Origin of the sequence: Paraplanobispora siamensis (assembly GCF_016863175.1) — a bacterium.
GTDB lineage: Bacteria > Actinomycetota > Actinomycetes > Streptosporangiales > Streptosporangiaceae > Planobispora > Planobispora siamensis.
On record NZ_BOOJ01000008.1, the window covers coordinates 115343 to 226923 of the forward strand.

Annotated in this window: 111 protein-coding genes, 1 tRNA gene, 1 pseudogene and 2 riboswitches (2 of these 115 running past the window's edge); of the genes and pseudogenes, 68 read left to right on the forward strand and 45 right to left on the reverse strand. The window is 71.4% G+C overall.

All coding sequences use genetic code 11. The features are described from left to right. The 14 genes from Psi01_RS03360 to Psi01_RS03425 all read left to right on the forward strand — a co-directional run. Nucleotides 1-500, forward strand: partial view of a hypothetical protein gene (locus Psi01_RS03360; RefSeq protein WP_204062427.1) — the end only. The gene continues 1180 nt to the left of window position 1, outside the view; 500 of the gene's 1680 nt are visible here — the last part of the coding sequence; its start codon lies off the left edge, out of view; it ends in the stop codon at nt 498-500. A gap of 20 nt (nt 501-520) precedes the next feature. After that, nucleotides 521-901: a hypothetical protein gene (locus Psi01_RS03365; RefSeq protein WP_204062428.1), complete on the forward strand. Its 381-nt coding sequence runs from the start codon at nt 521-523 to the stop codon at nt 899-901. A 137-nt stretch (nt 902-1038) separates the two neighbouring features. Further along, nucleotides 1039-2304 (forward strand): serine hydroxymethyltransferase, encoded by a 1266-nt coding sequence (glyA, locus tag Psi01_RS03370; RefSeq protein WP_204062429.1) that lies wholly within the window; start codon nt 1039-1041, stop codon nt 2302-2304. 57 nt (nt 2305-2361) lie between these two features. Beyond that, nucleotides 2362-4074, forward strand: coding sequence for an MraY family glycosyltransferase (locus Psi01_RS03375; protein WP_204062430.1), 1713 nt, complete (start codon nt 2362-2364; stop codon nt 4072-4074). Nucleotides 4075-4226: 152 nt separating this feature from the next. Next, on the forward strand, nt 4227-4655 hold the full coding sequence (locus tag Psi01_RS03380; protein ID WP_204062431.1) for a Cg1360 family ATP-synthase-associated protein: 429 nt from the start codon (nt 4227-4229) through the stop codon (nt 4653-4655). A gap of 307 nt (nt 4656-4962) precedes the next feature. Then, on the forward strand, nt 4963-5754 hold the full coding sequence (gene atpB / locus Psi01_RS03385; protein ID WP_204062432.1) for a F0F1 ATP synthase subunit A: 792 nt from the start codon (nt 4963-4965) through the stop codon (nt 5752-5754). Between the two features lie 72 nt (nt 5755-5826). Further along, on the forward strand, nt 5827-6063 hold the full coding sequence (gene atpE, locus Psi01_RS03390) for an ATP synthase F0 subunit C (protein ID WP_204062433.1): 237 nt from the start codon (nt 5827-5829) through the stop codon (nt 6061-6063). Nucleotides 6064-6106: 43 nt separating this feature from the next. After that, nucleotides 6107-6637 (forward strand): F0F1 ATP synthase subunit B, encoded by a 531-nt coding sequence (locus tag Psi01_RS03395; protein ID WP_373872463.1) that lies wholly within the window; start codon nt 6107-6109, stop codon nt 6635-6637. A 46-nt stretch (nt 6638-6683) separates the two neighbouring features. Continuing rightward, nucleotides 6684-7493 (forward strand): F0F1 ATP synthase subunit delta, encoded by an 810-nt coding sequence (locus tag Psi01_RS03400; protein WP_204062435.1) that lies wholly within the window; start codon nt 6684-6686, stop codon nt 7491-7493. Between the two features lie 23 nt (nt 7494-7516). Continuing rightward, nucleotides 7517-9166, forward strand: a complete 1650-nt coding sequence (gene atpA, locus Psi01_RS03405) for a F0F1 ATP synthase subunit alpha (protein ID WP_204062436.1) — start codon at nt 7517-7519, stop codon at nt 9164-9166. Between the two features lie 3 nt (nt 9167-9169). Then, nucleotides 9170-10072, forward strand: a complete 903-nt coding sequence (locus tag Psi01_RS03410) for a F0F1 ATP synthase subunit gamma (RefSeq protein ID WP_204062437.1) — start codon at nt 9170-9172, stop codon at nt 10070-10072. 9 nt (nt 10073-10081) lie between these two features. Beyond that, on the forward strand, nt 10082-11509 hold the full coding sequence (gene atpD, locus Psi01_RS03415) for a F0F1 ATP synthase subunit beta (protein WP_204062438.1): 1428 nt from the start codon (nt 10082-10084) through the stop codon (nt 11507-11509). A 62-nt stretch (nt 11510-11571) separates the two neighbouring features. After that, nucleotides 11572-11976, forward strand: a complete 405-nt coding sequence (locus tag Psi01_RS03420; protein ID WP_204062439.1) for a F0F1 ATP synthase subunit epsilon — start codon at nt 11572-11574, stop codon at nt 11974-11976. A 43-nt stretch (nt 11977-12019) separates the two neighbouring features. Further along, nucleotides 12020-12430: a DUF2550 domain-containing protein gene (locus Psi01_RS03425; protein ID WP_204062440.1), complete on the forward strand. Its 411-nt coding sequence runs from the start codon at nt 12020-12022 to the stop codon at nt 12428-12430. 19 nt (nt 12431-12449) lie between these two features. Here the strand turns inward: Psi01_RS03425 and Psi01_RS03430 are convergent, their stop codons facing one another. After that, entirely contained in the window at nt 12450-13073 is a 624-nt protein-coding gene (locus Psi01_RS03430) for a cob(I)yrinic acid a,c-diamide adenosyltransferase (protein ID WP_204062441.1), read from the reverse strand. 64 nt (nt 13074-13137) lie between these two features. Between Psi01_RS03430 and Psi01_RS03435 the strand changes: the two genes are divergently transcribed. From Psi01_RS03435 to Psi01_RS03455, 5 genes are all read left to right on the forward strand, one after another. Then, nucleotides 13138-16305: a S41 family peptidase gene (locus Psi01_RS03435; protein ID WP_204062442.1), complete on the forward strand. Its 3168-nt coding sequence runs from the start codon at nt 13138-13140 to the stop codon at nt 16303-16305. Nucleotides 16306-16439: 134 nt separating this feature from the next. After that, on the forward strand, nt 16440-17501 hold the full coding sequence (locus Psi01_RS03440; protein ID WP_204062443.1) for an ABC transporter ATP-binding protein: 1062 nt from the start codon (nt 16440-16442) through the stop codon (nt 17499-17501). A 90-nt stretch (nt 17502-17591) separates the two neighbouring features. Then, nucleotides 17592-18389 carry an ABC transporter permease gene (locus Psi01_RS03445; RefSeq protein WP_204062444.1) on the forward strand — a complete coding sequence of 266 codons (798 nt, stop codon included), beginning with the start codon at nt 17592-17594 and terminating at the stop codon, nt 18387-18389. Nucleotides 18390-18401: 12 nt separating this feature from the next. After that, nucleotides 18402-19691, forward strand: a complete 1290-nt coding sequence (locus tag Psi01_RS03450; protein ID WP_204062445.1) for a sensor histidine kinase — start codon at nt 18402-18404, stop codon at nt 19689-19691. A 118-nt stretch (nt 19692-19809) separates the two neighbouring features. Continuing rightward, on the forward strand, nt 19810-20403 hold the full coding sequence (locus Psi01_RS03455) for a response regulator transcription factor (protein WP_204062446.1): 594 nt from the start codon (nt 19810-19812) through the stop codon (nt 20401-20403). A 51-nt stretch (nt 20404-20454) separates the two neighbouring features. Here the strand turns inward: Psi01_RS03455 and Psi01_RS03460 are convergent, their stop codons facing one another. From Psi01_RS03460 to Psi01_RS43100, 11 genes are all read right to left on the reverse strand, one after another. Further along, the gene (locus Psi01_RS03460; RefSeq protein WP_239127011.1) at nt 20455-21036 is read right to left on the reverse strand and encodes a TetR/AcrR family transcriptional regulator; all 582 of its coding nucleotides are present in this window, start codon (nt 21034-21036) and stop codon (nt 20455-20457) included. A 148-nt stretch (nt 21037-21184) separates the two neighbouring features. Next, complete coding sequence (locus Psi01_RS03465; protein ID WP_204062448.1) at nt 21185-22669, reverse strand: aldehyde dehydrogenase family protein; 1485 nt, start codon at nt 22667-22669, stop codon at nt 21185-21187. A 238-nt stretch (nt 22670-22907) separates the two neighbouring features. Beyond that, nucleotides 22908-23537 carry a response regulator gene (locus Psi01_RS03470; protein ID WP_204062449.1) on the reverse strand — a complete coding sequence of 210 codons (630 nt, stop codon included), beginning with the start codon at nt 23535-23537 and terminating at the stop codon, nt 22908-22910. A 2-nt stretch (nt 23538-23539) separates the two neighbouring features. Then, nucleotides 23540-24871 carry a sensor histidine kinase gene (locus Psi01_RS03475; RefSeq protein ID WP_204062450.1) on the reverse strand — a complete coding sequence of 444 codons (1332 nt, stop codon included), beginning with the start codon at nt 24869-24871 and terminating at the stop codon, nt 23540-23542. Beyond that, nucleotides 24829-25674, reverse strand: coding sequence for an ABC transporter permease (locus Psi01_RS03480; RefSeq protein ID WP_204062451.1), 846 nt, complete (start codon nt 25672-25674; stop codon nt 24829-24831). The genes Psi01_RS03475 and Psi01_RS03480 overlap by 43 nt, the downstream gene beginning before the upstream one ends. Before the next feature lie 344 nt (nt 25675-26018). Further along, nucleotides 26019-26843, reverse strand: coding sequence for an ABC transporter ATP-binding protein (locus tag Psi01_RS03485; RefSeq protein ID WP_204062452.1), 825 nt, complete (start codon nt 26841-26843; stop codon nt 26019-26021). A 390-nt stretch (nt 26844-27233) separates the two neighbouring features. Beyond that, complete coding sequence (gene nucS, locus Psi01_RS03490; protein WP_204062453.1) at nt 27234-27896, reverse strand: endonuclease NucS; 663 nt, start codon at nt 27894-27896, stop codon at nt 27234-27236. Nucleotides 27897-27977: 81 nt separating this feature from the next. After that, nucleotides 27978-29147: an ABC transporter permease gene (locus tag Psi01_RS03495; RefSeq protein ID WP_204062454.1), complete on the reverse strand. Its 1170-nt coding sequence runs from the start codon at nt 29145-29147 to the stop codon at nt 27978-27980. A 67-nt stretch (nt 29148-29214) separates the two neighbouring features. Further along, entirely contained in the window at nt 29215-30093 is an 879-nt protein-coding gene (locus Psi01_RS03500) for an ABC transporter ATP-binding protein (RefSeq protein ID WP_204062455.1), read from the reverse strand. Continuing rightward, nucleotides 30093-30404: a winged helix-turn-helix domain-containing protein gene (locus Psi01_RS43095; protein ID WP_275424486.1), complete on the reverse strand. Its 312-nt coding sequence runs from the start codon at nt 30402-30404 to the stop codon at nt 30093-30095. Before Psi01_RS43095 ends, Psi01_RS03500 begins: the two co-directional genes overlap by 1 nt. Then, nucleotides 30401-30841 (reverse strand): hypothetical protein, encoded by a 441-nt coding sequence (locus tag Psi01_RS43100; protein ID WP_239127013.1) that lies wholly within the window; start codon nt 30839-30841, stop codon nt 30401-30403. Before Psi01_RS43100 ends, Psi01_RS43095 begins: the two co-directional genes overlap by 4 nt. A gap of 194 nt (nt 30842-31035) precedes the next feature. On the opposite strand from Psi01_RS43100, the gene Psi01_RS03510 reads away from it, so the two are divergent. The 5 genes from Psi01_RS03510 (at nt 31036) to Psi01_RS03530 (ending at nt 35265) form a co-directional block, all read left to right on the forward strand. Continuing rightward, on the forward strand, nt 31036-32508 hold the full coding sequence (locus Psi01_RS03510; protein WP_204062457.1) for a 3-hydroxyacyl-CoA dehydrogenase family protein: 1473 nt from the start codon (nt 31036-31038) through the stop codon (nt 32506-32508). Further along, nucleotides 32505-32822: an Rv1322 family protein gene (locus Psi01_RS03515; RefSeq protein ID WP_204062458.1), complete on the forward strand. Its 318-nt coding sequence runs from the start codon at nt 32505-32507 to the stop codon at nt 32820-32822. The genes Psi01_RS03510 and Psi01_RS03515 overlap by 4 nt, the downstream gene beginning before the upstream one ends. A gap of 76 nt (nt 32823-32898) precedes the next feature. After that, nucleotides 32899-33612 (forward strand): alpha/beta hydrolase, encoded by a 714-nt coding sequence (locus tag Psi01_RS03520; protein ID WP_204062459.1) that lies wholly within the window; start codon nt 32899-32901, stop codon nt 33610-33612. A 57-nt stretch (nt 33613-33669) separates the two neighbouring features. Next, nucleotides 33670-34431, forward strand: a complete 762-nt coding sequence (locus Psi01_RS03525) for an SDR family NAD(P)-dependent oxidoreductase (protein ID WP_204062460.1) — start codon at nt 33670-33672, stop codon at nt 34429-34431. 54 nt (nt 34432-34485) lie between these two features. After that, nucleotides 34486-35265, forward strand: a complete 780-nt coding sequence (locus Psi01_RS03530) for an alpha/beta fold hydrolase (protein WP_204062461.1) — start codon at nt 34486-34488, stop codon at nt 35263-35265. Between the two features lie 472 nt (nt 35266-35737). On the opposite strand, the gene Psi01_RS03535 is transcribed toward Psi01_RS03530, so the two are convergent. Beyond that, nucleotides 35738-36202 (reverse strand): SgcJ/EcaC family oxidoreductase, encoded by a 465-nt coding sequence (locus tag Psi01_RS03535; protein ID WP_239127016.1) that lies wholly within the window; start codon nt 36200-36202, stop codon nt 35738-35740. Between the two features lie 174 nt (nt 36203-36376). Between Psi01_RS03535 and Psi01_RS44490 the strand changes: the two genes are divergently transcribed. From Psi01_RS44490 to Psi01_RS03550, 3 genes are all read left to right on the forward strand, one after another. Beyond that, a complete protein-coding gene (locus Psi01_RS44490; RefSeq protein ID WP_373872464.1) occupies nt 36377-36631 on the forward strand; it encodes a DUF1801 domain-containing protein in 255 nt (84 codons plus the stop codon). Between the two features lie 138 nt (nt 36632-36769). Beyond that, nucleotides 36770-37201, forward strand: coding sequence for a helix-turn-helix domain-containing protein (locus tag Psi01_RS44495; protein ID WP_373872465.1), 432 nt, complete (start codon nt 36770-36772; stop codon nt 37199-37201). Further along, nucleotides 37111-37590 (forward strand): transposase, encoded by a 480-nt coding sequence (locus Psi01_RS03550; protein ID WP_204062463.1) that lies wholly within the window; start codon nt 37111-37113, stop codon nt 37588-37590. Before Psi01_RS44495 ends, Psi01_RS03550 begins: the two co-directional genes overlap by 91 nt. A 160-nt stretch (nt 37591-37750) precedes the next feature. Here Psi01_RS03550 and Psi01_RS03555 read toward each other — a convergent pair whose 3' ends face one another. Further along, nucleotides 37751-38623, reverse strand: coding sequence for an SDR family oxidoreductase (locus Psi01_RS03555; RefSeq protein WP_239127018.1), 873 nt, complete (start codon nt 38621-38623; stop codon nt 37751-37753). Nucleotides 38624-38767: 144 nt separating this feature from the next. Between Psi01_RS03555 and Psi01_RS03560 the strand changes: the two genes are divergently transcribed. Continuing rightward, nucleotides 38768-39172, forward strand: coding sequence for a winged helix-turn-helix transcriptional regulator (locus tag Psi01_RS03560; RefSeq protein ID WP_068897377.1), 405 nt, complete (start codon nt 38768-38770; stop codon nt 39170-39172). Nucleotides 39173-39546: 374 nt separating this feature from the next. Here the strand turns inward: Psi01_RS03560 and Psi01_RS03565 are convergent, their stop codons facing one another. Further along, nucleotides 39547-40839 carry a DivIVA domain-containing protein gene (locus Psi01_RS03565; protein ID WP_204062464.1) on the reverse strand — a complete coding sequence of 431 codons (1293 nt, stop codon included), beginning with the start codon at nt 40837-40839 and terminating at the stop codon, nt 39547-39549. A gap of 189 nt (nt 40840-41028) precedes the next feature. Beyond that, nucleotides 41029-41457: a methylmalonyl-CoA epimerase gene (gene mce / locus Psi01_RS03570; RefSeq protein ID WP_204062465.1), complete on the reverse strand. Its 429-nt coding sequence runs from the start codon at nt 41455-41457 to the stop codon at nt 41029-41031. A gap of 83 nt (nt 41458-41540) precedes the next feature. Here mce and Psi01_RS03575 point away from each other — a divergent pair, with 83 nt between their 5' ends. Both Psi01_RS03575 and meaB read left to right on the forward strand, forming a co-directional pair. Further along, nucleotides 41541-42725 carry an acetyl-CoA C-acetyltransferase gene (locus tag Psi01_RS03575; protein WP_204062466.1) on the forward strand — a complete coding sequence of 395 codons (1185 nt, stop codon included), beginning with the start codon at nt 41541-41543 and terminating at the stop codon, nt 42723-42725. A gap of 91 nt (nt 42726-42816) precedes the next feature. Further along, nucleotides 42817-43755, forward strand: a complete 939-nt coding sequence (gene meaB, locus Psi01_RS03580; RefSeq protein WP_204062467.1) for a methylmalonyl Co-A mutase-associated GTPase MeaB — start codon at nt 42817-42819, stop codon at nt 43753-43755. 43 nt (nt 43756-43798) lie between these two features. Here meaB and Psi01_RS03585 read toward each other — a convergent pair whose 3' ends face one another. Both Psi01_RS03585 and Psi01_RS03590 read right to left on the reverse strand, forming a co-directional pair. Beyond that, nucleotides 43799-44473: a DUF4230 domain-containing protein gene (locus Psi01_RS03585; protein ID WP_204062468.1), complete on the reverse strand. Its 675-nt coding sequence runs from the start codon at nt 44471-44473 to the stop codon at nt 43799-43801. A 68-nt stretch (nt 44474-44541) separates the two neighbouring features. Beyond that, nucleotides 44542-45894, reverse strand: a complete 1353-nt coding sequence (locus Psi01_RS03590; protein ID WP_204062469.1) for a hypothetical protein — start codon at nt 45892-45894, stop codon at nt 44542-44544. Between the two features lie 300 nt (nt 45895-46194). Between Psi01_RS03590 and Psi01_RS03595 the strand changes: the two genes are divergently transcribed. The 6 genes from Psi01_RS03595 to Psi01_RS03620 all read left to right on the forward strand — a co-directional run bounded on the left by Psi01_RS03595 (nt 46195) and on the right by Psi01_RS03620 (nt 52381). Continuing rightward, on the forward strand, nt 46195-46728 hold the full coding sequence (locus Psi01_RS03595; protein WP_204062470.1) for a MarR family winged helix-turn-helix transcriptional regulator: 534 nt from the start codon (nt 46195-46197) through the stop codon (nt 46726-46728). A 97-nt stretch (nt 46729-46825) separates the two neighbouring features. After that, complete coding sequence (icmA, locus tag Psi01_RS03600; RefSeq protein WP_204062471.1) at nt 46826-48493, forward strand: coenzyme B12-dependent isobutyryl-CoA mutase large subunit; 1668 nt, start codon at nt 46826-46828, stop codon at nt 48491-48493. Nucleotides 48494-48560: 67 nt separating this feature from the next. Next, complete coding sequence (locus Psi01_RS03605; protein ID WP_204062472.1) at nt 48561-49487, forward strand: tetratricopeptide repeat protein; 927 nt, start codon at nt 48561-48563, stop codon at nt 49485-49487. Nucleotides 49488-49559: 72 nt separating this feature from the next. Next, complete coding sequence (locus tag Psi01_RS03610; protein ID WP_204062473.1) at nt 49560-50189, forward strand: cytidylate kinase-like family protein; 630 nt, start codon at nt 49560-49562, stop codon at nt 50187-50189. An 82-nt stretch (nt 50190-50271) separates the two neighbouring features. Continuing rightward, nucleotides 50272-51684 (forward strand): NAD-dependent malic enzyme, encoded by a 1413-nt coding sequence (locus Psi01_RS03615; RefSeq protein ID WP_203875622.1) that lies wholly within the window; start codon nt 50272-50274, stop codon nt 51682-51684. A 118-nt stretch (nt 51685-51802) separates the two neighbouring features. After that, nucleotides 51803-52381 (forward strand): YqgE/AlgH family protein, encoded by a 579-nt coding sequence (locus tag Psi01_RS03620; protein ID WP_204062474.1) that lies wholly within the window; start codon nt 51803-51805, stop codon nt 52379-52381. Between the two features lie 200 nt (nt 52382-52581). On the opposite strand, the gene Psi01_RS03625 is transcribed toward Psi01_RS03620, so the two are convergent. The 3 genes and pseudogenes from Psi01_RS03625 to Psi01_RS03635 form a co-directional block, all read right to left on the reverse strand. After that, nucleotides 52582-53154 (reverse strand): ArsR/SmtB family transcription factor, encoded by a 573-nt coding sequence (locus Psi01_RS03625; RefSeq protein WP_204062475.1) that lies wholly within the window; start codon nt 53152-53154, stop codon nt 52582-52584. Nucleotides 53155-53338: 184 nt separating this feature from the next. Continuing rightward, nucleotides 53339-54421 (reverse strand): annotated as a pseudogene (locus tag Psi01_RS44380) (IS630 family transposase). Between the two features lie 233 nt (nt 54422-54654). Beyond that, nucleotides 54655-55278, reverse strand: a complete 624-nt coding sequence (locus Psi01_RS03635; protein ID WP_204062476.1) for a TetR family transcriptional regulator — start codon at nt 55276-55278, stop codon at nt 54655-54657. A gap of 153 nt (nt 55279-55431) precedes the next feature. On the opposite strand from Psi01_RS03635, the gene Psi01_RS03640 reads away from it, so the two are divergent. From Psi01_RS03640 to Psi01_RS03665, 6 genes are all read left to right on the forward strand, one after another. Next, nucleotides 55432-57018, forward strand: coding sequence for a DHA2 family efflux MFS transporter permease subunit (locus tag Psi01_RS03640; protein ID WP_204062477.1), 1587 nt, complete (start codon nt 55432-55434; stop codon nt 57016-57018). A 73-nt stretch (nt 57019-57091) separates the two neighbouring features. Further along, nucleotides 57092-57343 carry a DUF3039 domain-containing protein gene (locus Psi01_RS03645; RefSeq protein ID WP_203875618.1) on the forward strand — a complete coding sequence of 84 codons (252 nt, stop codon included), beginning with the start codon at nt 57092-57094 and terminating at the stop codon, nt 57341-57343. Nucleotides 57344-57438: 95 nt separating this feature from the next. Continuing rightward, complete coding sequence (locus Psi01_RS03650; RefSeq protein WP_204062478.1) at nt 57439-58467, forward strand: zinc metalloprotease; 1029 nt, start codon at nt 57439-57441, stop codon at nt 58465-58467. Then, entirely contained in the window at nt 58464-59864 is a 1401-nt protein-coding gene (locus tag Psi01_RS03655) for an MFS transporter (RefSeq protein ID WP_204062479.1), read from the forward strand. The genes Psi01_RS03650 and Psi01_RS03655 overlap by 4 nt, the downstream gene beginning before the upstream one ends. A 421-nt stretch (nt 59865-60285) precedes the next feature. After that, nucleotides 60286-60951, forward strand: coding sequence for a hypothetical protein (locus Psi01_RS03660; protein ID WP_204062480.1), 666 nt, complete (start codon nt 60286-60288; stop codon nt 60949-60951). 238 nt (nt 60952-61189) lie between these two features. Continuing rightward, nucleotides 61190-62941, forward strand: coding sequence for a DEAD/DEAH box helicase (locus Psi01_RS03665; RefSeq protein WP_204062481.1), 1752 nt, complete (start codon nt 61190-61192; stop codon nt 62939-62941). Between the two features lie 31 nt (nt 62942-62972). Here Psi01_RS03665 and Psi01_RS03670 read toward each other — a convergent pair whose 3' ends face one another. Continuing rightward, the gene (locus Psi01_RS03670; RefSeq protein WP_204062482.1) at nt 62973-63506 is read right to left on the reverse strand and encodes a hypothetical protein; all 534 of its coding nucleotides are present in this window, start codon (nt 63504-63506) and stop codon (nt 62973-62975) included. 207 nt (nt 63507-63713) lie between these two features. On the opposite strand from Psi01_RS03670, the gene Psi01_RS03675 reads away from it, so the two are divergent. Further along, on the forward strand, nt 63714-64085 hold the full coding sequence (locus tag Psi01_RS03675; RefSeq protein WP_204062483.1) for a hypothetical protein: 372 nt from the start codon (nt 63714-63716) through the stop codon (nt 64083-64085). Nucleotides 64086-64091: 6 nt separating this feature from the next. On the opposite strand, the gene Psi01_RS03680 is transcribed toward Psi01_RS03675, so the two are convergent. Together Psi01_RS03680 and Psi01_RS03685 are read right to left on the reverse strand one after the other, a co-directional pair. After that, on the reverse strand, nt 64092-64667 hold the full coding sequence (locus tag Psi01_RS03680) for an isochorismatase family protein (RefSeq protein ID WP_204062484.1): 576 nt from the start codon (nt 64665-64667) through the stop codon (nt 64092-64094). A gap of 4 nt (nt 64668-64671) precedes the next feature. Next, complete coding sequence (locus tag Psi01_RS03685) at nt 64672-65955, reverse strand: nicotinate phosphoribosyltransferase (protein ID WP_373872466.1); 1284 nt, start codon at nt 65953-65955, stop codon at nt 64672-64674. 46 nt (nt 65956-66001) lie between these two features. Between Psi01_RS03685 and clpS the strand changes: the two genes are divergently transcribed. From clpS to Psi01_RS03715, 6 genes are all read left to right on the forward strand, one after another. Further along, a complete protein-coding gene (gene clpS, locus Psi01_RS03690) occupies nt 66002-66289 on the forward strand; it encodes an ATP-dependent Clp protease adapter ClpS (protein WP_204062486.1) in 288 nt (95 codons plus the stop codon). Nucleotides 66290-66322: 33 nt separating this feature from the next. Further along, on the forward strand, nt 66323-66847 hold the full coding sequence (locus Psi01_RS03695; RefSeq protein WP_204062487.1) for a DUF2017 domain-containing protein: 525 nt from the start codon (nt 66323-66325) through the stop codon (nt 66845-66847). A 9-nt stretch (nt 66848-66856) separates the two neighbouring features. Continuing rightward, nucleotides 66857-67273: a M67 family metallopeptidase gene (locus Psi01_RS03700; protein ID WP_204062488.1), complete on the forward strand. Its 417-nt coding sequence runs from the start codon at nt 66857-66859 to the stop codon at nt 67271-67273. 58 nt (nt 67274-67331) lie between these two features. Then, on the forward strand, nt 67332-67469 hold the full coding sequence (locus Psi01_RS03705; protein ID WP_203875593.1) for a hypothetical protein: 138 nt from the start codon (nt 67332-67334) through the stop codon (nt 67467-67469). Nucleotides 67470-67551: 82 nt separating this feature from the next. Beyond that, nucleotides 67552-67830, forward strand: a complete 279-nt coding sequence (locus Psi01_RS03710) for a MoaD/ThiS family protein (RefSeq protein WP_204062489.1) — start codon at nt 67552-67554, stop codon at nt 67828-67830. Between the two features lie 125 nt (nt 67831-67955). After that, a complete protein-coding gene (locus Psi01_RS03715) occupies nt 67956-68903 on the forward strand; it encodes a PLP-dependent cysteine synthase family protein (RefSeq protein WP_204062490.1) in 948 nt (315 codons plus the stop codon). Between the two features lie 120 nt (nt 68904-69023). On the opposite strand, the gene Psi01_RS03720 is transcribed toward Psi01_RS03715, so the two are convergent. Continuing rightward, entirely contained in the window at nt 69024-70919 is a 1896-nt protein-coding gene (locus tag Psi01_RS03720) for a DUF3352 domain-containing protein (protein WP_204062491.1), read from the reverse strand. A 463-nt stretch (nt 70920-71382) separates the two neighbouring features. Here Psi01_RS03720 and Psi01_RS03725 point away from each other — a divergent pair, with 463 nt between their 5' ends. From Psi01_RS03725 to Psi01_RS03760, 8 genes are all read left to right on the forward strand, one after another. Next, the gene (locus Psi01_RS03725; protein ID WP_204062492.1) at nt 71383-72186 is read left to right on the forward strand and encodes a thioesterase family protein; all 804 of its coding nucleotides are present in this window, start codon (nt 71383-71385) and stop codon (nt 72184-72186) included. Between the two features lie 136 nt (nt 72187-72322). Continuing rightward, on the forward strand, nt 72323-73147 hold the full coding sequence (murI, locus tag Psi01_RS03730; protein ID WP_204062493.1) for a glutamate racemase: 825 nt from the start codon (nt 72323-72325) through the stop codon (nt 73145-73147). 111 nt (nt 73148-73258) lie between these two features. Next, entirely contained in the window at nt 73259-74011 is a 753-nt protein-coding gene (locus Psi01_RS03735; protein ID WP_204062494.1) for an MBL fold metallo-hydrolase, read from the forward strand. Between the two features lie 5 nt (nt 74012-74016). After that, nucleotides 74017-74733: a ribonuclease PH gene (gene rph, locus Psi01_RS03740; RefSeq protein WP_204062495.1), complete on the forward strand. Its 717-nt coding sequence runs from the start codon at nt 74017-74019 to the stop codon at nt 74731-74733. Further along, nucleotides 74730-75365, forward strand: coding sequence for an XTP/dITP diphosphatase (locus tag Psi01_RS03745; protein ID WP_204062496.1), 636 nt, complete (start codon nt 74730-74732; stop codon nt 75363-75365). Before rph ends, Psi01_RS03745 begins: the two co-directional genes overlap by 4 nt. A 162-nt stretch (nt 75366-75527) precedes the next feature. Further along, entirely contained in the window at nt 75528-77183 is a 1656-nt protein-coding gene (locus Psi01_RS03750; RefSeq protein WP_239127026.1) for a molybdopterin-dependent oxidoreductase, read from the forward strand. 121 nt (nt 77184-77304) lie between these two features. Next, nucleotides 77305-78054 carry a toxin glutamine deamidase domain-containing protein gene (locus tag Psi01_RS03755; protein WP_239127028.1) on the forward strand — a complete coding sequence of 250 codons (750 nt, stop codon included), beginning with the start codon at nt 77305-77307 and terminating at the stop codon, nt 78052-78054. Continuing rightward, on the forward strand, nt 78051-78320 hold the full coding sequence (locus Psi01_RS03760) for an SUKH-4 family immunity protein (RefSeq protein WP_204062498.1): 270 nt from the start codon (nt 78051-78053) through the stop codon (nt 78318-78320). Before Psi01_RS03755 ends, Psi01_RS03760 begins: the two co-directional genes overlap by 4 nt. A 93-nt stretch (nt 78321-78413) precedes the next feature. On the opposite strand, the gene Psi01_RS03765 is transcribed toward Psi01_RS03760, so the two are convergent. The 3 genes from Psi01_RS03765 to Psi01_RS03775 form a co-directional block, all read right to left on the reverse strand. Continuing rightward, a complete protein-coding gene (locus tag Psi01_RS03765; RefSeq protein WP_204062499.1) occupies nt 78414-80924 on the reverse strand; it encodes an ABC transporter permease in 2511 nt (836 codons plus the stop codon). 2 nt (nt 80925-80926) lie between these two features. Then, the gene (locus Psi01_RS03770; protein WP_204062500.1) at nt 80927-81697 is read right to left on the reverse strand and encodes an ABC transporter ATP-binding protein; all 771 of its coding nucleotides are present in this window, start codon (nt 81695-81697) and stop codon (nt 80927-80929) included. Between the two features lie 184 nt (nt 81698-81881). Next, nucleotides 81882-82943 carry a hypothetical protein gene (locus tag Psi01_RS03775; protein WP_204062501.1) on the reverse strand — a complete coding sequence of 354 codons (1062 nt, stop codon included), beginning with the start codon at nt 82941-82943 and terminating at the stop codon, nt 81882-81884. A gap of 129 nt (nt 82944-83072) precedes the next feature. Between Psi01_RS03775 and Psi01_RS03780 the strand changes: the two genes are divergently transcribed. Both Psi01_RS03780 and Psi01_RS03785 read left to right on the forward strand, forming a co-directional pair. After that, nucleotides 83073-84098, forward strand: coding sequence for a sensor histidine kinase (locus Psi01_RS03780; RefSeq protein WP_204062502.1), 1026 nt, complete (start codon nt 83073-83075; stop codon nt 84096-84098). 102 nt (nt 84099-84200) lie between these two features. After that, complete coding sequence (locus Psi01_RS03785) at nt 84201-84833, forward strand: response regulator (RefSeq protein WP_204062503.1); 633 nt, start codon at nt 84201-84203, stop codon at nt 84831-84833. Between the two features lie 221 nt (nt 84834-85054). Here Psi01_RS03785 and Psi01_RS03790 read toward each other — a convergent pair whose 3' ends face one another. The 3 genes from Psi01_RS03790 to Psi01_RS03800 all read right to left on the reverse strand — a co-directional run bounded on the left by Psi01_RS03790 (nt 85055) and on the right by Psi01_RS03800 (nt 87429). Further along, the gene (locus Psi01_RS03790) at nt 85055-85381 is read right to left on the reverse strand and encodes a flagellar basal body rod protein FlgB (protein WP_204062504.1); all 327 of its coding nucleotides are present in this window, start codon (nt 85379-85381) and stop codon (nt 85055-85057) included. 174 nt (nt 85382-85555) lie between these two features. Then, nucleotides 85556-86236, reverse strand: coding sequence for a response regulator (locus tag Psi01_RS03795; RefSeq protein WP_239127030.1), 681 nt, complete (start codon nt 86234-86236; stop codon nt 85556-85558). After that, nucleotides 86233-87429, reverse strand: coding sequence for a sensor histidine kinase (locus tag Psi01_RS03800; RefSeq protein ID WP_239127033.1), 1197 nt, complete (start codon nt 87427-87429; stop codon nt 86233-86235). The genes Psi01_RS03795 and Psi01_RS03800 overlap by 4 nt, the downstream gene beginning before the upstream one ends. Nucleotides 87430-87596: 167 nt before the next feature. Here Psi01_RS03800 and Psi01_RS03805 point away from each other — a divergent pair, with 167 nt between their 5' ends. Then, the gene (locus Psi01_RS03805; protein ID WP_204062505.1) at nt 87597-88268 is read left to right on the forward strand and encodes a hypothetical protein; all 672 of its coding nucleotides are present in this window, start codon (nt 87597-87599) and stop codon (nt 88266-88268) included. A 77-nt stretch (nt 88269-88345) separates the two neighbouring features. Here Psi01_RS03805 and Psi01_RS03810 read toward each other — a convergent pair. Further along, a tRNA-Leu gene (locus Psi01_RS03810) sits at nt 88346-88419 on the reverse strand. Between the two features lie 52 nt (nt 88420-88471). Then, a complete protein-coding gene (bcp, locus tag Psi01_RS03815) occupies nt 88472-88936 on the reverse strand; it encodes a thioredoxin-dependent thiol peroxidase (RefSeq protein WP_204062506.1) in 465 nt (154 codons plus the stop codon). 111 nt (nt 88937-89047) lie between these two features. Here bcp and Psi01_RS03820 point away from each other — a divergent pair, with 111 nt between their 5' ends. Further along, nucleotides 89048-89386: a DUF3618 domain-containing protein gene (locus Psi01_RS03820; protein WP_204062507.1), complete on the forward strand. Its 339-nt coding sequence runs from the start codon at nt 89048-89050 to the stop codon at nt 89384-89386. 83 nt (nt 89387-89469) lie between these two features. Here Psi01_RS03820 and Psi01_RS03825 read toward each other — a convergent pair whose 3' ends face one another. Then, nucleotides 89470-90663 (reverse strand): amino acid deaminase/aldolase, encoded by a 1194-nt coding sequence (locus tag Psi01_RS03825; RefSeq protein ID WP_204062508.1) that lies wholly within the window; start codon nt 90661-90663, stop codon nt 89470-89472. 238 nt (nt 90664-90901) lie between these two features. Between Psi01_RS03825 and Psi01_RS03830 the strand changes: the two genes are divergently transcribed. Continuing rightward, the gene (locus tag Psi01_RS03830) at nt 90902-91432 is read left to right on the forward strand and encodes a DUF6286 domain-containing protein (RefSeq protein WP_204062509.1); all 531 of its coding nucleotides are present in this window, start codon (nt 90902-90904) and stop codon (nt 91430-91432) included. A 262-nt stretch (nt 91433-91694) separates the two neighbouring features. Here Psi01_RS03830 and Psi01_RS03835 read toward each other — a convergent pair whose 3' ends face one another. The 5 genes from Psi01_RS03835 to Psi01_RS03855 all read right to left on the reverse strand — a co-directional run bounded on the left by Psi01_RS03835 (nt 91695) and on the right by Psi01_RS03855 (nt 97482). Beyond that, nucleotides 91695-93584 (reverse strand): hypothetical protein, encoded by a 1890-nt coding sequence (locus Psi01_RS03835; protein WP_204062510.1) that lies wholly within the window; start codon nt 93582-93584, stop codon nt 91695-91697. A gap of 100 nt (nt 93585-93684) precedes the next feature. Then, a complete protein-coding gene (locus Psi01_RS03840) occupies nt 93685-95061 on the reverse strand; it encodes an L-serine ammonia-lyase (protein ID WP_204062511.1) in 1377 nt (458 codons plus the stop codon). A gap of 75 nt (nt 95062-95136) precedes the next feature. Then, on the reverse strand, nt 95137-95526 hold the full coding sequence (gene gcvH / locus Psi01_RS03845) for a glycine cleavage system protein GcvH (protein ID WP_204062512.1): 390 nt from the start codon (nt 95524-95526) through the stop codon (nt 95137-95139). Next, nucleotides 95523-96611, reverse strand: coding sequence for a glycine cleavage system aminomethyltransferase GcvT (gcvT, locus tag Psi01_RS03850; protein ID WP_204062513.1), 1089 nt, complete (start codon nt 96609-96611; stop codon nt 95523-95525). Before gcvT ends, gcvH begins: the two co-directional genes overlap by 4 nt. Before the next feature lie 33 nt (nt 96612-96644). After that, a riboswitch (glycine riboswitch) is annotated at nt 96645-96740 on the reverse strand. Further along, nucleotides 96741-96839, reverse strand: a riboswitch (glycine riboswitch). It lies immediately after the preceding riboswitch. Between the two features lie 70 nt (nt 96840-96909). Beyond that, nucleotides 96910-97482, reverse strand: coding sequence for a PadR family transcriptional regulator (locus tag Psi01_RS03855; protein WP_204062514.1), 573 nt, complete (start codon nt 97480-97482; stop codon nt 96910-96912). 64 nt (nt 97483-97546) lie between these two features. Here Psi01_RS03855 and Psi01_RS03860 point away from each other — a divergent pair, with 64 nt between their 5' ends. Both Psi01_RS03860 and Psi01_RS03865 read left to right on the forward strand, forming a co-directional pair. Continuing rightward, nucleotides 97547-98257: an ABC transporter ATP-binding protein gene (locus Psi01_RS03860; RefSeq protein ID WP_204062515.1), complete on the forward strand. Its 711-nt coding sequence runs from the start codon at nt 97547-97549 to the stop codon at nt 98255-98257. After that, on the forward strand, nt 98254-101028 hold the full coding sequence (locus Psi01_RS03865; RefSeq protein ID WP_204062516.1) for an FtsX-like permease family protein: 2775 nt from the start codon (nt 98254-98256) through the stop codon (nt 101026-101028). The genes Psi01_RS03860 and Psi01_RS03865 overlap by 4 nt, the downstream gene beginning before the upstream one ends. A 51-nt stretch (nt 101029-101079) precedes the next feature. Here Psi01_RS03865 and Psi01_RS03870 read toward each other — a convergent pair whose 3' ends face one another. Genes Psi01_RS03870 through Psi01_RS03885 form a run of 4 tightly spaced genes read right to left on the reverse strand, consistent with a single transcriptional unit; the run spans nt 101080 to nt 105248 of the window. Then, entirely contained in the window at nt 101080-101775 is a 696-nt protein-coding gene (locus Psi01_RS03870; protein WP_204062517.1) for a gamma-glutamyl-gamma-aminobutyrate hydrolase family protein, read from the reverse strand. Nucleotides 101776-101787: 12 nt separating this feature from the next. Then, nucleotides 101788-102552, reverse strand: coding sequence for a 3-oxoacyl-ACP reductase (locus Psi01_RS03875; RefSeq protein ID WP_204062518.1), 765 nt, complete (start codon nt 102550-102552; stop codon nt 101788-101790). A 6-nt stretch (nt 102553-102558) separates the two neighbouring features. Continuing rightward, entirely contained in the window at nt 102559-103902 is a 1344-nt protein-coding gene (locus Psi01_RS03880; RefSeq protein WP_204062519.1) for an aldehyde dehydrogenase family protein, read from the reverse strand. A 2-nt stretch (nt 103903-103904) separates the two neighbouring features. Continuing rightward, nucleotides 103905-105248, reverse strand: a complete 1344-nt coding sequence (locus Psi01_RS03885; RefSeq protein WP_239127035.1) for a glutamine synthetase family protein — start codon at nt 105246-105248, stop codon at nt 103905-103907. Between the two features lie 102 nt (nt 105249-105350). On the opposite strand from Psi01_RS03885, the gene Psi01_RS03890 reads away from it, so the two are divergent. From Psi01_RS03890 to Psi01_RS03905, 4 genes are all read left to right on the forward strand, one after another. Continuing rightward, complete coding sequence (locus Psi01_RS03890; protein ID WP_204062569.1) at nt 105351-106067, forward strand: FadR/GntR family transcriptional regulator; 717 nt, start codon at nt 105351-105353, stop codon at nt 106065-106067. A gap of 39 nt (nt 106068-106106) precedes the next feature. Continuing rightward, nucleotides 106107-106859, forward strand: a complete 753-nt coding sequence (locus Psi01_RS03895; protein WP_239127038.1) for a hypothetical protein — start codon at nt 106107-106109, stop codon at nt 106857-106859. A gap of 79 nt (nt 106860-106938) precedes the next feature. Next, on the forward strand, nt 106939-107631 hold the full coding sequence (locus tag Psi01_RS03900) for a nucleotidyl transferase AbiEii/AbiGii toxin family protein (protein WP_204062521.1): 693 nt from the start codon (nt 106939-106941) through the stop codon (nt 107629-107631). Nucleotides 107632-107772: 141 nt separating this feature from the next. Then, nucleotides 107773-107994 (forward strand): hypothetical protein, encoded by a 222-nt coding sequence (locus Psi01_RS03905; protein WP_204062522.1) that lies wholly within the window; start codon nt 107773-107775, stop codon nt 107992-107994. Between the two features lie 122 nt (nt 107995-108116). Here the strand turns inward: Psi01_RS03905 and Psi01_RS03910 are convergent, their stop codons facing one another. Further along, a complete protein-coding gene (locus tag Psi01_RS03910; RefSeq protein WP_204062523.1) occupies nt 108117-110078 on the reverse strand; it encodes a nickel/cobalt transporter in 1962 nt (653 codons plus the stop codon). A gap of 227 nt (nt 110079-110305) precedes the next feature. Further along, nucleotides 110306-111581 carry the 3' portion of a tetratricopeptide repeat protein gene (locus Psi01_RS03915; protein ID WP_204062524.1) on the reverse strand. The gene runs 140 nt beyond the window's last position, so 1276 of the gene's 1416 nt are visible here — the last part of the coding sequence; its start codon lies off the right edge, out of view — the gene reads right to left on this strand; the stop codon is at nt 110306-110308.

Here is a 111581-nt window from a genome sequence, read left to right on the forward strand (position 1 = left end):
GAACGGACGGCACCGGAGCAGGCGCCGGTCAGGTCGACCCCAGCCCGGCGCTCGACTCGGCCCGGCCGCAGGACACCGTGCTCGACACCGCCGCACCGGCGCCCGACCAGACCGTCCAGCCACCCGGCACCGGTACGGGTCAGGACGGCACCGGGACCGGCGATTCCAGCACACAGGGCAATCCCGGCGGGCAGACGGACTCCGGTGCACAGGGTTCCGGCGCTCAGCAGGATTCCGTGGCGCGGTGGGCGGACGACGGCAGTGACGTGGTCTCGGTCGAGGTCAGTCCGCCGAGTGCCGAGGCGCTCAAGACGCTCATCGGCAACGTGCGGGAGATCGAGCCGCTGGACATGCCGAGCGTGCAGGTGCCCGAGGGGGAGACGTGGGGTGAGGGCCGCTGGGCGCCCATGGATGTCGGGCCGGACGGGCCGGCCGGTGAGGTGGATCCGGGAGAACCGCGCAGGCCGATTCCGCCGCCCGGCGGATCGTCGGGCGCGTAGTCGGTGTGAGGAGCCTTCAGATGTACGTGGACCCGCCCGCCCCGCAGCCGCTCCAGCCGGGGGAGACCCCGCCGTCGGCGGGCACCTCGGCGCTGCCGTCCCCGGACGCGGCCACTGCGTGGGAGTTCAACCCCGACTACCAGCGCCTGGTCGTGCTCTGGCGGCAGGTGCTGCCCATGCTGGAGAACCTGACCTCCTCCCTCGACCGGGCCTACCAGATGGCCAGGAGCCGCGACGTCTGGGACGCGCCGGTGGGGGAGCGTTACGTGGAGGACCTGGCGGAGTGGCGCACCCGGCTCGGCCAGTACCGGCAGGCCGTCCTCACCTCGATCAGCGACCAGGCGGCCGACACGCCGCGCTGGGTGCCCGTCAACGCGGGCGCCCCGCACGCCTTCTCCTGACGCCCTCCGCGGGCCCTCTTCCTGTGACGTTCTCCCGGACTCTCTCATGACTCCCGCCCTGACATGGGATAACGGGGAGAGACGGGCTTACAGTTGGAGGTGAGCCGTCCGCCAGAGTCGCCGAACGGAGTAAGGCAATGAGTTCTGCGCCCTATTACGGACCGGACATCGGCCTCCTGCTCCGTCAGGATCCGGAGATCGCCAGCGTGCTTCTCGACGAGCTCGATCGCCTGCGCGGCGGCATCCAGCTCATCGCGAGCGAGAACCTGGCCTCGCCGGCGGTGCTGGCCGCGCTCGGCTCGACCCTCACCAACAAGTACGCCGAGGGTTACCCCGGCCGGCGCTACTACGGCGGATGCGAGGTCGTCGACCGGGCCGAGAAGCTCGCCATCGACCGGGCCCGGCAGCTGTTCGGCGCCGAGCACGTCAACGTGCAGCCGCACTCGGGCGCCTCGGCCAACCTAGCGGCCTACGCCGCGCTGCTCCAGCCGGGCGACACGGTCCTGGCCATGGCCCTGCCGCACGGCGGCCACCTCACCCACGGATCGAAGGTCAACTTCTCGGGCCGGTGGTTCGACATCGTGGCGTACGGCGTGCGCCGCGACACCGAGCTGATCGACTACGACGAGGTCAGGGAGCTGGCGCTGCGACACCAGCCGAAGATGATCATCTGTGGCGCCACGGCCTATCCGCGGGAGATCGACTTCGCGGCCTTCCGGGGGATCGCCGACGAGGTGGGCGCCTGGCTGATGGCCGACGTCGCCCACACCGTCGGGCTGATGGCCGGGGGCGCCCTGCCGTCCGCGGTGCCGTACGCCGACGTGGTGACCTTCACGACCCACAAGGCGCTGCGCGGTCCGCGCGGTGGCGGGATCATGTGCACCGCGGAGCTGGCGACGAAGATAGACAGGGCGGTGTTCCCCTTCGTCCAGGGCGGCCCGCTCATGCACGCGGTGGCGGCCAAGGCGGTGGCCTTCGGGGAGGCGCTCCAGCCGGAGTTCGCCGTCTACGCGCGGCAGGTGGTCGACAACGCAAGGACGCTCGCCGACGCGCTGGCCGCCGAGGGCATGCGGCCGGTCGCCGGCGGCACCGACAGCCATCTGGCCCTGATCGACCTGCGTGACGTCGGCGTCACCGGGGCGCTGGCCGAGCAGCGCTGCGCCGCCGCGGGGATCACACTGAACCGCAACGCCATCCCCTACGACCCCGAGCCGGCCACGGTGACCTCGGGCATCCGGGTGGGCACTCCCTGCGTGACCACCCAGGGGATGGGGCCAGAGGAGATGAAGGAGGTCGCCGCGCTGGTGGCGCAGGCCGTCCGGAGCCCCGAGACGGCGGACGAGATCAGGGAGCGCGTGCTGGCGCTCATGGCCGTCCATCCGGCATATCCCAGCGAATTATGAGTTGTTCTGTGCTGTTTTCCGGTCACAGCCGGCCCGACTATCCGCGAAACTAGGTCCGTGCGCGAATACCTACTGATGGCGCTCGTGGCGGCGGCGGCGACGTATCTTCTGGTCCCGCTGGTCCGCGTCTTCGCCATCCGCATCGGTGCGATGCCCGAGGTCCGTGACCGGGACGTGCACACCACCCCGACGCCGAGACTCGGCGGTCTGGCGATGTACGGCGGGCTGGTGGCGGGCCTGCTGGTGGCCGCCAAGCTGCCGTACGCCGGGGGGAAGCTCGCCGAGGAGGCCGCCACCGGCGGAAAGGTCGTCCTCGGGCTGATCGTGGCCGGCGGCCTGATCACGCTGACCGGCTTCCTGGACGACTGGTGGGGCATGGACGCCCTGATCAAGCTGGCCGGGCAGGTCGGCGCGGCGGGCGTGCTGGTGGCCTTCGGCGTCAGCCTGCCGTGGATCCCGCTGCCGTCGGCGCTGGGCGGGTCGACCATCCTCGACTCCACGCTGAGCCCGTTGATCACCATCATGGTCGTGGTCGTCATGATCAACGCGGTCAACTTCGTCGACGGGCTGGACGGGCTGGCGGCCGGGATCGTCGGCATCGCGGCCATGGCCACCTGGACCTACGCCATCGTCCTGTCCAAGGACTTCGGCAACACCAGCATCAACGTCACCGCGGCGGTCGCGGCGGTGCTCATCGGCGTGTGCCTGGGCTTCCTGCCGCACAACTTCCATCCGGCGAAGATCTTCATGGGCGACACCGGCGCCATGCTGATCGGCCTGGTCCTCGCCTCCACGCTGATCACCATCACGCCGCTCGACTCCGCCAGCATCAACAACTTCCCGGTCATCCTGCCGCTGCTGGTCCCGGTCGCGATCCTGGTGCTCCCGCTGCTCGACCTGATCATGGCGGTGATCCGGCGCACCTCCAACGGGCTCTCGCCGTTCGCCCCCGACCGCGGCCACCTGCACCACCGGCTGCTGGACATCGGCCACTCGCACCGCCGCAGCGTCCTGATCATGTACGCCTGGACGTTCCTGTTCGCGTTCGCGATCGTGGCGATGTCCGTCGAGGGCGTGCCCCTCATCCTGTTCCCGCTGACCGTCCTGCTGGCGGTCGCGGTGCTGGTGGCGATGGCCCTGCCGAGCTGGCGCTCGCGCCGCAACGGCGGGGGCGGCCGGCACGCCCGCTCCGCCGAGGAGCCCGTCCCCGAACCGGCGGGGCCGTTCACGCCGGGTTCCGCGACCATGAGCCCCGCGACCACGGGGGAGCCCTCGGCCCCGCCTGCCCAGCCCCCGTACTCCCAGCCCCCGTACTCCCAGGTCCCGCACACCCAGGTCCCCCACACCCAGGCTCCGCATCCGCAGACCCCGCAGGCGCCGATCGCGCATCCGCACATCCAGCAGACGCCGCACACTCAGCAGACGCCGCGCGCTCAGGCTCCGCACATCGAGACCCCGCAGGCGCCGCCCCCTCCGGCTCCGCCCCGTCAAGCCCAGCGCGGCCAGAACCCCTACGCCCCGGCGCCGCAGGAGCCGATCCCCCCGCAGGCCCCGGCCGCTCCGCGCGCCCGGGCGCCCCGAGGGCCGTTCTCGCCGCAGACCGCCCAGGGGGCCCCGGTCCCGCTCGCGGCTCCGACTCCCGAGGAACCCGCCGGCCCGCGACCCTCCCGGGGGCCCGGGGAGGGCGAGGACACGATGCGGTCCGCCGCCCCCGGCCTGCCCTTCAGGACCCAGGAGACCTCCTTCCCGAAGACGGGGCCGTCCCGCTGAACATCTGCCGGAAACGTCTTGATCGTCCACTTGAAACGGCAGGTAAAGGCGCTCTTCCATGAGCTTGTGATAGCTTTCACTAGCAGGTCCTGAACCGCTCGGGACCTGCCTGGAAGCAATCGCTCGCTTGATAACAGTCACCTGGAGTGCCGATGCAGGCCAACGACCTCCGACTCATGAAGGCCGCCGCGATCCCGACGGCGGCGGTCGGTCTGGTCGCGGTCCTCGTCGCCACCTTCCTCGCGGGGGCCGAGGGCGCCCTGGGCGCGGGCATCGGCGTGGCCGTGGTGGGCGTCTTCTTCACCGTCGGCCTGGTCGCCGTCGCCTACGCCTCGCGGATCTCGCCGACCATGATGATGGCCGCCGCGATGGGCACCTTCTTCACCAAGATCGTCATCCTCGTCGTGATGCTGGAGGCCCTCGCGGACGTCGAGGTCTGGCACCCCAGGGCCTTCTCGCTGACCGCCATCGCCTGCACCATCGCCTGGACCTTCGGTGAGGCGCGCGGGTTCATGAAGCTGCGCATGCTCTATGTCGAACCGGGCATCAAGGTCCCCGGGCACTACGAGGAGAAGCGATGACCTCCGTCACGGGTCGCGCCCCCGTCCCACCGCCCCGCGACATCCGCACGGCGGAGCCGGTGGGCCCGCCGTACGAGGCCCCGATGGGAGCCACGCGCCCCAAGCGCTGGCCCGGTATGACTAGTCACCACCGCGACTGCTATCGTCGCGTACGCGATATGCAAAGTAGGGGAGTGTCGGCCTGGGCTCGCAGCCCCCGGCCTCCTTGCGATCGCATCACCCATCTACTTGATCTTCCCCAGGCACCGCCCTCCGGCGGCGCGGCAGCGGAAGACGTCCTGACCCACCACGACGAAGGGAAAGCCGAGTGAGCGCCGTGCTGCCACTTCTCGCTGCCGAGGAGTTCCAAGCCCCGGGGCTCGGCCTGTTCGAATGGCCGGCGCTTGTCGCGGGTCAGGCTTGGTTCAACAAGCCGGCCCTGTTCGCGCTGATCGCCGCGTTGATCGTCCTCGTGTTCGCCTACAGCGCCTTCTCCAACCCGAAGCTGGTTCCCAGGGGTGTGCAGAGCGTCGGGGAGTTCGCCTACGAGTTCGTCCGTGAGCAGATCGCCCGCCCGTTCCTGGGCAAGGACAGTGACCGCTGGATGCCGCTGCTGTTCAGCATGTTCCTCTTCATCTGGATCATGAACCTGTTCGGGTCCGTCATCTTCATCCAGTTCCCGGTGATGTCGCGGATCGGCTACCCGGCCGTCCTCGCCATCGGCGTGTGGATCATGGTGACCTACCTGGGCATGAAGCACCAGGGCGCGCTGGGCTACTTCAAGAACATGATGTTCCCGCCCGGACTGCCCAAGTGGATGTACGTCCTGGTCGCCCCGATCGAGTTCGCCTCCACCTTCATCCTGCGCCACGTCACCCACGCGGTCCGGCTCTTCGCGACGATGATGGCCGGTCACCTGATCATCGCCCTGTTCTCCGAGGTCGGCTGGCACTTCCTGTTCGTCCAGCTCACTCCGGCCGGTGCCCTGATCGGCGTGCTGGGCGTCCTCATGACGATCCTGCTGACGGCCTTCGAGCTGTTCATCCAGGCCCTGCAGGCCTACGTGTTCGCGCTGCTGACCGCCATGTTCATCAACGGCGCCCTGCACGCCGAGCACTGAGACTTCCCGCCCCAACGACAGATGGTTCCGGTGGACAACCCCCACCGGTCGATAGAAAAGGAAACAAAAAGTATGAGCGCCACCACCGTGCTCGCTGAGGTCACCGGCAACCTCGGTTCCATCGGCTACGGCCTGGCCGCCATCGGCCCGGGCGTCGGCATCGGCATCATCTTCGGTCAGGGTGTGCAGGCCATCGCCCGCCAGCCCGAGGCCTACGGCCTCATCCGCCAGAACATGCTCCTGGGCTTCGTCTTCGCCGAGGCGCTCGCGCTGATCGGTATCGCGCTCGCGTTCGTCTTCCGGACCTAGGACAGATCACCGCCCCTGACGGGAGGCAGCAGCCATGATTCATCTGATAGCGGCAGCGGAAGAGAACAACCCCCTGCTCCCGCACCCGGCCGAAATGGTCATCGGTGGCTTCGCCTTCCTGCTCGTCCTGTTCTTCGTCGGCAAGCTGCTGGTGCCGCGCATCCAGAAGACTCTGGAAGAGCGCACCATCGCCATCGAAGGCGGCCTGAAGAAGGCCGCGGACGCGCAGGAGGAAGCCCAGCGCGCCCTCGCGCAGTACAAGGAGCAGCTCGCCGAGGCCCGTCACGAGGCGTCCCGCCTGCGTGAGGAGGCCCGTGAGCAGGGTGCGCAGATCAAGGCCGAGCTCCGCGAGGAGGCTCAGGCCGAGGCCCGCCGTCTCATCGAGGCGGCGCACGCCCAGATCGAGGCCGACCGCCAGCAGGCGTTCGCCCAGCTCCGTTCCGAGATCGGCCGCCTGTCGACCGATCTGGCCAGCCGCATCGTCGGTGAGTCCCTGGAGGACGAGGCGCGTCAGCGCCGCACCGTCGACCGGTTCCTGACGGAGCTCGAGTCGAGCAACGCGGCGGTCCGCTGATGCCGGAGCGAACCCGACGCAGTGAGCGGGAAGCGGTGAGCGGCCGATGAGGGGTTTGAGCAGGACGTCTCTGGCCGAGGTCGAGGAGCGTTTCAACGCGGTCGCGGGAAGCGCCGACCTCGGCACCCTGGCCGACGAGCTCTTCGCGATCGCCGATCTGTTCGACCGCGAGCACGGGCTGCGCCGTAACCTGTCCGACGCCTCCCGCCCGGCCGAGCAGAAGACGCAGATCGTCCGGGTCCTGCTGGAGGGCAAGGTCGGCACCGCCGCCCTGGAGACGGCCGTCTCGGCCGTGTCCGCCAAGTGGTCGCGCTCCGGTGACCTGGCCGACGCGCTGGAGCGCCTCGGCGTGGTCGCCGCCTCGGCCGAGGCCGAGGCGCAGAGCAGGCTCGACGACGTCGAGGACGAGCTGTTCCGGTTCGGGCGGATCGCCGCGGCGAACCTCGACCTGCACCGGACGCTGTCCGACGCGGCACTGCCCGCGCAGGCCAAGCAGGGGCTGCTCGACTCGCTCCTGACCGGCAAGGTCGCGCCGACTACGCTCCGGCTGATCCGGCAGCTCGTGGCACATCCGCGAGGGCGTAGCCTGGAAGGCGGGCTCGAGGAGTTCGGCAGCTTGGTGGCCGCCCAGCGGCAGCGTCTCGTCGCGGTGGTGCGCAGCGCCGTCGCGCTCTCCGAGGAGCAGAAGCAGCGCCTCGCGGCGTGGCTTCGCACCTCGTACGGCCACGACGTTCATCTGAACGTCGAGGTGGATCCGCGAGTGATCGGTGGGTTCTCCGTCCGAATCGGAGACGAGCTCATCGACACCACTATCGCGGGACGAATCGAAGAAGTCCGCCGCCGGTTGGCCGGCTAGGCGAATAGGGAGACAGAAGAGAGATGGCGGAGCTTACGATCCGGCCGGACGAGATCCGGGACGCGCTTGAGCGCTTCGTCCAGGCGTACGAGCCGGAAGGTGCCGCGCGCGAGGAGATCGGGACCGTCGTCGACTGCGGCGACGGCATCGCCCATGTCTCCGGCCTTCCCTCGGCGATGGCGAACGAGCTGCTCGAGTTCGAGGACGGCACGCGTGGCCTGGCACTGAACCTGGACCCCAGGGAGATCGGTGTCGTTGTGCTGGGCGACTTCAGCAAGATCGAGGAGGGCCAGTCGGTCCGCCGCACGGGCGAGGTCCTGTCCGTGCCGGTCGGCGACAACTTCCTCGGCCGCGTGGTCGACCCGCTGGGCAACCCGCTGGACGGCAAGGGCGCCATCGAGTCCGAGGGCCTGCGCGCCCTGGAGCTCCAGGCCCCCTCGGTGGTTCAGCGCCAGCCGGTGAAGGAGCCGCTGCAGACGGGTCTCAAGGCGGTCGACGCCATGACCCCGATCGGCCGCGGCCAGCGCCAGCTGATCATCGGTGACCGTGGCACCGGCAAGACCGCCATCGCCGTGGACACCATCCTCAACCAGCGCGAGAACTGGCTGTCCGGCGACCCGTCGAAGCAGGTCCGCTGCGTCTACGTCGCGGTCGGCCAGAAGGGCTCGACGATCGCCCAGGTCAGGGGTCGCCTCGAGGAGGCGGGCGCGATGGAGTACACCACCATCGTCGCCGCCCCGGCCTCCGACCCGGCCGGCTTCAAGTACCTCGCCCCCTACACCGGCTCGGCCATCGGCCAGCACTGGATGTACCAGGGCAAGCACGTCCTCATCGTCTTCGACGACCTGACCAAGCAGGCCGACGCCTACCGCGCCGTCTCCCTGCTGCTGCGCCGTCCGCCGGGCCGCGAGGCCTTCCCGGGCGACGTCTTCTACTTGCACTCGCGTCTGCTGGAGCGCTGCGCCAAGCTCTCCGACGACATGGGCGCCGGCTCGATGACGGGTCTTCCGGTCATCGAGACCAAGGGCAACGACGTGTCGGCGTTCATCCCGACCAACGTCATCTCCATCACCGACGGCCAGTGCTTCCTCGAGACCGACCTGTTCAACTCGGGTGTGCGTCCGGCCATCAACGTCGGTGTCTCGGTCTCCCGAGTCGGCGGTTCGGCCCAGATCAAGGCCATGAAGAAGGTCGCGGGCACGCTCCGTCTCTCCCTGTCGCAGTACCGCGACCTGGAGGCCTTCGCGGCCTTCGCCTCCGACCTGGACGCGGCCTCCCGCGCCCAGCTGGAGCGCGGCCAGCGCCTGGTGGAGCTGCTCAAGCAGTCCCAGTACAGCCCGTTCTCGGTGGAGAAGCAGGTCGTCTCCGTCTGGGCCGGCACCACCGGTGAGCTCGACGACGTCCCGGTCGAGGACATCCGCCGCTTCGAGGCGGAGTTCCTGGACTACCTCGGTCGCGAGCACAAGGGCGTCTTCGACAGCATCCGCGAGACCAAGGACCTGTCGGACGACGCGGTGACGACCCTGAAGGACGCGATCACGCAGTTCAAGAAGGGCTTCGAGACCTCCGCGGGCGAGCTGCTGGTCAACGACGAGCCGGTCGCGGCGCTCGGCGCCGACAAGGTCGGCCAGGAGAAGATCACCAAGCACGTCCGCGCGGACGAGAAGAAGTAGCCGATGGGTGCCCAGCTAAGACTGCTGCGGCGGCGGATCAAGTCGGTCAGGTCAACGGCGAAGATCACGCGCGCCCAGGAGCTCATCGCCTCCTCGCGCATCGTCAAGGCGCAGCAGCGGATGCAGGCCGCCGTGCCGTACGAGCGGGAGATCACCCGCGCCGTCACGGGCGTGGTCAGCAACACCGCCAGCGTCGACCACCCGTTGACCGTGGCCAGGGAGAACCCCACCAGGGCCGGTGTGCTCATCGTCACCAGTGACCGCGGGTTCTGCGGCGGCTTCAACGCCAACGTCCTGCGTGAGGCCGAGGCGCTGGCCGGTCTGCTGCGCAGCAGGGGCGTCGAGCCGGTGCCCTACGTGGTGGGGCGCAAGGGCATCACCTGGCACAGCTTCCGGGGACGGGAGATGGGCGGGCAGTGGGGCGGGTTCTCCGACAACCCCTCCTACGCCAACGCCAAGGAGATCGCCGACGTGCTCATCTCCGCGTTCTCGGCCGAGACGGACGGGATCGACGAGATCCACATCGTCTCGACCGAGTTCGTCTCCATGCTCACGCAGGAGGTCACGGTCAAGCGGGTCCTGCCGCTGACGGTGGAGGAGACCACCGAGAAGCCGGAGACGCCGCTGCCGTACTTCGAGTTCGAGCCCACCGCGGGCGACGTGCTCGACTCGCTGCTCCCGCGTTACGTGGAGTCGCGCGTCTTCAGCACGCTGCTCCAGTCGGCCGCCTCGGAGCACGCCGCGCGTCGCCGGGCCATGAAGTCGGCGACCGACAACGCCAACGAGCTCATCCGTGTGTTCACCCAGCAGATGAACCAGGCTCGCCAGGCCGAGATCACCCAGGAAATCAGCGAGATCGTCGGTGGCGCCAACGCGCTGGCTGACGCCGCAGCGGGGAAAGAGTGAATAGCCACAATGACTGTTGAGACCGTCGCGACCGGAACCGGTCGCGTAGCCCGAGTGACGGGTCCCGTCGTCGACGTGGAGTTCCCCGTCGAGGCGATGCCCGACATCTACAACGCCCTCAACGTCGACGTCACCGTCGGCGGCGAGACCAAGACCCTGACCCTGGAGGTCGCCCAGCACCTGGGTGACAACCTGGTCCGGGCCATCTCGATGCAGCCCACCGACGGCCTGGTCCGCGGCGCGACGGTGTCCGACTCCGGTGCGCCGATCTCGGTGCCGGTCGGCGACGTCGTCAAGGGCCACGTGTGGAACGCGCTCGGCGAGTCCCTGGACGTGCCGACCGCCTCCCTGAAGGTGACGGAGAAGTGGGGCATCCACCGCCCCTCGCCCTCCTTCGACTCCCTGGAGTCGCGCACCGAGATGCTGCCCACCGGCATCAAGGTCATCGACCTGCTCACCCCGTACGTGAAGGGTGGCAAGATCGGTCTGTTCGGTGGCGCCGGTGTCGGCAAGACCGTTCTGATCCAGGAGATGATCCGCCGCGTCGCCCTGAAGTTCTCCGGAACCTCGTGCTTCGCGGGCGTCGGCGAGCGCACCCGTGAGGGCAACGACCTCTGGCTGGAGATGGAGGAGGCGGGCGTTCTCAAGGACACCGCCCTCGTCTTCGGTCAGATGGACGAGCCCCCGGGCACGCGTCTGCGCGTCGCGCTGTCCGCCCTCACCATGGCGGAGTACTTCCGTGACGTGCAGAAGCAGGACGTGCTTCTGTTCATCGACAACATCTTCCGTTTCACCCAGGCCGGCTCCGAGGTGTCCACCCTGCTCGGCCGCATGCCGTCCGCGGTGGGTTACCAGCCGACCCTGGCCGACGAGATGGGTGTTCTGCAGGAGCGCATCACCTCCACCCGCGGTCACTCGATCACCTCGATGCAGGCGATCTACGTCCCCGCGGACGACATCACCGACCCGGCCCCGCACAACGCGTTCGCGCACCTCGACGCGCAGACCGTTCTGTCCCGGCCGATCTCGGAGAAGGGCATCTACCCCGCGGTGGACCCGCTCGACTCCACCTCGCGGATCCTCGACCCGCAGGTCGTCGGTGAGGAGCACTACCGCGTGGCCCAGGAGACCAAGCGGATCCTGCAGAAGTACAAGGAACTGCAGGACATCATCGCCATCCTGGGCATCGACGAGCTCTCCGAAGAGGACAAGGTCACGGTCAACCGGGCCCGCCGCATCGAGCGCTTCCTGTCCCACCCGATGTACGCCGCCGAGGCGTTCACCGGTCAGCCGGGTGAGTTCGTGCCGCTGGACGAGACCATCGCGTCCTTCAAGGGCCTGTGCGCCGGTGACTACGACCACCTGCCCGAGCAGGCGTTCTTCATGGTCGGTGGCATCGAGCAGGCCATCGCCAAGGCCAAGGAACTCGCCCGCTAGTCGCCTTCGGTGCCGGTACGGCCCGCCGTACCGGCACCTGGTTCGAAAGGAACGCAGAGAAAGTGGCGAAGCTGCGAGTAGGCGTCGTCTCGCCGGAGCGCGAGATCTGGTCCGGCGAGGCCGACATGGTCATCGCCAAGACCATCGAGGGTGAGATCGGCATCATGCCCCAGCACGCTCCCGTGCTGGGCGTCCTGGTCGAGGGCGGCGTGCTGAGGGTCAAGCGCGGTGGCGAGCCCGACCTGGTCGCCGCGGTGCACGGCGGGTTCGTGTCGGTGGCCAACGACGAGGTGTCGATCCTGGCCGAGGTGGCCGAGCTCGGCTCCGAGGTGGACGTCGCCCGGGCCCGCAACGCGATGGAGCGCGCCCAGGCCTCCGTCGAAGCCGACCAGGAGAACGCGGAGGCCGCGGCCGGGGCCAAGCGCGCCAGGGCCCGGCTGCGCGCGGCCGGCGAGGAAGTCGGATAGGTTCTGCTTCTGGGCGGTGTGGTTCTTGGGGGCGGCGATCATCATGGCGCGTGACGTACTCATCGTGGCGGTGGTGCTCGTCGTCCTTCTGTCCCTGCGGGTTCTGGTCCTCATCCGATCCCGCGGATCGGTGCTGTGCTGTCTGCGCCCCGTGGAGGGCAAGCGCGGCTGGCGGGTGGGAGTGGCCCGTTACGCCGGGGGACGGCTCAACTGGATCCCGCTCATAGGTCTGCTGCCGAGGCCGCGCCACGTCATCGTGAGGCGCGGCCTCGTGGTTTCCGGACGGCGCCGGATCGGGACCGGCGAGTTCTTCGGGTTCCTGGAGGGCGTGACGGCCCTGCGGTGCGAGAGCGCGGGGTTCACCTTCGAGCTGGCCGCCGGTTACCGCGCCCTGACCGGGTTCGTCGCCTGGCTGGAGTCCGCCCCGCCCGGCGCCCACCTCGACGTCGCCTGAGCCGCTCCCGGGCCGCCTGTCAGCGGGTGCCGCCGGGCTTCCAGAGGATCTCCTCGCCCGCGGCCGCGATGCGGCACAGGATGAACATCAGGTCGCTCAGCCGGTTGAGATACTTGGCGGTCAGCGGGTTGACGTCGTCGTGGGCCTCCAGCGCCGCCCAGACCGTGCGCTCGGCCCGGCGCACGACCGTCCTGGCCACGTGGAGCTGGGCGACGACCGGGTTCCCGCCCGGCAGGATGAAACTGCGCAGCGGCTTGAGCCGTTCGTTGAACTCGTCGCAGCGGGCCTCCAGCCACTCGACGTAGGACGGCTCGACCCGCAGCGGCGGGAACTCGGGGTTCTCCGTGACCGGGGTGCACAGGTCGGCCCCCACGTCGAACAGCTCGTTCTGGATCCGGGTGAGGACGGCGACGACGTCCTCGCCGAGGCCTCCCGATCCGCTCCCGGAGGCCGCGGAGGACGCCGGGAAGGACAGGGCCAGGCCGAGCGCCGCGTTGGCCTCCTCCACGTCGGCGTAGGCGGCCAGGCGCGGATCGGTCTTCCGGGTGCGGCTCATGTCGCCCAGAGCGGTGGTGCCGTCGTCTCCCGTACGGGTGTAGATCTTGGAGAGCACCACGGGGTTGTCTCTGTCAGCTCGCGTCATGGGCTCAGCGTAACGGGCCGAAAAATATCAGGATTAACACCATGGTTGACAATATGATGCAACGATGGTTTCTGGTTCTTACCTGCGATTTCCGCATATATCCGGGGATGTGCTGACGTTCGTCGCCGACGACGACGTCTGGGCGGCCCCCGCGGAAGGGGGCCGGGCCTGGCGCCTGTCCTCCGACCGGGCTCCGGCGAGTCACCCCCGCCTGTCCGCCGACGCCTCCAAGGTCGCCTGGACCAGCGTGCGCGAGGGCGATCCCGAGGTGTTCCTGGCCGACCTGGAGAGCGGCTCCGCCGAGCGGCTGACCTACTGGGGCGACTACCGTACCCGGACTCGCGGGTGGACCCCCGACGGCCGGATCCTGGCCATCAGCGCGACCGGCCAGCCGTTCGGCTCCATGACTTTCGCCTACGCGCTGGACACCGCCGGGAACGCCGAGCGGCTGCCGTACGGCCCGGTCACCGACCTGGCGATCGCCGAGGACGCGACCGCGCTGCTGACCGCCTCCCTCGCCCGCGACCCGGGGACCTGGAAGCGCTACCGGGGCGGTACGGCGGGCCGGCTGTGGATCGGCGGGCAGGACGGTTTCACCCGGCTGCTGGCCGAGCTGAACGGCCACTTCGCCAGCCCGATGCTCGTCGGCGGCCGCCTGGTCTTCCTGTCCGACCACGAGGGGGTCGGCAACCTCTACTCCGCGGAGCTCGACGGCACCGGGCTGCGCCGCCACACCGACCATGACGTCTTCTACGCCCGGCACGCCACCACCGACGGGACCCGGATCGTCTACCAGAACGCCGGCGACCTGTACATCCTCGACGGCCTGGACGCCGAGACCCGCAAGCTCGACGTCCGCCCCGGCTCCCCGCTCCGCGGGCGTCAGCCGCGGGCGGTGGACGCCGGCCGGAGGCTGGACGACCTGGCCGTGGACGCGACCGGCCGGGCCAGCGCGGTGGAGGTGCGGGGCACCGTGCACTGGCTCACCCACCGTGACGGCCCGGCGCGCCAGCTCAGCTCCGGGCTGGCCGCGGGCAAGCCCCGCATGCTCGGCGCCGACCAGGTGGTGTGGGTCATCGACGACGGGCAGGCGCACGGCCTGGAGATCGGCCCGGCCGGCGGCGGGGAGACCCGCAGGATCGCCGAGGGGAAGCTGGGCGAGGTCGGGGACCTGGCCGTCGCGCCCGACGGGGCCACCATCGCGGTGGCGGCCAGGGACGGCAGGCTGCTGCTGGTGGACGTGGCCTCCGCCGAGGTCGTCGAGCTGACCCGCGCCAACGGCCAGATCGACGGCATGGCCTGGTCGCCCGACTCCGCCTGGCTGGCCTGGTCGCACCCCGAGGCCACCCCGCTGCGCCGGATCCGGCTGGCCAGGGTGGTGGACCGGGTGATCCACGATGTGACCGACGGCCGCTTCGTGGACGTCTCGCCCGCCTTCGCCGGAGACCACCTGGCCTTCCTGTCGCGCCGCGGCTTCGACCCGGTCTACGACGCGCACTCCTTCGACCTGTCCTTCCCGTACGGCTACCGCCCCTACCTGGTCCCGCTGGCCGCCTCCACCCCCTCGCCCTTCGCGCCCAGCATCGACGGGCGGCCGGTGGCCGGGGCGGACGGCGGCGACGGTGACGGCGACGGCGGGAAGAAGAAGGAGCCCGTCCCCCTCACGGTCGACACCGACGGGATCGCCGCCCGCGTCGTGCAGGTGCCGGTGCCCGAGGGCCGCTACTCGACGCTGCGCGCGGTCAAGGGCGGGTTCGTCTGGCTGCGCGAGCCGCTGGCCGGGGAGCTGGGCGAGGACAGGGGAGACCTCGGCGGGGACCCGCCCAGGGCCGCCCTCGACCGCTACGACCTGGTCAAGCGCACCTGCGAGGAGCTGGTCGACAAGCTCGACTGGTACCGGGTGAGCGGCGACGGCACCCGCCTGGTCGTCTCCGACAAGGGCGCGCTCACCGTCCGCCCGGCCACCGGCAAGAACGGCGACGACGACGTGACGGTGGACGTGTCGAGGATCCGCATCACCGTGGACCCCGTCGTCTACCGGCGGCACGCCTACACGCAGATGGGCCGCCGGGTGCGGGCCGACTTCTGGGTGGAGGACATGGCGGACGTCGAGTGGGACGCCGTGCTGGAGGAGTACCGGCCGCTGGTGGACCGGGTCGCCACCAACGACGACTTCGCCGACCTGCTGTGGGAGGTGGCCGGCGAGCTCGGCAGCTCGCACGCCTACGTCATCCCCGCGCCCTGGGGATCGCCCTCCAGCGACGCGGTGGGCCTGCTCGGCGCGGACGTCTCGCGCAACGAGGAGGGCCGCTGGCAGGTGGACCGGGTGCTGCCCGGCGAGTCGTCGGACGTGCACGCCCGCTCCCCGCTGGCCGTACCCGGCGCGGGAGTGCAGCAGGGGGAGGCGCTGCTGGCGGTCGACGGCCGCCCGGTGCCGCCGCAGGGCCCCGCGCGGCTGCTGGTCGGCGCCGCGGGCAAGCCGGTCGAGCTGACCCTCGGGGGCGGGCGCCGGGTGGTCGTCACGCCGCTTCGCGACGACCGCCGGCTGCGCTACCAGGACTGGGTGGCCGGTCGCCGGGCGCACGTCCGTGAGCTGGGCGACGGGCGGCTGGGCTACCTGCACATCCCGGACATGGTCGCCGAGGGCTGGGCGCAGTTCCACCGCGACCTGCGCCGGGAGATGACCTTCGAGGGGCTCGTGGTGGACGTCCGGGGCAACCGGGGCGGGCACACCTCCGAGCTGGTCATCGAGAAGCTGCTGCGCCGGGTCATCGCCTGGGACCTGCCCCGCGGCCTGATGCCGATCACCTATCCCGAGGACGCCCCGCGCGGCCCGCTCGTCGCGGTCACCGACTACAACGCCGGCTCCGACGGCGACATCGTCACGGCCGCCTTCAAGATCCACAAGCTCGGCCCGGTGGTCGGCACCCGGACCTGGGGCGGCGTCATCGGCATCGAGGATGACCACCGCCTGGTGGACGGGTCGGCCGTCACGGTGCCGAGGTACTCGTTCTGGTTCGAGGGCCTGGGCTGGGGCGTGGAGAACTACGGAGTGGACCCCGACGTCGAGGTGGACATCACCCCGGACGACTGGGCCGCCGGGCGCGACCCGCAGATCGAGGAGGCGGTACGGCTCGCGCTGGCCGCTCTGGCGGAGCGCCCCGCGGCGACCCCGCCGGACGCCGCGACCCGTCCCTCCCGGCGCCGTCCCGCCCTGCCGCCCCGCCCGTAGGGGGCGTCGGCGCCCCGGCGTCCCGATGCGGGTGTCCCGGATGACATTTGTCATCCGGGACACCCGCGAGATCCACATTTCTCTGGTGATATCCACGACTACCTGCGGCTGAGCAGGTAGATCATGATTTTCCCATGAGAACACGACAGCTTGCGGACGCGACCGGCACCGGAACCACCGGCCCCGAGAACGTGATCGAGGTCGGCGGGCTCCGGCAGAAGTATGGTGACTTCGAGGCCGTGCGCGGCATCTCCTTCACCGTCCCCCGCGGAGAGGTCTTCGCCCTGCTGGGCACCAACGGGGCCGGCAAGACCACCACGATGGAGGTCCTGGAGGGCTACGCGCCCGCCACCGACGGGACCGTCCGGGTCCTGGGCCTCGACCCGATCCGGCAGCACCGCGAGCTGCGCCCCCGCGTGGGCATCATGCTGCAGGAGGGCGGCTTCCTCGGCGACCTCACCGTGGCCGAGACCGTGGACCTGTGGAAGGGGCTGAGCCAGGACGCCGGCCGCCCGGTCACCCTGTCCGGCAGCACCGAGCTGCCGGGCGGGTTCACCCTCCTGGGCAGCCGGATCCGCCGGGTGGACCGCGTCACCATGGGCGCGCTGGAGCTGGTGGGCCTGGAGAAGAAGGCCCGGGTCAGGGTCAAGCAGCTGTCCGGCGGCCAGAAGCGCCGGCTCGACCTCGCGCTCGCGGTGCTGGCGGCGCCCGAGGTGCTCTTCCTGGACGAGCCGACCACCGGGATGGACCCCGAGGCGCGCCGTACGACCTGGAAGGTCGTGGAGGAACTCCGCGACGCGGGCACCACCGTGCTGCTGACCACGCACTATCTGGAGGAGGCCGAGCGCCTGGCCAACCGGCTGGCCATCATGCACGAGGGCCGCATCCACACCCACGGCTCGGTCGAGGAGGTGGTGGCCACCTCCGGCGACATGATCACCTTCCGGCTCCCCGGCACCTCCTGGACCTTCGGCGACCTGCCCGTGCTGGACGGCGTCGCCCCGGCGCTGACCTACGCCTCCGGCGGCACCGAGGTCGGCTACACCCTGTCCGGGCCCGACGCCGGGACCCGCGCGCACGCCGCCCTCCGGCCGCTGCTCGCCTGGGCCGACACCCGCGGCGAGACCCTGGAGCGCCTGGCGGTGCGCCGCGGAACCCTGGAGGACGTCTTCATGCGGATCGTGGGAGAGGCCTGAGATGTCCGCGACGACGCGGCATGACGGTGTGACGGACGGAAAGGTCCGCGGGGGCGCACGACCCGCGCGGTGGACGAGGAGTGACGAGCGATGACGAAGACCGATGTTCTGCACGCCGTGCGGCTGGCGCGGCTCGACCTGACCCTGGTCGGCAGGAACACCACCGTGCTGTTCAACGTGATGCTGATGCCGCTGCTGCTCGCGGCCCTCTACAGCAGCTTCCCGACGGGCGACGTCGGCGGGGTGGAGGGCAAGGTGTTCGTCCTGACCGGCGTGCCCGGACTGATGCTGGCGTTCGCGGTCTTCATCAACCTGGTCAACGCCTTCACCTCCCGCCGTGAGGAACTGGTGCTCAAGCGGCTGCGCGGGGGCCAGCCGTCGGCGATGGCGGTCATGGCGGGCAGCGGCCTCGGCGCCCTCGCCGTCTTCCTCTTCCAGGCGCTGCTGATCGGGATCTGGGTCTACCGTTTCGAGGACGTCCTGCCGGTCAACGTGCCGCTAATGGTGCTCGCCGCCGTCCTGGGCGTCGCGGTGTTCGGCCTGCTCGCGGCGGCCTTCTCCGGGATGACTCCCAACGCGGAGATGGCGCAGATCACGGTGCTGCCGGTGCTGCTCGTCATGATGGTCGCCGCGCCGGTCGCCTTCCCCGCCGACGTGCTGCCCGGCCCGCTGGCCGTGGTCTCGAACCTGCTGCCGGTCACTCCGATCGTGGAGATGATGCGCACCGGCTTCCTCGGCGCCGACCACTTCGCCGACGGCGGCGAGAAGCTGACGATGGCCGGGCAGTGGACGGCCGCGCTGCCCTCGATCGGGATCCTGCTCGTCTGGGTCGTGATCGGAGCGCTGCTGGCCAGGTGGTTGTTCCGGTGGGAGCCCCGGCACGGCTAACGTGGATCGCCGATGCTGACGAAAACTGATGAGAAGGGGACGGGGCGCCGAAAGGCCCTCGTCCCCTCGGGGCTGTTCCGATCCCTGCTCCGGCGGCCGACGATCCCGGGAGCGGGCTCCCTCGCCGGATTCTTCCGGAGGGACAAACGCTCCCAGGTCGAGCGGCTGCGCCGGCTGACCTTCTGGATGCTGAGCATCGGGGTCTTCCTGCCGTGGGTCGGCTCCCTCGGCTGGCTCTCCCGGGCCACCGAGACGGAGCCGATCCCCCTCATGCTCCTGGGGGTCGTGCTGCTGATCCCCTTCAGCGTCCTCCAGGTGCGCATGGTCAGGGCCGCGATGGACGGCACCACCGCGAACCGGGAGATCGCCGTCTCGGGCGTCATCGCGCTGGTCGTGATGGCGACCCAGGAGGGGCACCTCTGGTCCTGGGGGTTGGCCGCCCTGGCCTGGACGACGAGCACGGCGCTGCTGCTGAGCCGGTCCGCCACCCTCCTCGTCACCCTCGGCGCGACCGCGGCGGGACTGTACCTGCTCTGGCCGGGCGCCCCGAATTCCCCGGAGGCTCTGGCGATCTACTCGGACGAGGAGAGCTTCGGCGCGACGGTCGGCGGATATATCGGGATATCTCTGGTCCTGCCGTGGGCGAACCGGTTCCAGCTCTGGTTCTGGGAGGTGGTCCGGGCGGCGGAGGCCGGCAAGGAGGCCCAGGCCCGGCTGGCGGTGACCGAGGAGCGGCTGCGCTTCGCCCGCGACCTGCACGACCTCGTCGGGCACAGCCTGTCCGCGATCGCGGTCAAGAGCGAGGTCGCCGTCAAGCTCGCCAGGGCCGACGCCGACCGGGCGGCCGCCGAGATGGGCGAGGTGCGCGGGCTGGCCAGAGAGGCGCTGAAGGAGATCCGTACGGCGGTGCGCGGATACCGGACGGTCGACCTCGACGCGGAGCTGCGCAGCATGGTCTCCGTGCTGGAGGCGGACGGCATCCAGTGCACGCTGCAGGCCCCGCCGGACGGGGTGCCCGAGGAGCTCGCCACGCTGCTGTCCTGGCTCGTCCGCGAGGGCACCACCAACGTCCTGCGGCACAGCAGGGCGACCCGCTGCCGCATCTCCATCGTGCTGCAGGAGGGTCAGGCGGTGCTGGAGATGACGAACGACGGCGCGACGGAGGCGAGCGGGCGGGGCGGGACGGGCCTGACCGGGATGGCCGAGCGGGTGGCCTCCTCCGGCGGCTCGGTCACCGCCGGGCCGAACGGCTCGGGAGAGTTCAGGCTGCGGGCGGTGGTCCCGCTGGAGGGGATCCGATGAGGCGGGCGCCGGAGTACGGCGCCGCCGGAGAAGGGGCGGGTGCCGGATGGTCCGGTCCCGCCGGGGAGTGTCCGATGACGCGGGCGCCGGGTGGTCCGGCGCCGCAGGGGGAGGTCCGGTGATCCGGGTTCTGCTGGCCGACGACGAGCACCTGATCCGGGGCGCGATCGCCACGTTGCTCGGGCTGGAGCCGGACATCGAGGTCGTGGCCCAGGTCGCCCGCGGGGACATGGTGGCGCAGGCCGTACGGGAGCACGCGCCCGACGTGGTGGTGCTGGACATCGAGATGCCCGGGATGGACGGCCTGAGCGTGGCCGAGACCCTCCCGGGGCACGCCGTGCTGATGCTGACCAGCTTCGGGCGCCCCGGGTACCTCCGGCGGGCGCTGGCGGCGGGGGTGCGGGGGTTCGTCCCCAAGGACGCCTCCTCCGACGAGCTCGCGACGGCGATCCGCAAGGTCCACTCCGGGGGGCGTTATCTCGACCCGGAGATGGCCGCCTCGGCGATGATGGCGGGGGAGAGCCCGCTGACCGACCGCGAGCGGGACGCCCTGACCCTGGCGGCCTCGGGCGCCTCGGTGGGAGAGATCGCGACCTCGCTCCACCTCAGCGAGGGCACCGTCCGCAACTATCTGTCCAGCGCGATCACCAAGCTGGGGGCCACCAACCGGATCACCGCCATCCGGGCCGCGCAGGAGAAGGGCTGGCTGTGAACCCCCGCGGCGCGGAAGGGCCGGCCGTGAACCCCCGCGGCGCCGGAGCGCTCACAACGCCAGCGACCGGTTGAAGATGTACACCGCCGTCTTGATCAGGCTCTCCACCGGAGGCGGGTCCTCGGCCAGCACCCACTCGATGAGCAGCTCCTGGATCGCGCCGATCATGCCGAGCACCAGCAGGTGCAGGTCGACCCCGGTCTCCTCGGGCACCTGCAGGAGGTTGGTCTCGATGATCTGGGTGAATCCGGCCACGGCCCTCTGCCGGGACGAGGTGAGGCAGTCGCCGGCGCGCCGTACCTCCAGATGCAGGATCCGCGCCCGGCGCGGATCCTCGGTGATGAACTCGATGTACGCGGCGACCCCCGCCTCGATCCGGCCGAGCAGCGTGTTGGGAGCCTGCTCCACGGCCTTGGAGACCGCGGCGAGGTTGTCGCGTACACATCGGTTGTAGACCACCCACATCAGCTCGTCGCGCCCGGTGAAGCACTCGTAGAAGGCACGGTTGGAGATGCGCGCGGCGGCGCACAACTTCTCGATCGTCGTATCGGGGAAGCCGAGGTCGGCGTAGAGGATGTACGCCGACCTGATGAGCCTTTCGCGCCGCTCGGCCAGTCGTTCTTCCGAAGACATTCCCCGATATGAGCGTCCGCTCATGTCAAGTCCCCGCTGCGGGGCGAGGACTTGACAGCTTTTGGCTGTATCACTTCCACTCCATGATCTTGTCTTCTGGAACCCCCCATTATGGGTGCAAGATCCTTTTTGTGGAAGAGTCAAGATGTTATCGCTTGCGTCGCCCGTGCAAGAACGTCACAAGCTTGACCAGTCGGTCAAGTTCGGCTTGCCCTCGAGTGAAAGATGTGAGATTCATTCCGGGGAGCGCGAAGCGCTGGCGGGAGACGGCCTTGGGCCGGGTGAACTCGCGCAGCCCGTCCGCGCCGTGGATCCGGCCGAAGCCGGAGTCGCCCACGCCGCCGAAGGGCAGGGCGGGGACGGAGGCGAAGGAGACGACCGAGTTGATCGCCGTCATCCCGCTCCGCATCCGGCGGGCGAGCGCCATGGCCCGCCGTACGTTGCCCGAGAAGATCGTCCCGGCCAGCCCGTAGGCGGAGGCGTTGGCCAGGGTCAGCGCCTCGTCGGCGTCCGCCACGCGCCTGACCGTGAGGGTCGGGCCGAAGGTCTCCTCGCGGACCGCGGGGGAGTCCTCCGGCACGTCCTCCACGATCACCGGGTCGACGTACGGCTCCCGCACCGACTCCGGTCCGCCGAGGACCGTCTTGCCCGTGGCGACGGCGTCGTCGATGTGCCGGCGGATCACGTCGATCTGCGCGGGCATGGTGACCGGGCCGTAGTCCTGCCCGGCCCGCACGTTCGCCGCCCGCCCGGTCAGCTCCCGCATGAAGTCGTCGTAGACCGCGTCGACCACGTAGACCCGCTCGACGCCGACGCAGGTCTGCCCGGAGTTGGACATCGCCCCCCACAGCGCCGCGTCCGCCGCCGCCGGCACGTTCGCGTCGGCGTCCACGATCAGGGCGTCCTTGCCGCCGCACTCGGCGACCAGCGGCGTCAGGTTCTCCGCGCACGCCGCCATCACCCGCTTGGCGGTGGCCGTCGACCCGGTGAACGCGATCTTCCTGACCCCCGGGTCGCCCGCGAGGGCGGCCCCGGTCTCACCGAGACCGGTCACGGTGCGGAAGACCGGCTGCTCCGGCACCGACTCGGCGAACAGGTCGGCCAGCAGCACGCCCACACCCGGGGTCAGCTCGCTCGGCTTGAACACCACCGCGTTCCCCGCCGCCAGCGCGTAGGCGATCGAGCCCATGGGCGTGAACACCGGATAGTTCCAGGGGCCGATGACGCCGACGACGCCCAGGGGCAGGTACTCCAGCGTGGCCGCGAGGTTGACCCCGACCATCCCGGGGGAGACCTGGCGCGGCCCCAGTACCCTGCGCGCGTTGCGCGCCGCCCAGTCGATGTGGGTGATGGCGAGGATCACCTCGAGGGTGGCGTCCGCCTTCGGCTTGCCGGTCTCCTGGTGGACCATGTCGACGACCCGGGCGATGTCGCGGGTGACGACCGCCTTGTAGTCGAGCAGCCGCTTCCTGCGCTCGGCCCAGTCCAGCCCGCCCCACCACGCCGCGGCGGGCTCGGCGGCGGCCACCGCCGCGCGTACGGCCGCCGCGTCCTGGATCGGGTGGGTGCCGACGACGGCACCGGTGGCGGGGTTGAGGGAGTCGAAGGTTCGCTGCTCGGTCGCCGTGGACATCGCGGGTCTCCTGTCTGAGTGACGGACGCCCGGAGGCGTCCGTACGGCGGACGCCTCGCGGGGCGGAGCGCCCGCCCTGCCCCGGTGCGGGAGACGGGCACGGTGCGCTCACGATAGACCGTGTCCGTTGCGCAGTAAACCATCACTTACTGGGGAGAGGGGCGGACCCGCTCGGCGAGACAAGCCCCGGCCCGCGGTCATGCCCTCATGTCCGCAGGGAGAGGATTCCGGTTCGCGGTCATGGCCGCCGCAGGAGCAGACCCCGGTCCATGGCCGTGGTGACCGCGGCGGTGCGGTCGGAGACGCCGAGCTTGCCGAAGATCCGCAGCAGGTGCGTCTTGACGGTGGTCTCACTGATGAACAGCTCCCGGCCGACCTCCGCGTTGGTCAGCCCCCGCGCCACCAGGGAGAGCACCTCGGTCTCACGCGGGGACAGCGACTCGGCCACGGGGGCCCGCATCCGGCTCACCAGCTTGGTCGCCACCGAAGGCGACAGCACGGTCTCACCTCGCGAGGCCGCCAGGATCGCGGCCAGCAGGTCCGCCCGCGAGGTGTCCTTGAGCAGGTAGCCCGCGGCCCCGGCCTCGACGGCGCGGACGATGTCCTGGTCGGTCTCGTAGGTGGTCAGCACGATCACCCGGCTCTCCGGCCGGTCCGCCAGGATGCGCGAGATCGCGCTCACGCCGTCACCGCCCGGCATGCGCAGGTCCATCAGGATCACGTCCGGAGTCAGCTCCCGTGCCCGCACGACCGCCTCGTCCCCCGAGGCGGCCTCGCCCACCACGGTGATCCCGGGGCCGGCCTCCAGCATCCCGCGCAGCCCTTCGCGGACCACCGGATGGTCATCGACGATCATCAGACGCAGCAAGGTCACACTCCCGGATCGGCGGGGACGGCGGTTTCGGACGCGGTGCGGTCCGTTCCGGGGTAGATCGGGACGGTCGCCTCGAGGGTGGTGCCCGCGCCGGGCGCGCTGGTCAGGGCGAGGTCGCCGCCCGCCTGCTCCACCCGGGTGCGCATGCCGCGCAGGCCGTACCCGTCGACCGCCGCCGGATCGAAGCCGCGCCCGTCGTCGCGGACCTCCAGCGTCACGGACTCCGGCCCGTAGGTCGTCACGACGTCCACGCGGTCCGCCGCCGCGTGCTTGCGCACGTTGGCCAGAGCCTCCTGGACGGCCCGGATGAGTACCACCTCGGTGGAGGGCGCCAGCGGGCGGGAGTCGCCCCGGACGGCGGTGGAGGTCGTGATCCCCGTCTCCTCGCCGAGCCGGGCGGTGAGCCTGCCGAGGGCCTCGTCGAGAGTGGAGCCGTCCAGGGGCGCGGGGGCCAGCGCCGCCACCAGCGCGCGGGCCTCGGCCAGGTTCTCCCGCGCGGTCCGTACGGCCAGCGCCAGATGGCGGCCCGGGTCCGGCTGGGCCTCGGCGGCCTGGATGAGCATGATGATGCTGGTGAACCCCTGAGCCAGGGTGTCGTGGATCTCCCCGGCCAGGCGCTCCCGCTCGGCCATGGCCCCCCGTTCGGCCGACAGCCGTGCGACCTCCGCCCGCTGGGCCTCCAGCTCCTCGATGAGCGCGGCCCGTTCCTCGCTCTGCTCCATGATCCGCTCCATCCATATGCCGAACACGCCGGAGAAGAAGATCACGATCATGGTGACGGTCAGCAGGTTGAACGCGCCGCCCGACCCGCCGTCGATGACGAAGAACCGCACGGCGGGGGTGAGGTTCAGCGCGATCACGCCGAGGATCGCCTGCCTGGCCGGGAGCACCATGAAGCACTGCGGGCAGAGCCCGAAGAGCGCGAACGTCGTCGCCGGTTCGATCAGCACGGCCGGGGTGAACAGGAGCATGATCAGGGTGAGGTAGACGACTCCCCGGCGCCGGTTCTCGTTGATGATGGCGGGGCGGCCGACCAGCAGATAGACCGGCGTGATCGCCGCCATGAGACCGGCGGCGGCGAACTTCTCCAGGGGAGGGACCTCGCTCGTCGCGATGACGAACACCGCCGGAACCATGGTGGCGAGGACCAGCAGCGCCTCCCAGCCGATCAGCGACTCCCAGGCGTGCGGCCCCGCCGGACCGGCGGCCCGGTCCGGCGGGGCCGGCGGTCCGACGAACCCGGCCAGGCGCCGGAAGGGCCCGGCGGGGCCGGCCGGACGCGCCGCTATCCGTCGCGCCGGCTCTTCCAGCGGAAGGTCGTCAGGCACAGCACCAGTCCTCCGATGACCCACGCGCCCAGAATCAGCGCGACCCGGTCGAGTTCATACGATTTGGCGAGCTCCAGTGTGGCACCGGCGTCTCCCAGGAAGACCGACCGGAACCCCTGGCACATCCACTTGAGCGGGAAGAACGAGGCGATCTGGACCAGCCACTCGGGCAGCTGGCTGATCGGGATGAACACCCCCGAGATGAACTGCAGCACCACGAACGGCATCGCGATCACCGCGCTGGCGCTCTTGCCCGAACGGGGCAGACTGCTGACCGCGATGCCGAGCAACGACGATCCGAGCACGCCGAGCACGAACACCCAGGCGAAGGTCAGCCAGGTGGAGACCTCCGAGGGCAGCTCCAGCTCGAACAGCGCCACCCCGATGGCCAGCAGGATCACGACCTGGACGAAGGAGATGAGGAGGGTGTTGAACGCCTTGCCCACGAAGTAGGCGGCCGGGGGCATCGGCGTGCCGGCCAGCCGCTTGAGCGTGCCGTCGTCGCGGTCCATCGCGATGCCGATGCCGAGATTCTGGAAGCCCGTCATGGCCGCCGAACCGATCAGCCCGGCGACGTAGAGCTGGGAGACGTTGAGACCGGTGCCCTCCAGGTCGTCCGCGAAGATCGACCCGAAGATCACCAACAGGATGATCGGGAACGAGAAGGTGAAGATCACCGCGTCCCTCTCCCGGAAGAACATCCGGGTCTCGAGGGCCGCCCGTGACAGGCCCGTCCTGATCGTGGAGGGCAACTTGGCGGGTGCCACCGGAACGGCGGCGTCGGGAACGATGGTCTGGCTCATGGAGCTGCTTTCTCAAGCGACTGAGGTGGATTGTCCGGATAACCGGCGCGGGGACGGTGGGGGCGGCGTGTCCGCCGGAGGATCGGCGGCCCGTCCGCGTTCGGCCGGGGCGGCCAGTGGCGGAGATCCGCCGGAGGGGCAGGACTCGCCGGAGGCGAGCGGCCGTCGAAGAAGTGGACGTGACTCGGAGGGATCCGAGGTGGACTGCTTCGGAAGGGCTCTGAGGTGGACCTGGTTCGGAGGGCTCTGAGGTGGACCTGGTTCGGAGGGGGTCCGGGATGGACCTGGCTCGGAGGCGGTCTTCCTGCGGAGCTTCCAGAGCGGATGTCATCCCGGGGGCGAGGTCAGCCTTCGATGAGGCGGAGATAGATCTCCTCCAGGGACGGCCGGGTCACCGTCAGTTCCGGGATCTCGCCGTCGAACCGCCGGGTCAGCTCCAGTACGGTCTCGGTGGGGGTGTCGGTTTCCAGGGAGCCCCCCGCCCAGCGGACCGTCGCCTTGGCGGTGGCCCGTCCGCCCAGGGTCGTGGGCTCTCCTTCGGCCACGATCCGGCCCTTGGCGATCACCGCGACCCGGTCGGCCAGCGCCTCGGCCTCGTCCAGATAGTGGGTCGTCAGCACGATCGTGGTCCCCTGATGGGCCATGTTCCCGATCAGCTCCCAGAACTGGCGGCGGGCCTCGGGGTCGAACCCGGTGGTCGGCTCGTCCAGGAAGAGCAGTTCGGGACTGCCGATCACGCCCAGCGCCACGTCCACCCGGCGCCGCTGGCCGCCGGAGAGCTCCCGGATCCGCTTGCCGGCCTTGTCGGCCAGGCCGACCTGCTCGATCACCTGATCCGGATCCATGGCGTTGGGGTAGTAACCGGCGAAGTGCCGGACTGTCTCCCGCACCGTCGCCTCGGCCACGTCGTTGGCCGTCTGCAGCACCACCCCGACCCGGGAACGCCACTCACGCGTCGGCCTGCCCGGGTCGGTCCCCAGGACGCTGACCTCACCCGAGTCACGCTGCCGGTAACCCTCCAGGATCTCCACCGTGGTCGACTTCCCCGCCCCGTTGGGCCCGAGGATCGCGAACACCTCGCCCGCCCTGATGTCGAGGTCGATGCCCCCGACCGCCTGCACGTCGCCGTAACGCTTGGTCAGCCCGCGTACTTTCACCGCTGTGGTCATGTCTCAAGATTCGTCCGGCCACGCCTCACCCGGCACCAACGGCCGATGGAATCCCGTGTCCTCCATTCGGAGGACACGCTCGATTCAGACCCCGGGGACACGGGGTTCAGAGGCGGCGATCCGGAGTCCGGATCCGGTGGCTGCGGACTCCGGCGACTTCGGACCAGGCGACTTCGAATCCGGTGGTTGCGGATCCGGTGGTTGCGGGGACGCGGTCGAGTGAGGGGCGTGACGGCGCGTGCCCCGTCCGCTCGAGGAGCGTGCTGACGCGGAGCCCGGCCGGGTACGGCGAGGAGGGACAGCCGGGCGGGGCCGTACGGCGTGGGCATGCGCGCCGGGCCGTACGGCAGGACCCCGCACGCCGGACCGGAGGCGGGGACGGACACCGGATCAGAAGAGGGTGGGGTTCTCCGGCTCGATGCCGCGCAGGGCGTCGTAGTCGAGGGTCACGCAGTCGATGCCGCGGTCGGTGGCGAGCACCCGGGCCTGGGGCTTGATCTCCTGGGCGGCGAAGACGCCCTTGACCGGCGCCAGCAGGGGGTCGCGGTTGAGGAGTTCGAGATAGCGGGTGAGCTGCTCGACGCCGTCGATCTCGCCGCGGCGCTTGATCTCCACCGCCACGGTGGCGCCGTTGTGGTCGCGGCAGAGGATGTCCACCGGCCCGATCGCCGTCATGTACTCGCGCCGGACGAGCGTGTAGCCCGGGCCCAGCGTGGTGATGTGCTCGGCCAGCAGTTCCTGGAGGTGGGCCTCGACGCCGTCCTTGATCAGACCCGGGTCGACGCCCAGTTCGTGGCTGGAGTCGTGGAGGATCTCCTCCATGGTGAGGATGAGCTTCTCACCGGTCTTGCCGTGGGTCACCGTCCAGGTGCCCCCGTCCTCGCGGAGCTTGCACGGCGGGTTCATCCAGTTGAGCGGTTTGAACGCGCGGTCGTCGGCATGGATCGACACGCTGCTGTCCGCCTTGATGAGGATGAGCCGGGGGGCCATCGGGAGATGGGCGGTGAGCTTTCCCACGTAATCCACGCTGCAACGAGCGATGACCAGTCGCATGAGCGACAACCCTACCGGCCCGACGGGACCGGCCGCCCTGCGAAGAGGACGGCCGGTGGACGCGACGGGCGGCGGGGGAGGTCAGCGCGCGACGGCGGAACCGTCCCGCACGACTTCGGAGAGCTTGACCCGCGCACCCGTGCGCAGGATGGCGCGCTCGTAGATCCGGGCGCCCAGGATCAGCACGGCCCCCGTTGCGACGATCATCAGGGCCGCCGCCACGCCCATCTCCCACAGGGGAACCTCGCCGGCCGCCGTGCGGACCGGCATGACCATCGAGGAGAAGGGCGGGATCAGCGACAGGATGCGGGCCACCGAGTTGCCGGGCTCGATGGCCGCGAAGTAGGACACGAAGTAGGCGGCCATGATCAGCATCATCATCGGGGTGAGGACGCTGCTGACCTCCTCCTGCCGGGAGACCAGCGAGCCGAGCGCGGCCGCCAGCGTGGCGAAGAAGGCGTAGCCGAGCACGAACCAGAACAGCGTGCTGACCACGACACCGCCGATCCCGGGCGGCATGTCGGAGGTGAAGCCGCTGATCGTGGCGGCTCCCAGACCGGCCACGATCACCACGACGAGGTTGAGCAGCGCCAGCGCGCCCAGTCCCACGATCTTGCCGCCGAGCAGTTGCCAGGGGCGGATGGAGGTCAGCAGGATCTCGACGATGCGGCTGCCCTTCTCCTCGACCACGCCCATGGCGACGTACATGGACGGCTGGAGGAGCTGGAAGAACAGCAGCATGACCAGCAGCGTCGCGATGCCCGTCCGCGCGCCGGCGTAACGGGTGTCGGCGCCGACGGAGACCTGCTCCAGCGGGGCGACCCGCATCGCCTCGGCGACCTTGGCGGCGTCGAGCCCGGCCGCGGCGAGTTGCTTGCCGGCCTGGGCCGTCTGGTGCGCGCCCTCCAGCAGCAGGCCCAGCTCCCGGTCCACCTCGCCGTCGGCGAGCACCCTGCGGTCGTCGACCACGACCGCGTCCACCTCGCCGTCGAGGACGGCCTTGCGGGCGGCGGCCTCGTCCGCGAACGGCTTCGTGGTGATCGTGACGTCCTTGTCCGCCCCGGTGAGGGCGGGCTGCAGCGTCGAGGAGCCGACGAATCCCACGGTGTAGGAGTCGGGGCCGGAGAAGAGCCTGGGCAGGAAGGCGAGGGCGCCCACCAGCAACGCGCTGATCACCAGGCCGATGACGAACGCTTTCGTACGGCCGCGCGTGGCGATCTCCCGCCGCGCGACCAGCCACAGTCCACTCATGCGATCTCCCCGCCCATCGGCCCGGAGCCCGCGTACGCGAGCGTGCCGTGCCCGTTGATCCGCCTGCTCATGCCACTGCCTCCCGGAAGATCTCCGTGAGCGTGGGCCGCTCCCAGCCGAAGTGCTCGACGGTCCCCGCCTTCGTGGCGGCGCGCAGGATCTCCTGGTCGCTGCCGTTCACGTCGGCGAAGAGCACCTCGTCACCCTTTTCGGTGATATTTCCGCCCAGGCCGGCCGTCCAGCCGGGCGCCGCGTCCCGGACCACCACCTTGAGCAGGCGGCGTCCCTCACGGGCCCGCAGCTCCTCCACCGTGTCACTGGCCACCATGCGACCGGCCGAGATGATGCCCACCGAGTCGCACAGCCGCTCCACCAGGTCGAGCTGGTGGCTGGAGAAGAGCACCGGGACGCCCGCCGAGCGGCGCTCGAGGAGCACCTCGGCGAGCGCGTCGACGGCGATGGGGTCCAGGCCGGAGAAGGGCTCGTCCAGGACGAGCACCTCGGGCCCGTGCACCAGGGCGACGGCCAGCTGCACGCGCTGCTGGTTGCCCAGGGACAGGGCGCCCACCTCGTCACCGGCGCGTTCGGTGAGCGAGAGCCGCTCGAGCAGGTCGGCCGTGGCCTTGGCCGCCTGGGCGGCGGACATGCCGTTGAGCCGGCCGAAGTACTGGACCTGCTCGGAGACCTTCATCTTCTGGTAGAGGCCGCGCTCCTCCGGCATGTAGCCGAACTTGCGCCTGTCCTCGAAGGTGAGAGGCCTGCCGTCCCACCGCACCTGGCCGGAGTCGGCGGCCAGCACGCCCATCAGGATGCGCATCGTGGTGGTCTTGCCCGCGCCGTTGGCGCCCACGAAGCCGAACATCTCGCCCGGCTTCACAGCGAACGACACTCCCGTCAGGGCTGTTTTGTCGCCGTAGCGTTTGTGCAGATCGTCGATCTCTATCATCAGGGGGATCCTTCGGTCAGTCTTTTCAACACGGAAACGTAGTCGTTGAACGCGCGGCGCCCGTCATCGGTGAGTGAGAGCCAGGTGCGCGGCCGTTTGCCGACGAACACCTTCTCGACCTCGACGTAGCCCGCTTCCTCCAGCGTGATGATGTGCTTGGAGAGCAGCGAGTCGCTCACCTCGATCGTGTCCCGCAGGAAGCGGAACTCGGCCTTGTCCGCGGCGGCCAGGGCAGCCATGATCGACAACCGGACCGGCGCGTGGATGAGGTCGTCCAGCTGGTGGCGCGGGTGGGAGCCGTTCCCGCTCACCTTTCCGCCCGGAGGATCCGCCAGGCCGCGTAGAACAGCGGCAGGCTCGTGCAGACCGTCAGCGCGACGATCGCCGTGATCCAGCCCGCGCCGGGGTCCTCCGGGAGGAGGAACATCCCGACCACGAGCATGACCACGGTGAGGATGCCGTAGGTGACGGTCACCGGTCCGGTGGGCTTGCCGGCCCAGGCGATCTCGCGATCCTGGATGCCCAGCCGGTTGGTCTGGACGACGGAGAAGACTGTGAGGGCGAGCCATATCGCGGCCACCGCGAGCTTGGACCAGCCGGGGCCGAGTGACATGGCCAGCCAGTAGACGATGGTGAAGAACCCGGTGACCAGGAACGTCACCCCGACCTCCCGCGCGGGCCGCCGGGCCCGCCGGTCGACCTTGTCTATGTGCCGCAGGGCGTTTTCAGGTGTGAGGTTCTCTCCCATGTTCCCTCCTCGCTCATCTATTAAAACGCTAGACGATACTCAACTCTCATTCAAGTACTCTTCTGAGATTGAAAACGGAGAGCCGGGCGGGGCACCCGGCCGGTGAGGCGGGTGGGTCATCTCTGGGAGACTGGTGGGGTGCCGGGGCGGGCCGCCCCGGCGGCAGCACGTTCTCGGTGCGATGGGGAGAGTCGATGGCGGGCACCTTTGAGACGGTCGGCGTGGTCGGCCTGGGCACGATGGGCGCGGGGATCGCCGAGGTGTTCGCCCGTGCCGGACTGACGGTGATCGGGGTCGAGGCCGATTCCGGAGCGCTGGAGCGCGGACGGGGCCACCTGGAGGCCTCCACGGACCGGGCCCTGGCACGAGGCAGGCTGACCGAGGAGCAGCGGACGGAGATCCTCGCCAGGGTGACCTTCACCACCTCCCTGGAGGACCTCGCCGAGGCCGACCTGGTCATCGAGGCCATCCCCGAGGTCATGGACTTCAAGCGGGCCCTGTTCACCGACCTCGACCGCGTCTGCAAGCCCTCCGTGGTGCTCGCCACCAACACCTCCTCGCTGTCGGTCACCGCGATCGCGGCCACCACCACCCGGCCGGGACGGGTCGTGGGCATGCACTTCTTCAATCCCGCCCCGGTCATGAAGCTGGTCGAGGTGGTCCGCACCGTGACCACCGACGAGGGGCTCGCCGAGGAGGTCGCCGATCTCGCGCGCCGCCTCGGCAAGACGCCGGTCGTCGTGGGCGACCGCGCCGGGTTCGTGGCCAACCGGCTCCTGCTGCCCTACCTCAACCAGGCGGCGGTCATGCTGGAGAACGGCGTGGCGGGCAGGGACGACATCGACGCCGCGATGCGGCTCGGCGTCGGGCTGCCGATGGGCCCCTTCGCCCTGCTCGACCTGATCGGCCTGGACACCTCCTACGAGATCTGCGAGGTGCTCTTCCGCGAGACCCGTGACCGCCGCCACGCCCCGGCGCCGGTCCTGCGCGAGCTCGTCACCGCCGGCCGGCTCGGGCGCAAGTCCGGGCAGGGCTTCCACTCCGCGGAGGAGCCCGAGAGCCCCTCGCCGGAGGAGAAGCCGTCGGCGAGATCGGTGGGGGTGCTCGGGGAGGGAGCCGAGGAGTTCGGCGCCCGGCTCTCCGGGGCCGGGTTCAAGGTCGTCGACGCCGACGACGCCGAGCTGGTCATCGCCCTGTCGCGCACCCCCGTGGTCGAGCTGGCCGTACGGCTCCCGCACCCCGAGCGCCTCGTCGGCCTGCACCTGGTCGGCGACCGGATCGCCGAGGTCGCCTCCACGGTGCTCACCTCGCCGGAGACCGCGAGCGTCGCCCACGGGCTGATGCGCATCCTCGGCCTGACCCCGGTGCCCTGCAAGGACCGCGCCGAGTTCGTGGTCGACGCCCTGCTGTACCCCTACCTGAACGACGCCGTGCGCATGTACGAATCCGGCTACGCCGCGATCGAGGACATCGACACGGCCATGAAGCTCGGCTGCGGCTACCCCGAGGGGCCGTTCGAGATGCTCGACCGGCTGGGCCTGGAGACCGTCCGCGACGGTCTGCGCGCACTCTACGCCGAGTACCGCGACCCCTGCTTCGCCCCCGCGCCGCTGCTGGACCAGCTCGTCACCGCAGGGGTGCCGAGCATCCGCGACCTGTCGTCGTGAGCCCGCGCAGGGCCAGGCGGATGGACCCCTTCGACCGGGGATCGGGCAAGACCTCCCGGCCCGTCGGGCGCTCCGTGCCCGGCGTCGACCAGATCGAGGAGTGGCCCGACGGCGACTGGCACGTCCGCCGCCTCACCGGCGCCGGGGCCGACAAGACCTACCGGTGCCCGGGCTGCGACCAGCTGATCAGCCCGGGCGTGCCCCACCTGGTGAGCTGGCCCGCCTGGCAGGGCGGCGAGGAGGAGCGCAGGCACTGGCACACCGCGTGCTGGCGCAACCGGACCAGACGCGGTCCCGGTCGCAGCCGCTACTGAAGGCCGGTGCCGTACCGGCGGCGGGGGGCCGGGACGCACCGGTCAGTCATGGCAACGAACCCACGAAAGGCATGAGATGGAGATCCGGGCCGCCACGGTCCTGCCCGCCAGGCGCGAGCCGATCGAGCTGCACACGGCCGACGGGCTGACGCTCGTGGGCGAGCTGGCCCTCCCGCCCGAGCGGCCGCCGGTGGCCACGCTGATCTGCCTGCACCCGCTGCCCACGCACGGCGGCATGATGGACAGCCACGTCTACAAGAAGGCCGCCAACCGGTTGCCGGCCCTGGCCGACCTGGCGGTGCTGCGCTTCAACACCCGCGGCACCGGCTCCGAACGGGGCACCTCGGAGGGCGCCTTCGACGGCGGGGAGGGCGAGCGGTTCGACGTCGCCGCCGCTCTGGAGTACGCCGAGTTCCACGACCTGCCGAACGTCTGGCTGATCGGCTGGTCCTTCGGCACCGAGCTGGTCCTGAAGTGGGGCCACGACCCGCTGGTGCACGGCGCCATCCTGCTCTCCCCGCCGCTGCACCGGGCCGGCGACGCCGACCTCGACGCGTGGGCGGCGTTCGGCCGCCCGCTGACCGCGCTGGTCCCCGAGTTCGACGACTACCTGCAGCCGCCGGAGGCCCGCACCCGCTTCGCGCGGGTGCCGCAGGCCGAGGTCGTCGGGGTGGACGACGCCAAGCACCTGTGGGTGGGCGAGCCGTACGTGCGGATCGTGCTCGACGAGATCGTCCGCCGGGTGAACCCGGCCGCCTACCCCCTCCCCACCGAGGTCGCCGACTCATAGAATCTTGTTCGGTTCGAGCCGCACGGTGCGGCGTTCACGGACAACGAGGAGGCGGCCGTGCAGGCGTTCGATCTTTCCGGCCAGAAGGCGTTCGTCACCGGCGCGTCGCGGGGCATCGGGCGGGCCATCGCGGTCGCGTTCGCCCAGGCCGGCGCGGACGTCGCACTGGTCTCCCGGTCGGCCGAGTCCCTGGCCGAGACGGCCAAGGAGATCGAGGCGCTCGACCGCCGGGCCGTGGTGATCCCGTGCGACCTCACCGACCGGGACGCCGCGGCGGCGGCCGTACGGCGGGCGATCGAGGACCTGGGCCACGTCGACGTGGTGGTCAACAACGCGGGCGGGTCCAACTTCCTCGTACCGTTCAAGGACCTGCGGCTGTCCGGGTGGGACAAGCTGATGCGGCTCAACCTCGACTCGGCCATGGCCGTCTGCCACGCCTTCGCCCCCCACCTCCTCGACCGCGGCTCCGGATCGGTGATCAACGTGTCCTCGGTGGCGGCCAAGGGCGCGCCGTTCCTGGCCCCGTACGCCGCGGCCAAGGCGGGCCTGGTCGCCCTGACCAAGACCCTGGCCCTGGAGTGGGCAGGCAGCGGCGTCCGGGTCAACGCCCTGTGCCCGGGCTGGACCGCCACCGACCTCAACCGCAACCTCTGGGAGGACCCGGCCTCGAACGAGGCGACCGTCCAGACCGTCCCCATGCGCCGCTGGGGCACCGCGGAGGAGATGGCGTACCCGGCGCTGTTCCTGGCGGCCCCGGCCTCCGCCTACATGACCGGCCAGGTGCTCCTGGTCGACGGCGGGGTCAGCGCCACCTCATAACGGGTCCATAGTCAAGGGGTGTCAGATCGGGTGTCCGCCATTACGGTGGACGGCGTGCGCCTGTACACACGATCGGCGGGCGAGGGACTTCCGGTCGTCCTTCTCCACGCGTTTCCGATGTCATCGACGATGTGGCTGGCCCAGCGCGAGGGACTCGCCGCCACCTGCAAGGTGATCACTCCGGACCTGCGCGGGTTCGGCGGCTCGCTGCTCGGAGACGACGAGCCGTCGCTCGACGCGATGGCCGACGACGTCGCACGCCTCCTCGACAGCGAGGGCATCGACCGCGCCGTGATCGGCGGCCAGTCCATGGGCGGTTACGTGACCATGGCCCTGTGCCGCCACCACCCCGACCGCCTCCTGGGGGTCATCCTGGCCGACACCAAGGCCACCGCCGATCCCGAGCCCGCCCGCGCCAACCGCGAGCGCATCGCTGCCGCCGTCCTCGACAAGGGCCCCTCGATCCTCCTGGAGGAGGTCCTCCCTGCGCTCGTCGGCCCCACCACCAAACAGCGCCGCGCGATGGTGTTCGGCCGCATCCGGGGCCTGGTCCAGTCCGCCCCGCCCGCCGCCGTCGCCTGGGCCCAGCGCGCCATGGCCGCCCGCCCCGACTCCTTCGACACCCTGCGGGCCCTGAAGGTCCCCGTGCTCGTGATCGTGGGCGAGGAGGACGAGTTGTCCCCGCTCTCCGACGCCGAGGCGATGACCGAGGCGGTCCCCGACGGCCGCCTGACCGTGATCGAGAAAGCCGGCCACCTGAGCGCCGTCGAACAACCCGAAGCCTTCAACCGCGCGGTGACCGGCTTCCTCAGGGAGCGCATCATCACTTCGTGACGCCGGGTACGGCGAGGTGGCGCCGGGTACGGCGCAGGTGCTCAGCAAGGCACCGGAACCGGTGCGGCGAGGTGGGGAGCGGTGGTGGTCGGCGCCGTTGTACGGCGGGCGGGAACGCGGCCGAGGACGGGTGTTTCAACGCGTGGCCGGGGTGGGCGGGGCGCTGTGCGGGCGGGTGTTCCGGCCGGCCGTCTCAGCGGGGCTCTGGTGCGTTCAGGTCTCCGGCCTGCCCGGGTGCGCGGGGTGCGGTCCTTTTCCTGCTCCGGCCTGCACACCCGCCCGCTCCGCGCCCGTCCCCGCTCCGCTGTACTCATGACCCGCCGTAGTGGCGGACCTTTCCCGGACGCCCAATGTCCTGTGAGCGGCTGAAGCAACCGGCAGCGGGGCCGTTCAGGGCGGACCGCCGTTGCCTCGCGGCCGTGCCGGCGGGAAGGAGCGCAGGACGGGCCGCCGTAGCCGGTTCAGGATCTGGTCATTCCCCGTCGACCACGCCGGTGTTCTGGCAGGCGGTCAAGAGCCACCGCCCGTCCTCCTTCGCCATGACGAACAGTGGCGTGCCCACGTCCGTCCCGTCGGGCGACTGATACACCTGGCGCACTTTGACGGCGGCGACGTCGGGGCGAACGAAGAGCACGTGTTCCACCTCGAACGTGACCGTCGTGCCCTGCATCCCGCCGGGAAGCACCTGGTGGGTGAAGGCGGAGATCGCATCGCGGCCGAAGAGGCGCTTACCGTGGCCCGTCGTCCAGATCGCGTCGGCCCGGAACAGGGCGACGAATGCGTCGGGAAGCTCATGGTTCTGGGCGTGTTCAACCGCGGCGACCACTTGCTTGATCGCTGTGATCTCGGCGGTAGCTGTTGTGCTCATGAAGATCACGGTAGAACCTCGATTTGACTTGAGGTCAAGATCCCGGGCGAGGCTCACCCACTTGCCCATGTTCCATCCCGCACCCTGTCTGGCGCCGGCTGCGGCGGCGCGTCCGAGGTGTGAGTGGACAACGTCCTCGCACGGGATTTCCGGGATCGGAAGCCTGCCGGACAGCCCTTTTGATGAGGCGATCGGATGAGGCTTCTGCCGGACCGCTCCGCGGTGATATGACGAAAGGCGATTCTGGCGTCGAACCCGGAGATCACCGAACGTGTGAAATGGAATGCCCCCAGCTTCTGTCACGACGGAGTGGACAGAGTGACCTTCCTGCTCCGATCGGCCGATCGGCTGCAGCTCGTTTTTCACCGCGGCGCCAAAGTCCGGGACGACAGCGCCGAGTCCTCCTTTGAGGATCCCACGGGATTGATGAAATGGCAGGCGCCCGATAGGGCTGTCGTGTCATTACTGAGGTTGAACTCGTGGTGTCGTAGGGGCTGATGGCTCGTCGTCCGTGCGGTATCACCGGAGCATGCGATATCCACAAGGAGGCGGGCTGACGCCGAACGGCAGCAGTTCCGCGAGGAGTTACGGCTCAAGGCGGCCGAGCGGTCCGCTCGGGGCGAGGCGAGCTCGGTCATCGCCAAGGCCCTGCGCGTCAACGTCCGCTCGGTACAACGGTGGCGGCAGAAGTGGGAGCAGGGCGGTCCGCGGCCCCTGCGGTCGCAGGGGCCGGCATCGCTGCCGAGGCTGAGCCAAAAGCAGTTCGCGCAGCTGGAGGCGGAGCTGGCCAAGGGGCCGACCGCGCACGGCTGGGAGGACCAGCGCTGGACACTGGCGCGGATCAAGACGGTGATCGGTCGGCGCTTTCACATGGCCTACACGATCCAGGGTGTGCGGAAACTGCTGGCGCGTAACGGCTGGTCCTGGCAGGTCCCGGCCCGACGGGCCATGGAGCGGGACGACGGGGTGGTGGCCGGGTGGGTCAAGCAGGTGTGGCCCTGCGCGGAAGACTCGCGGCGGCCCGTGGAGCCTGGCTCGTCTTCGAGGACGAAGCCGGATCCTCCATGACGCCGCACGTGAAGACCCGGTCACAGCGGTCACAGCGCGGCCGGACCCCGGTGGTGCGGGTCCGCGGCCGCTCCCGAAGACGGATCTCCATCACCGCGCTGACCTGCGACAAACCCGGTCGCCGCTCCAGGCTCATCTACCGGCCCCGCCATGACGACGGCCGTCGCGATGGGCGCAAGAGCTTCTCCTGGCGCGACTACCGGGACCTGTTGATCGCAGCACACCAGCAGCTCGGTGGCCCGATCGTTCTCGTCTGGGACAGCCTCAACGTCCACAAGGCCGCCGACCCGCAAGAGTTCGCCGAGGCCCGGGACTGGCTGACCATCTGCTATCTGCCGCCCTACGCACCCGACCTCAACCCAGTCGAGGGGATCTGGTCCCTCCTGTGACGCGGCTGGCTCTGCAACGTCGCCTTCAGTACCCCTGAACACCCCGTCCAGCGCCTACGGCACATCCAGTACCGCAGCGAACTCATAGACGGCTGCCTCGCCGAGACCGGCCTGGCAATCAGACCTACCTGAGCAACCCGGCCACATCACGAGTTCAACCTCAGTAATGCAGGGCGGCCGCGAGTGCCTCGGCCAGGGTCACGGGCGGGCGGCCGATCAGGCGGCGCAAGTCGCCAGAGTCGGTGTACATCTCGCCGCGCTTCATACCGCGGTCAGCGTCAGCGAGGACCTCCGCCAGCTCGGAGGGTAGGCCCGCGGCGTCCAGTACCTGGGTGAAGTCGGCCACCGGGAGGTCAGCGTAGGTAACCTGCTTTCCGGCCGCAGCGGAGATCGCGGCGGCGAGCTCAGTCAGGGTGAAGGATCCGTCGCCGCCGAGCTCGTACACGGCGCCGGTGTGGCCTTCAGTGGTGAGGACGACCGCTGCGGCCTCGGCGTAGTCGGCGCGGGACGCGGCGCTGATCCGCCCCTCGCCTGCGGCGCCGACGACCGCGCCGTTCTGCAGGATCTGTGGCAGTTGGCTGGTGTAGTTCTCCAAGTACCAGCCGTTGCGCAGCAGCACGCTGGGGATTCCGCGGTCCCGCAGATACGCCTCGGTCTCGCTGTGCGTGGCACCGATGACGGTGGTGGCCGTGTCCGCGTGCGTCGTGCTCGTGTACGCCACTAGCGACACGCCTGCGGATGCCGCGGCGTCGATCACGCGGCGGTGGTTGGCGACCCGCTCGCCCACGGGGACCGAGGCCGAGATCAGCAGCAGCCTGTCCGCCCCCGCGAATGCCTCGGCCAGGCCGTCCGTGTCCGCGAAGTCGGCGCGGCGTACCGTGATGCCTCGGTCGGCCAAATCCTTGATCCCGGCGATGTCCCGGCCGGTCGCGATGATGTCCGCGGCCGGGATCCCACGCCGCAGCAGTGCCTCGACGGTGAGCCTGCCCAGCTGGCCGGTGGCTCCAGTGACGACGATCGGCATGATGGTCATTCCTTCCTTCCGCGCGTGCCTCGCACGCCTGCCGCGGTCCGTCCGCCGCGGGATGGAACACAGAATGACCTGAACACTCTCTGTTGGGGAGTAGCCACTTCTTGGTACGGTACTTACCGCAGCGAAAGCATTGAGGTGAGCCGTATGGCTGCTGTCGAGAATGCGACCGGGCCCATGCCGTCATTCGATCCGTACGAGCGCGGCTGCCCGTCGCGGGACCTGCTCGACCAGATCGGCAGCAAGTGGGCGGTCCTCGTGCTGGGCGAACTCGGCCGGAACGGGACCTCCCGGTTCGGTCATCTCCGGCAGGCGCTGGCGGGCGTGAGCGAGAAGATGCTCACCCAGACGCTGCGCACCCTCGAACGCGACGGGCTGGTCAGCCGGACCGTCTACCCAGAGGTGCCGCCGCACGTGGAGTATGAGCTGACCGCGCTCGGCCAGACGCTACGGGAACCGCTGAAGGCGCTCACGGAGTGGTCCGTGCTGCACATCGAAGAAGTCATCACCGCCCGCGAAGAGTACGACGACCGCACTGAGCGCACCAGGTAATCAGCGGCGGCCAGCGGTCTGGTCATAGACGGCCGCCTCGCCGAGACCGGCCCGACAATCAGACCCGCCTAAGCCACCCGGCGACATCACGAGTTCAACCACAGTAACGAGCCTGGATGACGTCGAGTCCGAACAGGCGGCGGTGGTTTCCCTGGCGAACCGATGGGTTCTGACGTAGACGAGCGGTGGCGGCCGGTGGCGCGCGAAGCGCCGTGTCCGGGCGTCGAGAAGGGCAAGCCGGAGCGCCACGAGGGCGGGGCGTGTCCCGGAGCCGGATCCGAAAAACCGGCAGACAGAAGGAGAGCCCGGCGACCGTGGAAGTCGCCGGGCTCTCCTGTAGCCGTCGTCAGAGCCCCGACGCGGGGGCGGGGAGATTACTCCTGCCACCACTCCGCGTCGTCGTCGGCCTTCTCCGCCTTGGCGGGAGCGGGAGCGGGAGCCGGGGCGGGCTTGTCGTTGCCGTTGGCGGCGGCGATGGCCGGCTTCGGCGGGGCCGCGGTGACCGCGGGCTCCGGCTCGGTGGCCGGGAGCGGGGCGCCGCCGAGCAGCTGGCGCAGCTGCGCGAGGTGGCTGGTGATGCTGTCGCGCTGACGGGTCAGCTCGTCGACCTGGCGCTGGGCCACGGAGCGGCTCCGCTCAGCCTCGGCCTTGGCCTCGGAGACGATCGACTCGGCGCTCGTCTTGGCCTCGGAGACGATCTGGTCGGCGTTCTTGCGGGCGTTGGCCAGCAACTGCTTGGCGTGGGTGTCGGCCTCGCGGCGGGTCTGCTCGGCCTGCTGGGTGGCCTTGGTGGCCCGCTGCTCGGCGGTGGCCGCACGCTGCTCGGCCTCGGCGACCAGCTTCTGGGTGGCGGCCTGCGCGGTGGCGTGGCGCTCGGCCTCCTGGCGCTCGGCCTCCTCGCGGCGGGCGGCGAGCTGGATCTCGAACTCGGCCTCGTCCTGGGCCCGCTTGGCCTCGGACTCCTCCAGGACGCGCTGGGCCTGGGCCCGCATCTCGTCGGCCTGACGCTTGGCGGTGGTGAGGACCTCGTCGCGCTCGCGCTTGGTGGAGGCGCGCAGCTGGGCGACCTCGCGCTCGGTGGTGGTGCGCAGCTTGGCGATCTCGCGCTCGGCGTCGGCGCGCTTCTCGGCGACCTCGTGGTCGGCGGTGGCCCGCAGCTTGGCGACCTCGCGCTCGGTGGTCGAGGTGAGCTCGTCGGCCTCGCGGCGGGCGGTCGAGCGGATCTCCTCGGCCTCGCGCTCGGCGGTGCTGCGCATGTCGTCGGCCTCGCGGGTGGCGAGGGCCCGCTTCTCGGCCGCCTCGTTCTCGGCGGCGGCGCGCAGGTCGGCGGCCTCCACCTTGGCGGCGGCCTTGATCTCGTTGGCCTCGGAACGGGCGGCCTGGACGAGCTCGGTGGCCTGCTCCTCGGCGAGGCGGAGCAGCTGCTCGATGCGGGCGCCGAGACCGGAGTAGGTCGGGCGCTCCTGCTCCTGCAGCTGGCGCTGGGAGTCGGAAAGATCCCGCTGCAGGCCGGTGACCTGCTCGCGAGCCTGACGGAGCTCCGCGTCGAGCTGCTTGAGATGATCGTGAACCTGGTGCCGGTCATAGCCGCGAAGCACCACGTCGAATTCCCGAGCGGGGGCGTCCTCAAAGAAGTTGTTGAGCTGGGCGTCGATGTCGGACTGCATGGAGGCTCGATCCTGGGTTGGCGAGACGGCTACACGGGCCGGACGAGGGTTGTCGGTATCCAGGCGGGAGCCGCGACGAGGATCCACGTCCGGTGATAGGCCAGCGTACTCCGCTGTTGCCTCCTTGGCGGCCCCCTCCGACTATGTGCGTGACTTGTTACGCATGAACCTTTCTTGTATTTGACACGTCTAAGCCCGCCTTTCCGGGGCCTGGACGAGCTCGGTGAGCATCCCGCCCACGTCCTTGGGATGCAGGAAGGCGATGGAGGAGCCCATCGAGCCGTGGCGCGGCTTCTCGTCCAGGAGGCGGATCCCCCTGCCGCCGATCTCCTGCAGGGCCTGGGTGACGTCCGGCACGCCGAAGGCCACGTGGTGCACGCCCTCGCCGCGCTTGGCGAGGAACTTCCCGACGGGCGTGTCGGGGCCCAGCGGTTCCAGCAGCTGGATGTAGGACCCGCCGCCCTCGCCGTCGGCGATGTGCAGCATGGCCTCCTTGACCCCCTGCTCCTCGTTGACCTCGCGGGCGACCACGGTCAGCTCGAAGGTCCGCTCGAAGAAAGCGATCTTCTCTTCGAGGTCGTGACACGCGATTCCCACATGGTCGATGCGCATGAACATAGGGCCAACCTCCATGGCGGACGCTCAGGTACTCATGGGTATGGTGGCAAAGTCATCCCACTTCCTGCCAGGGAGGCCCCTCCATGTCTGGTTCCGTCATCGTCGCCGGAGCTCGCACCCCCATCGGCCGGCTTCTCGGCTCGTTGTCCAGTCTGACGGCCGCCGACCTCGGCGGCATCGCCATCAAGGCGGCGCTGGAGCGCGCGGGCGTCGCCCCCGAGGCCGTGCAGTACGTGATCATGGGGCAGGTGCTCCAGGCCGGAGCGGGTCAGATCCCCTCGCGGCAGGCGGCGGTCAAGGCCGGCATCCCGATGACCGTGCCGTCGCTGACGATCAACAAGGTCTGCCTGTCGGGCCTGGACGCGATCGCTCTCGCCGACCAGCTCATCCGGGCCGGTGAGTTCGACATCGTCGTCGCGGGCGGCATGGAGTCCATGTCGAACGCCCCGCACCTGCTGCCCGGCCTGCGCACCGGCGTGAAGTACGGCAGCGCGGGCATCGTCGACTCGATGGCCCACGACGGCCTCACCGACGCCTACGACCAGGTGTCCATGGGCGAGTCCACCGAGCGGCACAACGCTCGCCTGGGCTGGAGCCGCGAGGAGCAGGACGAGTTCTCCGCCCGCTCCCACCAGCTCGCCGCCGCGGCGATCAAGAACGGCATCCTCGACGAGATCGTCCCGGTCCCGATCCCGCAGCGCAAGGGCGACCCTGTGGTCGTCTCCGCCGACGAGGGGGTGCGGGCCGACACCACCGCCGAGGCCCTGAGCCGGCTGCGCCCCGCCTTCAGCAAGGAGGGCACCATCACCGCCGGCTCCGCCTCCCAGATCTCCGACGGCGCCTGCGCGGTGGTCGTGATGTCCAAGGCCAAGGCCGAGGAGCTGGGCCTGGAGTGGCTGGCCGAGATCGGCGCCCACGGCAACGTGGCCGGGCCCGACAACTCGCTGCAGTCCCAGCCGGCCAACGCCATCAAGCACGCCCTGGGCAAGCAGGGGCTCTCGGTCGACGACCTCGACCTGCTGGAGATCAACGAGGCGTTCGCCCAGGTCGTCCTGCAGTCGGCCAAGGACCTAGGCGTCTCCCTCGACAAGGTCAACGTCAACGGCGGCGGCATCGCCGTCGGCCACCCGATCGGCGCCTCCGGCGCCCGCATCGTGCTCGCCCTGGCCTACGAGCTCAAGCGCCGCGGCGGCGGGACCGGCGCGGCCGGTCTGTGCGGGGGCGGCGGCCAGGGCGACGCGCTGATCATCCGCGTCCCCTCGGCGTGACCTTCCTGAGCCCGCCCGGCCCCGCCCGCCGTACGGCGGGCGGGGCCGCGGGCCGTGATCGGGAGGTCGTGATCGAGAGGATGGGAGCGGCATGGATCTGGACGCCCTGATCGCCGGGGCACGCGAGGGGCGGCCGCGGGCGGTGGCCCGGTTGATCTCCATGGTGGAGAACGGCTCGCCGCGGTTGCGGGAGATCACCGCGGCGCTCTGCGCCGACCGCCCGAACCGGGCCAGGATCATCGGGCTCACCGGCTCGCCGGGCGTGGGCAAGTCCACCTCGACCGGCGTGCTGGTCCAGGCCTTCCGCAAGCGCGGCTTGCGGGTCGGCGTGCTCGCGGTGGACCCGTCCTCGCCGTTCACCGGCGGGGCGCTGCTGGGCGACCGGGTGCGCATGCAGGACCACGCCACCGACCCGGAGGTCTTCATCCGGTCGATGGCCAGCCGTGGTCACCTGGGCGGCCTGTCGTGGGCCACGCCGCAGGCGCTGCGCGTGCTGGAGGCCGCCGGGTGCGAGGTCATCCTCGTGGAGACCGTGGGGGTCGGCCAGGCGGAGGTGGAGATCGCCTCCATGGCCGACAGCACCATCGTGCTGCTGGCTCCGGGCATGGGCGACGGCGTCCAGGCGGCCAAGGCGGGCATCCTGGAGATCGCCGACGTGTTCGTGGTGAACAAGGCCGACCGCGACGGCGCCCAGGCCGCGATCCGCGAGCTCCGCAACATGATCGCCCTGGTCGAGAGGGACTGGAAGCCGCCGATCGTGCCGACGGTGGCCTACCGGGGCGAGGGCGGCGAGGACGTGGTCGAGGCCCTGGACGAGCATCTGGCCCATCTGCAGGAGTCGGGCGAGCTGGAGCGGCGCAGGCAGGCCAGGGCCCGGGACGAGATCGAGGCCATCGCCCTGGCGGCGCTGCGTTCCCGCTTCGCCGACCTCCACGGCGACCAGCGCCTGGACGCGCTCGCGACGCGCGTGCGGGAGTCCGGCCTGGACCCGTACACGGCGGCCGACGAACTGCTGGCCGCCCTCGGCTGACCGGTCCCGGATCCCGCGGGATCCGGGACCGGGACCGGAGGGCTCAGGGCTCGTCGGCGAACTTCACGCTGACCTTGTCGAAGCCGAGCGTGGTCAGCATGCCCTGCAGCATCATCTTGGTGTTCTGGTCGGCGCGGTTGCGCAGGTCGCTGGCCAGGGCGGCCTCGCCGATCTTCTTCTCGGCCAGTACGTACAGCTCCTGCTGGTCGCCCGGGGACGACGACAGGAAGTCGGAGACCCGGTCGAACAGGCCGCGCTCCTGGGAGTAGACGTAGGAGCGCTTGTTGTCGAGGTTGGTCTTCTCCAGCTGGGCGCGCGGGAGCCGTACCGTGACCGAGGTGCGGTCGGGGGAGACGGTCAGCGCGTCCTTGGTCAGGCCGCTGAAGTCGACGTAGGCGTCGACGCTCCCGGCCCCGACGAAGAGGGTCCGGGTGCCTTTGACGGCGTCGGGCAGGAAGTCGGCGTCCTTCTCGAGGTCCACGATGACCTGGAAGTTGCCGGTGGCCGCCTCGAAGCGGCTGAGGTTGTGGATGGACTGCAGCAGCACGGGCTGACTGCGGTCGACCGTGGTCTCGCCGAAGGGGTTCAGCCACGACCAGGTGAGCCGGGCCCCCACGACCAGGACGATAACGATCACGAGGAACCCGGCCAGGAAGCGCCAGCGGCGCCGGCGAGGGGCCGCAGGGGCCTCGGGGGGTGCTTCCACGTCAGCTTTCACAAGGGTCTCCTTCCCGGGGCGACCGCCTTCTCACCTCACCCCGGAGCGGGACCCCTGTGCCGATCTTGTCAGTTCCCCGGCACTCCTCGGTCCACCATCCCGCCCGGGGCCGCGGCGCCCTCCGGGATCCCGCGCTCCGGACGCCGGCCGGCCTCCGGCGGACGCGAGGGCTCCATCTGGATCGCCTGGGCCGCGTGGCCGCCGAAGTGCGCGCTGCGCAGGCGGCACGCGGCGAAGTCGGAGTAGTGCATCCGCAGCCAGCCGCGCCGCTGCACCTCGGTCAGGCCGGAGAACCACGCCGCGGCGTACTGGTGCTCGGAGAGCGGGCCGCCGGGCAGCGGCTCGCCGCGCAGCCAGGCGACCACGATGTCGCGGTAGCCGTCGGCCACGCGGTTCTCACAGGCGCCGGCGAGGTTCTCCACGAACTCGTCGGCCGCCCGGTCGGCGAACCCGGCGGCCAGATCGTCCACATGGACCGGGACCGCGCCCGGCGCGAGGGCGGCGTCGTCGTGCCGGGGCCGCTGCTCGACCCGGGAGAACTCGCCCGGGGTCCCCGCCAGCCGAGAGGCGATCTTGGTGAAGGCGGAGCCGAGCTCGTCCAGGCCGGTGCGCATGCCCGGGTGCACGCAGACCATGATCGGCCACTCCTGGCAGCTGTAGACCACCCGCTCCGCCGCGACGGGCCGCGGCTCGGTGAGCAGCCGGGTGACGCCCGCCCCGGCGGCCAGGACCGCCAGCAGCGCCGCGGCCAGCACGAGCGCCTGGCGGGTGACGACCGCGGCCCAGCCCAGCAGCAGCGCGGCGCTGACCCCGAGCAGCCACAGCGTCTGGTCGGTGAAGGCCGCCGAGCTCAGGCCCTGGAAGATGTCGTACGGCTCCCGTGTGGCGGGCACCAGCCGGTCGGTCCACGTCGATCCGCCGGCGAGCCAGGTGAACAGCCCGTAGCAGCCGAGCCCGGCCAGCACCGGAGTGATCGTCCACGGGATCAGCCAGCCGGTGATCCATCCGATGGTGACGTACAGCGCCAGCCCGGCCACGCTCATGACCAGGCCGCTGGGCAGCAGCCGCCCCGCCTGCTCGGTGAGGATCGTCCTGACCGCCAGGACCAGCACGGTCGCGGTGAAGGAACCGGTGACCACGACCAGGATCGCCAGCGGCGCGCGCACCGCCTGCCAGGCGGTCAGCGAGCGGTTGCCGTTCCCGCGCCGCCTGCGGACCGCCACCCAGGCGGCGAAGGCCGCGGCGACCGGCCCGGTGAGCCGGAGCGAGCCGATGAGCGCGACGATGATGTTCTCCCACGCGCTGACACCGGGAATGAGGACGCTCCACGCCGCGGCCACGCCCAGCACGAGCAGGACGGCGACCGCCACCAGTGCGCTCTGCTGGAGTTCCTCGCGTGAAACGCCCCTGTGCTCACGCACCGTGGAGCGTGGGCCGGACCCACGCCGCGTCGATCTGGCCGACGGCCGAGCCACGATCGGTATGGCGTCCGAACGCCTTCGTAATGTCGTTCATCAAGCACCCCCCGTGCCGTGAATGTGCGGAGCCGGCCCTCCGGGCGTCCGGCCCGGCCCGCTTCCCCCGCAGGCCGGGCTGAGCCCGCGCCACTTGGCCGCGGCCTCACCATTCGATGTGGGAACCATAACTGAGTGTGACGTTTGATGCCCTGCTTCTTGGCGAAGCCATCGATCCGATTGCCGTACGTATGTGGATGGACCGGGATGAGGCCGCGCTACGGTAGCCCTGTGGCTACCGGTCAGCTGAACTTGCCGTTCGACCCCATCGAACGCGCCGCGGACACGTGGCGTGCTCGCTTCGGGCCGTCGTCGGCCATGGCCGCGGTCACCTCGATCATGAGAGCGCACCAGATCCTGTTGTCGCAACTGGACACGCTACTGAAACCGCATGACTTGACCTTTGCCAGGTACGAGGCACTGGTTTTGCTGACCTTCAGCAAGACGGGAGCGTTGCCGCTCTCCAAGATCGGCGAGCGGCTGATGGTGCACCCGACGAGCGTCACCAACACCGTCGACCGGCTGGAGCGTGCCGGGCTGGTGCGCCGGATGCGCAACCCCAAGGACGGCCGCGGGGTGCTGGCGGAGATCACCGACGGCGGCCGGGAGGTCGTGGACCGGGCGACCGAGGCGCTGATGGGCGCCGGATTCGCGATGACGATGTACGGCGAGGACGAACTGCGGCAGATGTTCGGCCTGCTCAGGACGCTCCGGGTGGCGGCAGGGGACTTCGAGGGCTGAAACCGGGCAGGGAACTGCCCGCGGCGACCTCTGGCGAAGAATTACTAGGACGTCCTAGTATTTTTCCGAGGCCACAAGCCGGACGAAGGGGTGGGCGATGAACGCCGAGGAGATCAAGGCGGGGCGGGCACGCTGGCAGGCGCGGTTCGACAAGGCAGCCAAGCGCGATTCCGAGTTCCGGACGCTCTCCGGCCTGGAGGTGGAACCGGTCTACGGTCCCTCCGGGGACGACCCGCGCTTCGAGCGCATCGGCTGGCCGGGTGAGTACCCCTTCACCCGGGGCCTGCACCCCACCGGCTACCGGGGCAAGGCCTGGACCATCCGGCAGTTCGCCGGGTTCGGCAACGCCCGCCAGACCAACGAGCGCTACAAGATGATCCTGGCCGCCGGCGGCGGCGGGCTGAGCGTGGCCTTCGACATGCCGACCCTGATGGGCCGCGACTCCGACGACCCGCGTTCCCTCGGCGAGGTCGGGCACTGCGGGGTGGCGATCGACTCCGCGCTGGACATGGACCTGCTGTTCGACGGCATCCCGCTGGGCGACATCACGACCTCCATGACGATCAGCGGCCCGGCCGTTCCGATCTTCTGCATGTACGTCGTGGCCGCCGAGCGCCAGGGGGTGCCGGTCGGCCGGCTCAACGGCACGCTCCAGACCGACATCTTCAAGGAGTACATCGCGCAGAAGGAGTGGCTGTTCGCCCCCGAGCCGCACCTGCGGCTGATCGGCGACCTGATGGAGTTCTGCGCCGCCGAGATCCCCGCCTACAAGCCGCTCAGCGTCTCCGGCTACCACATCCGCGAGGCGGGCTCCACGGCCGCGCAGGAGCTGGCCTTCACCCTGGCCGACGGGTTCGGGTACGTCGAGCTGGGCCTGTCCCGCGGCCTCGACGTCGACGTCTTCGCCCCCGGGCTGTCATTCTTCTTCGACGCGCACATCGACTTCTTCGAGGAGATCGCCAAGTTCCGCGCGGCCCGGCGGATCTGGGCCCGGTGGATGCGCGAGGTCTACGGGGCCAAGACCGACAAGGCCCAGTGGCTGCGCTTCCACACCCAGACGGCCGGGGTCTCGCTCACCGCGCAGCAGCCGTACAACAACGTGGTCCGCACCGCGATCGAGGCGCTGGCGGCCGTGCTGGGCGGGACCAATTCGCTGCACACCAACGCCCTGGACGAGGTCCTCGCGCTGCCCACGCAGAAGGCCGCCGAGATCGCGCTGCGCACCCAGCAGGTGATCATGGAGGAGACCGAGGTCGTCAACGTCGCCGACCCGCTCGGCGGATCCTGGTACGTCGAGGCCCTCACCGACCGCATCGAGGCGGAGGCCGAGGCGATCTTCGCAAAGATCCGGGACATGGGCTCCGACGGCTCGATGACCTCCGGCATCCTGCGCGGCATCGAGGACGGCTGGTTCATGTCCGAGATCGCCGAGGCCGCCTTCGACTACCAGCGCAAGCTGGAGAAGGGCGAGAAGAAGATCGTCGGGGTGAACTGCCACACGGCCTCCGCCGAGGAGCCCCTGGAGATCCTGCGGGTGAGCCACGAGGTCGAGCGCGAGCAGAACCGCGTCCTGGCCGACCGCCGCACGGCCCGCGACCAGGCGGCCGTGGACGCCTCCCTGGCCGCGATGGTCCAGGTCGCCAGGGGCGAGGGCAACCTGATCCCCACCATGCTCGACGCGGTGCGCGCCGAGGCCACCCTGGGCGAGATCTGCGACGCCCTCCGCGACGTGTGGGGTGTCTACACCGAACCCGCGCGCTTCTGATTGCGACGCTGACGCGTCGCAATCGGACACAGCGCGGCCATGGGCAGAGATGCGGCAGGATTGAGTCATGAGCCCAGCGGACTTCACTCGACCCGGATCGCTTTACGGTGCCGTGGATCTCGGCGCGCGCAAGCAGGCGCTGGACGCGCAGGCGCGGCGGGAGGCCGCGGCGCAGGAGAGCGGGGGCGTTCCGGCGCCGGTCATCGATGTCGACGACGCGAGCTTCGCGACCGAGGTCGTCGAACGCTCCATGAACAGCCTGGTGCTGCTGGAACTCACCGTCACCCGTGCCGAGCAGGCCAGGCAGTACAGCCTCCTGCTGGAGAAGCTGGCCGCGGAGAACGCGGGCCGATGGACGCTGGCGCGGGTGGACGTCGAGACCAGCCAGCAGATCGCCCAGGTCCTGCGGGTGCAGAACGTGCCCGCGCTCTACGCCATCTTCCAGGGCCAGCCGGTGGCGGTGGTCCCCGGGATCGCCACCGAGGCGCAGCTGCGGGACTGGCTGTCGCAGCTCCTGGAGGCCCTGGCGCAGTACCTCCCGCCGGCCGGCGAGGCGCCCGGCGCCGGGCCGCAGGAGCCCCCGGCCGACCCGGAGATCATCGAGGCCGAGCGCGCCATCGACGCCGGTGACCTCGACGCGGCCACGGCGGCCTACGAGCGGCTGCTGACCCGTTCCCCGAACAACGCCGACGCCAAGCTGGGCCTGGCCGGGCTCGGGCTGATCCGGCGGACCCAGGACGTCGATCCGGCCGAGCTGGAGCGCCGCCTGGGCGATCCGGCGGACATCGACGCCCAGCTTCTGGCCGCGGACTTCGAGCTGCTCTCCGGCGACGTCGACGCCGCCTTCGACCGGCTCGTCGCGGTCGTGCGCCGGACCGCGGGCGACGACCGCAACAAGGCGAGGGTGCACCTGCTCGGCCTGTTCGACACCCTTCCGGCGGAAGACCCGTCCGTCGCCAGGGCGCGCAGGAACCTGGCCTCCGCGCTGTTCTGAGCCGCGGGGGATTCCCCGATCCGGACGGCCGGAAAAGTCGTACGGACACCCTCGCGCGGGCATAAACGGAGCATGCGGGTCGTCACCATCTCCGCGACGTACGGCACCGCCGGAAGCGTGATCGGCCCGGCGGTGGCCGATCGCCTGGGCGTGCCGTTCGTGGACCGGGCCATCCCCGGCGCGGTGGCCGAAGAGCTCGGCTGCACGCTGGAGGAGGCCCTCGCCCACGACGACCGTTCCGAGCACGGGCTCGGCTGGCTGCTGTCGGGGGCCGTACGGCTCCCGACGGCCACGTTCGGCGGTGTGGACGTCTATCTGCCGGGGGCGATGCCTCCGCCCCCGGAGGACTTCGTCTCCCACACCGAGGCGGTGATCAGGAAGGTCGCCGCGGAGCAGGGCGGTGTGATCCTCGGCCGGGCCGGGGCGCTGGTCCTGGCCGCCCATCCGGGGGCGCTGCACGTACGGCTGGACGCCCCGCAGCGGCGGCGGATCCTGCAGACGGCCGCCCTGGCCGGGGTGAGCGAGCGTGAGGCGCGCAGGCTGGTGGAGGACAACGACCGGGCGCGCACGGCCTACGTCCGCCACTTCTACCGTGCCGATCCGGCTTCTCCGGAGCTGTACCACCTGGTCCTGGACAGCACGACCATCCCGGTGAGCACCTGTGTGGAGCTGATCGTGACCGCTTCGACGGCTCTGGGCTGACCACCCCGGCGCGCGCACCACCGGGGGAGTGGCACGATGGAGGGACCCCGAACCAGGTCAGTCGCAAAGGAGCGGATTGGCTGTGGCCACAGTCCCTAGCGTGTCGTACTCCATCACCGTGCGCCTGGAGGTGCCGGCGGGAGGCAAGGCGGTCAGCCAGCTCACCCACGCCGTAGAGTCCGCCGGGGGTGTGGTCACCGCTCTCGACGTGACCACCGCCGGTCACGAGACCCTGCGCATCGACGTCACCTGCGCCGCGCGCGACACCGACCACGCCCAGGCCATCGTCGACAAGCTCGACGTCGTCGAGGGCGTCGTCATCCACAAGGTGTCCGACCGGACCTTCCTCATGCACCTCGGCGGCAAGATCGAGATGAAGTCGAAGGTGCCGCTGCGCAACCGTGACGAGCTCTCCATGGCCTACACGCCCGGCGTCGCCCGGGTCTCCATGGCGATCGCCCGCAATCCCGAGGACGCCCGCCGTCTGACGATCAAGCGCAACAGCGTCGCCGTGGTCACCGACGGCTCGGCCGTGCTCGGCCTGGGCAACATCGGCCCGTCCGCCGCGCTGCCCGTCATGGAGGGCAAGGCCGCCCTCTTCAAGAGGTTCGCCGACATCGACGCCTGGCCGATCTGCCTGGACACCCAGGACGTCGACAAAATCGTGGAGATCGTCCGTTGCATCGCCCCGGGTTTCGGCGGCATCAACCTGGAGGACATCTCGGCGCCGCGCTGTTTCGAGGTGGAGCGCAGGCTGCGCGAGCTGCTGGACATCCCCGTCTTCCACGACGACCAGCACGGCACCGCGATCTGCGTGCTCGCCGCGCTGACCAACGCGCTGCGGGTGGTCGGCAAGGAGCTGTCGGGGGTGCGCATCACCCTGGCCGGCGCGGGCGCGGCGGGTACGGCCGTGCTGCGCCTGCTGCTCGCCGCCGGCGCGCGCAACGTGATCGTCTGCGACTATCTGGGCGCCGTGCACCGGGGGCGCGACGACCTGGACGACTCGCTCCGGTGGATCGCCGACCACACCAACGTCGAGGGCTACTCCGGCGACCTGCGCGGCGCGGTCAAGGGCGCCGACGTGTTCATCGGGGTCTCCGCACCCGGCATCCTCAACGGCGACGACATCGCCACGATGGCCGAGAACGCCGTGGTCTTCGCGCTGGCCAACCCGGAGCCCGAGGTCTCGCCCGACGACGCCCGCGAGCACGCCGCCGTGGTCGCCACGGGCCGGTCGGACTACCCCAACCAGATCAACAACGTCCTGGCCTTCCCCGGGGTCTTCCGCGGCCTGCTCGACGCCCAGGCGAGCGTGGTCAACCAGGAGATGCTGCTGGCCGCCGCCCGCGCGCTGGCCGCCGTGGTGACCGACGAGGAGCTCGGCCCGAACTACATCATCCCCAGCGTGTTCCACCCCGACGTGGCGGGCGCCGTCGCGGCGGCCGTACGCGAGTCCGCCGGGGGCCGGGCGCGCACCGGCATGACCGAGGCGTAGCCGTACCGGCCGTTTGGTGCGGGATTTCGTGTGAAAAAGGTGGCATAACGCGGAAGTTCGATGTGTGAGATGGGGGGTGGGGCGGCGAAACGCGGGCCGCACCCTTCATGATGGAGGAATGGCGGAGGCGATCTATGTCGGCGGTCTGCTGGTGGCGACCCCGAAGCTCGACGACCCCAACTTCCGGCGCAGTGTGATCCTGATCCTGGAGCATGACATCGAGGGGGGAACCCTCGGGGTGGTGCTCAACCGGCCGAGCGACATCTCGGTGACCCAGGTGCTCCCCACCTGGGACTCTCTCGTCACCGGCCCGCCCGTGCTGTTCCAGGGCGGGCCCGTCCAGACCGACAGCGCCCTGGCGCTGGCCGCCGTGCCGAGCGGTCAGGAGCCGCTGGGCTGGCGGCGCCTGCACACGGGCACCGCCGCGGTGTCCCGGCTCGGCACCGTCGACCTCGACGCCCCGCCGGAGATCCTGGCCGGTGAGATCGCCCAGATGCGGATCTTCGCCGGCTACGCGGGATGGACCGCGGGCCAGCTGGAGGCCGAGATCGGCGAGGGGGCCTGGTACGTGGTGGACGCCGAGGCCGGCGACACCTTCCACGACGACCCCGGCACCCTGTGGCGCGCCGTGCTCCGCCGCCAGCCCGGCGAACTGGCCTACGTGGCGACCTGCCCCGACGACCCCTCCATGAACTGACCGCCTAGTGCTGTGACCGGAAACGATCACCGGGTTGGCGCGTAGGACGCTCCTGCCAGTTGGATGGTGCTGATCACGTTCGATCGGCACTCGGGAGGCCAGGTGACGCACCGGTCAAGGTCCGCAGGCTGCACAACTGCAGGACGTCCATCACGGCAATGAGATGTGCTGGATCTCGCCTCTACGTTTTGCCCGCTTGGTCATTCCGGAGTGGGGAGATCGGTTTGTGGGCCGAGCGGGGGGTCGTTGGCCAGGTCGAATGCGGCGGCGAGGATGGTGAGGACCTGAATCATGGCCTGAGGTGCCAACTCGTACGCGCCGCGCCGCCGCTGCGTGATCAGTTTGGCGCTCTGCAGCGCGCGCAGGTGGTGATAGAGCTGGCCACTCGTGGTCTGCTCACCGTCTCCGCCGAGGGACCCTTGGAGGTCGGTGGTGGTGCACCGGCCCTGTCGTACGAGCGCGGCGAGCAGCGCCAACCGAGGCTGGCTGCCCAGGGACTCCAGGATGTCGGCCACCGGTGCCCAATCCGCCGACAGCAACTCGGCGAGAGAATGCTGCCTGTCCCAGAGACTCTCGCCGCCGGCCAGCCGTGCGGCTCCGACGTAGCCCACCGTCCCGAGCTTGTCCTCCTCCTTCGCCTGGCGAAGCATGCTGGTGGCTGCAGTGGTGAGGGCCGGCGACTCCAGAGGGCGTCGCGGCGGGCCAAGGGTGTCGACCCGGCCCTCCAGGTGAGCGATCCGGCGCTCGAGTTCGGCGAATCTGTCCTCGCTCATCACACTCTCCTACGCTTCTCCATATTTACGAAATAACGTAGATAGCTGACGTGGGCATGGCAAGGCCTTGGCGAGAAGGTGCTCCGGTCCGTTGCCCATATGCCGGATCAAGCCGCCGGGGCTCAGCTAGTGCTGTGACCGGAAACGATCACTGAGTCAGGTAACAGGTTTCAGGCTGCGGGAGTCAGGGGCGGCCGCCCCAGCGGACGCCTTTCTCGCTTCGGACGCGGGCGCGTTCGCGGCGTTGGGCGGCCAGTACGTCGGGGTGGCGGGCGTGGGTGTTGCGCCAGCGCAGGTAGGCGTGCAGGGCCCGGCTCTGGACGGTGTGGTTGGGATGGTCGGAGTTGGCCAAGGTGAACTGGCGTAAGGGTCCGAAGTGGGCCTCGATCGGATTGGCCCAGGAGGCGTAGGCCGGCGTGAACAGCAGCATGACCTTGTGTTTCTTGCCCCAGGTGCGGATGCGCCGGTTCTTGTGCGCCGACAGGTTGTCTCCGATCACGTAGATCGGGGCGCCGTCCGGCCGGGCGGCGCGCATCGACTTCAGGGCGGCCCAGGTGCGGTCGCTGCCCTTGCGCCGGTGGTTGACGCCCCACAGCAGGTCATCGCCGACGGAGTAGCAGCCGTGGAAGTACCTCACGCCATGGGTGCGGTGATAGGTGGCCGGCAGCCGGTCGGGCTCGCCTTGCGGGGCCCAGCCCGAGCCGGCGGTGGGCCGGACGCCGAGCGGCCCGAACTCACCCGGAGGCGAAGGTGCGCTCGGGCCGCTGGGTCAGGGCGTACTCGATCGTATCCAGCTTGGTGTCGAAGTCCGGGTCGGGTGAGTCTTTCCAGGTCTCGGTGGGCTGGAAGGTGATGCCGTGCCGGGCCGGCAGGGTGCACAGCGCCTCCCGGCCCAGGGTGAGGCTGCGGCCAGGCAGGCAGTGCAGGTAGGCGAGAAGTCTGCGGATGGACCAGCGGGTGAAGGGCTGGCCGAGCTTGGCAGGTCGGGTGGTGGCCGTCGCCGCGACGAAGTCTTCGTCGTCAGGACTCAGCAGGCGGGGACGGCCTCCCGCCCACTGAGGGTCCAGGCAGGCCAGCCCAATCTCGTTGAAGCGGTGAATCACATCGCGCACGGTGTCTTCATCGGCCTGCACCAGGCGCGCGATGACCGGCACGGTGTTGCCGCCCGCCGATAGCGCACCGTGCTCATCGTGCCGTGCCGCACGATGCGCTGCAGCTTCTGTCCTTCTTGGTCCGTGAGCCCGCGGACCTTGACCGGTTGCGTCACCTGGCCTCCCGAGTGCCGATCGAACGTGATCAGCACCATCCAACTGGCAGGAGCGTCCTACGCGCCAACCCGGTGATCGTTTCCGGTCACAGCACTAGGGACCCGCGAGGGGGCGCCGGTGAACCAACCGAGGAACGCCCGCAGCGAAGCGAGGACGTGACGAGGGCGGGAGCCGGATCGAGGAGCCCCCGAGCCTGCGACGCGCAGCGTCGCCATCAAACACAGCGTCGCCATCAAACACGGTCCCAGCCGGGGCGCAGCGATCGTTCCGCCAGGGCGAGGATCTGTTCCAGTCGTTCGGCGAAGGCCGGCAGGTCCTCGACGGTGCGGGGGTGGCAGGACTCGAAGCCGACGCGCGCCACGCTGGTGAACAGCGAGACGACGAAGTGGGGGAGCAGGTCGTCGGGGGAGCAGCCCTCCCGGCGGGCGATCTCGGCGATCAGCCGCCGCTCGTTCTCCATCATCCGGCTGACGCTCCCGGCGAAGAGCGCGGGGGTGCTCTCGATCAGCTCGCGGGCCTTGAGGAACCTCCTGGTCTCGGTCTGGTCTCCGTTCTGCAGCTCGGCGACGACCGCGCGCATGGCGTGGCCCAGGGCGACGAAGGGCGGCTCCTCGGCGGGACGGGCGGCCAGTTCCCTCAGCATCACCTCCTGCCCGTCGACGGGGAGGGAGAGCGCGACGTCCTCCTTGGTCGCGAAGTAGCGGAAGAACGTGCGTGGCGAGACCTCGACGGCGGCCGCGATCTGGTCGACGGTGGTGGCCTCGTAGCCCTGAGCCAGGAACAGGTCGAGGGCGGCGTCGATCAGTGCCAGCCGTGTCTTCTCCTTCTTGCGCTCACGCAGCCCCGGCTGGCTCATGACTGTCACCTCCTCGCAACGTAGAGTTCACAGTCTGCCATAAGTCATTTTGTGCCTCATGAAATGATTTGTCATCTGTCAGTGGCTGCCATAAATTACCTCGATGACGTCCCAACATGGGATGTATCCGCAGCTACAGAGGGGGACTCTTCCATGGCACAGGCCAAGACGGTGGCGCCGCCACCGGACGGGGGCGCGGCATCCAGGCAGGGCCATCCCTGGCTCACTCTGCTGGCGGTCTCGCTCGGCGTGATGATGGTGATGCTCGACGGCACGGTCGTGGCCATCGCCAACCCGGTGATCGGCGCCGACCTCAAGGCGTCCCTCGCCGGCCTGCAGTGGGTGACCAGCGGCTACCTGCTGGCGCTCGCCGTGTTCCTGATCACCGCCGGCAAGCTCGGTGACCTGTTCGGCCACAAGAGGGTCTTCGTCGTCGGCATCGCCGGGTTCGCGCTCACCTCGCTCGCGATCGGCCTGAGCGACTCCATCGGCATGCTGATCGCCTTCCGCGTGCTCCAGGGCCTGTTCGGCGCGTTGCTGCAGCCCGCCGCCCTCGCCCTGCTCCGCGCGGCCTTCCCGGCCGAGAAGCTCAACATGGCGATCGGCGTCTGGGGCGCCACGATCGGCCTGTCCAGCGCGGCCGGCCCCCTCCTCGGCGGTCTGCTGGTGGACGAGAAGACCGGCGACTGGCAGTCGGTGTTCTTCATCAACGTCCCGGTCGGCATCGTCGCGCTGATCGTCGCCCTCCTCGTCATCAAGGAGAGCAGGGCCGAGTCGCTGTCCAAGGTCGACTGGCTCGGCGTGGTGCTGCTGTCGGGCGCGATGTTCTGCCTGGTCTGGGCGATCATCAAGGCTCCGGAGTACGGCTGGGGCGACGCCAAGACGCTCGCCTTCCTGGCCGGGACCCTGCTGCTCGGCGCGGCGTTCGTCTGGTGGCAGGGCAGGGCGGCCGAGCCGCTGGTCCCGCTCAGCCTGTTCGGCAGCCTGTCGGTCTCGGTCGGCACCGTGCTGATGGTGCTGACCGCGTTCTCGATGTTCGGCGCGATGTTCTTCCTCACCTTCTACTTCCAGGGCGTGCACAACCTCTCGCCGCTGGAGGCGGGCGTCCGGATGCTCCCGATGAGCGCGGGCATGATCGTCGCCTCGCCGCTCGCGGGCGCCGCCATCAGCAGGTTCGGCCCGAAGATCCCGATCGTGGCGGGCATGCTGATCACCTCCGTGGCGATGTTCCTGCTGTCCCGGCTGGGACTGGAGGACGGCTACGCGGCCAGCGCGGTCCCGTTCGTGCTGCTGGCCTTCGGCCTCTCGCCGGTCATGGTCGGCGCCACCGAGATCATCGTGGGCAACGCCCCCGAGGAGCTCAGCGGCGTCGCGGGCGGCATGCAGCAGTCGGCCATGCAGGTCGGCGGCTCGCTGGGCACCGCGGTGCTCGGCGCGATCGTGGCCGGCAAGGTGAGCGACGTGCTGCCCGGCTACTGGAGCGCGACCGGGCTCCCGGCGCCGTCCCCGGCGCAGATGGAGGGGCTCGCGCAGGCCGCCTCCTTCGCCGAGGCACCCGTCCAGCCCGGCACGCCCGAGGCGGTGGCCCAGGCCATCACCGGTGTGGTGAACTCCTCCTTCCTGGACGGCATGCACCTCGGCTTCCAGGTCAGCACGGGCGTCGCGGTGCTCGCCGCGCTGCTCGCGCTGGTCGTCAAGGCCGGCCGCAAGACCGAGGGCGCCCCCGTCCACATGGGCTGACCCTCCGGCGTCCCCGCCGTCCCCTGGCGCCCTCTCGCGGACGCCGGGACGGCGCGGGCATAAAATCGACAGGGTGAGCACGAAGATCCTTCCAGAGAGCGACGTCAGGCCGGACCTGTCGCACGGTGACGGCGACCACGAGCGGTTCGCGCACTACGTCGAGAAGAACAAGATCATGGAGAGCGCGCTCAGCGGCATCCCGGTGCGCGCGCTCTGCGGCAAGGTCTGGGTGCCGAACCGGGATCCGCAGAAGTTCCCGGTCTGCCCCGAGTGCAAGGAGATCTACGAAGGGCTTCCCAAGGGCGACGACGGCGACAATCAGTGAGTGTTGCTCACCGGTGATCGCGCCCCGTGCGGCTACGGTCGAGATGTCGCTGAAAGGCGGCATCCGGCCAGGCCGGATGGCTTATCGGGGGAGTCATGTTTTCGCGCGCGATCGCCGTCGCTTCGGCGTGCCTGCTGACGGCGGGTCTCGCCCCGGTGAGCACCGGCCCGCCGGTCCATGTGGCCGCCGGTTCAGCACCCCTGGCGACCACTGAGTTCCCGGCCCGGCTCTCCGCCTCTCCGGCGTCCCTCGTCCCGGCGCTTTTGCAGCCCGGCCCGGCGCGCCAGGAGGCGGATCCGTGCGCGGCCGCCGCCCGGGTCGTGAACCCGCGGTCCCCGGGACGCGACGCCGAGCCGTACGCCCCCGGGCGGGCGCAGGTCGCCGAGATGATCGCCGACCTGGAGGCGCGCCGCCCGCGGGCGGCCAGGCTCACCGGGGAGCCGGTCACCGTCCCGACCTGGGTGCACGTGATCACCGACGGGCCCCGGGGCGCGCCCGACAACGCGGTGCACGACCAGATGGCCGTGCTCAACGACGCCTACGCCGGCCGGCTCGGCGGGTCCGACACCGGCATCCGGTTCCGGCTCGACGGCCTGACCAGGACCGACAGCCCGGCCTGGTTCCACGACCCGCTCTCCTACGAGCGGTCGATCAAGCGCATGCGCAGGGGCGGCGCGGAGACGCTCAACCTCTACATCGCCCAGCTGGGCCGGATGGTGCTCGGCTACTCCACCTACCCGCACTGGTACGCCGACGAGCCCCAGCTCGACGGCGTGGTCGTCGACTGGCGCAGCCTGCCCGGCGGGTCGCTGCGCGACTTCGACCGGGGGTTCACCGGAGTCCACGAGATCGGCCACTGGCTCGGGCTGCTGCACACCTTCGAGAACGGCTGCCGGGAGCCGGGGGACGCGATCGCCGACACACCCCCCGAGGCGCATCCCACCGACGGCTGCCCGGAGGGCAAGGACACCTGCCCGCAGGAGGGCACGGACCCGGTGCACAACTTCATGGACTACTCCCACGACGCCTGCATGTCGGAGTTCACCGCAGGCCAGGCGGTCCGGATGCGAGAGGCCTGGGCCGCGTACCGCGAGGCGGGAACGGACATTACTCTTGACAGGTGACAGCACCGAAGACGATTGACGCTCCATACCAACCCCCTCGGATCTTCGGCCCGGAATACCGGACGGCATCGCTCGGGATCCTGCTCGTCGTCACGTTGATCGCCTTCGAGGGCATGTCCATCGGCGCGATCATGCCCGCGGCCTCCGCCGAGCTCAACGCGCTCAACCTGTACGGCATGAGCTTCTCGGCGTTCCTGATCGCCGGACTGTTCGCCAACGTGGCCGCCGGGCTCTGGTCCGACCGGCGGGGGCACCCGACACCGTTCCTGGTCGGCGTGGCCCTGTTCGTGGTGGGCATGTTCCTGGCGGGCGCCGCCTCCTCCAAGGAGGTGTTCATCGTCGCCCGCGCCGTGCAGGGGCTGGGCGGCGGGTTCGCCGTCGTCGCGATCTACGTCATGATCGCGCGGGTCTACGCCCCCGCCGCCAGGCCCAAGATCTTCGCCGGACTCTCGGCGGCCTGGGTGCTGCCCGCCCTGGTGGGTCCCGGCATCGGCGGGTTCGTCGCCCAGACGGTCGGCTGGCGCTGGGTCTTCTACGGGATCATCCCGCTGGTCATCCCCGCCCTGGTGATGCTGCTGCCCGCGCTGCGCGGCGGCGGCGGCCCGGGCCGTGAAGGGGCGCCCGCCCCCGCCACCGGGCCCCGCTCCAGGCCGCTGCCGATGACCCTGGCCGCGCTGGGGACGGCCGTCGGCGCCGGGGTGCTGCTCTACGGGGCCGACCAGCTGCACAGCGCCCCGGTGCGGGGCGGCGTCCTGTCCGCGGCGGGTCTGCTCGCCCTGGCCGTCGGGCTGCCCCGCCTGCTGCCGCGCAGGGCGCTCAGGTTCGGCCGCGGGCTGCCCACCACGGTGATGATGCGCGGCGTCCTGTCCGCGGCCTTCTTCGGGGTCAACTCCTTCATCCCGCTGGTGCTCCAGAAGGAGTTCGGCTTCACCCTCACCGAGGCCGGGATCGCCCTCACCGTCGGCGCCATCGGCTGGAGCAGCGGCTCCTACCTGCAGGCCCACCGCGAATGGGACCGGCCCAAGCTGGTGCGGTTCGGCGCGGCCGCGGTCACCGGGGGCATCCTGCTGACCGCGCTCGCCATGGTCCCCGGGCTGACCGGCTGGATCATGGCCCCCGCCTGGATACTCGCCGGACTGGGCATGGGCGTCGGCATGTCCAGCGTGAGCCTCACCACGATGCGCCAGTCGCCCGACGCCGAGCAGGGCGCGAACTCCGCGGCCCTGCAGGTCGTCGACACCCTGGGCAGCTCGCTGACCATCGGCTTCGGCGGCGTGCTGGTCAACCTGATCGGCCACGACGACATCGGCACCGGTTTCCTGTCGATCGTCGCCATGACCGCGGCGATCGGGGCGCTCGGCGTGGTCGTCGCCGGGCGCATGCGCGACACCGCCTGATCCGCCGTGCCATACCGGTGATCACCTATGGCCGGACCGCCGGCCGGGAGGCATGGTAGGACGGGAGAGCCGCGTTCACCGGGAGGAGGGCCGCGTGGACGAACCGCCCCACCGGATGCGACCGCCACAGGAGCCCCCGCAGCGGCCCCGCCGCCCCCGCCGGGCGCGGCCGTACGGCCCGGTGACGCCGGCGGACGCCTCCGCCGAGGGCGCGGAGGACCCGGCGGCCCGGGCGGGTGGTCCGGCGCTTCAGCGGGGCGGCTCCGCGGAGGGTGCGGAGAGACCGGCGGCCCGGAGGGGTGGTTTCGCTGAGAGCGCGGAGGATCCCGCGCTCTGGAGAGGCGGCTCCGAGGCGGACGAGATCACGGGGCCGGGAGAGCGGACCCGGGCGCGGCCTTTCCCGAGGCCGGGGTGGAGCCCGGTGCGGCCGGGGCCCGCCCGCTCGCCCGAGGCCCTCGGCGAGCCGGAGGAGGACCTGCCCCCCTCGGCCCGCCTGTACGGCGCGCCCGTCGCGCCGCCCCGGCACGGGATCCCGCGACGCCTGCACCGCCCCCTCATCGGCCTGCTCGTCCTGGTGATCTGCGCCGGAGCGGTCGCCGCAGTCGCCTTCCTGGTGGTGCGCTCCCCGTCCTCCGCCGAACCCGTCCGGGTGACCGACCGGGCCGCGGGCGCCGGCTACCCGCTGCCCGCCGGGTGGAGCAGGGCGGCCTCGCCCCCGGTCACGGGCTTCACCTCGGCCGCCGGGGACGGCCGGACCGTGACGGTGCTGGCCGGGCCGGGTGAGCCGGTCACCGACGCGCGCAGGGCCGCGACCGAGCTCGCCGACCTGTACAGCAAGCTGCTGCTCCACGGCGACGAGGTGAAGGTCGAGGAGGACGAGGCGATCACCGTCGGCGGGTGGACCGGGCACAGCCGCGCCCTGCGGGCGCAGTACCGCGACGTGGTGAACCTCCCCGCCTACCTGCGGGTGGTGGTCCTCACCGGGCCCTCCGGGCCTCCGCTGGTGCTGCTCGCGGTGGCCAAGCCCGACGATCCGGGGGCCCGCGCCGCGATCGACGCGGTGGTCGCGGGCCTGCGACCGGCGTGACGGCGGCCCGCCGTACGGGCCCGCGGGCGTCCGCGACGGGGCACGGCGGGTGTGGACGTACGGGACCCGGGGTCCCATTAGCACGAGGAGATGACCTTGGCGAGGATCTCGGACGATCGGCACGTCTTGTCGGCGGCGGCGATTACTCTGGGGGAATTGTGAGTGAGCGAAGCGAGCGAGCCATCAGACACAGCAGCGCTGCGAGTGCCCCGATGACCCCCCGGGCGAGGAGGGGCGCATGAGCACTTCCGCCGCCTCCCACCTGTCGCCGTCATACCCCGACAGGGCCGCCTGGGGCACCGCGCCGAAGCTGCGCGCGTGGCAGCAGGAGGCCTTCGACCTCTACCTCAGGCGCGAGCCGCGTGACTTCCTGGCCGTGGCGACCCCCGGCGCGGGAAAGACCACCTTCGCGCTGCGGATCGCCAGCGACCTGCTGTCCCGGGGCATCGTCAGGGCTGTGACGATCGTCACTCCCACGGAGCACCTCAAGCGGCAGTGGGCGGAGGCCGCGGGCAGGGTCGGCATCGCGATCGACCCCGAGTTCAAGAACAGCCAGGGCGCGACCTCCCGTGACTACACCGGGGTGGCGGTGACCTACGCCCAGGTCTCGATGCACCCGGCCCTGCACCGCGCCCGCACGGAGGCGCGCAAGACGCTCGTCATCTTCGACGAGATCCACCACGCGGGCGACGCCAAGTCCTGGGGCGACGGAGTGCGCGAGGCCTTCGAGCCCGCCGCCCGTCGCCTGGCGCTGACCGGCACCCCCTTCCGCTCCGATGTGAACCCCATCCCGTTCGTCACCTACGCCGAGGACGGCGAGGGGGTGCGCAGGAGCGTCTCCGACTACTCCTACGGGTACGGCCCGGCGCTGGCCGACGGCGTCGTGCGGCCGGTCATCTTCCTCGCCTACGCGGGGGAGATGCGCTGGCGCACCCGCGCGGGCGACGAGATCGCCGCGACGCTCGGCACCCCGCTCACCAAGGACCAGCTCGGCCAGGCCTGGAAGGCCGCCCTCGACCCCAAGGGCGACTGGATCCGGCAGGTGCTCCACGCGGCCGACCGGCGGCTGACCGAGGTGCGCAGAGGCGTGCCCGACGCGGGCGGCCTGGTGATCGCCACCGACCACGAGACGGCCCGCGCCTACGCCCGGCACATCCGCACGATCACCGGCGAGGGGGCCACGGTCGTCCTGTCCGACGACCCCGAGGCGTCCAAGAAGATCAAGCAGTTCTCCGGGTCGCAGGACCGCTGGCTGGTCGCGGTCCGGATGGTCTCCGAGGGCGTCGACATCCCCCGCCTGGCCGTCGGCGTCTACGCCACGAGCACCTCGACCCCGCTGTTCTTCGCCCAGGCCGTCGGCCGTTTCGTCCGCGCCCGCAAGCGCGGCGAGACCGCCTCGGTGTTCCTGCCCTCGGTGCCGACCCTGATGGGCCTGGCCGGGGAGATGGAGGCCGAGCGCGACCACGTGCTCGACCGCAAGCTCCCCGAGGAGGGGCTCGACGACTTCCTCCTCGAGGACGCCAACCGCAAGAAGGACAACCCCGACGTCGTCGGCGACGAGCTGCCGTTCGAGACCCTGGAGGCGGTCGCCACCTTCGACCGGGTGCTCTTCGACGGCGGCGAGTTCGGCGCCGCCGCCGAGCCCGGGTCGCCGGAGGAGGAGGACTTCCTCGGCCTGCCCGGCCTGCTGGAGCCCGACCAGGTCCGCACCCTGCTGAGCAAGCGGCAGTCCGACCAGCTCAAGGCCAAGCGGAACAAGCCCGAGCCCAAGGAGCCCGAGCTCACCCCGCACGAAGTGATCGCGAACCTGCGCCGGGAGCTCAACGGCCTGGTCGGGGCGTGGAACCACCGCACGGGCCAGCCTCACGGCGTCATCCACGCCGAACTGCGCCGCGCCTGCGGCGGTCCGGCCATCGCCCAGGCCACCGCCGAGCAGATCCAGGAGCGGATCGACAAGATCCGCCACTGGGCCACCCAGAGATCGCGGTAGGAACCGGACCACCCGCCGGCTCCCGGAGAGGTCAGTACAGGGCGATGGGGCGGCCGGTGCGGCCGTCGATTGCGGTGAGGCCCTTCCCGCCCGGCAGCGGCGGGACGAGCCGGACCTCTGTGGAGGCCGTACCGCCCGCCACGGTGACCGGGACCGCCCGGGCGCCGGCGGACGGGCGCCCCGCCGGCCCCTCCTGCACCCACACCTTGATCCGGTTGTGCGCGTGGTGCAGGCGGACGGTCGCGGTGCTGCACTCGCCGGCCGTCGCCGGCCAGGAGAGAGTCACCGAGTGGAGCTCCCCGCCGCGCTTGACCAGCCTGGCCTGTTGCGGCGCGGGCACCCGCACCGCACACGGCGCGGGCCGCTCGGCCTGTACGGCGGGCGGAGCGCTGGCCGCCAGCGCGAGCGGCGCCTCCGTCCCGGTCCCGACGGTGATCCAGATCGTGGCCACCTCGAGCCCGGCGAGCGTGAGAAGCCCGCCCAGCCTGGCCGGTGTGCGGCCGCGGAACAGCAGCCACAGGCACAGGGGAGACAGGATCATCCACAGGACACCGAGCACGAGCATGTGAGGTCACCACCGCGGGATAGGAGATATCAACTCTCGGTGATACTCCTGTCCCTGCAGGTAGTGGATTCGTTTACCCGTTGCTTCACTCGGCGTGACCGATTCCGTACCTGGAGTGCCCGATCCCGGTAGTGTTCTTGCCGCCCCTCCGGTGTCATGGCTCCGGCCCCCTCCGACGGCGCCCGGTACTCTCAAGAAAGAAGACGCATGTTGCAGGAGATCATCCGCGCTGAAATAAGGGAATACGTGGCTCCCATGTTCGAGCAGATCATGATGAGGATGGACACCCTCGCCACGAAGGAAGACCTCAACAAGGTTGACCGGAAGGTCGAGGACCTCAAGATCGACGTCGCAGTTCTCAAGACGGATATGGCCGAGGTCAAGCAGGACGTCTCGGGACTGAAGCGGGACGTCTCGGATCTGAAGACGGACGTCTCGGGTCTGAAGAACGACATGGTCGAGGTCAAGCAGGACGTCTCGGCGCTGAAGACGGACGTCTCGGGGCTGAAGCGGGACTTCAGGACCATGGACGGGAAGCTCGACAGGATCATCGGGTTCCTGGGGATGCCCGCGAGCTGAGAGACGTCAGGGGGCGCGGACCACCGGGGCGCCGGTCAGGACGACTCCGGCCGAGTCGAGCTGGGCCAGGGCGGCCTCGGTGGTCTGGCGGGCGACGCCGGCGGTCAGGTCCAGGAGGACGTGGACGGCCAGGCCGTTCTCGACGGCGTCCAGGGCGGTGGCGCGCACGCAGTGGTCGGTGGCGATGCCGACGACGTCCACCGCGTGCACCTTGCGTGCGGAGAGCCAGGCGGCCAGGCTCGTGCCGTCGGGGGCGGAGCCCTCGAAGCCGCTGTAGGCGGCCGCGTAGGCGCCCTTGCTGAACACCTCCTCGACGCGGCCGGTGTCGAAGGCGGGGTGGAAGTCGGCCCCCGGCGTCCCGGCCACGCAGTGCGCGGGCCAGGTGATCACGAAGTCGGGTTCGGCGGCGAAGTGGTCGCCCGGGTCCAGGTGGAAGTCGCGGGTCGCCACGATGTGGTCGTAGGCGTGCGAGGCGGCGTGCCGGGAGATCGCGGCGGCCACCTCGGACCCTCCGGCCACCGCGAGGCTGCCGCCCTCGCAGAAGTCGTTCTGGACGTCGACGATGATCAGCGCGGTTGCCATGGGCCTAGTCAAACACGGTCGGAATCGCGACGTCTCCCCGGGACAGCTGATGGGCCGTGGAGGGCAGCTCGCCGAAGGCCTCGCGGTGCCAGGCGCGGGAGTCGTCGAGCTTCTCCCGGCCGACGGCCTCGCCGCCGTCGACCAGCATCACCTGCAGGGGCCGGGAGTCGGGCGGCTGGACGTCGGAGACGGTGACCACCTCGGCGGCCGCCGCGCCTGTCTCGTCGAACCGGCGGAAGGCGTTCTTGCGCCCGCCCCGGCTGGGCTTGCCGACCGACTTCTTGGCCACCGCCTGCATGTCCCCTGAGGCGTCCTCGCGGGCCACGAGCTTGTAGACGAGGGCCGCCGTGGGCGAGCCGGAGCCGGTGACCAGGGAGGTGCCCACGCCGTAGCCGTCGACCGGCGCGGCGGCCAGGGCGGCGATGGCGTGCTCGTCGAGGTCGCCGGTGACCAGGATGCGCGTGTGGTGGGCGCCCAGGGCGTCGAGCTGCGCGCGCACCTCGTGGGCCGCCTCGCCCAGGTCGCCCGAGTCGAGCCTGATCGCGCCCAGGTCCGGCCCGGCGAGCTCCACCGCGGTCCGTACGGCCTGCTCCACGTCGTAGGTGTCCACCAGCAGAGTGGTGCCCGCGCCGAGCGAGTCGAGCTGCGCGCGGAAGGCCTCCTCCTCCGAGTCGTGCAGCAGCGTGAAGGCGTGGGCCGCGGTCCCGGTGGTCGGCACGCCGTACACGTGGCCGGCCATCAGGTTCGAGGTGGCGGCGAACCCGCACAGGTAGGCGGCGCGGGCGGCCGCCACCGCGGACGACTCGTGGGTGCGGCGCGAGCCCATCTCGATGATCGGCCGGGCTCCCGCGGCGTGGACCATCCGGGAGGCGGCGGTGGCGATCGCGCAGTCGTGGTTGAAGATCGACAGGATCAGCGTCTCCAGCAGCACGGCCTCGGCGAAGGTGCCCTCCACGGTCATGATGGGGGAGCCGGGGAAGTAGCACTCGCCCTCGCGGTAGCCGTACACCCGGCCGCGGAAACGGTAGGAGGCGAGGAAGTCGAGGGTCGGGGCGTCCACCACCCGGTTGTCGCGCAGGAAGGCGAGTTCGTCGTCGCCGAACCGGAAGGACTCCAGCGCGTCCAGCACCCGGCCGGTCCCGGCGACCACCCCGTAGCGCCGCGCCCCGGGCAGCCGGCGGGCGAAAACCTCGAACACCGCCCGTCGCGATGCGGCCCCGCTCCGCAGTGCCGCCTGTACCATTGTCAGCTCATAGTGATCTGTCAGCAACGCCGTGCTCATGCTCATCGTCACGAGTCGAAGACTAAGCCCGGGGTAGGGCAGACTGGTGGATGTGGGTAGCACTGCTCCGATGGAGGTCGAGCGTCCCTCGGCGGACGTCCGGCCCGATCTGCCGTGGCTGACCATCGTCTGGAACGACCCGGTCAACCTGATGTCCTACGTGACCTACGTTTTCCAGTCCGTCTTCGGCTACTCCCGCGAGAAGGCGGAGAAGCTGATGCTCGACGTGCACCACAAGGGCAAGGCGGTGGTGTCCAGCGGCACCCGCGAGGAGATGGAGCGTGACGTTCAGATCATGCACTCCTACGGGCTGTGGGCCACCGTGCAGCAGGACTCGTGAGCCGAGGCCGCGAGCGGGAGTGATGGGCGGGCGATGAGCAGCGGGTTCAAGGCCGGGCGCGGCGGCACGGTGATCGCCGACTTCGACGTCGCGGAGGTCTCGGTCCTGCGGTCGCTGATGACGCAGATCCTGGACCTGATCGAGCCGGGGACGACCGGTGACGATCCGCTGGAGCGCGCCCTGGGCATCGGCTCCTCCGAGGAGCCCACCGATCCGGTGCTGGCCCGGCTGTTCCCCTCGGCCTACGAGGACGACGCGCTGTCGGCGGAGTTCCGCCGTTACACCGAGGCGACCCTGCGCGACGCCAAGCGGGCCGACGCGCAGACCATGCTCGACAGCGCGGTCCCCGGCCGGGTGGAGCTCACCGCCGAGCAGGCGCAGTCGTGGATGCGGGCGCTGAACGACGTGCGCCTCGCGCTGGGCACCCGGCTGGAGGTGACCGAGGAGGTCCACGACGAGATCGCCGGGATGCCGGAGGACGATCCCCGCTATCCGGCCTTCGTCACCTACGACTGGCTGACCTACCTCCAGGACACCCTGGTCCGCGCCCTTTGGTAGCTTCCAGGCATGCTCACGATCTCGCAGGAACTGGTTGACAAGATGATCGCCCACGCCCGGGCCGACCACCCGGACGAGGCGTGCGGCGTGATCGCGGGACCCGAGGGCTCCGACACCCCCGTCAGGTTCGTCCCGATGGAGAACGCCGAGCGGTCGCCGACCTTCTACCGCTTCGATTCCATGGAGCAGCTGCGGGTCTGGCGCGAGATGGACGACCGCGACGAGGAGCCGGTGGTCATCTACCACTCCCACACCTCGACCGAGGCCTACCCCTCGCGCACCGACATCAGCTACGCCTCCGAGCCGAACGCCCACTACGTGCTGGTCTCCACGCGCGAGGAGCTGGGGGAGAAGGCGGAGGTGCGCTCGTACCGGATCGTCGAGGGCGTGGTGACCGAGGAAGAGGTCGTGATCGTCCCGGTGTGATGTCCGGCACCTGGGACGGCCGTGGGGGGTAAGCACCCCTTTGGGTAAACTGACCATCATGTCGACCGCCGACCCGACCCTGGAGGACGTCGTGCGCGCACGTCCCGGTGTCCGGGTGCGGCACGCCGGTCTCGCGCCCGTGCAGAACTTCCTGTTCGGGCATACTCCCTTCGCCGTCGTCTACGACTGTCGCTGACCGGCAGTCCTGGAATCCCCCTTCGCCAGCCGGTGTTCTGATCCGGTGGCGTCACCCGACGACTTGAGGAGACTGATCCGAGATGGCCATCGAAGTCCGCATCCCGACCATCCTGCGCACCTACACCGACGGCGCCAAGGCCGTGGACGCCCAGGGTTCCACGCTTGAGGAGCTGATCGGCGACCTGGAGTCCCGCCACCCCGGCCTGCAGGCCCGGCTGGTGGACCAGGGCGCCCTGCGCCGCTTCGTGAACGTCTACCTGAACGACGAGGACGTGCGTTTCCTCGGCGGTCTGGAGACCCCGGTGGCCGACGGCGACACCGTCACCGTCCTGCCCGCCGTGGCCGGCGGCTCCCGCTAGGCACGCCCGCGCCGCCGGCGACCCCCGGCGGGGCACGCGGGCGCCCGCCGTCCGCCACCACGACGTCTGCCATCGCGGCGTCGGCCACCTCGACGTCTGCCATCACGGAGCGGAAGCCAGCTCTCATGCGTTTCGAATCGCTGATCGACTCGGTCGGCCGTACTCCCCTGGTCGGCCTGCCCCGCCTGTCGCCGTCGGAGGACGTGCGGATCTGGGCCAAGCTCGAAGACCGCAATCCGACCGGTTCGATCAAGGACCGTCCCGCGCTGTGGATGATCGAGCAAGCGGAGAAGGACGGGCTGCTCCGGCCGGGCTGCACGATCCTGGAGCCCACCAGCGGCAACACCGGCATCTCGCTGGCGATGTCCGCCAAGCTCAAGGGCTACAAGCTGATCTGCGTGATGCCGGAGAACACCTCCGAGGAGCGCCGCCAGCTGCTGCGCATGTGGGGAGCGGAGATCATCTCCTCCCCGGCGGCGGGCGGCTCCAACGAGGCGGTCCGGGTCGCCAAGGGCCTGGCCGCGGAGAACCCGTCCTGGGTGATGCTCTACCAGTACGGCAACCCGGCCAACTGGCGTTCCCACTACGAGACGACCGGCCCGGAGATCCTGGAGGATCTGCCGACGGTCACCCACTTCGTCGCAGGCCTCGGCACCACCGGCACCCTGATGGGGGTCGGCCGGTTCCTGCGCGAGCGCGTCCCCGACGTCAAGATCGTCGCTGCCGAGCCGCGGTACGGCGAGCTGGTGTACGGCCTGCGCAACGTGGACGAGGGCTTCATCCCCGAGCTCTACGACCCGGAGGTGCTGACCACGCGCTTCTCGGTCTCCTCCGGTGACGCCCTGCGCCGGACGAGGGAGTTGCTGGCCGCCGAGGGCATCTTCGCCGGGGTCTCCACCGGGGCGGCCCTGCACGCCGCGCTCGGCATGGCGGCCAAGGCGGTCAAGGCCGGCGAGCGGGCCGACATCGCGTTCGTGGTGGCGGACGGCGGGTGGAAGTACCTGTCCACCGGCGCCTACGAGGGCACGCTGGACGAGGCGGAGGAGCGGCTGGAGGGCCAGCTCTGGGCCTGACGGTCCGGCTCCGGGCCTGACCGGACGCGCGGAGACGGAAGCGAAGACGAAAGGGCGGGCGCCCCAGCCGGGACGCCCGCCCTTTCGTCTTGTGACCGTCGTGGTGCCGGTCGGGCCGTACTAGTTGAACAGGACCCTCAGGGAGAAGTCCGCGTCGCCGCCGTTCTGCGAGCCGCTGATGCCGACGGCGCGCAGGACCTGGGCGTTGGCCTTCTCGTCGCCCTGGAGGTTCTCCAGGTAGAACTTCTCGATCTTGTCGAGGTCGACGAAGGCCGCGAAGGTGGCCTCGCCGGCGTTCGGGATCGCGAGCTTGAAGGTCTCGCTGTCGGCCAGCGTGCCCTCCTTGGCGAGCTCGGCGGCGTACTCCTGCGAGCTGGCCAGGACCAGGACGCCGTCGCCGGGAACCTTGGCGATCTGCGGGACGGCGGTGCCGGAGTCGGCCAGGAACTTCTCGATCTTGCCGACGACTTCCTGGGCCTTGGCCGGGTCGGTGGCGATCCGGGCGCCGAACTTGGGCGCGTTGCCGTCCAGGCCGTTGGCGTCGAGGGCCACGGTGAGGTTCTTGCCGAGCAGCGTCACAAGGTCGGCCGGGAGGGCCAGGCCGTACCGCTGCTGGGCCTGGTCGACGAACTGCTGGAAGCTCTGGCCGTTGCCGCTCTGGTTGAGGGTCTTCATGACCTCGGCCCACTGCTTGCCGAGCGCGTCGCCGAGACCGGAGATCGAGACGGCGGCGGCGGTGGTGGCCGGGAGCCGGCCGATCTGGGAGGGCTCGGGCTCGCCCATGTCCAGGGCCTGCCCGCCGCGGGCGATGCCGGCGACCTCGGCGTAGCTGCCGTCGAAGCGGAGCGCACCGGCCACGCGGAGGTTCTTGATCTTGGCCAGGGTGGCCGGGTCCTGGGTGGCCAGCTCGGGAGCGAGTTCGGCGACCTTGCCCGCGTCCATCCAGAAGGACAGGACGCCCGTCTCGCCCAGGTCACTCTGGTCGGAGGTGAAGTTGGCGTTCTCCGACAGCGGCGCCGCGGAGACGGCCTGGTCGGCCTCGGCCTGGGTGGGGGTGATCAGCGCGTAGTCCTCGCGGAAGGCGATGCCGTACTTCTCGTCGCCCATCAGCTTGGCGATCCCGGCCTTGGCCTTGTCCTGGTCGGTGACCTGGACGGCCACCACGGCGCGGGGGTCCTCGCCCTGCTTGGCCGGCGGGAGGAAGGCCGCGCCGACGCGGGAGCCGAGCCACGGCTCGATGTCGGCGGCGTAGTCCACCTTGCTGAGGTCCTGGCTGTCCTTCTTGATCATGTCGAAGAGGGACTTGCGCGGGTCGTCGCCGCTGAAGGAGTCCTTGGTGACGGTGAACTTCCTGGCGATCTCGAACAGCGCCAGCTTCTGGTTCGCGGCCGGGTCGAGGTCGACGCGGACGTAGCCGAAGGCGTTGCCGGGAAGCACCTGGTCGGGCTGGGTGCCGCCACCGCTGAGCAGGTTGAACGCGTAGGCGCCGCCGCCGCCGATCAGCGCCACGACCAGCGCGGCGACCACCGCGACCAGCCAGCCCTTCTTGCCGCGCTTACGCGGGGCGGAGGGCTGTGCGGCGCCGAGGAACTCGGGGTTCTGCTGCTGCCAGCCGGCCTGCTGGCCGTAGCCCTGCTGCTGGTAGGCCTGCTGGCCGTACTGCGCCTGCTGGCCCTGCTGCCCGTAGGCCTGCTGGCCGTACGACTGCTGCTGCTGGCCGTACTGGGCCTGCTGCCCGTAGTTCTGCTGCGGGTAGGCGGAGGCGGGCTGGGACTGCTGGGGGTAAGGAGGCGGGGCCTGCTGGTAGCCGCCCGCGCCCTGGGGGTATCCGGACTGGCCCTGCGGGTAACCGCCGCCCTGGGCCGGGTAACCGCCCTGCTGGGGGTAGCCCTGGGGGTAGGCCTGGGTGTGCGGCTGCTCGTGCTGCTGCGCACCCTCGTTCCGACGGTATGCGATCGTCCTGTCAGGCTGGGGGCCCGATCCGGGGGACTGGTCGGGGGGATTGTTGGCAGGCATGCTCACTCACAATGTGGACTTCGCGGATGCTTAGAAGTTAGTGCACGTCTCTAGCGAATCACTTGCATCGAACTAACTGCGGCTTTGCTGCATCTAACAGGGATTCACCCTGCTCCGACCGCCGCCCGGCACTCTCCGGCCTGGATCACCGTCCCGAGACATGCAGTTCGAGGATGCCTTATGTGACACCCCTTACATCGTCATAGAAGGGAAAATCTAGACAAAAATGTTAAGTGAGCGACTTGTCGGGTCTGTTGCGCCTGACGGGCCCTCGTCCCGCTCGCGGCGGGAACCGGGGGAGACGCGCGCCGTGCCGGATGGGTAAAGTGGCCTCACTAGAATAAGGTTCGGGACAGCGCCCCTCCGATGCCCGGTGACCTCGCCGGGAGCGGGGGCCGACGCCGCGGTGACCGGGTGGCGCCGGGACCCGGACCGCCGGGTGAAGCGAGGCAGTGGACAGCAGATGACGAAGTTCGACGAGGCGACGCAGGCGATCCGGGTCGACGAGACCACCTATGACGTGTGCCTGGACCCCGGCTACTCGATCGGCGGGCCGCTCAACGGCGGCTACCTGATGGCCGTGATCCTGCGCGCGGTCGTGGACTCCTCCCCGCACGAGCACCCGGTGACCACCAGCGCCCAGTTCCTGCGCGCGCCCGTGCCCGGTCCCGCGCGGGTACGGCTGGAGCAGATCAAGACCGGCCGCACCGCGACGATGACCCGGGCGACCCTGGTCCAGGGGGACGGTCAGGGCGAGAAGGCCTTCATCGAGACCCTCGTCACCACCGCCACCCTCACCGACGCGACCCCCGACTGGACGGACGCCCCCGCGGCGGCCATGCCCCCGGTCGAGGAGTGCGTCAAGCTGCCCGACCCCAAGCCCGAGTCGAACATGACGTTCAACGCCCAGATCGACATGGCGTTCGACCCGCCCACCATCGGCTGGCTCACCGGCAGTCCCACCGGCCGCCCCGAGGGCCGCGCCTACTTCCGGATGGCCGAGCCGCAGGACCCCGACCCCTACATCCTGGCCCTGGCGGTGGACGCCCTGCCGCCGGTGGTCTTCTCCGCCGGAGCCCGCGGCTGGGCCCCGACCGTGGACCTCACCTGGCACCTGCGCGCGCTGCCCGCCCCCGGCCTGCTCACCCTGCTCGGCAGCGGCCGGATGATCAGCGACGGCTGGTTCGACGAGGAGGTCGAGGTCTGGGACTCCGCCGGCCGGCTGGTCGCCCAGTCGCGTCAGCTCGCCCGCGTCGGCCGGGGCTGACCCGCCGCGGCCGCGGGTGGCGGCTCCGGGCCGTGGGCGGGTGACGGCCCGGAGCCCTGATACGTGAGCGATGCAACATGCGTTGTGAGGATTCTTACCGTGAGCGTTCGTCACCCGTCGCCTAACCTTGGGAACCGTGTCGCAAGCGAGCATCGGAATTTTCGACAGCGGTGTGGGCGGTCTCACGGTGGCCAGGGCCGTCATCGACCAGCTGCCCAGTGAATCGATCTTCTACGTGGCCGACACCGCGCGGCAGCCGTACGGGCCCAAGACGATCGCGCAGGTCCGGGCGTACGCCCTGGAGGTGATGGACCACCTCGTCGAGCACGACGTCAAGATGCTGGTGATCGCCTGCAACAGCGCGAGCTCGGCGGTGCTGCGCGACGCGCGTGAGCGGTACGACGTGCCGGTGGTGGAGGTCATCCAGCCTGCCACCCGCCGGGCCGCGCAGGCCACGCGCAACGGACGGGTCGGCGTGATCGGGACCCGGGCCACCATCGAGTCGATGTCCTATCACGACGCCTTCGCCGCCGCTCCCGACGTCCGGCTGACCGGGGTGGCCGCACCCCGGCTGGTGGAGTTCGTCGAGCGCGGCGAGACGATGAGCGACGAGCTCATCGAGGTCGTCCGGGGCTATCTGGAGCCGATCCTCGCCGACGGCTGCGACACGCTCATCCTGGGGTGCACGCACTATCCGCTGCTCGCCGGGCCCATCTCATATGTGGCGGGAGACGGCGTGACCCTGGTGTCCAGCGCCGACGAGACCGCCAAGGACGTCTTCCGGATCCTGCACGACCGAGGCCTGGCGGCCGCGACCGGGACATCACCCCGTCACCGGTTCCGCGCCACCGGCGACGGCGCACTGTTCGCCCAGCTCGGGCGGCGCTTCCTCGGACCGGAGATCCAGGCAGTCGAACTCGCGGCGGTGGGAGACGCCGGGAGCAACGGGCACCGCCCGTAAAAGTGACCCGGCCGCGAGGGGGCGAGCCGGAACACAGGGAACATGTGAGGGCGCGCCGGTTTGCCGCGCCCGAGCCGCGACGCGCTGCGCCGCAACGAACAGGAGGCCGCCGTGAAGTTGACCATCATCGGGTGCTCTGGAAGTTTCCCCGGTCCGGACAGTCCCTCGTCGTGTTATCTGCTGGAGGCCGAAGGCTTCCGGATGCTGGTGGACTTCGGCAACGGCGCTCTGGGAGCGCTCCAGCGACATATCGGCCTCTACGACGTGGACGCCATCTGCCTGTCCCACCTGCACGCCGACCACTGCCTCGACCTGTGCCCGTACCACGTGGTGCGCACCTACTCCCCGGAGGGCCCGTTCGGCAGGATCCCCGTCCACGCGCCCGCCGACGCCTCCCGGCGCCTGGCCGCGGCCTACGGCATGCCCGAGGAGCCGGGGCTGGAGACGGCCTTCGACTTCTCCCGGCTCTCGCCCGGCGTGTTCGAGGTCGGTCCCTTCGAGGTGACCGCCGCGCGGGTGAACCACCCCGTCGAGACCTACGGCTTCCGGATCTCCTACGGCGGCCGCTCGATCGCCTACTCCGCCGACACCGGCGAGTCGGCCGAGCTGGTCACCCTGGCCAAGGACGCCGACGTGCTGCTGTGCGAGGCGTCCTTCCTCGACCTGCCGGACCTGCAGCCCGACCTGCACCTGTCCGGCCGCCAGGCCGCCGAGCACGCCGCCCAGGCCGAGGCGGGCACCCTGGTGCTCACCCACCTGGTGCCCTGGTACGACCGGAACCGGATCCTCGACGACGCCTCCCGCGGGGGGTTCGACGGAACGATCGAGCTCGCGCGGAGCGGGGCGGTGTATGACCTAGGGTGATGTCCATGGCTCGTGCAGACGGACGTAACCCCGATCAGCTCCGCCCGGTGAAGATCACCCGCGGCTGGCTCGCCCACGCCGAGGGCTCGGTGCTCATCGAGTTCGGCGGCACCAAGGTGCTGTGCGCCGCCTCGGTGCAGGACAGCGTGCCGCGCTGGCGCAAGGGCAGCGGCCAGGGCTGGGTGACCGCCGAGTACGCCATGCTGCCGCGGGCCACCAACACCCGCAACGACCGCGAGTCGGTGCGCGGCAAGATCGGCGGCCGGACCCACGAGATCTCCCGCCTGATCGGCCGTTCCCTGCGGGCCTGCGTCGACTACAAGCTCCTGGGCGAGAACTCCGTCCTGATCGACTGCGACGTGCTCCAGGCCGACGGCGGCACCCGTACCGCCGCCATCACCGGCGCGTACGTCGCGCTGGTCGACGCGGTCCGCTGGATGCGCGAGCGCAAGATGTGCAAGGGCGACCCGCTGGTCGACTCGGTCGCGGCCGTGTCGGTCGGGGTCGTCGGCTCCACCCCGCTGCTCGACCTGTGCTACAGCGAGGACGTCGCGGCCGAGACCGACATGAACGTCGTGATGACCGGCTCCGGGGAGTTCGTCGAGGTCCAGGGCACCGCCGAGGGCAGGCCGTTCAACCGGGCCGCCCTCGACCAGCTCCTCGACCTCGGCGTCGCCGGCTGCGCCGAGCTGACCCGGATGCAGAAGGGGGCGCTGGCATGAGCGGGGGTGACGGTTCCGAGGGGAACGGAGCGCGCCGCGTCGTGCTGGCGACGAGGAACGCCGGGAAGATCACCGAACTGCGCCGCATCCTGGCCGGCGCCTCGGTGCCGGTGGAGATCGTGGGCCTGGAGGAGTTCCCGGAGATCGGCGACGTCGCCGAGACCGGCCTGACCTTCGCCGAGAACGCCCTGCTGAAGGCGCACACCGTGGCCCGGCTGTCCGGCCTGCCGGCCATCGCCGACGACTCCGGCCTGTGCGTGGACGCGCTCAACGGCATGCCCGGCATCTTCTCGGCCCGCTGGTCCGGCACGCACGGCGACGACAAGGCGAACCTGAACCTGCTGCTGGCCCAGGTCTCCGACGTGCCGCGGGAGCATCGGGGGGCGCACTTCGCGTGCGCGGCGGCGCTGGCGTGGCCCTCGGGCGAGGAGCGGGTGGTGGAGGGCGCGCTGCGCGGCGTGATCATCGACGCCCCGCGCGGGACCGGCGGCTTCGGCTACGACCCGATCTTCGTCCCCGAGGGCGAGACCCGGACGACCGCCGAGCTGTCCCCCGACGAGAAGGACGCCATCAGCCACCGGGGACGCGCCTTCCGGGCACTCGCCCCGATCATGGCCGAGTCCTTCGCCTGATCCGGCGCCCGCCCAGATCGCGGCCGGGCCCTCCGCCTGATCCGGCGCTCGCCCCGATCACGGCCGGGTCCTCCGTCCGGCGCCGCCCCGGGCCGATGTCGATCATGTCCCGTAATCGGCGCGTAAGAACCTCCGGCCCCCGGTGGGCGTAGCGTCTGCAGCATGGAGAGCTACAGGGGCGTGCCCGCATGGGCCGCCGCGCTGGTCGGGCTGGTCACGGGGGCCGTGGCGCTCGGGGTGTCATGGCTGGTCGCCGGGGTCGTGAAGGCCTCGGCCTTCCCCGTCCTCACGGTCGGCGACGCCGTCGTGGACCTGTCCCCGTCCTGGCTGAAGGACTGGGCCATCAGGACCTTCGGCGAGGCCGACAAGGCCGTCCTGATCTCGGGCGTCTCGGTGGTCCTGGCCGCCTTCGCCGCCGGGATCGGCGTCCTGGCCTTCCGCGATCTCCGGTACGGCCACGCCGGCCTGGTCGTCCTCGGCGCGATCGGCCTCGCGGCGTCGCTGACCCGTCCCGAGGCGGGGCTGCTCGACGTCCTCCCGATCCTGGCGGGCGTCGGCGCCGGCATGGTGGCCCTCTCCCGGCTGGTCCGCCGCTCGGCCGCCCCCGGCTCGGGCCGGTCCGGCACGGCGGAGGCCGGAACCGCCGCCCCGCAGCCCGAGAGCGAGGCGGGTCTCCACCCGGCGCCCGGGGAGGAGGGGACGGTCGTGACGGCTCCGCCGATCATGCGCGCCGGGGACGACCTGCGCGCCTTCGACCGGCGCGGGCTGCTGACCGGCCTGCTCAGCGGGGTGGTCATGGCCGGGGCCGCCGGTGCGGCGGGACGGCTGCTGTCCGGCGGCGCCGAGGTGGACCAGGCCCGCGTCGGCCTGACGCTGCCGTCGCCCGCGACCGCGGCCAAGCCGGTCCCCGCCGGGAGCGACCTCAAGATCAGGGGCCTGTCGCCCTTCTTCACCCCCAACGCCGACTTCTACCGGGTGGACACCGCGATCATCGTCCCCAAGGTCGAGCCCGGCAGCTGGACCCTGAAGATCCACGGCATGGTCGACCGGCCGATCGAGCTGACCTTCGCCGACCTGATGCGGCGCCCCATGGTGGAGGCCGACGTCACGCTCTGCTGCGTCTCCAACGAGGTCGGCGGGCCGTACATCGGCAACGCCCGCTGGCTCGGCGCCCGTCTGGCCGACATCCTGCGCGAGGCGGGCGTGCACAAGGACGCCGACATGCTCCTGAGCACCTCCGCCGACGGCTGGACCTGCGGCACCCCGGCCGACGTCGTCATGGACGGCCGCGACGCGCTGCTCGCGATCGCGATGAACGGCGAGGCGCTGCCCGTCGACCACGGCTTCCCGGCCCGTCAGGTCGTCCCGGGGCTGTACGGCTACGTCTCGGCGACGAAGTGGGTCACGGAGATCAAGGTCACCCGGTTCGACCGGGACGAGGCGTACTGGACGCCCCGGGGCTGGTCGGCCAAGGGGCCGATCAAGACGCAGTCGCGCATCGACCTGCCCAAGTCCGGCGCGACCGTTCCGGTGGGCCGGACGACCGTGGCGGGCGTGGCCTGGGCCCAGCACAAGGGGATCGACGCCGTCGAGGTGCGGATCGACCGGGGGCCGTGGCGTCAGGCCAGGCTGGCGGAGGCGCCGACGGCCGACACCTGGCGCCAGTGGGTGATCGACGACTGGGAGGCCACCCCCGGCGAGCACACCATCGAGGTGCGGGCCACCGACGCCACCGGCTACACCCAGACCTCCGATCAGGCCCCGGTCGCCCCCGACGGCGCCACCGGCTGGCATGCGATCAGGGTCAACGTCGCCTGACCTCCCCCTCCACCTCCCGCTGGTGGAATGCCGCCGGTCCGGATATGGCCAACTCCCCGACGCCGCGCAGGCGGGCGTCCTACCATCGGCTGCGATACGGGTGGGGCGAAGGGGGATTCGCGTGACGCGACGGTTGCTGCCCGCAGGAATCTACAACCCGGTTGTGACCTCGGACGGGAAACGCTGGCGTGACTTCGAGCTGGACGCTCCGGCATCGGTGGTCGTGGCGCCGCCCAGGGAGCCGGAGCGCGAGCCCTGGCGGCCGCCGCGGCTCGACCGCTGCCGGCCGTACGGCATGGAGGGCGGGCTGGCGCGGCCGGAGCCGCAGGCGCAGGCCGACCTCGCGCTGGCCGTACCGGTCGACGAGCAGGGGGTGCCGCGGCGCTTCCCCGACCCCCGCGGCATGTGGATCCGGCTGATCAACGGGGCGGGCTCGACCGACGACCCGTTCCGGGCGACCAACGCCATGGACTGCGCGATGGCCGTCCTGTCGACCTGGTACGGCGTGCCGACGGTGGCCGCGCCCCGCTATCCCGAGTACGACCGCATCGGGAAGCCGCTGCTCACCGGGGAGACCGGCGGCACGGCACGGGCCGAGCGCTGGCTGGGCCAGCGCTTCCAGCACGCGGGGCAGGGCAAGCGCGCCTACACCATGGTCGCGCAGACGCTTCTGGCCGGCGGGCACGGCGCGGCCGCGCTCCTGATCACCCGGTGGCCCAGCGGCGGCAGCCACGCCTGGAACGCGGTCAACTCCGGCGGAGAGGTGATCTGGATCGACGCCCAGCGCGGTCACATGGCCGTCGAGCCGCCCTACGACGCCGTGACGGGGGTCTTCTGCGTGATCGTCGACAGGGAGGGGCGGAGGCTGTGAACCTCGAACAGGCCCGGGCCGTGGCCGAGGAGTACATCAACGGGGTCCGCCACTACGACGCCGCGCTGGAGATCGGGATATATGCCTTCAAGGAGGGCTATGTCGCCTGGTCGAAGGAGAACGAGTCCGACGACCCGACCGCGCTGCCCGACACCATCGGCGCCGGCTGCATCGTGATCGACAAGGCGACCGGAGAGATCGACATCCGTCCCCTCCTCAACCCCGAGACCGTCGCGGACCAGTGGCCGGGACGCCGCCCCCGTTAGGGACGTCCCGGCCACCGGTCCGGAGCCGCCGGGCAGGTGATCGGTCCGCAGGCCGGTGAACCCCGGCCGGCCCGCGGATCACCGGGCCGGAGATCAGCCCGAGGCCAGCGAGCCGACGATCGACGCCCGCGCCGCCCGGCGCGCCGGCAGCACCGCGGCCACCACCCCGGCCAGGCCCGACAGCGCCACGAACGCCAGGATCTGCGGGATCGGGAGCTGGAAGACGACCCCGGTGGTCATCGTCGTCGTCGCGGCCCAGCCGAACACGGCCCCGAGCGCCACGCCCACCAGGGCGCCGATGATGCCCAGGACCAGCGCCTCGACCGAGAGCATGCGGCGCAGCTGCGGCCGGGTCAGCCCCAGCGCCCGCAGCAGGGCCGACTCGCGGGTGCGCTCGTGCACCGACAGCGACAGCGTGTTCGCGATGCCCAGCAGCGAGATGAGGATCGCCAGGCCGAGCAGGCCCGTGATGATCATCAGCATCATGTCGAGCGCCTCGTCGAACTCCCCGCGGATCTCGGTCGAGCTGGCCACCTTCGCCGTCGGGTACGGCTGCGCCGCCGCCTCGACCGCCTTGCGCGCGCTCTCCTCGGCCACGCCGTCCTTGACGTTGGCGATGATCTGGCCGTCGCCCAGCGGGCCGAAGTACCGGTCGAAATCCTGCTCGGGGACGGTCACCTCGGGCAGCAGGGCGTTCTCCCCGAGGAACGTGGCGACCACCTTGAGCCGCACCGTGCCGTCCTCGGTCGTCTTCACCGCGATGGTGTCGCCGACCTCGGCCTTCAGGTCCTTGACGACGTAGTCGGCCAGGGCCACGGTGCCGGGCTTCAGATCGCCGAACGAACCGGTGTCGGCCTTCGGGGTGAAGTCCGCGGCGGCGGTGAACGTGCCGACCTCGAACTCGCCGTTCCCCCCGATCTTCGCCGAGGCGGCGCGCAGCGCCACCACGGAGGCCAGCTCCGGCCTCGTCCGCAGGTCCTCGGCCAGCGCCCGGGGGAGGGCCCCCTGGTCGCCCTGGGAGGCGACCAGGTAGTCCACCGGGAACTGCTCGTCGAGCTTGGCGTTGTAGGTCACCCGCAGCGTCGCGGTGAGCACCGAGATCAGCGTCATCAGCGTCACGCCGATGGTCAGCGCCACCGTCGTGGTCGCCGACCGCTTCGGGTTGCGCTGGGAGTTGTCCACCGCCAGCCTGCCCGGCACGCCGAACAGTCTTCCGGGAAGCCACCCGACGAACGCGCTGAGCGGCTTGACCAGCACCGGCCCGAGGATCAGCACCGCCAGGAAGGTCAGGGCGCCGCCGCCCATGACGGTGAACAGCGCCGCCTCACCCGGCTCCTGGGTCACCCCGAGCACCGTCGCGCCGACCCCGGCCAGCAGGAACAGCCCCGCGAACACGACCCGGACCACCCCGGTCCTGAAGGTCTGCTCCTCCACCTGCGAGCGCAGCGCGGCGATCGGCGCCACCCGCGTCGCCGCCCGGGCCGGCAGCAGCGCCGCCGCGATCGTCACGACGATTCCGAGCACCATCCCGATCGCGACCGTGCGGGGCGCCAGCGCCACCCCGTCGGTGGGCACGTCCAGCCCGGTCCGGCCGATCACCGCCAGCGCCCCGGCCCCCAGTCCCAGGCCGGTCAGCAGGCCGAGCACCGAGGAGATCAGGCCGACCACCGCGGACTCCAGCACGATCGAGCCGAACACCTGCCTGCGCGTGGCGCCGATGCAGCGCAGCAGCGCCATCTCGCGGGTCCGCTGGGCCACCAGGATGTTGAACGTGTTGTAGATCACCAGGGCGGCGACGAACATCGCGACCAGGCCGAACAGCAGCAGGCCCAGGGTCAGCATCTTCGTGTCCGCGCCGTTGGCGGCGGCCAGCTCCTCGGCGTGCTTCGCGCCGGTCTTGACCTCCCCCCGGGCGCCCACGGCCGCGGCGACCGACGCGCGCAGGGTCTCGGCGGTCACGCCCTCGGCGGCGGCCACGTCGATCTCGCGGAAGTCCTTCTCGCCGCTCATCTTCATCGCGGTGTCGGTGGTGAAGCCGACCGCGCCGCTGTAGGCCAGCGCCTGGTCCACGCCGACGTCGAACAGCCCGACCAGCGTGAACTCGTGCTTGACGTTCTTCGAGTCCAGGACGGTGATCCTGTCGCCCACCGCGAACCCGCGCGTCTTGGCGGTGTTCTCGTCCAGTACGGCCTCCGCCGCGCTCTTGGGCGCCGCGCCGCCGGTGATCTCGGTCCGGTTGAGCCTGCCGTCCGGGATCGAGACCGCCGAGGTCGGATAGTCACCGACGGCCTTGCCGTCCTTGCCGATCAGCGCCGCCGTACCGCGCACGATGCCCTGCGCGTCCGCCACGCCCTCGACGCCGCGGACCTTCTCCAGCAGCTCCGCTCCGACGGCCTGCTGCTCGCGTCCCCCGTCCTCCGCGGGCAGCACCACGACGTCGATCTTGTCGGCCGCCGCCGCGAACTTCTGCCGGAAACCCGCCTCGATGGTGTCGGTGAGCACGAACGTGCCCGCGATGAAGCCCACACCCAGCATGATCGCCAGGGATGTGAGCAGCAGGCGCAGCTTGTGCGCCCGCAACCCGGCCAGAGTGGTCTTCAGCACCCTCAGGCCTCCAGCTTCATCAGGGTGTCGAGCACCGACTGGGGGCTGGGACGCATGAGCTCGCTGACCAGCAGGCCGTCCCGCAGGAAGATCACCCGGTCGGCGTAGGAGGCCGCGACCGGGTCGTGGGTGACCATCACGATCGTCTGCCCCAGCTCCCGCACCGAGGTGCGCAGGAACGACAGCACCTCGGCGCCGCTGCGCGAGTCCAGGTTCCCGGTCGGCTCGTCGGCGAAGATGACCTGCGGCTTGCTGATCAGCGCCCGCGCCACCGCCACGCGCTGCTGCTGACCGCCCGACAGCTCGGTCGGCTTGTGCCCGAGCCGGTCGCGCAGGCCGACCGTCTCCACGACCCGGTCGAACAGGTCCTGGTCGGCCTTGCGGCCGGAGATCTCCAGCGGGAGCCGGATGTTCTGTTCGGCCGTCAGCGTCGGCAGCAGGTTGAAGGCCTGGAAGATGAACCCGATCCGCTCACGCCTGAGCAGCGTGAGCTGCTTGTCGTTGAGCCCGGTCAGCTCCACGTCGCCGATGTGCACCTTCCCGCCGCTGACCGCGTCCAGGCCGGCCAGGCAGTGCATCAGCGTCGACTTGCCGGACCCCGAGGGGCCCATGATCGCGGTGAAGGCGCCCGTCTCGAAGGAGACGTCCACCCCCCGAAGGGCGTGCACGGCCGCGTCGCCCTGGCCGTAGACCTTGGTCAGGCCCCGGGCCACCACGGCGGGCGCCGCGTTCCCCCGCGCGTTCCACGCACCGACCTCTCCGGTGATAGTCACGTCAGTCTCTCCCGAAAACGAATGCCTTATGACGAGATAGACGCTATTGCCAGGGGAAACGCGGGCCATCGGACTCGTGGACGGACTTCACCTCCCCCGCAGGGCCACTCCCGTCCCACGGGTGCGACCAGTGGGTGAGTCCTCCATCGGCCATTCGGACGATCCGTCCGGCGGCGGGCGCGGATCAGATCAGCCCGCAGCGGCGGCACCTTCCCCGCCGGCGCAGGTGATAGCCGGCGGTGGCGACGCCCAGGGCCACCGCCCACAGCGGCCAGTACGTGATCGGGTTGGCCAGCCAGGAGACCGGGTCGGTCCAGTCGGTGACGCGCACGGCCGTGGCCCCGGCCGAGGCCAGGACGACCGTGATCACCGAGGCGAAGGTGACGGGGAAGACGGGCGGCACCCGCCGGCCGGCCAGCCCGACCACCCAGCGCGGCCAGACCTCGCCCCAGCGCTGCGCCAGCCCGAGCGTGAGCACGCCGCCGAGCGCGGCCAGCGTCGCCAGTCCGGCGCCCGCCCACACCAGGCCGGTCTCGTGCAGCCACCGCAGGCCCTCGTCGGGGACCAGCAGCGGGATCTCCAGTGCCCACGCCCACCGGACCACGGCGTAGAAGAGGGGGATGGCGAAGGCGACGTAGGCCGCCCGGCGTCCCCAGCGCGCCGCCGCGGCGGGCCGGGTCCAGGCGGAGTGCCCGTCCTCGGCCCGCCCGCAGCTCTGGCAGCACCCGGCGGAACGACGCTGGAAGGCCAGCGCCGTCGCCCCCCACAGCACCCCTCCGGCCATGCAGATCATCAGGTTCAGCACCGGCCACGGCAGCGCCGTCTCGAAGTAGTTCGCCGGGGGCCAGCCCCAGGGCAGGCCGACCAGGGCGATCGGCGCGTAGGCCACCGCGACCAGGACCCGCTGGTCGGGGACGAGAACGGTCAGGGTGAGGGCGGCGGCCCAGGCCAGGACGAGCGCCACCGCCCGCGGAGCGCCGCGCAGCCGTACCCTGGCCAGGACCAGCGCCAGCAGCGCGCCCGCGGCGCCCAGCACGGCGATGACGGGCGCGGTCCCGGCCGCCGTCGCGGCGCCGAGCAGCGACTCGGCCCGGGCGTCGGGGATGTCGCCCTCCCCGAAGGGGAAGCCCCGCCCGCCGAGCGCCCACCAGAGTCCGAGCCCGCCGTAGACGAGCGACCAGGCACCCGCCGCGTAGGCCGCCCACCGGGACCAGCGGGCCGTCGTTGGAGTGATCGTCGTATCCATGGCCCCAGCGTGGGCCGGGGACGGGCGCGAGTCCCATCCGCCATCCGGGGGATCCGGTACGGCTTCGGCCGTCTTCGATCGGCCGTCCGGGAGATCCGCTCCTCCCGGCCGCCCTCTACAGTCAGCGCCATGGAAGTGATCTCGGCATGCCTGGCGCTGGCCGCGATGGTCGCGGTCTTCGCGCCGCGGGTCCCCGTCGCGGTGGCGGCGGGTGCGGCCGGGGCCGTGTCTCTCGCGATCACCGCCGCTCAGCCGCTGCTGGGGCGGCAGTCCGAGGCCACCGTCTGGATGATGGTCGAGACGGTCCCGCTGCTCGTGCTGGTCCTGCTGGCGGCCCGGGGTGCGCCGGGCCGGCGGGCCGCCGTCGTGACGGCGCTGCCGGGACTGGCCGTCGCGCTGATACTCGTCCGTGTCCTGTGGCCCGGCGAACTGCTCCTGATGGCCGGGGCGTGCGCGGCCTGGTCCCTGCCCGCGATCGCGGCCGCAGGGGCGGGCCTCTACCTGCGCTCCCTCGACGGCGCCCGGCGCCGCGCGGTGGCCGAGGCCAGGCGCGCGCAGCGGCTCGCCCTCGCCGGTGACCTGCACGACTACGTCGCCCACGATGTGGGCGGCATGCTCGTCCAGGCGCAGGCCGCCCGGCTGGTCGCCGGCCCGGTGCCGCCCGCCGTCGCCGAGGCGCTGCGGCGCATCGAGGAGGCCGGGCAGCGGGCGCTGGCCTCCCTGGACAGGACCGTGGAGATGCTCCACGACCGGCAGGACGCCCTCGGGAGCGACCACCGCCTGCCCGGTGTCGAAGGGCTGGAGAGCCTGGTCGAGGGGTTCTCTCCGGCGGCGGACCTCACTGTGACCCCCGGCCTGGACCTGTCACGGGAGACCTCCGCCACCGTCTACCGGGTGGTGACCGAGGCGCTCACCAACGTGCGCAGGCACGCCGTACAGGCGACCCGGGTGGAGGTCGCGGTCACCCGGGAGGGGAGGAACGTGCGGGTGCGGATCACCGACGACGGCGGCGGCCACTCCGAGGCCTCCCGCCGGGGCGGGTTCGGGCTGGCCGGCCTGGCGGAGCGGGCCGAGATCCTGGGCGGGTCGCTGGAGGCGGGCCCCATCGGGGACGGCTGGCATGTGACCGCGCTCCTGCCCGCGGAGGCGGCATGACCGGGTGGACCCACGAGGCGGAGACGGTGAGCGTGATCAGGGAACCCGCGGAACGGAGACGACAGGCGTGATCAAGAGGATTCACGGGACGGGGGCGGCGGCATGACCACGCGGATACTTCTCGCCGACGATCAGGAGGACGTGCGCATCGGGTTCCGGCTCATCCTGGACGCCCAGCCCGACATGACCGTCGTGGCCGAGGCCGCCGACGGGCGCAGCGCGGTCGAGCAGGCCCGCCATCTGCGCCCCGACGTGGTGCTCGCCGACATCCGCATGCCCCGCCTCGACGGGCTGAAGGTCACCAGGCTGCTGGCGGGTGAGACCCGGGTGATCGTGGTGACCACCTTCGACCTCGACGAGTACGTCCACGCCGCGCTGCGCGACGGTGCGTGCGGGTTCCTGCTGAAGCGGTCGGGCCCGGCCCTGCTCGTCGAGGCGGTCCGCGCGGCCATGGCCGGTGACACGCTGATCAGTCCGCAGATCACCGTCCGGCTGCTCCGCCGCCTGCGCGTCCCCGCCGAGCCGGTCCCGTCGCCCGCCGAGCCGCTGACCGCCCGCGAACTGGAGATCGCCCGCCTCGTCGCGCACGGCGGGACGAACGCCGACATCGCCGCCGAGCTGGTGATCAGCCCCGGGACGGTCAAGACGCACATCGCCAACATCCAGCGCAAGGTCGGCGCCGCCAACCGCGTCGGCATCGCCGCCTGGGCCTGGAGCACGGGCCAGATGGGCTGAGCGCCGACCGGGACCGGTACCCGCCGGACGGGCGGCACCCGGCCCACCGCGCACACGCTTCACGGGCGGGCCCAGGGGCATCCGCCCGGCCGATCCCTCCTCTGGGGACAGATCGCGGCAGGCTGCTGGAGGGCCACACGAGAAGGGATCTCTTGCGCATCCCGGACCGGCATACCTCCGGCCGCAACGCCGCCCGAGCAGGCGTCACGGTCGCCAGAGGATCATCCCTGGCCGCCGATGACCCGGCGGATGCCGTTGTACTTGCCGTCGAGGATGCGCAGCATCAGCTGATAGCGCAGCGTGGTGTCCATGTGGGTGAGGGTCTGCTGGTCGAGGTTGACGTTGTTGCCGTTGGTGCGGGTGGGCTCCAGGGAGCGGGCCACGGTGGGGCGCACCTGTGCGGGGGAGTCCCCCTTCTCGATCGCGGCACGCAGCTCTTGTTCGAACTGCACCCGCCCGGCCAGGAACCCGGGGGTCTCGATGTTCGCGATGTTGTCGGCGACCACCCGCTGTCGCATGGACAGCCCGTCCAGGGCGACATGGAGCATCTGTACCACCGTGCCGTCAAACATCGCATCCTCCCAGAGGTGTCATGCTCTGCTCCCAGGTGCGGGCACCTGACCTCACCTGCCCTATCGGCAGCACCGAGCCGAAGCTGAGCAGAACCCGAGGCGGGCCCCACCCGCCTTCGGCCGCGCGGCCCACAAGCGCCGCAACGTCATCTAGTCCGCCGAGTGCGGGACGACCAGTCCGGACTCGTAGGCGTACACCACCACCTGCGCCCGGTCGCGCAGCCCCAGCTTGGCCAGCACCCGTCCCAGGTGCGTCTTGACCGTCGCCTCGGCCAGTTCCAGCCGCTCGGCGATCTCCATGTTGGACAGCCCCCGGGCCACCAGCACCAGGACCTCACGCTCCCGCGCGGTCAGTCCCGGCAGGGCCGGGGCCCGTGCCTCGCCCGGGGACGGCAGGTGCACCGCGAAGCGCTCCAGCAGCCGCCGCGTCGTGCTCGGCGCCACCACCGCGTCCCCGCTGTGCACCGAGCGGATGGCGCTGACCAGGTCGGCCGGGGGGACGTCTTTCAGCAGGAACCCCGACGCCCCGGCCTTCAGCGCCGCGAACGCGTACTCGTCCAGGTCGAACGTCGTCAGGATCAGCACCCGCGGCGCCTCGTCCGCCGCGCGGATCAGCCTCGTGGCCTCCACCCCGTCCATGACGGGCATGCGCACGTCCATCAGCACGACGTCGACCCCGCCCGCCCGCGCCGCCTCGACCGCCGTGCGCCCGTCCGCGGCCTCGGCCACCACCTCGATGTCGGGCTGGGCCTGCAGCACCATCCGGAACCCCGTGCGCAGCAGCTCCTGGTCGTCGACCAGCATCACCCGGATCGCCGGCCGGCCCGTCATGCCGCACGGCTCCCGCCGGACTCGCCCACCGGCAGGTGGGCGACGACCTCGAAGCCGCCCCCCGGCCTCGGTCCCGCCTCGACCGTCCCGCCGAACATCGCGGCCCGCTCGCGCATGCCCACCAGGCCGTGCCCGCCCGGCCTGCGCAGCGCCGCCGCCCCGCGACCGTCGTCGGACACCCGCACCACCAGCTCGCGCACGCCGTACTCCATCTCCACCGAGGCCCTGGTCCCCGGGCCACCGTGTTTGAGCGTATTGGTCAGCGCCTCCTGGACGATCCGGTACACCGTCAACTGCTCACCCTCGGGCAGCTCCTGCGGCTCGCCGGTGACCCGCATCTCGACGGGCAGGCCCGAGGAGCGCACCCGCGCGATCAGGTCCTCCAGCTCCGGCAGGCCCGGCTGCGGCGCGTAGTCCTCCGCCCCGCCCTCGTCGGCCCGCAGCACCCCCACCATCCTGCGCATCTCCGCCAGCGCCCGGCGCCCCGTCACCGAGATCGCCTGCACCGCGCGGCGCGCCTGCTCGGGATCCCGGTCGATCGCGTATCCCGCCCCGTCCGCCTGGACGATGATCACACTCACGTTGTGCGCGACCACGTCGTGCAGCTCCCGCGCGATCCGCGCGCGTTCCGCCGCCGCGGCCAGCCGCGCCTGCTGGTCCCGCTCGCGTTCGGCCCGCTCGGCCCGCTCCTCCAGGCCCTCCAGGTACCGGCGGCGCGTGTTGGCGTAGATCCCGGCGATCCAGATTGCGACCACGAACACCGACGTGCTGGCCCAGGTCTCGAAGTCGGGCTCGGTGGGGATGCGCCCGAACGACAGCGCCAGCCCCAGCTCCGCCACCAGGCCCGCCGCCACCGCCCAGCGCAGCGGCCGGTACGCCGCCACGGCGTACATCGCGATCAGCACCGCCAGGTTGGCCGGGTTCGGCTCCAGGCCGAAGCACCACTGGACGAAGCTGATCAGCGAGACGGCCGCGAACACCTCCAGGGGCCGCTGCCGCCGCAACAGCAGCGGGATCGTCAGGACGAAGCCCAGTCCGATGTACCACCAGAACACCGGGGCGGCCGGGTCGAAGACCGGCATGGTGGAGTACGACCACAGAGCGAGCAGGCACGTGAGCACGAACGGCGCCAGCCACATGACGTCCATCAGCGCGCCGTGCCGCCTGCTCCAGGCGTGAAATCGACCGAACACTCCTCAACCCTACGTATTCGCAGATCAGCGGCCTTCCACCATAAGGCGGAACCCGATGTACGACCCAGGTCGCATGTCTCCGTACGCCTTACGCGGCTCTTACGCCCCCTACTGCACCATGGTTTCCGGGAGCACCCTCCGGGGTGAGTAAAGGGAGAATGTTTGTGATGGCGGATCACAACGACGCGGGGTCGCGCGGCGAAGAGGACGCGCCGCGCGACCCGGCGGACCGGGGCGGCGACACCGTCGAGACCCCGGTTCCGGGCGGCACGAGTGACAGGCCCGGCTCCGCCGGTGCGCAGGCGGCCCCCGACGCGGGGGCGAGGGCCGCTGGGACGGGGACGGGGACGTTCGGGCAGCCCTCCGCCACGGGAGCCTACGGACCGTACGGCCCCGGCGGTCGTGGTTGGAGCGCTCCAGGCTGGGCGACGACCACGACTGCGGCCGCTGCGCCGCCCCGCCCGGGCCGCTACGCCCGACTCACCGGCGCCGCGCGCGGCAGGACCTTCCAGATCGTCGCCGCCGCGCTCATCGGCGCCCTGGTCGGCGGCGGTTTCGTCGCTGTCGTCGACCGCTTCGGCGACCGCCACCGCGGCGGCTACGCCGCCGAGCGCATGGACGGCCGCGAGTGGCGCGGCCGCTCGCATGACGACGGGCGCGGATTCCGTGAGCGTGAGCGGGGAGGCGAGCGCGGTTACCGCGGGGGTCCGGGGATCCCGATGCCCCGGGACGGCTCGCGTCTGCCCGGCCGGTGCACGCCCATCGAGGGCGGCTTCACCTGCACCTATCCGACGCCCCCTGCGCCGCAGACGCCGGCGACGCCTTCGCCCTCCTCCTGAGGGACCGGCCTCCCGGGGAACCGGCCTCGCGCGGGGCGGAGATCTCCGCGCGGGGTGCGCCCGGCGCGCTCCGTGTGTGGGGCCGGCGGGATTCGAACCCGCACTGTCATGATCCTAAGTCATGCGTCTCCTGCCGTTGGACTACGGCCCCGCCTGTACGGCTGGCGCCATCCTAGTTCAGGCGGAGGCACCGGCCGTACCGATCAGTCGAGGCCGAGTTCGCGGCGCAGGCGGGCGACGTGGCCCGTGGCCTTCACGTTGTAGAGAGCCTTCTCGATCTTCCCGTCGGCGTCGATGACGAAGGTCGAGCGGATCACCCCGAGGGTGGTCTTGCCGTACATCGTCTTCTCGCCGTAGACGCCGTAGGCGTTGTGGACCTCCAGGTCGGGGTCGGACAGCAGCGGGAAGGTCAGCGCGTCGTGCTCGGTGAACTTCGCGAGCTTGGCGGTGGTGTCCTTGGACACGCCGAGCACGGCGATGCCGGCGGCGGCCAGGGAGTCGAGGCTGTCGCGGAAGTCGCACGCCTGCTTGGTGCAGCCGGGGGTCATCGCGGCGGGGTAGAAGTAGAGGATGACCCGCTTGCCGCGGTAGGCGTCCAGCGAGACGGTGGTGCCGTCGGCGGCCGGGAGGGTGAAGTCCGGGGCGGCGTCGCCTGGCTCGAGTTTCATTGGTTTCCTCCGAGGAATCGTTCCCGGGTCAACTTACCGGCCATGCCGAAGTGCCGCCGGGGGGCGGGACCTGACAGACTGATCAATGTCAAGGGCGATGAGAGGAGTGCCATGGCGGATACCGATCCCGTGGAACTGGAGCGCCGGATCGAGCTCACGCGTGAGGAGCTGGCCCGGACGGTTGACGCCATCGCGGACAGGGTGAGTCCCCGGAACGTGGCGCGGCGGGCCGTCATCCAGGCCGAGGCGAACGCCAAGGAGTTCGTCGTCTCCCTGGGGGAGCGGATCGGCGACGCGCTGGGGGTGACGGCGCGGCCGGTCAAGCCCGGTGACGAGCCCGACGACCTGTGGGCCGACGAGCCGCCGAACCTGGCGCCGGTGCTGGTCGGCGTGGGCGCGGTGCTGGTGGTGGGGGCGGCGGTCATGCTCTGGCGGCGCCGCCGCAGGTGAGACCGCTGCCGAGGCCGCTCGCGACGGTCGCCGGTGACGCCGATGCCGGGACCGCGTGTGGCGGTCGCCGGTGACGCCGGGCGTCACAGGAAGGCGTGACCCTCGCCCCGGTAGGTGGGCACCTCCTCGACGATCTCGTCGCCGTCGATGAGGTGCAGGCCGGTGAAGCGCTCGCACAGCTCGCCGGCCTTGGCGTGGCGGAACCAGACGCGGTCGCCGATGCGCAGGTCCTCGGCGGCCTGGCCGAGCAGGGGGGTCTGGACCTCGCCGGCCCCCTCGTCGGGCGCGTAGCGCAGGCCCGCGGGCAGATAGGGCTGGGGCAGGCGGTCGGGGCCGGGGGAGCCGGAGGCGACGTAGCCGCCGCCGAGTACGGTGACGACGCCGTTGGCGGGGCGGCGGACCACGGGCAGGGCGAACAGGGCGGCGGGGTGGCCGGTGAAGCCGCGGTAGAAGTCGAACAGGCGGGGATGGAACAGGCCGGACCCGGCGGCGACCTCGGTGACGGCCTTCTCCCGGATGGTGGATTCGATGCTGCCGGTGCCGCCGGCGTTGACGAACTCCAGGTCGGTGACCTGGCGGACCGCCTGGACGATGCGGCCCCTGCGCATGATGAGCTCCCGGCGGGAGCGGGCCTGCATCCACCGGATGGCGGGGGTGAGCAGGGGATGCCCGGCGGGGGCGTCGCCGACTCCGGCGATCTGGGCCTCGTAGGCCATCACGCCGGTGAGGCGGAAGCCGGAGCGCTTGGCGATCTCGGTGGCCAGGTCGGCGGCCTGGTCGGCCTCGCGGATGGGGGAGCGCAGGGCTCCGGCCCGGAACCTGCCGCCGAAGGCGACGTATCCGGCGTCGACGTCGAGGCACAGGCGGATCTCGTGACGGTCGCGGACCTGGGAGACCGCCGACTCGATGACGTCCAGGTGCTCGGAACGGTCCACCATGACGGTGATCTCCTGGGCCGCCCTGCGGTCGGCGGCCAGGGCGGCCAGCGCGGCCCGGTCGGCGGTGGGATAGGCGACGAGCACGTCCCGCAGTCCGGTGGAGACCAGCCACAGGGCCTCGGGCAGGGTGAAGGCCATGATCCCGGAGAAGCCGTCCATGGCCAGGACGCGTTCGAGGACGGCCCGGGAGCGGATGGACTTGCTGGCGACCCTGATCGGCTTGCCGCGGGCCCGCCGTGCCATGTCTGCGGCGTTGGCGCGCAGGGCGGCGAGGTCGAGGACGGCGAAGGGGGGATCGAGGTGCGCGGTGGCCCGGTCGTAGCGCTGGCGGTCGTCCATGGGGGCAGGATAACTCCGGCCCACCGAACGTGAGTAGTGTTCACGTTCATCGCCGGCGGTAAATTCTTCCGCCAGCGCGGCTCCGGGATCATGCAAGATCCGGAGTCACGGCCCCGCGGGGGCGCCGCGGGGCGCTACACCTGACCCCGTGATGACTACTCTCCAGGGAAGCCTGACGGGTACGGGGGGCACCCTCGCGGGTGAACGTCCCCGCGCCGTCCGCCGCAGGTCGGTGCGGATGCTCCGGCCCGATCGCAGCCCGGCGGGCGTGGTGGTCGCCCTGGCGGTCTCCGTCACGCTGTCCGCGACGGTGGGGGTGACGGTCGGACTGCTGACGGGCTCGCCGTTCGGGCTGGTGCCGTACGGGAAGCTGGCGGCCGGGGCCGGCGCGCTGAAGTGGTCGGACCCCGTCGTGATCGGCGCCGCCGCGGCCCTGATCGCGCTGGGCCTGGCGCTGGTGGCGATCGCCGTGCTGCCGGGACGGACCCGGCTGGTCCCGCTGGAGACGGGCGACCCGCTGACGGTGATCGGCCTGACCAGGTCGGGGCTGCGCCGCACGCTGCGGGCGGCGGCCGAGTCGGTGGACGGGGTGGGCCGGGCGCGGGTTTACCTGAGGTCCCGCCAGGTCGAGGTCATCGTGATCGCCGACGGTGAGCGGACGGGCCGGCTGCTGCGTCAGGTCGGCACGGCGGTCGGGGACCGGCTGTCGGGTGTGGGCGCGATGTACGGCGGTGAGGTCGTGGTACGGCTGCGCGGGCGGGGGCACTGACGCCCCGGCACGGCCGGGCACGGCGACCGGATCGTGCCACGGACGCGTACGGGGCGGCACGCGGGCGGGAGTGGTGATGAAGGCGTACATGGGCAACCGGATCGGTCTGGCCGTCACCGGGGTGGTGCTGACGGGAGCCGGGATCTACGTACTGGTGCGGGGGCAGGAGAAGATCCCCGGCCAGCCGGCCGGTGAGCCGGTCCTGGATCCCGGGCTCGCGGCCCGGCTGGCCGACGACCCGGGGCCGGGCTGGCTGGTCGCGCTAGTACTTGTAGTACTGGCGCTGGTTGCCGTGCGGTGGCTGCTGTGCTCCCTGGGCTGGGGGCGCCGGGGGAGCCGCAGCGGGACCGGGATCGCGATGCTTGGGGTCGCTCTTGAAGAAGTCGAAGGGCTGAACCGGATCAGGGTCAGGGCCGTGGAGGGTGACCGGGTCCGGATCGCGGTCAGCTGCGGGCCATCGGCCGACGTCGGCGCTCTCGTGGCGCGGATGAACAAGGACGCCGTCGACAGGGTGCGCAGGACGCTTGGGGACGAGCGTCTGGGTGCGCTGGTCCGTCTGCACGTCCGCCGCCGCTGAGGGCGGCGCCGGCCAGAGGCCGTGCGACGGGGCCGCGGCCGCCGCGGTCGGCGCCGCCGGTGCCTCCTCGCGCGGCTCCGCGGCGGGGGCCGGGGCCTCGTCCCGCCTCTCGGGCCCGTACGGCCTGCGCGCGCCGAAGGCCAGCCCGGCGGCCAGGCACGCCAGCGGCACGGCGGGCACCACGTAGCGGTGGTCGAAGGCCGCCACGAACGGCGGCAGCGCGATGAGCGCGGCCGCGGTGGCCCACGGCAGCAGGACCGCGCCGCCCAGGGCCCAGCGGCCGGGTTCGGCCCCGGGATCCTCCCGGTGGGCGCCGCGGCCGGGCCGTTCGGCGGGCCCCTCGTAGGAGGTGCGCAGCCGGGTCAGCACGCCGATCAGGCCGATGGCCAGGACGACCGCGAGGAAGGGGCCGCGCAGGTATCCGTGCTCCTGGTAGGCGCGCAGCCAGCCGGCGTACGGCTCGACGATCGCCGGGTCGCCGGGCTCACCCTGGTAGGCGGTGGTGAGCTCGTCGGCGGTGCGGCCGCGGGAGGCGGGGGAGTCCGGCAGGGAGCCGGCCGTGTCGGGGAAGACGTAGGCGCTCTGGTCGCCCTCGGTCGGGTAGACGCGGCGGGTCCAGTCGAAGACGTGCGCCAGGTCGGTCAGCCCGGCCTGCAGGAACTCCACCGGCTGGGCCTTGACGGCCTGGACGGCGAAGTCGCCGGCGAGCGCGTCGCGCTCGGCCCAGCTGCCCTTGATCTTGTTGAACGGGGATTCGCCGTCCCATATGTAGACGGGCGGCGGCTTGCGCTGCCCCAGCGGGTCGGTGGGGCAGAGCGCGGCCTCCGGGCCGGTGGGCAGGATCTCCGCGCAGTCGGCGAAGGTCATCGTGCGCGCCCACAGGAAGGCGTTGCCCCGGGTCAGCCCGTAGGTGCCGAACTCGGTCCTGAACCAGGCGGCGTAGCCGCCGAGCACGATCACGCTCGCCGTCGCGGTGGCGACCACGGCCCGCCAGCCCGCCCGGCGGATGACCAGGGCGACCAGCACCACGGCGATGATCGGCAGCCCGACGGTCCTGGTGACGGTGGCCGCGCCCAGCAGGAGCCCGGCCGACAGGGCCACCCAGAGGCCGGGCCGCCGCCTCCACAGCAGCAGCGTGATCGCCAGCACCACCAGGAACTGGAAGAGCAGGTCGGCCATGACCAGGTGTTCGAGCTGGATCTGGTGGACGTCCAGCAGGGCGGGGAGCGCGGCGAGCGTGGCGCCCCAGCCCGGCAGACCGGCCAGCCGGCGCAGCAGGAGATAGACGCACACGGCGATGGTCAGCCCGAGCAGGTGCTGGGCCACCACCACGGCCTGGACGCTCTGCAGCGGGCTCAGCAGCCACAGGAACAGCGAGTAGCCGGAGGGGCGCGACTCCATGGGCCTGGGGTCGAGGCCGGCGTTGAGGTAGACGAAGGAGTCGGCCCAGAACCACAGGGCGGGGCGGTAGCCGAGCACGGCCAGGGCGCGCAGCCCGCCGCCGACCAGCAGCGCGACCGCGAACAGCCAGTGCGCGCGGAGGAATCGCCCCACCGGCCGGGTTCCCGTCGTCACCGAGACCTCCAGACCTTCGTGAACAGGTCCCAAACGATAACCGCAGGGCTGCGGGCTACTGTACGAGATTGCGAACTTCGTGGTGATGTTTCCGGCGAGGTCAGCACTCGATGACGTTGACGGCCAGGCCGCCGCGGCTGGTCTCCTTGTACTTGTCCAGCATGTCGCGGCCGGTGTCGCGCATCGTCTTGATGGCCTTGTCGAGCGAGACGAAGTGCCGGCCGTCGCCGCGCAGCGCGATCCGCGCGGCGGTGATGGCCTTGATGGAGGCCACCGCGTTGCGCTCGATGCACGGGATCTGCACCAGGCCGCCGATCGGGTCGCAGGTCAGGCCCAGGTTGTGCTCGATGCCGATCTCCGCGGCGTTCTCCACCTGCTCGGGGGTGCCGCCCAGGACTTCCGTGAGCCCGGCGGCGGCCATCGAGCAGGCCGAACCGACCTCGCCCTGGCAGCCGACCTCGGCGCCGGAGATGGAGGCGTTCTCCTTGAACAGCACGCCGATCGCCCCGGCGGTGAGCAGGAAGCGCACCACGCCGTCGTCGCTGGCCCGGTGGACGAACCGGTCGTAGTAGGTGAGCACGGCCGGGATGATGCCCGCCGCGCCGTTGGTGGGGGCTGTGACGATCCGGCCGCCGGCCGCGTTCTCCTCGTTGACCGCCAGGGCGAACAGCGAGACCCAGTCCATCGTCTGCAGGGAGTCCTTCTCGGGGGACTCGCTCTGCAGCTGGCGGTGCAGCTGGTGGGCGCGCCTGCGGACCTTCAGCCCGCCGGGCAGCACGCCCTCCTTGGCGATGCCCCGCTCGACGCACTCGGTCATGACCCGCCACAGGTGCAGCAGCCCGGAGCGGATCTCGGCCTCGGTGCGGCCGAAGGCCTTCTCGTTCTCCAGCATCAGCCCGGAGATCGACAGGCCCGTCTCGTGGCAGTGGGCCAGCATCTCGGCGGCCGTGGTGAAGTGGTAGGGCAGGACGGTGTCGTCGGCCTTGATCCGGTCGGCGCCGGTGGCGTTCTCGTCCACGATGAAGCCGCCGCCGACCGAGTAGTAGACCTTCTGCCGAAGGACCTCCCCCGCCTCGTCGAAGGCGGTGAAGCGCATGCCGTTCGGGTGGCCGGGGAGGGACTCCTTGCGCTCGAAGACGAGGTCCTCGCCGACCACGAAGGGGATCTCGCGGGAGCCGTACAGCCGGATGGTGCCCGAGTCCTTCATCGCGGCCAGCCGCTCGTCGACGGAGTCGACGTCGACGAGCTCGGGCTTCTCGCCGGACAGGCCGAGCAGGACGGCCTTGTCGCTGCCGTGGCCCTTGCCGGTGAGCCCGAGCGAGCCGTACAGGATCGCCTCGACCCGGGCGGTCTTGTCCAGCAGCCCGTCGTCGTCCAGGCCGCGGGCGAACTTGTGGGCGGCGGCCATCGGCCCGCCGGTGTGCGAGCTGGAGGGGCCGATGCCGACCTTGAAGAGGTCGAAGACGCTGATCGCCATTGATCCGGTCCTTCGTGCCGCCGTGACCGTGCGCGCCCGGTGGCGGCCCGCACGATCACGGCAAGAGGGGAAATATCAGGATTCACCAGAGGTGAGGGCGGCGTACTCCTCGGCGGACAGCAGGTCGTCGGCGTCGCCCTCCAGGCGGACGCGGAACAGCCAGCCCTCGCCGTAGGGGTCGCCGTTGACCAGCGACGGGTCGTCCACGACGGCACTGTTGACCTCGACGATCTCGCCGCCCACGGGTGCGTAGATGTCGCTCACCGACTTGGTCGACTCGACCTCGCCGACCGCGTCACCGGCGGAGACCGAGGCGCCGACCTCGGGAACCTGCACGTAGACCACGTCACCGAGGGCCTCGGCGGCGTAGGCGGTGATGCCCACCGTCAGCGTCAGGCCGTCGTCGAGGCCGGCGACCCACTCGTGCTCCTTGGTGTAGTTCAGCTCTTCGGGAATGCTGCTCACTTGTTCCTCCGATAGAAAGGCAGGTCGACGACCTCGACCGGCTCGTGGCTACCCCGGATGTCCACCGCCAGACCTTCGGCCGGGCCGTTGTCCACGTACGCCATCGCGATGGGCCTGCCCAGGGACTGGGAGGGCGCCCCGCTGGTGACCTCGCCGACGACCGCGCCGCCGGCGTCCACCACCGGATAGCCGTGCCGGGGCACCCGGCGCCCGGTCGCGACCAGGCCCACCAGGCGGCGGGACGGCGGGACGTCCTTGAGCGGTTCCAGGGCGGCCCGGCCGACGAAGTCGCCCGGCTTGTCAAACCTCACCACACGGCCCAGGCCCGCGTCGAACGGGGTCAGAGCCGCCGAGAGCTCGTTGCCGTACAGCGGCATGCCCGCCTCCAGGCGGAGCGTGTCACGCGCGGACAGCCCGGCCGGGCGCAGGCCGTACGGCTCACCGGCCTCGGTGAGCGCGGCCCACAGCGGCTCGGCGTCGGCGCCGTCGACGAACAGCTCGAACCCGTCCTCGCCGGTGTAGCCGGTGCGGGCGATGAGCGCCGGGCGGCCGGAGACCGTGGCGGGCAGGCCCGCGTAGTACTTGAGCCCGCCGAGGTCGGCGTCGGTGAGCGTGGCGAGGATCTCCTGGGAGCGCGGCCCCTGTACGGCGATCAGGGCGTACCGGTCCGAGCGGTCGTCCACGACCGCGTCGAACGCCTTGGCGCGCTCGGTCAGCTGCGCGGCCACCATGGGGTAGTTGGAGGCGTTGGCGACGACCATGAACTCCTCGGGCGCGAGGCGGTAGACGATCAGGTCGTCCAGCACGCCGCCCTCGGCGTTCACGATCATCGTGTAGCGGGCGCGGCCCGGCTCCAGCGCGGAGACGTATCCGACGAGCGCGTAGTCGAGGGCCTCGGCGGCCTGCGGCCCGGTCACGAAGATCTCGCCCATGTGGGACAGGTCGAACAGGCCCGCCGCCTGGCGGACCGCGTTGTGCTCGGCGGACTCGCTGCCGTAACGGAGCGGCATCAGCCAGCCCGCGAAGTCGGTCAGCGTGGCGCCGAGAGCCTCGTGGACGCCGCGCAGCGGCGTGGGTCGGGACATGTTCGCACCTCAGACAGGGGTCGGATGAGAGCATCCTCCCCCTCTGTCATGGTTGCCTGAGAGCTTCGCCCGGTTTTTGCCGGACTTTCACCTTCGGCGAGACCTCGGGGGCCTGCTTTCCAGAGGGCACCTACCCGCACGGTCCTTTGCCTTGAGAGGTTCGCGGGGAGGGCTTGCTCCTTCAGGGGTCCTGGGCTGGATGTCAGGACGCTCTCCCGCACGGGTTCATCGGTGTCACCGCCAGCCTAACGGCCCGGACCCGCCGAGCGAAATCCCCCGCGCGGCTCCGCCCTCCCGCTCAGGTCTCCCCGGCCGCGGCTTCGGGCCGTACGGCGTGCAGCTCCCCGGCGTGCGCGGCCAGCGCGGCCAGGCGCTCCTCGGCGCCGTCGACGACCTGCAGGTCGGCCCGGGTGTGCGCGATCGCCGCGTCGACGAGCAGGGAGACCAGCGGGTCGTCCTGCTCGCGGCGCAGACGGGTCAGCGCCGCCAGGTCCGACAGGTAGGTCCGGCGCTGCGCGGAGACGAACGCGGCGAGGGTCTCGGGGCCCAGCCGGGTGCCGGCGAGCAGTTTGAGGAACAGCTCGTCCCGGAACCCCGACGAGCGGGCCCAGGGGGAGACGGCCCACTCGCGAAGCTCGTCGGCCCCCGCCTCGGTGAGCCGGTACAGGGTCTTGTCCGGACGGTCGCTCTGCGCGACGTGACTGCGGATGACGTGGCCGTCCCTGACCAGCCGGTCGAGGATCTGGTACAGGTGCCCGATGTTGAGGCCGCCCCACTGCGGGCCGACGGCCGACTCGAACTTCGACTTGAGCTCGTAGCCGTGGCTTGGCCCGTCGGCGAGGAGGGCGAGGACGGCGTGACTGAGCGGCATGGCCCCTACATTGTCACAAGATAGAGGCTTCCCGGTCTTTCTACATTGTGACAATGTAGGGGCCATGGGCGTTGCGATCAGTGTGCGGGGCGTCAGCCGTGCCTACGGGCCGGCCAGGGCGCTGGACGAGGTCGACCTGGAGGTCGAGGCCGGTCAGGCGGTCGCCCTCATGGGCCCGTCCGGGGCGGGCAAGTCCACATTGCTCCACCTCGTCGGCGCGATGGACCTCCCTGACGGGGGCGAGGTCCATGTGGCCGGGGAGCGCGTCGACATCCTCAGACGCCGGGGCCTGGACAGGCACCGGCGCCGGGTCGGCTTCGTCTTCCAGCGCTTCCACCTGCTGCCCGCGCTGAGCGTGCTGGACAACGTGCTGGCCCCGGTGCTGCCGCACCGGGTGGACTTCGACCGCCGGGCCCGGGCCCGCGAGCTGCTGGAGGCGGTCGGGCTGGCGGACCGGGAGCGGGCGCTGCCCGGCGAGCTGTCCGGCGGTCAGCAGCAGCGGGTGGCCATCGCCCGCGCGCTGATCGGGCACCCGCCCCTGCTGCTGGCCGACGAGCCGACCGGCAACCTCGACAGCGTCACCGGCCAGGAGATCGTCGACCTGCTGTCCACCCTGCGCGAGGAGTACGGCATGACCATGCTGCTGGCTACCCACAACCCCGAGGTGGCGGCGGCGTGCGACCGGGTGGTGCGGATGCGCGACGGCCGGATCGCAGGTGACGACCGGGTGACGCCCGCCGAGAACGTCCTGGACCGGATCGGGCGGCTCGGGTGACCCGCCTGGTCTGGGCCCAGCTCCGCCACCGGGTCGGCCGGGCGCTGGTGCTGCTGCTCGGCGTCGTGGTCGCGGCCACCGCCTTCACCGTGCTGACCGGCACCGCCGAGACCCAGCGCCTGGAGATCGTCGGCACGGTGGAGAAGAACTTCCGCTCGCAGTACGACGTCCTCGTCCGCCCCAAGGGCTCGGCCACCGCGCTGGAGCGCTCGCAGGGGCTGGTGCGCGCCAACTACCTGTCGGGCATCTTCGGCGGGATCAGCATGGAGCAGTACGAGAAGATCAAGGAGATCAACGGCGTCGAGATCGCCGCCCCCATCGCCATGATCGGTTATGTCGTGCTGGGCGGGACCGAGGCGATCGACGTGACGGACCTGCTGCATGAGGGCGACCGCACCATGTTCCGGGTGGAGCGCACCCGGGTCACCGACCGGGGCCTGACCCGCATCCCCTTCCGGCAGCCGCAGTACGAGTACTTCACCCGCCGCCCGATCGACCTCGACTTCCAGGAGCTCAGGCAGCGCAACGCCACTTTCGTCATGGGGGCCCAGGAGGTGCTCCCGAGCGGCCGGCAGGCCCCGCTGAAGACCTCGCTCGGCTGGTCGGAGGATCCGGCGAAGGCGAGTCCCTTCCCCGCCGAGGCGGCGCTTCCGGTCGTCAACCACTGGTCGCTGAAGACGGGCTGGGGAGAGTTCGACCCCTCGAACATCGGCCTGCGGACCGGGCGGGCGACTGTCGTGATCAGCCAGGGCTTCCCGTTCGTGCTCGCCGCCGTCGACCCGGCCGCGGAGGCCCGGTTGACCGGACTGGACCGCGCGATGGCGCAGGGCCGATACCTCAAGAACGACACGCCCCGGGACACCTCCCGCGAGGTCAAGCTGCTCGCCTCGTCGGTTCCCTACGCCGACCAGCAGGACGAGATCGTGATCCGCAGGCTGCCCGAGGAGGCGGCGGACAAGGTCGTCGACGGGGTGCCGTCCGGGAAGTTCCTGCCCTACCTGGACAAGCGCCGGGGCGAGGTGGTCAAGCGGGTGACGATCGGCGCCGGGCAGGTTTACGAGCGGATGCTCAAGCAGTGGTCGGACATCCCCCGGGGGCATTTCCATCCGTTGAAGCGCTACTGGACCTCGGGGCCCACCGCCTACCGCGAGCAGGGCGGGCGCAGGCTCGCCGCCCTCCCGGTGCGCAACGCGCCGCAGACCTGGAAGAACCCGTCCGCCGACGAGGAGGGGGGAGACGACTCGCCGATCGCGCCCGTGGGAGCGGCCGACACCCAGTTCCGTGAGCTGACCCCGAGGACGGTCGAGGGCATGATCACCGACGGGCTCACCACCCGCGTCGTCGGCCGGTTCGACCCCGCCGAGCTCCCCGGGTTCAGCGAGCTGACCCGGCTGCCGATGGAGACCTACAACCCGCCCGTCGCCAGGCCCGGCGACGCCCGGACCGCCGGCCTGCTCGGGAACCGGCCCCTGCTGCCCAACGACAACGTCGCCGGGTACCTCCAGGCCCCGCCGCTGCTGCTGGCCAACCTCCAGGAGATGGAGAAGATCGCCCGGATGACCGTGGGGCGGCCCACGGCGAAGGCGCCGCTGAGCGTGATCCGGGTGCGGGTCTCCGGCGTCGTGGGGACCGACCCGGTCAGCCGCGAGCGGATCAGCCAGGTCGCCCGGGACATCGTCGCCGCCACCGGCCTGGAGGTGGACATCACCGTCGGCTCCTCGCCCTCGCCGGTCACCGTGGAGCTGCCCGCCGGATCCTTCGGCCGCCCCGCGCTCACCCTGGAGGAGGACTGGGTGAACAAGGGCGTCGCCTACCGGATCCTCAACGCCGCCGACCGCAAGTCGGTGGTCCTGTTCGTGCTGGTCCTGGCCGTGTGCGCGCTGTTCGTGCTGAACGGCGCGGCGGCGGCCGTGCGGGCCCGCCGGGCCGAGCTGGGGGTGCTCGCCTGCCTGGGCTGGTCGCGGCCGAAGCTGTTCGGGACCGTGCTGTCGGAGGTCGGCGCGATCGGCCTGCTGGCGGGTACGGCCTCAGCCGCCCTCGCCGGGCCGGTCGCCGCGTGGGCCGGGGTGGCCCCGCCGGGACAGCGGATCTGGCTGGCCGTCCCGGCGGCGGTGCTGCTGGCGCTGCTGGCGGGCCTGGTCCCGGCCTGGCGGGCCTCGCGGGTGCCGCCCGCGGAGGCGGTACGGCCCGCCGTACGGCTGCCGCGCCGGGCCCGCTCGCCGCGCGGGGTGGCCGGGCTCGCGCTGAGCGGGCTGACCCGGGTCCCCGGCCGGACCCTGCTGGGCGCGGCCACGCTCGCGGTCGCGGTCTTCGGGCTGACGGTCCTGCTCGGCGTCACCAACGGCTTCCGGGGCCGGGTGGTGGGCTCGCTGCTCGGCGACGCCATCGTGGTCCAGGCCCGTCCGGCCGACTACGCGGCGGTCGCGGTGATGTTCGCGCTGGCCGCCCTCGCCGTGGCCGACGTGCTCTATCTGGGCATGCGCGAGCGTGACACCGAACTGGCGGCGCTGCGCGGGTCCGGTTGGCCGGGCGGCGCGCTCGCCCGGCTGATCGTGCTGGAGGGGGCGGGCATCGGCCTGCTCGGGGCGCTGGCCGGGGCCGTGGGCGGGGCGGCGGCGTCGTTCGCGCTGACGGGCGGGCTGCCGGTCGCGGTGATCACGGGGGCGCTGGTCGCGGCGGGGGTCGCCGTCGCGCTGGCGGCCCTCGCCTCGGCCGCCCCCGCCCTGCTCGTCCAGCGTCTCCCGCTGGCGCGGATCCTCGCCCAGGAGTGAGCGGGAGGAGATCGTCCGGAGGGAGTCGCGTCTCCTGCGGGGGATCTCCGGTCAGCGGCGGATGTGGTCGACCAGGCCGGTGAACAGGGCGCACTCCTCGTCGGCCTCCGGGTGCCACTGCACCCCCACCGCGAAGGGATGGCCCTCCAGCTCGGCGGCCTCGACCGTGCCGTCCTCGGCGCGGGCGGTCACGGTCAGGCCCTCGCCCGGCCGGTCGATCGCCTGGTGGTGGTAGTGGGCCACGTCCGCGGTCCCGGCTCCCAGGATCTCCGCGACCCGGCTGCCCGGCGTCAGCCATACGGGCATGCGGCCGAAGCGGCCCGGGGCCGGGGCGTGGTCGCCGTGTCCCACCACGTCGGGCACGTGCTGGTGCAGCGTGCCGCCCAGGACCGTGTTGAGGACCTGCAGGCCCCGGCAGACGCCCAGGAGGGGCAGGCCGCGGTCGAGGGCGGCGCGGACCAGACTCAGCTCCGCGTCGTCACGGAACCCCCGGACGTAGCCGGTCCGCTCGTGCGGCGGCTCGCCGTACCGCGCGGGGTCGATGTCGCCGCCACCCGCCACGATCAGCCCGTCCAGCCGCCCGGCCAGTTCGGCCGGGTCGCCCGCCGGGGGCAGGATCACCGGCTGGCCGCCCGCGCGCACCACGTGCTCGACGTAGCCGTACGGCAGCAGCGCGGCGGTCGTCTCCCAAACGGTGAAGCGCGCGGGCTCGACGTAGCAGGTGATGCCGATGACGGGACGGGACACGGCGGCCGCCCCTCACAGCGGGGTGACGTAGGCGCCGGAGATGCCGCCGTCCACCAGGAACTCCGCGCCGGTGACGAAGCTCGCGTCGTCGGAGGCCAGGAAGGCCACCGCCGCGGCGATCTCGGAGGCCTCGGCGAAGCGGCCGAGCGGGATGTGCACCAGGCGGCGCTGGGCCCGCTCGGGGTCCTTGGCGAACAGCTCCTGCAGCAGCGGGGTGTTCACCGGCCCCGGGCACAGCGCGTTGACCCGGATGCCCTCGCGGGCGAACTGCACGCCCAGCTCGCGCGACATCGCCAGCACCCCGCCCTTGGAGGCGGTGTAGGAGATCTGCGAGGTCGCCGAGCCCATCACCGCCACGAACGACGCCGTGTTGATGATCGAGCCCCTGCCCTGCCGCTGCATGTACGGGATCACGTGCTTGCAGCACAGGTAGACGCTGGTCAGGTTGACCTCCTGGACCCGGCGCCAGGCGTCGATGCCCGTCGACAGGATGGAGTCGTCCTCCGGCGGGGAGATGCCCGCGTTGTTGAAGGCGATGTCCACGCCGCCGTAGGCGTCGAAGGCGGTCTGGTACATCCGCGCGACGTCGTCCTCGTCCGTGACGTCCGCCTTCACGAACATCCCGCCCACCTCGGCGGCGGCCTTGGCCCCGGCCGGCTCGTCGACGTCGACGCACACCACCCGGGCGCCCTCCAGGGCGAAGCGGTGCGCGGTGGCCAGGCCGATCCCGCTCCCGGCGCCGGTGATGACGGCCACTCGGTCCTGCAGGCGCTGCATATCCCCTCATTCCTCCGAAATGAAGACGTTCTTGGTCTCGGTGAAGGCGGCCAGGGCGTCGGGCCCCAGCTCGCGGCCCAGCCCCGACTGCTTGAAGCCGCCGAACGGGGTCCAGTAGCGCACCGACGAGTGGGAGTTGACGCTCAGGTTGCCCGCCTCGACGGCCCGCGCCATCCGCAGCGCCCGGCCGACGTCACGGGTCCAGATGGACCCGCTCAGGCCGTAGCGCGTGTCGTTGGCGATGCGCACGGCCTGCTCCTCCCCGTCGAAGGGCACGACCGACACCACGGGACCGAAGATCTCCTCGACGAACGCCGGGTCGTCCGGCTCGGGGGTCAGCACCGTGGCCGGGAACCAGAAGCCCGGCCCCGGGGGACAGGAGCCCTGCAGGTACGGCGTGCCGGAGACGAAGGAGGCCACCCGGTCGCGGTGCGCGGAGCTGATCAGCGGGCCCATCTCGGTGCCCTCGTCGAGCGGGTCGCCGACCTTGACCCCGAGCACCGCCGCGGAGAGCCGCTCCATGAACTCGTCGTAGACCGAATGCTCCACCAGGATCCGGGAGCGCGCGCAGCAGTCCTGGCCCGCGTTGTCGAAGACCGCGTACGGCGCGGTGGCGGCGGCCCTGGCCACGTCGGCGTCGGCGAAGACGATGTTGGCGCTCTTGCCGCCCAGCTCCAGTGTGAGCCGCTTGACCTGCCCGGCGCACGTGGCCGCGATCTGCTTGCCCACCTCGGTCGAGCCGGTGAACACGATCTTCGCCACGTCCGGGTGCCCGGCCAGCCGGGCGCCGGCCACCTCGCCCTCGCCGGGCAGGACCTGGAGCACCCCCTCGGGGAGGCCCGCGGCCAGGGCCAGCTCGGCCAGGCGCAGCGCGGTCAGCGGCGTCTGCTCGGCGGGCTTGACCACCACCGTGTTGCCGGCCGCCAGGGCCGGGGCGACCCCCCAGGTCATGATGACCATCGGGAAGTTCCACGGCACGATCACCCCGACCACGCCCAGCGGCTCGGCGAAGGTGACGTCCAGGCCGCCGGGCACCGGGATCTGCTTGCCGTGGTTGCGCTCGGGCGCCCCGGCGTAGAAGTCCAGCACGTCGCGGACGTTGCCCGCCTCCCAGCGGGCGTTGCCGATGGTGTGCCCGGCGTTGGCGACCTCCAGGGCGGCCAGCTCGGCGGCGTGGGCGTCCACCAGCGCCGCGAACCGGCGCAGCAGCCGGGCGCGGTCGCCGGGGGCGACCTTCCGCCAGGACGCGAACGCGGCCCTGGCCTGCTCCACCGCGCGGTCCACCTCGGCCGCACCGGCGAGCTCCACCTCGGCGACGACCTCCTCGGTCGCCGGATTCAGGATCTTCATCGTCACATCCGCTCGAATCCCCGGAACAGCTCCCAGTCGGTCACCGCCGCCTCGAAGGCGGTCAGCTCGACTCTGGCGTTGTTGGCGTAGTGGGCCACGACCTCCTCGCCGAAGGCCTCCTGCGCGACCTCCGAGCCCTCCCACAGCGTCAGGGCGTCCCGCAGGGTGTGCGGGACGGTGTCGGCGCCCGAGGCGTAGGCGTTGCCGGTGAACGCCTCCTCCAGCTCCAGCCCGTTGTCGATCCCGTGCAGCCCGGCCGCGATCATCGCCGCCACCGCCAGGTAGGGGTTGACGTCGCCGCCGGGCACCCGGTTCTCCACGCGCAGCGACGGCCCGTGCCCGACCAGGCGCATCGCGCAGGTCCGGTTGTCCACGCCCCACTTGACCGCGGTGGGGGCGAAGCTGCCCGGCACGTACCGCTTGTAGGAGTTGATGTTCGGCGCGTGCATCAGGGTCAGCTCGCGCAGGCAGGCGAGCTGCCCGGCGATGAAGCTCCGCCCGGTCTCGGAGAGTCCGTGCGGGCCGTCGCCGGCCATGACCGGCTCGCCGTCGCCGGAGCGCAGCGACAGGTGGATGTGGCAGGAGTTGCCCTCACGCTGGTTCGGCTTGGCCATGAAGGTGATCGACATGCCCTCCTGGGCGGCGATCTCCTTGGCGCCGTTCTTGTAGACGGCATGGTTGTCGCAGGTGGCCAGGGCCTCGGTGAAGCGGAAGGCGATCTCGTGCTGACCGAGGTTGCACTCGCCCTTGGCGGACTCGACGTACATCCCCGCGCCCTCCATGTCGAGCCTGATGCGGCGCAGCAGCGGCTCGATCCTGGCGGTGCCGAGCAGGGAGTAGTCGACGTTGTAGAGGTTGGCGGGGTTCATGTCCCGGTAGCCCCTGCGCCAGGCGTCCTCGTAGCTGTCGTTGTAGACGACGAACTCCAGCTCGGTCCCGACGAACGCCCGCCACCCCCGCTCGGCCAGCCGGTCGAGCTGCCGGCGCAGGACCTGCCGGGGCGAGGCGGGCACGGCCGAGCCGTCCTCCCACACCAGGTCGGCCATGAGCATGGCCGTACCCTCCTGCCATGGCACACGGCGCAGGGTGGACAGGTCGGGCCGCATCACGAAGTCCCCGTACCCCCGATCCCAGGACGACATCGCGTAGCCGTCCACCGTGTTCATGTCCACGTCCACCGCGAGCAGGTAACTGCAGCCCTCCGAGGCGTGGTCCAGCACCTCCTCCAGGAAGTAGCGCGCGGACAGCCGTTTGCCCTGCAACCGCCCCTGCATGTCGGCGATCGCCAGCAACACCGTGTCGATCCGTCCCGCCGCCACCTCGTCGCGAAGCTCGCTGAGGTCCACGCCGCCCTCCTCGCCGGAGACTTATTGGGCTAGTGTCAGACCATTGATGTGCACGGAGGTTTCGCTTGTCAAGAGCCGGAGGGGAGATTGGACGAGTCGCCGATGCTGACGACCGTGCTGCGACCGGTGCGGGCGGGCAACGCCTTCGAGGAGACCGTGGAACGGCTGCTCCAGGCCATCAAACTCGGGGCCGTCGTCGAGAAGCTGCCGCCCGAGCGCGAGCTCGCCGCCCAGCTCGGGATCAGCCGCGTCACCCTGCGCGAGGCGATCCGCGCGCTGCAGGAGGCCGGCTACCTCGACGTACGGCGGGGCAGGTACGGCGGCGCGTTCGTCACCTACACCCCGCCCCCGCCCCGCCAGGAGGACCTGCGCCGGGCCGTGGCCGACATGGGCACCGACGACCTGGCCGACGCGCTCACCTTCCGGATGGCCGTCGAGTGCGGCGCGGCGCAGGTGCTGGCCGCCACCGCGTCGGCCGGACGGCTGAGCCGGGAGCGGCGCGAGGAGCTGCGCCGGCGCCTGCAGGAGGTCAACTCCGCGAGCCCGGACGACTACCGCCGTCTGGACACCGCCTTCCACCTGGCCATCGCCGAGCTGAGCGGCTCCCCGCTGCTGGCCGCCGCCTGCGCCGACGCCCGCCTGCGGGTCACCGACCTGCTCAACGCCATCCCGGTGCTCCAGCGCAACATCGAGCACGCGGCCGCGCAGCACGAGGCGATCGTGGAGGCGATCCTGGCCGGGGACACCGACGCCGCCGGCCGCGCGGTGGCCGAACATCTGGAGGCGACGGCGGCGCTCCTGCGGGGCTTCCTCGCATAGCCTGGACGGACTGTGGGGGATTGGTTCCAACAACGGATCATGGAGACAGGGCGGCTGCCGCTGTTCTGTTTCTTCGTCGCGCTGATCCTCGCCTTCGTCTTCACCCGCATCAACGTCCGGCTCATCCGGGCCAAGATCGGCTGGTTCCGCAACGTCAACATCGGTGAGATGCACATCCACCACGTGGTGTTCGGCGTGGTGCTGAGCCTGCTCGGCGGGGTGGCCGGGCTGCTCGTGTCGGGCGTCTCCGAGACCTGGTACGCCGTGACGGCCGCGGTCTTCGGCGTCGGGGCGGCCCTGGTCCTCGACGAGTTCGCGCTGATCCTGCACCTGCACGACGTCTACTGGGAGGAGGAGGGCCGCACCTCGGTCGACGCCGTGTTCGTCGCCATCGCGGTCACCGGCCTGCTCCTGCTGGGCCTGCGCCCCCTGGGCTGGGACGACTCCGACGGCACCCCGCAGGGCGTCTGGCTGACCGGCGGCCTCATCGTGGTCAACCTCATGCTCGCCGTCGTCACCCTGCTCAAGGGCAAGATCTGGACCGGCCTGGTCGGCCTGTTCGTGCCGATCCTGCTGATCCCCGGCGCGCTCCGCCTGGCCCGTCCGGGCTCGCCCTGGGCCCACTGGTTCTTCGCCCCCGGCTCCCGCCGCCCCCGCCCCGGCAAGATGGCCCGCGCCGAACGCCGCGAGGAACGCTGGCGCCGCCCCGTCATCCGCGCCAAGATCGCCTTCCAGGAGTTCGTCTCCGGCCGCCACGACCTGCCCTCCACCCGGCTGCGCTCCCGGCGCTAGCCATTCCTGCCCGGACGCGGAGCCCCGCCTTGATCGCGATGCTCTCCTCGAACCGGAGCGGTGCGGGCATACTTGGAGTGTGACGGACTTCCCCCCGTTCCAGGAGCGCGTCCTGCAGGCCGTACTGCCCGTCTGCGAGCGGTTCGGGCTGGTGCTGGCGGGGAGTCACGCGCTGAGGAGCCACGGGCTCACCGACCGGCCGGGCCGGGACGTCGACTTCGCGACGGCGGCCGAGACGCCGCTGGCGGAGGTCGTGGACGGGGTGGCGGAAGCCGTGCGGAAGGCGGGACTGGACGTCGAGGTGCGCGAGTCGGCGCCGCGCATGGGCTGGCTGGTCGTGACCGATCCGGTGACCGGTCAGAACGGCGGGATCGGGCTGCGGCGCGAGGCCCTGCAGCAGCAGCCGGTGTTCTTCGGCGAACTGCCCGTCATCGGACTGGACGACCTGGTCGGCCTCAAGGTCCGAGCCCTGCACGAACGCGGGCTCGCCCGCGATGTCATCGACGTCGCCGCGGTCTCGGAGCTGTACGGCTTCCGCGAGCTGGAGCGCCTGGCCCGCCTGCACAACGAGGAGTTCTCCCTCGCGGAGCTGGTGATGCGGCTGGAGTTCGTCGACCTCATCGCCGACGAGGAGTTCGAGGCCTACGGACTGGACGAGGAGCGGATCCGGGAGATCCGCCGCTTCGCCACCGCGTGGGTGGAGGACATCAAGCTCCGGCGCGCCGACGAGGGCGACGCCGAGTACGACTCCGACGTCCCCGACCTCGACTGATCCCACCTGCAGGTGGGGCGCGGAACGCGGTGTCAGGCGGGGGCGGACGGTCCCCCCGCCGGGTTGCGGACGGCCGAAGGGGCATGATCGCCCGGTTTCCGGGCAGATGGTGGCTCACGATGACACGAAGGAGTGAGAACCGTGAGTCTCATGGAGAAGCTCAACCTGCGTGAACTGAAGGCCCGCGCCAAGCGCCGGATGGGCACCCGGACCGGCAACCGCCGCCTGGCCGCCGAGGGCCGGACCGAGGAGGCCGAGGCGAAGCTCCTCAAGACCCAGGACGAGATCCTGGACGCCGTCGCCGAGATGCGCCGCGAGTACGGCATCCGCCGCCGCCGTCCCCTCGACGGCCGCCCGTCCTGACCCACCGGCATCCGGATCGCGCCCGTACCGACCTCTGCCGTCCCGAAGGCCGCGCCGACCCGACCGGCCGCGCCTTCGCGGAGCGGGGACGCCGCCCGGGCACCCGCGTCCGTGTCGACGCCCTAGACCGCTCCGCCGAGGCTGCGCAGGGCGAGGCCGAGGCCGAGCAGGACGACGACCACGGCGGTGCCGACCGGGGCCAGGGCCGACAGGCGGGCCGCCAGGCCCCGGCCCGCCGTCGTGAAGCGGTCGAGCCGCCCGGCGAGCCTGACCAGGAGCAGGCCGGTGGCCGTGAGAGTCCCGGCCATGCCGATGCCGTAGGCCAGGACGAGCGCGATCCCGAACCAGGTCCGGCCGAGCGCGATCGCGCCGAGCAGGACGATCAGCGCCGAAGGGCTCGGCACCATCCCGCCCGCTATGCCCAGGCCCACCAGCCCGCGCCGTGACTGCGCGGGCGCCGGCCCGTCGTCATGGGCCGGAGCGGGCGGGACCGGAGCCTCGGAAACCAGAGCTTCCGAGGCCAAAGCTTCCGAGGCCGGAGCGCCGGGGACCCGCTGCGCGTCCGGTGTGTCCAGGACCGCCACCCGGCCGGCCCGGCGGTTCGTGCCACCGTCTCCACGGCTGTGTCCGTGCCCATGTCCGTGCCCGTGGTCGTGCTCGTCCTCATGGTTGTGCTCGTGCCCCTGCTCGTCCTCGTCCTCGTGCTCGTGCCCGTGTCCGTGGCCATGACCGTGTCCGTGGCCGAAGGCGCCGAAGTGGCCGTGGCCGTGACCGTGGGGGAGGGACTCGCCGGTGCGGTGGGCGCGCCAGGCGGTGGACAGCAGGCGGGCGCCCACGGCGACGATGAGCAGGCCGCTGGCCAGGCCGAGCCAGGCGAGCACCGACTCCCCGGTCAGGAAGGAGAAGGCGCTCAGCAGCAGGCCCACCACCAAAACGCCCAGCGTGTGGGTGACGGTCACGGTGGCGCCGACGACCAGGGCGTCACGTGGCCGGCCGCGCCGTCCCGCCAGGTAGGCGGCCATGATGGTCTTGCCGTGGCCGGGGATGAGCGCGTGTCCGGCTCCCAGGAGCACGGCGATGCCCACCGCCAGCAGGCCGAGCGGGACCGTCAGCGACTCGGCGCCGATCAGGTCGGTGAACGCGCGGTCCAGCGCGGCGAACGCGTCCCCGATCGGCCCCGGCGGCAGCAGCGGTGACACGGCCGAGGGCGATCCGGGTCCGGTGCCGGTTCCCGTTCCGGCATCGGACCCGGCCTCGGCCGTGTCACCGGTTCCGGAACCGGCTCCCACTCCGGTCCCGGTCTCGGCCCCGGGACCGGTCTCCAGCCCGGTCCGGGGCCCGTTCCCGGGAACGCCGTTGTCCCCGGGAACGACGCTCAACCGCGCGGTGCGCTGGTCGAGCGGGCTAGTCAGCAGGTCGTCGGGGTAGCTGCGCAGCTCCCCGCTCACGCTCGTCTCCGGCACCGACGACTCCGTCAGCCGGACCCCGCCGAGGGCGACCGCGGTGGCCTCCCGCCAGCCCAGCCGGTCGTCCAGGAAGCCGTCCTCGAACTCGACCGTCCGCGGCGGGGGAGTCGCGGCGGACAGCGAGCACGTCAGCCGGCTGGTCTCCAGGCCGCCCTGCCCCGGCGCGTAGGCGAAGTCCGATGAGACGACCCGCCACGTCACCGCCGTGCCGTTCACGGTCAGCCGCTGCGCGGAGGCCAGCCCGGCGCAGCGGGCCGCGCCGTACGCCGACCGCTCGGCCGGTGACACCGCGCCCGAGCGGTCGGCGTCCGCCGCGGGACGGCTCTGCAGGGTCGGCAGTTCGGCGCTGTCGATGACGGCGTGGTTGTCCACCCGGTCGGGGAAGACCCGCAGGCCGTTGTAGTGGTTGACGGTGAAGTTGCCCAGCGGGTGCGCGACGGCCGCGGTCACGGTCGTCGCGGCCGGGGCCGTCGCTGTCCCCGCCCCTGTCACGGTCACGGCTGCGGGCGCCGTCGCCGCGACGGCCGGGGCGGCCGGCAGGGCGAGCACCGCGCCCAGGGCCGCGAGACCGGCGGCGATCCAGGCGGCCATCGGGCGGGACGTCTTTCGGGGGGTCATGGAGAGAACCTCGGGTCGTTCCGGGAGGCCGACGGACCTCGCCGGGGCGGGCGTGGGAGGGGCCGTGAGGGCTTGGAGCGGGTGGCGGAAAGGCTGGGCGCGGGGGCGCCCACGAGAGCGGCCGGTGAGATCCGGAGGAGGCTCTACGAGAGCGGCCGGTGGGATCGGGAGGGTCCCGCCCCGGGCGGGTTGGGGGGAACCGGGAGAGAATCCCGCCCGGGCGGGGGTCAGGAGAACCTGGCCAGGGCGGACAGGCGAGGGGAGAAGGCGGGATTGGCGTCGCGGGCCGCGCCGGCCGACCGGCGGGCCTGCTCCTTCATGCCGAGCGCGCGCTCGATTTCGGCGCGGTGGTGCAGCAGGAGGGCGTTTCGCCAGCCGGTGGCGGTGGCCTTCTTCGCGTACGGCAGGGCCTCGCGGCTGCGGCCGTCGCGGTGCAGGGCCCAGGCCAGGGCGTCGGCGGCCACCACGTTGGGGTTGCGGGCGTACTCGGCGCGGGCGTGTTCGACGGCCCGGGCCGGGGAGCCGTGGTCGGCCTCGTACTCCGCCCAGGTCAGATCGTCCCTGACGCCGGCCTCGGCCATCAGGCTCCGCTGCGCGCGCAGCAGCTCCCACTGTCCAGAGGGGTCGGCGCCCGAGGCCTTGAGCACCTCCGCGTACTCGACCACGTACTGGGCCAGCGGCAGCCGTCCGACCACCGTGGCGTACAGGTCGAGCGCCTCGGCCGTCCTGCCGTCGAGCGCGGCGGCCCTGGCGCTGCCGGCCAGCGCCGGGGTGAAGTCCGCAGAGGCCTGCAGCGCCATGCGGTAGCGCTCGGCGGCCCCGGCGAGGTCGCCCGCGTGCAGGTCGAGCTCGCCCAGGTAGTAGTGGCAGTAGGCGACGTCGGCGGGGGTGAAGGCGTCCTGCAGGGCGCGCTCCAGCATCCGGCGGGCCTCGGCGCGGTCGCCGCGCAGCTCGGCGGCGTAGGAGGCCCGGGTGAAGGCCGCGACGCCGGGCCGCAGCTCCATCATCCGGTCGATCGCCCGCTCGGCGTCGCCGTACCGGCCGAGCTGGGTGTAGGCGTCGGCCAGGACGGCCTGGGCGCCGGAGCCGTAGGGGTTGACGGCGACCGAGCGCCGCGCCAGCCGTACGGCCTCGGTGAAGTCGTGGCGTCCGGCGGCGAGCGCGGCCTGGCCGGTCAGGGCGGCGAAGTTGTCCGGCTTCAGCTCGGCGGACCGGGCCAGTGCCTGCTCGGCCTTGGGGTACAGGGACGGGTCGGCGGTGAGGCGGGCCTGCTGGATGTAGGCCGCGCCCAGGCCCGCCCAGGCCTGGTCGTCCCGCGGCAGGCGGCGCAGCCGGTCGCCGAGTCCCTTGATCGCCTCCTCCACCGAGGCGGCGGAGGCGGGGAGCTCGGCGGGACCCGCGATCTGGACCGGCACGTCGGCCGAGCCGGTGCCCGGCGAGACCGGCTCCCGGGGGAACAGCGAGGCGCCCGCGGTCAGCGCCGCGGCCAGCCCCAGGACGGCG

Bases quoted from the DNA above. Each gene is read 5' to 3' on its own strand.
- Psi01_RS03635 (WP_204062476.1), bottom strand. From the start codon at position 55,278: ATGAGCCAGCCGGGGCTGCGTGAGCGCAAGAAGGAGAAGACACGGCTG.
- Psi01_RS03675 (WP_204062483.1), top strand. From the start codon at position 63,714: ATGTTGCAGGAGATCATCCGCGCTGAAATAAGGGAATACGTGGCTCCC.
- Psi01_RS03715 (WP_204062490.1), top strand. From the start codon at position 67,956: ATGCGTTTCGAATCGCTGATCGACTCGGTCGGCCGTACTCCCCTGGTC.
- Psi01_RS03700 (WP_204062488.1), top strand. From the start codon at position 66,857: ATGCTCACGATCTCGCAGGAACTGGTTGACAAGATGATCGCCCACGCC.
- Psi01_RS03805 (WP_204062505.1), top strand. From the start codon at position 87,597: ATGGCGGATCACAACGACGCGGGGTCGCGCGGCGAAGAGGACGCGCCG.
- Psi01_RS03500 (WP_204062455.1), bottom strand. From the start codon at position 30,093: ATGATAGAGATCGACGATCTGCACAAACGCTACGGCGACAAAACAGCC.
- Psi01_RS03430 (WP_204062441.1), bottom strand. From the start codon at position 13,073: ATGACGCGAGCTGACAGAGACAACCCCGTGGTGCTCTCCAAGATCTAC.
- Psi01_RS03595 (WP_204062470.1), top strand. From the start codon at position 46,195: ATGAGGCCGCGCTACGGTAGCCCTGTGGCTACCGGTCAGCTGAACTTG.
- Psi01_RS03445 (WP_204062444.1), top strand. From the start codon at position 17,592: ATGACGAAGACCGATGTTCTGCACGCCGTGCGGCTGGCGCGGCTCGAC.
- Psi01_RS03825 (WP_204062508.1), bottom strand. From the start codon at position 90,663: ATGGACGACCGCCAGCGCTACGACCGGGCCACCGCGCACCTCGATCCC.
- Psi01_RS03450 (WP_204062445.1), top strand. From the start codon at position 18,402: ATGCTGACGAAAACTGATGAGAAGGGGACGGGGCGCCGAAAGGCCCTC.
- Psi01_RS03510 (WP_204062457.1), top strand. From the start codon at position 31,036: ATGGCGGGCACCTTTGAGACGGTCGGCGTGGTCGGCCTGGGCACGATG.
- bcp (WP_204062506.1), bottom strand. From the start codon at position 88,936: ATGAAACTCGAGCCAGGCGACGCCGCCCCGGACTTCACCCTCCCGGCC.
- mce (WP_204062465.1), bottom strand. From the start codon at position 41,457: ATGTTCATGCGCATCGACCATGTGGGAATCGCGTGTCACGACCTCGAA.
- Psi01_RS03555 (WP_239127018.1), bottom strand. From the start codon at position 38,623: ATGACCATCATGCCGATCGTCGTCACTGGAGCCACCGGCCAGCTGGGC.
- gcvT (WP_204062513.1), bottom strand. From the start codon at position 96,611: ATGTCCCGACCCACGCCGCTGCGCGGCGTCCACGAGGCTCTCGGCGCC.
- Psi01_RS03820 (WP_204062507.1), top strand. From the start codon at position 89,048: ATGGCGGATACCGATCCCGTGGAACTGGAGCGCCGGATCGAGCTCACG.
- Psi01_RS03775 (WP_204062501.1), bottom strand. From the start codon at position 82,943: ATGGATACGACGATCACTCCAACGACGGCCCGCTGGTCCCGGTGGGCG.
- Psi01_RS03680 (WP_204062484.1), bottom strand. From the start codon at position 64,667: ATGGCAACCGCGCTGATCATCGTCGACGTCCAGAACGACTTCTGCGAG.
- Psi01_RS03855 (WP_204062514.1), bottom strand. From the start codon at position 97,482: ATGCCGCTCAGTCACGCCGTCCTCGCCCTCCTCGCCGACGGGCCAAGC.
- Psi01_RS03575 (WP_204062466.1), top strand. From the start codon at position 41,541: ATGTCTGGTTCCGTCATCGTCGCCGGAGCTCGCACCCCCATCGGCCGG.
- Psi01_RS03495 (WP_204062454.1), bottom strand. From the start codon at position 29,147: ATGAGTGGACTGTGGCTGGTCGCGCGGCGGGAGATCGCCACGCGCGGC.
- Psi01_RS03695 (WP_204062487.1), top strand. From the start codon at position 66,323: ATGAGCAGCGGGTTCAAGGCCGGGCGCGGCGGCACGGTGATCGCCGAC.
- Psi01_RS03410 (WP_204062437.1), top strand. From the start codon at position 9,170: ATGGGTGCCCAGCTAAGACTGCTGCGGCGGCGGATCAAGTCGGTCAGG.
- Psi01_RS03785 (WP_204062503.1), top strand. From the start codon at position 84,201: ATGACCACGCGGATACTTCTCGCCGACGATCAGGAGGACGTGCGCATC.
- Psi01_RS03465 (WP_204062448.1), bottom strand. From the start codon at position 22,669: ATGTCCACGGCGACCGAGCAGCGAACCTTCGACTCCCTCAACCCCGCC.
- Psi01_RS03745 (WP_204062496.1), top strand. From the start codon at position 74,730: ATGAGCGGGGGTGACGGTTCCGAGGGGAACGGAGCGCGCCGCGTCGTG.
- rph (WP_204062495.1), top strand. From the start codon at position 74,017: ATGGCTCGTGCAGACGGACGTAACCCCGATCAGCTCCGCCCGGTGAAG.
- Psi01_RS03880 (WP_204062519.1), bottom strand. From the start codon at position 103,902: ATGAAGATCCTGAATCCGGCGACCGAGGAGGTCGTCGCCGAGGTGGAG.
- Psi01_RS03535 (WP_239127016.1), bottom strand. From the start codon at position 36,202: ATGGGCAAGTGGGTGAGCCTCGCCCGGGATCTTGACCTCAAGTCAAAT.
- Psi01_RS03710 (WP_204062489.1), top strand. From the start codon at position 67,552: ATGGCCATCGAAGTCCGCATCCCGACCATCCTGCGCACCTACACCGAC.
- Psi01_RS03790 (WP_204062504.1), bottom strand. From the start codon at position 85,381: ATGCTCCATGTCGCCCTGGACGGGCTGTCCATGCGACAGCGGGTGGTC.
- Psi01_RS03665 (WP_204062481.1), top strand. From the start codon at position 61,190: ATGAGCACTTCCGCCGCCTCCCACCTGTCGCCGTCATACCCCGACAGG.
- Psi01_RS03425 (WP_204062440.1), top strand. From the start codon at position 12,020: ATGGCGCGTGACGTACTCATCGTGGCGGTGGTGCTCGTCGTCCTTCTG.
- Psi01_RS03910 (WP_204062523.1), bottom strand. From the start codon at position 110,078: ATGACCCCCCGAAAGACGTCCCGCCCGATGGCCGCCTGGATCGCCGCC.
- Psi01_RS03670 (WP_204062482.1), bottom strand. From the start codon at position 63,506: ATGCTCGTGCTCGGTGTCCTGTGGATGATCCTGTCTCCCCTGTGCCTG.
- Psi01_RS03720 (WP_204062491.1), bottom strand. From the start codon at position 70,919: ATGCCTGCCAACAATCCCCCCGACCAGTCCCCCGGATCGGGCCCCCAG.
- Psi01_RS03890 (WP_204062569.1), top strand. From the start codon at position 105,351: ATGCTGACGACCGTGCTGCGACCGGTGCGGGCGGGCAACGCCTTCGAG.
- Psi01_RS03640 (WP_204062477.1), top strand. From the start codon at position 55,432: ATGGCACAGGCCAAGACGGTGGCGCCGCCACCGGACGGGGGCGCGGCA.
- Psi01_RS03560 (WP_068897377.1), top strand. From the start codon at position 38,768: ATGGCTGCTGTCGAGAATGCGACCGGGCCCATGCCGTCATTCGATCCG.
- nucS (WP_204062453.1), bottom strand. From the start codon at position 27,896: ATGCGACTGGTCATCGCTCGTTGCAGCGTGGATTACGTGGGAAAGCTC.
- Psi01_RS03365 (WP_204062428.1), top strand. From the start codon at position 521: ATGTACGTGGACCCGCCCGCCCCGCAGCCGCTCCAGCCGGGGGAGACC.
- Psi01_RS03840 (WP_204062511.1), bottom strand. From the start codon at position 95,061: ATGGCGATCAGCGTCTTCGACCTCTTCAAGGTCGGCATCGGCCCCTCC.
- Psi01_RS03400 (WP_204062435.1), top strand. From the start codon at position 6,684: ATGAGGGGTTTGAGCAGGACGTCTCTGGCCGAGGTCGAGGAGCGTTTC.
- atpD (WP_204062438.1), top strand. From the start codon at position 10,082: ATGACTGTTGAGACCGTCGCGACCGGAACCGGTCGCGTAGCCCGAGTG.
- icmA (WP_204062471.1), top strand. From the start codon at position 46,826: ATGAACGCCGAGGAGATCAAGGCGGGGCGGGCACGCTGGCAGGCGCGG.
- Psi01_RS03685 (WP_373872466.1), bottom strand. From the start codon at position 65,955: ATGAGCATGAGCACGGCGTTGCTGACAGATCACTATGAGCTGACAATG.
- Psi01_RS03895 (WP_239127038.1), top strand. From the start codon at position 106,107: ATGGAGACAGGGCGGCTGCCGCTGTTCTGTTTCTTCGTCGCGCTGATC.
- Psi01_RS03565 (WP_204062464.1), bottom strand. From the start codon at position 40,839: ATGCAGTCCGACATCGACGCCCAGCTCAACAACTTCTTTGAGGACGCC.
- Psi01_RS03620 (WP_204062474.1), top strand. From the start codon at position 51,803: ATGGCGGAGGCGATCTATGTCGGCGGTCTGCTGGTGGCGACCCCGAAG.
- Psi01_RS03795 (WP_239127030.1), bottom strand. From the start codon at position 86,236: ATGACGGGCCGGCCGGCGATCCGGGTGATGCTGGTCGACGACCAGGAG.
- Psi01_RS03435 (WP_204062442.1), top strand. From the start codon at position 13,138: ATGGTTTCTGGTTCTTACCTGCGATTTCCGCATATATCCGGGGATGTG.
- Psi01_RS03750 (WP_239127026.1), top strand. From the start codon at position 75,528: ATGGAGAGCTACAGGGGCGTGCCCGCATGGGCCGCCGCGCTGGTCGGG.
- Psi01_RS03480 (WP_204062451.1), bottom strand. From the start codon at position 25,674: ATGAGCCAGACCATCGTTCCCGACGCCGCCGTTCCGGTGGCACCCGCC.
- Psi01_RS03380 (WP_204062431.1), top strand. From the start codon at position 4,227: ATGCAGGCCAACGACCTCCGACTCATGAAGGCCGCCGCGATCCCGACG.
- atpE (WP_204062433.1), top strand. From the start codon at position 5,827: ATGAGCGCCACCACCGTGCTCGCTGAGGTCACCGGCAACCTCGGTTCC.
- Psi01_RS03625 (WP_204062475.1), bottom strand. From the start codon at position 53,154: ATGAGCGAGGACAGATTCGCCGAACTCGAGCGCCGGATCGCTCACCTG.
- Psi01_RS03780 (WP_204062502.1), top strand. From the start codon at position 83,073: ATGGAAGTGATCTCGGCATGCCTGGCGCTGGCCGCGATGGTCGCGGTC.
- Psi01_RS03830 (WP_204062509.1), top strand. From the start codon at position 90,902: ATGCTCCGGCCCGATCGCAGCCCGGCGGGCGTGGTGGTCGCCCTGGCG.
- glyA (WP_204062429.1), top strand. From the start codon at position 1,039: ATGAGTTCTGCGCCCTATTACGGACCGGACATCGGCCTCCTGCTCCGT.
- Psi01_RS03520 (WP_204062459.1), top strand. From the start codon at position 32,899: ATGGAGATCCGGGCCGCCACGGTCCTGCCCGCCAGGCGCGAGCCGATC.
- Psi01_RS03650 (WP_204062478.1), top strand. From the start codon at position 57,439: ATGTTTTCGCGCGCGATCGCCGTCGCTTCGGCGTGCCTGCTGACGGCG.
- Psi01_RS03485 (WP_204062452.1), bottom strand. From the start codon at position 26,843: ATGACCACAGCGGTGAAAGTACGCGGGCTGACCAAGCGTTACGGCGAC.
- atpA (WP_204062436.1), top strand. From the start codon at position 7,517: ATGGCGGAGCTTACGATCCGGCCGGACGAGATCCGGGACGCGCTTGAG.
- Psi01_RS03705 (WP_203875593.1), top strand. From the start codon at position 67,332: ATGTCGACCGCCGACCCGACCCTGGAGGACGTCGTGCGCGCACGTCCC.
- Psi01_RS03460 (WP_239127011.1), bottom strand. From the start codon at position 21,036: ATGTCTTCGGAAGAACGACTGGCCGAGCGGCGCGAAAGGCTCATCAGG.
- Psi01_RS03610 (WP_204062473.1), top strand. From the start codon at position 49,560: ATGCGGGTCGTCACCATCTCCGCGACGTACGGCACCGCCGGAAGCGTG.
- meaB (WP_204062467.1), top strand. From the start codon at position 42,817: ATGGATCTGGACGCCCTGATCGCCGGGGCACGCGAGGGGCGGCCGCGG.
- Psi01_RS03605 (WP_204062472.1), top strand. From the start codon at position 48,561: ATGAGCCCAGCGGACTTCACTCGACCCGGATCGCTTTACGGTGCCGTG.
- Psi01_RS03440 (WP_204062443.1), top strand. From the start codon at position 16,440: ATGAGAACACGACAGCTTGCGGACGCGACCGGCACCGGAACCACCGGC.
- Psi01_RS03875 (WP_204062518.1), bottom strand. From the start codon at position 102,552: ATGCAGCGCCTGCAGGACCGAGTGGCCGTCATCACCGGCGCCGGGAGC.
- Psi01_RS03860 (WP_204062515.1), top strand. From the start codon at position 97,547: ATGGGCGTTGCGATCAGTGTGCGGGGCGTCAGCCGTGCCTACGGGCCG.
- Psi01_RS03725 (WP_204062492.1), top strand. From the start codon at position 71,383: ATGACGAAGTTCGACGAGGCGACGCAGGCGATCCGGGTCGACGAGACC.
- Psi01_RS43100 (WP_239127013.1), bottom strand. From the start codon at position 30,841: ATGGGAGAGAACCTCACACCTGAAAACGCCCTGCGGCACATAGACAAG.